A 115,343-nucleotide genomic window follows, 5' to 3' on the forward strand; every position below is an offset into this window, starting at 1 on the left:
TGTTTGTGCTGTCTATCTTCGTTCAGGAGATAAAGCCGGGCGTCCGCCGCGCGACGGAAGGGGCGCTGATTGACACCGCGACGCTGCTGGCGGCGCTGGCCCGCGACGATCTCCTTTCCGGCAACCCGACTGACGGCCAGTTGGCGAAAGCATTCGCCCAACTGCAACATCGCCCGTTTCGCGCCAATATCAGCGGGATCGTCAAAGTGCGTAATGAATACCATGTCTACATGACGGATGCGCAGGGGAAGGTGTTGTTTGATTCGGAAAACAAAGCGGTGGGGCAGGATTATTCTCGCTGGAATGACGTCTGGCTTACGCTGCGCGGACAGTATGGCGCCCGCAGCACGGCAAAAGATGCTGCCGATCCCAATAGCACCGTGATGTACGTAGCCGCGCCGATAATCAGCGATGGACGGATTATCGGCGTCCTGTCTGTCGGTAAACCGAATGCGGCAATGGCGCCGGTGATTAAGCGCAGCGAACGGCGCATTCTGTGGGCCAGCGCCGTTTTACTGGGAATTGCGCTGGCAATTGGCGCGGGGATGGTCTGGTGGATTAACCGCTCCATCGCCCGGTTGACGCGCTATGCGGATTCTGTCACCGAAAACCGCCCGCTTGCGTTACCTGCATTAGGCAGCAGCGAGCTGCGTAAACTGGCGCAGGCGCTGGAGAGTATGCGCATTAAGCTGGAAGGCAAGAATGAGATTGAGCAGTACGTGTATGCGTTGACTCATGAGCTGAAAAGTCCGCTGGCGGCGATACGCGGCGCGGCGGAGATTCTGCGTGAAGGACCGCCCGCGGATGTGGTTACCCGCTTTACAGAGAATATACTGGCGCAAAATACGCGAATGCAGGCGCTGGTAGAAACCCTGCTGCGCCAGGCGCGGCTGGAAAACCGACAGGATATCCCTCTCGCGCCGGTTGCTGTTGATGAGCTATTTACGCAGCTTAGCGAGGCGCGCAGTATTCAGTTGGCGGCAAAAAATATCACCCTTACTCTACGGCCTTCCTCGCTGGTTGTCGTCGCCGACTCGGAGCTTCTGGCGCAGGCGCTGGGCAATGTGTTGGACAATGCCATCGACTTTACGCCTGAAAATGGCGTTATCACATTAAGCGCTCAGCCGATGGGGGAGAAAGCGATCCTGCAGGTGACGGATTCCGGCTGTGGTATTCCTGATTTTGCGCTGCCGCGCATTTTCGACCGGTTCTATTCGTTGCCCCGTGAAAATGGACGTAAAAGCAGCGGGCTTGGGCTGGCGTTTGTCAGCGAGGCGGCGCGACTCCTCAACGGTGAGGTGACGTTGTGCAATCGTCCCGAAGGCGGCGTGCTGGCCTCGTTGACACTTCACCGTCACTTCACATAACTTCAAATTCTCTCCACATCGCGTTCTTACACTGCTGGCATTGCAAAGGAGAACGCTATGTTGAAATCCCCCCTGTTGTGGAAAATGATTACGTTAGGCGGCGCCATGATCCTGCTGTTAATTCCCCTGATGATGGTACGGCACACCATCGTGGAACGTGCTGATTATCGAAGCCATGTAGAAGCCGCTATTCGTCAGAGTACCAGCGGCCCGCAAAAGGTTGTCGGCCCGCTGGTGGCGGTTCCGGTGACAGAGCTCTATACCGTGCTGGAAGAGGAGAAAGAGGTCCAGTATAAGCGCAGCTATCTCTATTTTTGGCTGCCAGAGTCGCTATTGGTTGAAGGCAATCAAAACGTTGAAGCGCGAAAAATAGGTATTTATCAGGGGCAGGTGTGGCATACCGATATGGCGATAAAGGCAGAGTTTGATGTGGCCCGTCTGCATGAGCTGAACAGACCGAACATTACCCTTGGAAAGCCCTTTATCGTCGTAGGCGTCGGCGATGCGCGCGGTATCAGCGCAGTAAAAGCGCCGCAGGTGAATGGTGAAACGCTCACTGTAGAACCGGGGACCGGCTTACCGGAAAGTAGAGAGGGCATTCATATCCCGCTGCCGGACAGTCAGTGGGCGACGCGCAACCTGACGTTGGCGATGTCGCTAAATTTAAGCGGAACCGGCAGCTTTTCACTGGTTCCCGTCGGGCGTAGCAGTGAAATGACCCTGACCAGCAACTGGTCGCACCCAAATTTTGTGGGGGATTTTCTTCCCGGTAAACGCGAAATCAGCGGTTCAGGATTTCAGGCCCAGTGGCAAACCAGCCGGTTTGCCACGAATCTCGGCGAACGGTTTGCTGATGCGCAAAAGGTAGATTGGGACAACTTACCGGCGTTTAGCGTCGCTGTATCGACGCCAGCCGATCAGTATCAACTGACGGACAGAGCGACGAAATATGCCATTTTGTTGATTACGCTAACGTTTATGGCTTTCTTTGTCTTCGAAACCCTGACGGGACAGCGGTTACACCCGATGCAGTATCTGCTGGTGGGGTTATCGCTGGTGATGTTCTACCTGCTGTTGCTGGCACTGTCGGAACATATCGGTTTCACGCCAGCCTGGATCGCCGCAAGCCTGGTGGGCGCGTTGATGAATAGCGTTTATTTGCAGGCGGTGCTGAAAGGATGGCGCAATAGCGTGCTGTTTACGTTAGCGTTATTGGCGCTGGATGGCGTGATGTGGGGATTGCTGCGTTCGGAAGATAGCTCGTTGCTTCTGGGTACCGGCGTTCTGCTACTGGCGCTTGGCGGCGTGATGTTCCTGACGCGCCATCTGGACTGGTATTCGCTCTCTTGTCAGCAACGTAAGTCATTACCGCCAGTAAAAGATGACGAATTACGTTTGTGGAAATAAATCTAACGGGCGCGCGCGTTAACGTTTTCCCGCGCAGCGCCAGAAACTGTGATGCCGTTAGTTATAGGTCAGGTTTAATGTTGCCGTGGCATTCGCTTGCCCGGCCGTTACCGTGGCGGCGGTTTTATAGTAGTGCGCGCTAATTTTCAGGGTGGTGGACATATTCATGGTTCCGCCGTTAACCGTCTGGCTGCCATCGGCATTGGTAGTAATCGTGTGAGTAAAGAGATCAATTTTTTGATTGATTGGCAAACTGTCGGTAAAGAAACCGGCGTCCGGCGCCTGAATACCCAACTGTACGCCAACGCCGGTTGCGCTGGTTGGCGCGCTTGCATTGCTCAACTGGATGACTGAATTATCAGGATTGTTTCCGCTGGCCGGTTGGGCGCTTAACGATGCGGAAATGGCGGTGCCTTGTTCGCAGGTCAATAAGATATCCTGCTCGCCTGTGCCCGCGGTTTGACTGTTAGCGAAACTGCCTAAATTGACGCTGCCTAAATCCACGGTGATGGCAGGTGTTTCTACCCGACATCCCATCGCTTTCATAATCAATTGCGTATTCCCCAAATACAGATGGGTCAGGATATCGCCGCCGGAGTCTTCTGTTGCGCTATCGCGAAAAGATACGCGCGCCAGTGGACTTTGGAATGTCGCGGTACCGGAGGTGATCGGACCGCCTAAGGCGACCAGTTCAACATTGTAGGCGGGAGCCATCGCATGGTGTGTTTTATTGCCATCGCCATTATGGTAGGTATTATCGATTGGCATGACATTATCGTAAGGGCCAGCATTCGTTTGGGTTTTAATCGCAATGCCCACGCCGGAAATCCCGGTGCTAAATACCGGCGTGTTGTTCCCGTCATTCGCATTGATTGTCGCCGATGTATTTGACTGCGCGCTACCGGGTTCATATAAAAAACCGACCTTATAATCGCGACTACAGCCATCCATTGTGACTTCGGAGGTGGAAACCCAGCCCGATTGCCACAACACTTCGCCTGCGGTATAGGCGTGGCTATCCACCACAAGCTGCGACGGCGGGGTGATAGTGATCGCGCCTTCATTACCGGAACGTTTACAGGAGGCGTAACCATGACTGGAATACGCGAACAGCAGAATAAGCGCCAGATATAACCTTCTCATGAAAAATTCCTGCTTTTATACCAGGTGAAATAGAAAGATGTTATTGCCATGCGATAGTGATCGTCACAACGGACGTGAAATCCCCTGCCGTGACTTTTCCATACGGGGTATACATCCTTGCGGCGACAGGCAAATTGGCTTCATGGGTATTACTGTTGATATCCACCGTGTAAGTGACGTTGTTGGCCAGATTGACCAGACTTTTGCCGTCCAGGTTAAAAAGCTGTAATCCTAAATCCTGCGCCGGATTGGCCGCGCTGTTTGCATAAATTGCAGAAGCATAATTTGGATCGGGATAAGGTACGCCGTTAAATGAAATCGCGGCTTTTGTGGTCGTTGCCGGGCAATTCGTCATTTTTATGGTGAAAGGAATGGTGGCGGTATTGCCACCGGCCACAGCGATATCCGCCCGGGCATATTGCCCAAGAGAGATCGTGTCAGGTACCGTCACGGTACACGGATCGGCATAAATTAATCCCGTAACGTTAATGTCTACGGCATCTGCGGTATTGTATGCCGCGCTGATCGAGGGCGACCATAATGCCAGACCCGTGAACGTTAACAGGGCGGTTAATGCAGCAAATCTGTTCATATTCATCTTTTATCCCACCAGAATCACTGGCATTGCTCGTGTAAGATTTCTACGCCAGAAGCGGAGGGGGAGCTCGGTATACGATAAGAGACCTGACACTGGTCTGCTGCTGTTGGCCCCCACTTCACTAATAACCGCCCTTGTTTTTCCAGTCCGGTTAACCAGGCCTGCCCCGCATCACCAACAAAACTGCTGTGATTGTCTGGTTTTGTTAAAGACGAGACGGTCGCGCCAAAAGGAACAGGCAGATTGTTTATGCGGGTTAATACCATCAATGCCTTGTAACCAATATTGGTTTTATATTCAGCCCTGACCACCGCGCCACGGGTAGGCACCAGCGTTTTACTGGTATCAATGAGCTCAATATTTTTTCTAATGCCCGTCGTATCTAAAGACACTTCATTACGATGGTAAGGCGAAGCATAAGGTACGACGGCATAGCCCCGAAAATCGGTGTCCACGCCCGTTTCGTTATTCACGGGGACACCCGCTGCGCCAGGGGCTTTAACCAATATGATGGTGTCGTCCATTGGCTGGGATAGTGTCAGGCCATTTCGATGTAACAGTACGCCGCCCTGAACGCCATAATTCAGGCGACGCATATGATTATCGTAGCTATATCCGCCGTTAATATCCGCATACGTCCCGTTATAGGTTGCGCTCACATTACCGCTGGTGGCTTTCTCTTGAGAGGAATAACCTTCCTGAACGCTCCATGAGAGATTTTTCTGTGCCAGCGCTGTTCCGTTTAAACCGACAGTATGCGTGGTATCGCCGTCTTTCGCGGAGTTCATATTGTAGGTGGCATACGTTGACGGCATAAAAGCATCTAACGGAATACTAATATTGATTGAAATTTGCTGGTCATTACTGTCTTCCGTATCGTCGTCTTCATCCTGAGAATTATCGGCGTTCAGCGTATAAGAATAGTTAATGCCATAGCTTACGTTATGCCATGTGTTGTTATAGCCAATACCTAATGATGTGGTATGAGTGTCATTCCAGTAATCTTCATTATATAAAGTGAGTGAAATGGAACCGTAGATAATGTCTTGCGACAACGACAGGTCGGTGCGATTACGTACATGATCATAGTGACTATTATCGCTATAGGTATCCAGCACATCCTCAAGAGCGTAGTAATCTTTGGTCGAATAACGGTAACCGGCGACAGTGAAATTGGTGCCTGTTGACTGAATATCTTTGCTGTAACGAATACGCCAGGATTGTCCGGTAAGCGTATCGCTAACCACATCGCCTGCTTTAATTTTTGACCATGAGTTGGTGACGTCTAGAGACAATGCGCCCAGATCGCCAAGGTTTAAGCCTGTCCCGATGAGCGCCGCATGATAAATATCATTGCTCAGCGTACTCTCTATTCCGCCATAGGCGGTTATGCCGCCTGCTAATCCGTATAAGGCCGTCAGTTCTGCGAAATTCTGTTGCGCGGAATGCGAATCTGATGAACGCGTGCGGCCTACCGTCAGGTCGTATTTCAGGTGGCCTTCACGCTGTAATACCGGAACGCTGGCGTAGGGCACAATGAAATGCTGTTCAGAACCATCGGATTCTTTGATGGTGACGTACAGGTCGCCCGAACCGCCGGTTGGATAAAGATCGTTGATGGCGAATGGACCCGCCGGAACGTTAGTTTTGTAGATGGTATAACCGTTTTGTTCAACGGTTACCTGCGCGCTGCTTTTGGCCACCCCGCGAATGACCGGGGCGAACCCTTTCATACTGTCCGGCAACATATCGTCATCAGAAGAGATCTGTACGCCCTTAAATGAAATACTGTCAAAGACGTCCGCGGGCGTGTTATTTTCCCCGGCGATCAGCTGTCCTTTTAAAAATTCGATATCGCGAGAAACATAGGTGTAGGCAGAATCCCAGCTATTTTGCCCATCGCTATCATGATTCCAGGTTGAGTAGTTACGAAAACGCCATGCGCCAATGTTAATACCTGGGCGCAGGTTAGCGTATTCGCTATTTTCCGTCCGGTTTTCATCAATATCGTGATCCTGCGATCCGGTAAAACTGTAATTCAGCAAAAAAGCATTAATGCCTTCATCCCATTCGCTGGTAGGGACGAATTCTCGCGGGTCGGCGATCAACGCGATTTGAGGGATCGCTAAATCCAGCCGGTTACCGATGACATTAAACTTTGCTACAGCACCAGCCAGCAGACTAAGATCGGTACACCCGTTTGGGTCATTTTGAAGCTCGGGGAAGTTTTCTGTTTTTACGCCCCACTGCTTGAGTTGTGCAACGCTAAGACACGGCTGTAGGGAGAGCTTATTATCTGCTGATTTTTTATTTTTAAAGGCAATATTTTTTGTTTCAACACTGGCGTTATTAATATAAATATCAACATTATAGGTGCCTTCTGCCTGCCCCCCCTTTTCGAAAACCGATAGATCGACATTCTCCACGCCCGGTTCATCATTTTCCAACGATAATGGATTAAAATGATCATGCGCTAACGCTGGTTTTATGGAACAGCATATAAAGAGAAACGATAACGCTAATTGAGAACGGGGCTCTACTCTGGAGAATTGCACAGTAAAAGTCCTGAAAGGGTAAAAGTAAAGTGAAGTCGTTAATGGCTAGAATGAACCGGAATGCGGCTCTAAACTCATCCCATAATCGCTGATTAATCGCCACGTTACCGTGCCATGAGGGGCGGCAGTAGAACTCAATTTAAATGACGCCGATGATTTTGGCGGAACGAAGGTCGCTGATTTCACTTCATGGCTGTTAAGCGTCACACTGGCAAAGTTCATATAATAGGGAGTGGGGTTATTTACGGTAATAACATCACCTGCCGTCTGCCATTTTAATTGTTGGCTCTGGCTATCAGGCGTTGATTTTGTTAATGCTGGCGGTCGATATATAAGCTTTATTTGGGTATTAATGGAGATTTCCACGCGGTTCGCGGAGGCATTATCATCAATAGAAGGAATACCCTTAATATTGAGCCAGTACATAGACTCCCGATCTGCAGGTAGGGGGGCGCCAGAGCGAATAACCCGAATACTGTTCTTTTGCCCGGCATCAAGGCGAAAAAGAGGCGGGGTGATAATAAACGCCTGCTTATTTGTGACCTGGGGATCGGCAACCGATAACCATGACTGAACAAGATTCGCTTTGCTGTCTTTATTCTCTACATTGATTGACGACTCATCATTATTGCCGTCGAAAACCAGTCGGGTTCCGCCAACAACAATGCTGGCATGGGCAACATGGCTTGTCAGTAATACGACCAACACGGATTTCTTTATGTGTTTCATTTTTTACTCTGTAAAGATGTTTTACGCTATGGACTGGCATCCTGCCTGTCCATATCAGGATGAGAATGCCTTACTGATACGAAACGGTATACGTAACCTGAGTGCTAACATCTCCACCGGTTACGGTTGCGGAACCATCGTTTGCCATGGCGGCGTAATAGGTAAAGTCTGCTGTCGAGCCGTCGGTTGGCAGGTTTACTGCGGCATCATCCGTGTTATCTGTCACATCGCTATGTGAAGCGTTCTGAATAGAAATACCGACACCCGCGGCGCCCGTTTCCGATCCTTCGTCCGCGTTTTTGAAGTACGTTGGGTTAGAATCATCTGTTGCGCCGTGGAAGCGGAACATGGCCTGGGTTGGTACGCCAGTCCCTGCTTCCGGGCAGCTAACCAGGCTTACGGTAAACGGCACGTAATCGGTTGTGGCGCCTTTTTCCGCGATGCGTTCTTTGCTGTAATTACCTAAATCAATGGTGGTATCCGTGGAGCCATTAACCTGAACCGTACACGCCTGATCGTAAATTTTGCCATTGAACGTAATCGTGTTCTGGGCAAATACCGGTGTGGATGCTACGGCAGTTAACATTGCCAGGATGATAATTTTCTTATTAAACATATTAATTGTTGCCTGATTCTATTCGCTGAAAAATAAAGATAGCTATATAAAATAAAATATTATATTTTACTCTGTATGCGCTTCTTTCTGTTCTGTAGATAAGCAGGCGGCTATTCTACGTATATCAACTATGAACTCAATAAAAATTCTGATGCAATATTGAACGGCAGTCCAGTTTCGGACCCGGTAACAAAGTTTAATAAAATACCACTAAAGAAGTATGGTTGATGACTGGATTTATAGAGCAAGATCTCTTTTTTGATAATAGTTATTATTTCCTGGAGGGTTTATTTAACTCTATATTGCTTTATTTTTAAGAATATACGACGCTTGTCCGTTTAAAATGAAACCGGCAGGTTTCGAAGCTCTAACAGTCTTCCATGCAGTATTTTTATATAGTCCCCTGCTTTTAGTTCTGAAAGTACCTGCATGATACGGCTGCGTGAAAGCCCGGTTCTCTGCTGTATGAAGTTCTGTGCGTTGATCTCAAATCGTGAGCTTTCAGGATACGACCACAGTTCAAGTAACAGCGCTTTTATCTGGCTATAGGCGTCCTGCCCGATAAGGTTTCTGTCACGGTTAGTCATGAAAGCAATGCGGTACATCAGGATGTTCGAAATGTCACGCCAGAGATGCTTTTCATCGGCTATTTCCACAAAATCTTTTACTGGGACAGGATAATATTCACAGGTGGTTTCGGCGATAAAAAAGACGTCTGAATTCTCTTCTAACTGGTATAAGTCAGCATAGGCATCTACAAGGCCTAAAATCATTGGTGAGACACCGCAGCCCATTACAATGCTGTCGATACGCCGACATACTTTAATAGCGCCTTTAGTGATTAACAGGATGTGGGATTGATTATCAATCTTGATATCCAGTGTTTTACCGGCCGTAATAGTGACAGGAGAGATGTTTTGAATAACGTGCCGATGAATATTTAAAATGGCTTGCAGGTTTTTTTCTTTCCCTGTGGGACGATACACATTCCCGCCGTTTAACTGCTTCATATCTTCCCCATTATTATGGCTGATAAAGTGGTTGACTATTAAAAGGTAAAGATAAATTTAATATTCACTTAAAATTATAATTAAGTAAATTAAAATAGCCAACAAGAATATTTAAGTCAATGTATTCACCTTATCAATGCATGAGCGACAACGCTGTTTGTAAGGTTAACCATAGTAAATGTGATGATTTTATTTGCAATCATTTTATGACAGCTATCATAGGTACAGTGCTTAACGAGCGCGTAGAGCGTACAGGATAGCGAAGCGATGAACATCGCTGTTGGAGGATACGAATGAGAGAAAAGTACAAAATGCAGGCGGGCGGCGTTTTACTGAGCGAAATCGCCGCCTGCCGGAACTCCTCCCGGCGGGAGCCATAAGCGGTTAGCGATACTGGACGATCAGGCTTTGAATCTCCGGATGATCTTTTAACGACACGTGCCGTACCGTGGCGATTCCATTCATCAACGAAATAGCGTTTCCAGACGGTGTGGCGACTGTCTGCAAATGGGGGATATTATTCCGCAAACATGATACCTCGATATTGCGATCGTGAGGCGCAAGATTACAACCATATTCGACAATCTGACCTTTGAAATGAATAACGCCTGCGGAGACCGGCGCGGTAGCAGCCAGCGCGGCTGATGAAGCTGACATCGCTGCACAAAACAGGTAGCAGCATAATGGTGATTTTTTCATCCTTTGAAACCTCACGTCCTGTGAGCATCCCCTTATTTTTTGGGGACCAACAAATCCCGTGTATTACTCTTTAATGTTAATACACAAACTACCTTAACTTTCGCAAGCTGAGATAAACAGCGCTATATGACAATTTTTATGTAAAAGAGTACGTCATAACGGCAGGTCAGGAGGGAAAGCGGGGCCGCTTAGGGGAAGGGGAGCATAAGAAACAGCCAGTAAGAATAACTTACCGGCTGTTTTTACAGTTTGGCGCCTGGGCCGAATTAATCCTGCAGGTCGCCGCAGAAGCGATAACCTTCGCCGTGAATGGTGGCGATGATTTCCGGCGTATCCGGCGTGGATTCGAAATGCTTACGAATACGACGAATGGTAACGTCAACAGTACGGTCATGCGGCTTCAGCTCGCGCCCGGTCATTTTCTTCAACAGCTCTGCGCGCGACTGAATTTTGCCAGGGTTTTCGCAGAAGTGAAGCATCGCGCGGAACTCGCTGCGCGGTAGTTTATACTGCTCGCCGTCCGGGCCGATCAGTGAACGACTGTTGATATCCAGTTCCCAACCGTTGAACTTGTAGCTTTCAACGCTACGACGCTCTTCGCTGACGGTACCCAGGTTCATGGTACGGGACAGCAGGTTGCGGGCACGGATGGTCAATTCGCGTGGGTTAAACGGTTTGGTGATGTAATCATCCGCGCCGATTTCGAGGCCGAGAATTTTGTCGACTTCATTATCGCGGCCCGTCAGGAACATCAGCGCAACGTTAGCCTGTTCACGCAGTTCACGCGCTAACAGGAGACCGTTTTTCCCTGGCAGATTGATATCCATGATCACCAGGTTGATGTCATATTCAGAGAGGATCTGATGCATTTCCGCGCCATCTGTCGCTTCGAATACATCATAGCCTTCCGCTTCGAAAATACTTTTCAACGTGTTGCGTGTTACCAACTCGTCTTCAACGATAAGAATGTGCGGGGTCTGCATGTTTGCTACCTAAATTGCCAACTAAATCGAAACAGGAAGTACAAAAGTCCCTGACCTGCCTGATGCATGTCGCAAATTAACATGATCGGCGTAACATGACTAAAGTACGTAATTGCGTTCTTGATGCACTTTCCATCAACGTCAACAACATCATTAGCTTGGTCGTGGGTACTTTCCCTCTGGACCCGACAGTGTCAAAAACGGCTGTCATCCTAACCATTTTAACAGCAACATAACAGGCTAAGACGTACCGGACACCTAATAAAACTACGCTTCGTTGACATATATCAAGTTCAATTGTAGCACGTTAACAGTTTGATGAAATCATCGTAGCTAAATGCTAGCTTTCATCACAAATTTGCAATATTCCAACTAGTTACGTAAGCCAACTAATAAATGCGATGAATCCAAAGAGCAGGATCTATTTTAAATTAAATTATCCTAAATAAACAGCAGGATAACGATGTTCTGTTAACATAAACAGCAATAGTACAGATACGCAATAGTGTAGCGTCTTTTACGAAATCAAAAATGCTTTTTCAGTGATATCCGTTAAAATTTTGTAAATTTGCGAAGCGTAATATGCTTACAAACGCCAGCTAATTTCCTGTAAATTAGTCAAAAAGAGTAATGAAATGCGTGTAACAATCGTTCTTGTCGCTCCCGCCAGAGCGGAAAATATCGGCGCAGCCGCCCGGGCTATGAAGACCATGGGATTTACTGACCTGCGTATTGTCGACAGCCAGGCGCACCTGGAGCCCGCTACCCGTTGGGTCGCACATGGATCTGGAGATATTATTGATAATATTGAGATTTTCCACACCCTTGCCGACGCGCTCCACGATGTGGATTTTACCGTCGCGACGACAGCCCGCAGCCGGGCAAAATTTCATTACTACGCTTCGCCCGCTGAACTGGTTCCCTTATTACAGGAAAAATCACGCTGGATGCGTCATGCCGCGCTGGTTTTTGGCCGTGAGGATTCCGGTTTGACCAATGACGAGCTGGCGCTGGCGGATGTATTGACAGGCGTGCCGATGGCGGCGGATTACCCTTCGCTCAATCTGGGTCAGGCAGTCATGGTGTATTGCTATCAATTAGCAGGTTTAATGCAACAGACCACTGAATCCGTTGATATTGCTGATGAATCGCAGTTACAGGCGTTACGCGCGCGCCTTTTACGTCTGTTAACGACTCTGGAGGCGGCCGATGACCACAAATTAACCGACTGGCTACAACAGCGAATCGGCCTGCTGGGACAGCGAGATACGGTAATGTTGCACCGTTTGGTTCATGATATTGAAAAAAAACTAACAAAATAACGTGCTGTAATTTTTAAAATAATAAGAGATTACGTCTGGTTGCAAGAGATCATAACAGGTGGAATTGGTTGAAAATAAATATATCGCCAGCAGCACATGAACAAGTTTCGGAATGTGATCAATTTAAAAATTTATTGACTTAGGCGGGCAGATACTTTAACCAATATAGGAATACAAGACAGACAAATAAAAATGACAGAGTACACAACATCCATGAACCGCATCAGCACCACCACCATTACCACCATCACCATTACCACAGGTAACGGTGCGGGCTGACGCGTACAGGAAACACAGAAAAAAGCCCGCACCTGAACAGTGCGGGCTTTTTTTTCGACCAGAGATCACGAGGTAACAACCATGCGAGTGTTGAAGTTCGGCGGTACATCAGTGGCAAATGCAGAACGTTTTCTGCGTGTTGCCGATATTCTGGAAAGCAATGCCAGGCAAGGGCAGGTAGCGACCGTACTTTCCGCCCCCGCGAAAATTACCAACCATCTGGTGGCGATGATTGAAAAAACTATCGGCGGCCAGGATGCTTTGCCGAATATCAGCGATGCCGAACGTATTTTTTCTGACCTGCTCGCAGGACTTGCCAGCGCGCAGCCGGGATTCCCGCTTGCACGGTTGAAAATGGTTGTCGAACAAGAATTCGCTCAGATCAAACATGTTCTGCATGGTATCAGCCTGCTGGGTCAGTGCCCGGATAGCATCAACGCCGCGCTGATTTGCCGTGGCGAAAAAATGTCGATCGCGATTATGGCGGGACTCCTGGAGGCGCGTGGACATCGCGTCACGGTGATTGATCCGGTAGAAAAATTGCTGGCGGTGGGCCATTACCTTGAATCTACCGTCGATATCGCGGAATCGACTCGCCGTATCGCCGCCAGCCAGATCCCAGCCGATCACATGATCCTGATGGCGGGCTTTACCGCCGGTAATGAAAAGGGTGAACTGGTGGTGCTGGGCCGTAATGGTTCCGACTATTCCGCCGCCGTGCTGGCCGCCTGTTTACGCGCTGACTGCTGTGAAATCTGGACTGACGTCGATGGCGTGTATACCTGTGACCCACGTCAGGTGCCGGACGCCAGGCTGCTGAAATCGATGTCCTACCAGGAAGCGATGGAACTCTCTTACTTCGGCGCCAAAGTCCTTCACCCTCGCACCATTACGCCTATCGCCCAGTTCCAGATCCCCTGTCTGATTAAAAATACCGGCAATCCGCAGGCGCCAGGAACGCTGATCGGCGCATCCAGCGACGATGATAATCTGCCGGTTAAAGGGATCTCTAACCTTAACAACATGGCGATGTTTAGCGTCTCCGGCCCGGGAATGAAAGGGATGATTGGGATGGCGGCGCGTGTTTTCGCCGCCATGTCTCGCGCCGGGATCTCGGTGGTGCTCATTACCCAGTCCTCCTCTGAGTACAGCATCAGCTTCTGTGTGCCGCAGAGTGACTGCGCGCGTGCCCGACGTGCGATGCAGGATGAGTTCTATCTGGAGCTGAAAGAGGGGCTGCTGGAGCCGCTGGCGGTTACTGAGCGGTTGGCGATTATCTCTGTTGTCGGCGACGGTATGCGCACGCTACGCGGCATTTCAGCGAAATTCTTCGCCGCGCTGGCGCGGGCTAATATCAATATCGTGGCGATCGCTCAGGGATCTTCTGAGCGTTCCATTTCTGTGGTGGTGAATAACGACGATGCCACCACCGGCGTGCGGGTAACGCACCAGATGCTGTTCAATACCGATCAGGTGATTGAAGTGTTTGTCATTGGCGTCGGCGGCGTCGGCGGCGCGCTACTGGAACAGCTTAAACGTCAGCAAACCTGGCTGAAGAACAAGCACATCGATTTACGCGTGTGCGGCGTGGCGAACTCAAAGGCGTTGCTAACCAATGTGCATGGCCTGAATCTGGACAACTGGCAGGCGGAACTGGCGCAAGCGAACGCGCCGTTCAATCTGGGACGCTTAATTCGCCTGGTGAAAGAATATCATCTACTCAATCCGGTGATTGTTGATTGTACCTCCAGTCAGGCGGTGGCCGACCAGTATGCCGACTTCCTGCGTGAAGGGTTCCATGTGGTGACGCCGAACAAGAAAGCGAACACCTCGTCGATGGACTACTACCATCAGCTACGTTTCGCCGCCGCGCAATCACGGCGCAAATTCTTGTATGACACCAACGTCGGCGCCGGTTTGCCGGTAATCGAAAACCTGCAAAACCTGCTGAATGCGGGTGATGAACTGCAAAAATTTTCCGGCATTCTTTCCGGGTCGCTCTCTTTTATTTTCGGTAAACTGGAAGAGGGGATGAGTCTCTCACAGGCGACCGCGCTGGCGCGCGAGATGGGCTATACCGAACCCGATCCGCGCGACGATCTTTCCGGTATGGATGTGGCGCGTAAACTGTTGATCCTTGCCCGCGAGACGGGTCGCGAGCTGGAGCTTTCCGATATCGTGATTGAACCGGTGTTGCCGGACGAGTTTGACGCCTCCGGCGATGTGACCACCTTTATGGCGCATCTGCCGCAGCTTGACGATGCGTTTGCCGCCCGTGTGGCAAAAGCTCGTGATGAAGGTAAGGTATTGCGCTATGTGGGCAATATCGAAGAGGATGGCGTGTGCCGCGTGAAGATTGCCGAAGTTGATGGTAACGATCCGCTCTTCAAAGTGAAAAACGGTGAAAACGCACTGGCGTTCTACAGCCACTATTATCAGCCCTTGCCGTTGGTGCTGCGCGGCTACGGCGCAGGCAATGATGTGACGGCGGCGGGCGTGTTTGCCGATCTGTTACGGACCCTCTCATGGAAGTTAGGAGTTTAACATGGTGAAAGTGTATGCCCCGGCTTCCAGCGCGAACATGAGCGTCGGTTTCGACGTGTTGGGCGCGGCCGTCACACCCGTTGACGGCACGTTGCTGGGCGATGTGGTATCCGTTGAAGCAGCGGACCATTTCCGTCTGCATAACCTGGGGCGATTTGCCGATAAACTGCCGCCGGAGCCGCGTGAAAATATTGTTTATCAGTGCTGGGAACGTTTTTGCCAGGCATTGGGGAAAACCATCCCGGTGGCGATGACGCTGGAAAAAAATATGCCGATTGGTTCCGGGTTAGGGTCCAGCGCCTGTTCCGTCGTTGCTGCGCTGGTCGCGATGAATGAGCACTGCGGCAAACCGTTAAACGACACGCGTCTGTTGGCGCTGATGGGCGAGCTGGAAGGCCGTATCTCCGGCAGCATCCATTACGATAACGTCGCGCCGTGCTTTCTTGGCGGTATGCAGCTGATGATTGAAGAAAACGGCATTATTAGTCAGCAGGTGCCGGGCTTTGATGAGTGGCTATGGGTACTGGCTTATCCGGGCATTAAAGTTTCCACCGCAGAAGCACGGGCCATTTTGCCTGCGCAGTATCGCCGTCAGGATTGCATTGCGCATGGACGGCATCTGGCCGGTTTTATTCACGCCTGTTACTCGCGGCAGCCGCAGCTTGCCGCCGCGCTGATGAAAGATGTTATTGCCGAACCATACCGCGCGCGTTTACTGCCGGGCTTTAGCCAGGCGCGGCAGGCGGTATCGGAGATCGGCGCGCTGGCGAGCGGGATTTCCGGGTCGGGGCCGACGCTGTTTGCGCTATGCGATAAACCGGAGACGGCGCAGCGCGTCGCGGACTGGCTGAGCAAACATTATCTGCAAAATCAGGAAGGCTTCGTTCATATTTGCCGGCTGGATACGGCGGGCGCACGAGTAGTGGGATAATCAATGAAACTCTATAATCTGAAAGACCATAATGAGCAGGTCAGCTTTGCGCAGGCCGTCACGCAAGGACTGGGCAAACAGCAGGGACTTTTTTTTCCGCACGATCTGCCGGAGTTTAGCCTGACGGAAATTGATGAGATGTTCAACCAGGACTTTGTCAGCCGTAGCGCAAAGATCCTCTCGGCATTTATTGGCGATGAAATACCGCAGCAAATTCTGGAAGAGCGCGTCCGCGCGGCGTTTGCGTTCCCGGCGCCGGTAGCGCAGGTAGAAAGCGATGTCGGTTGCCTGGAGCTATTCCATGGTCCGACGCTGGCCTTTAAAGACTTCGGCGGGCGTTTTATGGCGCAAATGCTGACGCATATCAGCGGCGACAAACCGGTGACGATTCTGACCGCAACGTCAGGCGATACCGGCGCGGCGGTGGCTCACGCGTTCTATGGCCTGGAAAATGTGCGGGTCGTCATTCTCTACCCGCGCGGTAAGATCAGTCCGTTGCAGGAAAAACTGTTCTGTACGCTGGGCGGCAACATTGAAACCGTGGCGATCGACGGCGATTTCGACGCTTGCCAGGCGCTGGTGAAACAGGCATTTGATGACGAAGAACTGAAAACGGCGCTGGGGCTGAATTCGGCTAATTCGATTAATATCAGCCGCCTGTTGGCGCAAATTTGCTACTACTTTGAAGCCGTGGCGCAACTGCCGCAGGGGGCGCGTAACCAACTGGTGATCTCCGTACCCAGCGGCAACTTTGGCGATTTGACGGCAGGACTGCTGGCGAAGTCGTTAGGCCTACCGGTGAAACGTTTTATCGCCGCCACCAACGTCAACGACACGGTGCCGCGTTTTCTGCATGACGGGAAGTGGGCGCCGAAAGCGACGCAGGCGACCCTCTCGAATGCGATGGATGTCAGCCAGCCGAATAACTGGCCGCGTGTGGAGGAGCTATTCCGCCGTAAAATCTGGCGCCTGACTGAGCTGGGCTATGCGGCGGTGGATGACACTACGACACAGCAGACGATGCGCGAGCTGAAAGCGAAAGGTTATATCTCGGAACCTCATGCGGCGGTGGCGTATCGGGCATTACGCGACCAGTTAAACCCTGGCGAGTATGGCTTGTTTCTCGGAACGGCGCATCCGGCGAAGTTTAAAGAAAGCGTGGAGTCCATTCTGGGAGAAACGCTGGCATTGCCTGAAGCGCTCGCCGAACGCGCCGATCTGCCGCTGCTTTCACATCATCTGCCTGCGGATTTTGCCGCCCTGCGTAAGCTGATGATGACCCGCCAGTAACCATTGCGCCCGGTGGCGCTGTCGCTTACCGGGCCTATGGGGTGGTGTCGATTTGTAGGCCGGATAAGGCGTAACCGCCATCCGGCGATGCCGTTACTGCTCGTAGCGTTTAAAGACCAGCTCGTCTTTTGTGGAGGTTTCTTCATCAAAGAAATACCCTTCACGGTCAAACGCGGTAAGCTGTTCCGGCTTCGTTAAGCGGTTTTCAATAATAAAACGGCTCATCAGTCCGCGCGCTTTTTTGGCGTAGAAGCTTACCACCTTAAACTTGCCGTTTTTCTCATCAAGGAACACGGGCTTAATCAGTTCGGCATTCAGTTTCTTCGGCTTCACCGATTTAAAATATTCCTCGGAGGCCAGATTCACCACCACCCGATCGCCCTGCGCCTCAAGCGCTTCGTTGAGCTTATCGGTAATGATATCGCCCCAGAATTGATAAAGATCTTTGCCGCGCGGATTCTCCAGGCGAATCCCCATCTCCAGACGATAAGGCTGCATTAAATCCAGCGGGCGCAATACGCCATACAAGCCAGAGAGCATACGCAGATGTTGTTGAGCAAAATCAAAATCCGCGTCGTTGAACGTTTCCGCCTGTAGGCCGGTATAAACATCGCCTTTGAACGCCAGAATCGCCTGGCGTGCATTATCCGGCGTAAAATGAGGCTGCCAGTCATGAAAACGCGTGGCGTTGAGATCCGCCAGTTTGTCGCTAATTCCCATCAGCCTGGAAATTTGCGGCGCCGAAAGCTGGCGGGCCTGTTGAATAAGCTGCTGGCTGTGATCCAACAGCTCCGGCTGGGTATAGCGGGTCGTGGCCAGCGGGCTTTGATAATCAAGCGTTTTTGCAGGTGAAATCAGAATCAGCATATCCAGTCCTTGCAGGGAATTTTCTGCGACTTTAGCAAAAAAACGCCGCAGAGTTGACCGATGGTTGCGATTGTCGGCTTAATCGCGCGATGCCGCATCCCAGGTATCTGGCGCCAGTTGTGGTTCGATATCCGGGAAGCGCCGCGGATCGAACTGCGGTCTTACGCCCAGTTTCCGTTGTCGCAGATAATCGCTGGCGAGGGTATACACCACCGGTGAGAGCAACAAAATCGCCGTCAGATTGGTAATGGCCATACAGGCCATGATCATGTCAGCGAGCTGCCATATCAGCGGAAAACTGATAAGCGTACCGGCGATAACCATGCCAAGCGTCGCAAGGCGTAATAGCCAGATGGCCTTTGCGTTATGTAACCGCAGAAAAAACAGATTGTTTTCAGCGTAAATATAGTTGGCGACGATAGAACTGAACGCGAACAGAATGACGATAAGCGCGACAAAACTGGCGCCCCATTCACCGGTCAACGAAACCATTGCATGTTGGAGAAGCTGAATGCCTTCTGTTGACGAGTGGGACGCGTGATTCCCCGCCAGCAGGATAATCATCGCGCTGGCGGTACAGATGATAATGGTGTCGCTGAATACGCCAATCATTTGCACAATCCCCTGCGCGACAGGGTGAGGGGGATACGACGTTGCCGCTGCGGCCGCATTAGGCGTTGACCCCATACCCGCTTCATTAGAGAACATCCCACGCTGAAAACCGCTGGTAATAGCCTGAGTGAGCGTATATCCGGCTGCGCCTGCCGCGGCTTCCTGCCAGCCAAATGCGCTTTTGACTATCGAGGCGATAACGCCAGGCATTTGCTCAATATGCCAGAAGCAAATGAATACGCTGCCGGCGACCCACAATAACGCGATGAGGGGAATCAGCCATTGCATCAGGCGGGCGACGCCTTTTATGCCGCGAATGATAATTAACAGGGCACAGAACGCCAGAGCAATGCCGGAGATAAGTGGCGGAATGTTGAAGGCGAAATGGAGCGCGCGTGAGACGGCATTCGCCTGCACGCTATTAAAAATCAACCCGTAGGCGACGAGCAGAAAGAGGGCGAAAACCACGCCCATCCAGCGCATTCCCAGCCCGCGCGCCATATACCACGCCGGGCCGCCGCGGAACTGGCCTGTCGGGTCACGTTCTTTATAAAGCTGGGCAAGCGAACACTCGGCGAAGGAGGTCGCCATGCCAATGATGGCCGAGACCCACATCCAGAATACCGCGCCGGGACCGCCTGCGGCGATAGCCAGCGCCACGCCGGCCAGATTACCGCTGCCAATCCGCGCCGCGAGGCTGGTACACAGCGCCTGAAATGACGTCAGGCCGCCTGGCTGCGGGCTAAGGCTGCCTTTCAGACTGCGGCCAAATTGGCGAATATAACGAAACTGAATGAATCCGGTACGCCAGGTAAACCAACATCCTGCGCCGAGCAGCAGGTAAATCATTACCGAGCCCCAGAGTATTTCGTTAATAAAACTGAAAAACTCAGGCATTAACGTCCCTCTTGTTGATGCCGGCACGCTTTGATAATCCTGTATAAGCGTGACCCATGATGTAGATGACCTTGTCAGACTAATATTAACGGCAGTTTACCATAAATACGGCGGTATCCTTTAATTGCGCATCAACCGTCGGCAGATACGCAAACAGTGCACAAGGGCAGCCAGGTGCATGTAGGCGGTTGCGCTGTGAGTGCGTCGTGTTATCATCAGGGTAGACCGGTTACATCCCCTAACAAGCTGTTTAAAGAGAAACTCTATCATGACGGACAAATTGACCTCCCTTCGTCAGTTCACCACCGTAGTGGCTGATACCGGAGATATCGCGGCAATGAAGCTGTACCAGCCGCAGGATGCTACAACTAACCCTTCTCTCATTCTTAACGCAGCGCAAATCCCGGAATATCGTAAGCTGATTGACGATGCTGTCGCCTGGGCGAAACAGCAGAGCAGCAACCGCGCGCAGCAGGTTGTTGACGCGACCGATAAGCTGGCGGTGAATATTGGCCTGGAAATCCTAAAGCTGGTGCCGGGGCGTATTTCTACCGAAGTTGACGCGCGTCTGTCTTATGACACTGAAGCGTCTATCGCCAAAGCAAAACGTATCATTAAACTCTACAATGATGCGGGTATCAGCAACGATCGTATCCTGATCAAGCTGGCGTCCACCTGGCAGGGCATTCGCGCAGCCGAACAGCTGGAAAAAGAAGGCATCAACTGTAACCTGACGCTGCTGTTCTCCTTCGCGCAGGCGCGTGCGTGCGCCGAAGCGGGCGTCTACCTGATCTCGCCGTTCGTAGGTCGTATTCTTGACTGGTATAAAGCCAATACCGACAAGAAAGACTATGCGCCAGCTGAAGATCCGGGCGTGGTTTCCGTAACGGAAATCTACGAGTACTACAAACAGCATGGTTACGAAACCGTCGTTATGGGCGCAAGCTTCCGTAACGTAGGCGAAATTCTGGAGCTGGCGGGCTGCGACCGTCTGACTATCGCGCCGGCATTGCTGAAAGAACTGGCGGAAAGCGAAGGGGCGATTGAGCGTAAGCTCTCTTTCTCCGGCGAAGTCAAAGCGCGTCCGGAACGCATTACCGAAGCCGAGTTCCTGTGGCAGCATCACCAGGATCCGATGGCGGTTGACAAACTGGCGGATGGTATCCGTAAGTTTGCGGTAGACCAGGAAAAACTGGAAAAAATGATCGGCGATCTGCTGTAATCATTAACGCGTGGCCCTGATATGGGTCACGCTACCTCTTCTGAAACCTGTCTGTCCTTCCCTTCGCAGTGTATCATTCTGTTTAACGAGACTGTTTTAACGGAATAATTATGGATACCTTACGTATTGGCTTAGTTTCTATCTCCGACCGCGCTTCAAGCGGCGTTTACCAGGATAAAGGCATTCCTGCGCTTGAGGAGTGGCTCGCTTCTGCACTGACCACGCCTTTCGAGGTCCAACGGCGCTTAATTCCTGATGAACAGGAAATTATCGAGCAAACGTTGTGTGAACTGGTCGATGAGATGAGCTGTCATCTGGTGCTGACCACTGGCGGTACCGGTCCGGCACGTCGCGACGTCACGCCGGACGCGACCCTTGCCATCGCTGACCGTGAAATGCCAGGTTTTGGCGAGCAGATGCGCCAGATCAGCCTGCGCTTTGTGCCGACAGCCATTCTTTCCCGCCAGGTGGGCGTTATCCGTAAACAGGCGTTAATTCTTAATCTGCCTGGACAGCCAAAATCGATCAAAGAAACGCTGGAAGGCGTAAAAGCGGACGATGGCAGCGTTAGCGTGCCGGGCATTTTTGCGAGCGTGCCGTATTGCATACAGTTGCTTGACGGGCCGTATGTCGAAACCGCGCCGGAAGTGGTTGCCGCTTTCCGTCCGAAGAGCGCCAGACGTGAGAATATGTCATCCTGACCGGAAGATACTGATAGTAGGGTTATTCCTCCCGGTGCGGGAGGAATAAAAGAGATTTAGTGCGCTTCGCCGATTGGCAGAATAGTGCGGCCAAATTGCTCGTTTAGCACTTCACCCATCGCCAGATAAATAGCGCTGGCGCCGCAAACCAGACCAACCCAGCCTGCGATATGGATAATTGCTTCGTTACCGGTGATATTGCCGACCGCCAGCAGAGCGAACAGTACGGTCAGGCTCAGGAAAACAAATTGCAGCGCGCGGGCGGCTTTCAGCGTACCAAAGAACATAAACAGCGTGAACACGCCCCACAGACCTAAATAAGCGCCGAGTAGCTGAGCGTCAGGCGCATCCGTCAGGCCCATTTTCGGCATCAGCAGGATAGCGACCAGCGTCAGCCAGAACGAACCGTAAGAGGTAAAGGCCGTTAAACCAAAGGTATTGCCTTTTTTGTACTCCAGCAGACCGGCAAAAATTTGCGCGATACCGCCGTAGAAAATCCCCATCGCCAGAATAATACCGTCCAGGGCGAAAAAACCGGCATTGTGCAGGTTAAGCAGAATGGTGGTCATGCCGAAGCCCATCAGGCCCAGCGGTGCCGGATTAGCCAACTTAGTGTTGCCCATAATTCCTCAAAATCATCATAATTGAATGGTGAAATAGTTTCCCAAAATAACGAGTTCCGTATTCGGGGCGCGGCATAATAATCAGGGGGAAGAGGACTGTCTATGATCTAATAAGGGAGAAAAGAAAATATTTCCCCCTGTGAGGGCATTCACGCCTGAACGGCTGCCATCATTCGTCGCAGGCAGGCTATTTGCAACACCGCCGGAATAGTCACGCGATACGCGCTGCCGCTCATCGCTTTGACGCCGTTTAACGCCGCGCCGACCGGGCCGCCAAGACCTGCGCCGCGCAGTAATCCGTGACCCAGGATGCTCATTGCGGCATGGGTACGCAAAATGCGGGTAAGCTGGGTGGAGAGCAGGTGGGAGACCCCTTTTGCCAGACTGCGATCTTTCATGAGCAGCGGCAGCAGTTCTTCCAGTTCAGAAACTTTGGCGTCTACGGCTTGCAGAAATTCCTGCTTATGCGCCGCGTCCATCTTCTGCCAGGTATGACGTAAAAAATGCTCCAGCAGTTGCTGTTCTATTTCAAACGTCGACATGCTTTTATCTGCTTTGAGTTTTAGCCGTTTTGCGACATCCAGCAGAATCGCGCGGTACTGTTTTCCGTGTCCGCGCAATTTGTTGGCGATACTGTCGCCGCCGTAATGCTGAAACTCGCCGGCAATGAGCTGCCAGTTACGGCGGTGTTGCTCCGGGTGACCTTCCATCGCTTTGAACAGCTCGTTATGACTAAGGACGCTCGACAAGCGAGCTTTGCCCTTTTCGTTATGCGTCAGCAAACGGGCGAAATCGGCGAGTTGTTCTTCGCTACAATGCTGAAGAAAGTCTAAATCCTCGTCGTGTAAATAGGTGACGTTCATTTTCAGTCTGGCTTTTGGAATAGAAATAACAGCGATTAATCGTCGCCAATGACTTTAAGTCTCGCCATATCGGAAGAATTTACCGTATGACCTGAGAAGGTAATCTTTGATACGCAGCGTTTGTTGTCGTTATCGCTATTAATATTGATCCAGCCCGTCGTCTGGCCCTCTTTGATTGAGGAAGGGACGTTCAGGTTTTGGCTGGCGCTACGCGCAGTTTTAAAATAGACGGATGCGCCGCTAAGTTCGATGTCGCCGTGATCCGCCGTGAGTTGAATGCGCTTCACGATGCGGCAGACGGGAATTTTCAGCGCGAGATCGTTCGTTTCATTTCTGGGCATGGCAATAACACCCAGTATTTTATGGTCGTTCGCGTGCGCGACGCTACTTAACGCCAGGCCGAAAAGCAGGCCGGCGGAAATCGTTAACACAGATCGCATGGAATTTCTCTTTGACGGGTTCAATAAGCAATTACCGTCTATCATACTCTGCTCATGGCAACGATTCAGTTTTGTAATCTTTTCTTTTTATTACAATTTTTCCGTGAATGGTATTCGTTGTTTAATTTATTTCATGAATATTTATCTGTCTGGTTTTCCATCGCGCCCTCTCGTCACTAAAAAATTTTTTCATCTCCCCCTTGATGACGTGGGTTACGACCCCATCTTGTAGTCAACCGCAGTGGTGAGTCTGAAAAAAAACGATTCAGGGTAGTTGAAACCGCACGTTTCGCCCTTATTACAGATTCACAACCACATGATGACCGAATTTTTAGTGGAGACGTTTAGATGGGTAAAATTATTGGTATCGACCTGGGTACTACCAACTCTTGTGTAGCGATTATGGATGGAACGCAGGCACGCGTGCTGGAGAACGCCGAGGGCGATCGCACTACGCCTTCTATCATTGCTTATACCCAGGATGGTGAAACTCTGGTTGGTCAGCCGGCTAAACGTCAGGCAGTGACAAACCCGCAAAACACCCTGTTTGCGATTAAACGCCTGATTGGCCGCCGCTTCCAGGACGAAGAAGTTCAACGTGACGTTTCTATCATGCCGTACAAAATCATCGGCGCTGACAACGGCGACGCATGGCTTGATGTGAAAGGTCAGAAAATGGCGCCGCCGCAGATTTCTGCCGAAGTGCTGAAGAAAATGAAGAAAACGGCTGAAGATTATCTGGGCGAACCGGTAACTGAAGCGGTTATCACCGTACCGGCTTACTTTAACGATGCGCAGCGTCAGGCTACCAAAGATGCTGGTCGTATCGCGGGGCTGGAAGTTAAACGTATCATCAACGAACCGACTGCCGCAGCGCTGGCTTACGGTCTGGATAAAGAAGTCGGCAACCGTACTATCGCGGTTTACGACCTCGGTGGTGGTACTTTCGATATCTCTATTATCGAAATCGACGAAGTTGATGGCGAAAAAACCTTTGAAGTTCTGGCAACCAACGGTGATACCCACCTGGGTGGTGAAGACTTCGATACCCGCCTGATCAACTACCTCGTTGACGAGTTTAAGAAAGATCAGGGCATTGACCTGCGTAACGATCCGCTGGCAATGCAGCGCCTGAAAGAAGCCGCAGAAAAAGCCAAAATCGAGCTGTCTTCTGCGCAGCAGACCGACGTGAACCTGCCGTACATTACCGCAGATGCCACCGGTCCGAAACACATGAACATCAAAGTGACTCGTGCGAAACTGGAAAGCCTGGTTGAAGATCTGGTGAACCGTTCTATCGAGCCGCTGAAAGTCGCACTGCAGGACGCTGGCCTGTCCGTGTCTGATATCAACGACGTGATCCTCGTTGGCGGCCAGACTCGTATGCCAATGGTGCAGAAAAAAGTGGCTGAGTTCTTTGGTAAAGAGCCGCGTAAAGACGTTAACCCGGACGAAGCTGTGGCTATCGGCGCAGCGGTTCAGGGCGGCGTTCTGACCGGCGACGTGAAAGACGTACTGCTGCTGGACGTTACCCCGCTGTCTCTGGGTATCGAAACGATGGGTGGCGTGATGACTCCGCTTATCACCAAAAACACCACCATCCCGACCAAGCACAGCCAGGTGTTCTCTACTGCGGAAGACAACCAGTCTGCGGTAACCATCCATGTGCTGCAGGGTGAGCGTAAACGTGCGTCTGATAACAAATCTCTGGGTCAGTTCAACCTGGATGGTATCAACCCGGCGCCGCGCGGTATGCCGCAGATCGAAGTTACCTTCGATATCGATGCTGACGGTATCCTGCACGTCTCCGCGAAAGATAAAAATAGCGGTAAAGAGCAGAAGATCACCATCAAGGCATCTTCTGGTCTGAACGAGGAAGAAATTCAGAAAATGGTTCGCGATGCAGAAGCGAACGCTGAATCCGACCGTAAGTTCGAAGAGCTGGTTCAGACCCGTAACCAGGGCGACCATCTGCTGCACAGCACCCGTAAGCAGGTTGAAGAAGCAGGCGATAAACTGCCGGCTGATGACAAAACCGCTATCGAGTCTGCCCTGAGCGCGCTGGAAACTGCCCTGAAAGGCGAAGATAAAGCCGCTATCGAAGCGAAAATGCAGGAACTGGCGCAGGTTTCCCAGAAACTGATGGAAATCGCTCAGCAGCAACATGCGCAGCAGCAGGCTGGCTCCGCTGACGCTTCTGCAAACAACGCGAAAGATGACGACGTTGTCGACGCTGAGTTTGAAGAAGTAAAAGATAAAAAATAATCGCCCTTTGAACGGGTAATTACTGGCACGGGCGAAGAGGTTTCCTCTCCGCCCGTGTATGCATGTTAAGGGCAGATAAAAAGAGATGGCGAAAAGAGATTACTACGAGATTTTAGGCGTTTCCAAAACAGCGGAAGAGCGTGAAATCAAAAAGGCGTATAAGCGCCTGGCCATGAAATATCATCCGGACCGCAATCAGGGTGATAAAGAGGCCGAAGCTAAATTTAAAGAGATTAAAGAAGCCTATGAAGTGCTGACCGATGCGCAAAAACGCGCAGCCTACGATCAGTATGGTCACGCCGCGTTTGAACAAGGCGGTATGGGCGGCGGATTTGGCGGCGGCTTTAATGGCGGCGCTGATTTCAGTGATATTTTTGGTGACGTTTTTGGCGATATCTTTGGCGGCGGGCGTGGTCGCCAACGTGCGGCGCGTGGGGCTGATTTGCGTTATAACATGGATCTCACCCTGGAAGAAGCGGTGCGTGGCGTGACCAAAGAGATCCGTATTCCGACGCTGGAGGAGTGCGACGTTTGCCACGGCAGCGGCGCGAAAGCTGGTACGCAACCGCAAACCTGTCCGACCTGTCATGGTTCTGGTCAGGTACAGATGCGCCAGGGATTCTTTGCTGTACAGCAGACCTGCCCACACTGTCAGGGACGCGGTACGCTGATCAAAGATCCGTGCCATAAATGCCACGGTCATGGGCGTGTTGAAAAGAGTAAAACTCTGTCCGTTAAAATCCCGGCGGGCGTGGATACCGGCGATCGTATTCGTCTGGCAGGCGAGGGCGAAGCGGGCGAGCATGGCGCACCGGCAGGCGACTTGTACGTTCAGGTCCAGGTGAAACAACACCCTATTTTCGAGCGTGAAGGCAATAATCTTTATTGCGAAGTGCCGATCAACTTTGCGATGGCGGCGCTGGGCGGTGAAATTGAAGTGCCGACGTTAGATGGTCGCGTGATGCTGAAAGTACCGAGCGAAACACAAACGGGCAAGTTGTTCCGTATGCGCGGCAAAGGCGTGAAGTCCGTACGCGGTGGCGCGCAGGGCGATTTGCTGTGCCGTGTGGTGGTTGAAACGCCGGTCGGTCTGAGCGAAAAACAGAAGCAATTGCTAAAAGATCTTCAGGAAAGTTTTGGCGGCCCGACGGGAGAGAAAAACAGCCCGCGTTCAAAAAGCTTCTTTGACGGCGTGAAAAAATTCTTTGACGATTTGACTCGCTAATCTTTTTCCCGTTGTATTTTTCTTCAGCCCGGGTGTTTATCCGGGCTTTTTTCTGCCTGTACGCGCCCAGGCCTCTGTTAAACGCATCGTATCCTCTCATTTGTTGATATTTTGTTTTTACTGATAAACAAATTGATGTTAATCAGCAGTTTTGTATACGCTTATTCTTTAAAAAAACGTGATGTGATGACATTAACGATTGCTTTTTTAGATGCTGTGAATTGATTTATCTTGAGTATTATCTATATTGCTTTTTTTAGTTTCCGGAGGCAGACAGCGAATGGGATCGAAAGGTGCCAACAAGAGCTTTGATTATAATTTAATCAAAATTCTTGACGCTGTTATTTTGTCAGGAAATGCGGCTATGGCGGCAAAAAAGCTAGGCATTACACCGGCTGCCGTCTCTATGGCGTTAAAGCGCCTGCAGAGTTATTACCCGGAAGAACTGTTTAGCAGAGGGAAAGGCGGGCTCATCCCCACAGCTAAGGCTGTCGACATTCACCAAAATTTCAGTCAGGTGATGAAACTGGTGGATGACACATTTCTCTGTAATAGCAAAAAAGATGAAGCGTTCCAGATAACGTTATTAGGCAGTGATATTGTTGAAAGCTATTATCTTTCTCAGCTCTATAACAGCGATATTTTTGACCGTATTTTGATAAATCATTTCTCTGTCAGAAATATGAATCGGGAGCGTATCAGCGAACTTCTGTTTACTGCGCAAGGCGATCTGTTGATTGGTGCCGAACCTTTGCTGGAGTCCGGCATAGAGAATCAAATTATTGATAGTTTTAAATCATTTGTTTGTATCTGTAGCAGTAAACACATGCTGAGTACCCTCTCACAGCTATCGCTACATCATTTTTATTCTTCGCGTCATGCGTTATATCAGCCGGGGATGGGGGCTTCAGTGATATATCATGATAGCGAGTTATTTAAGGATGAGCTTTACTATACTGGCAGGCGTATTGTCGGCTATCGCAGTGATTCGCTTAACGGTTTGATGAGCATGATCGAACGAACCTCATTGATTGCATTGATGCCTTTGAAATTAGCGCTTTTTTATAAAAATCATCGTAAATATGACATTAAATTTATTCAGCCTCCGCCCGAACTGGCTTTGAAGTCAGTTCAGGTCTATGCATCCTGGAATAAAAATAGTAGAAATATATCGACGATTAATGAGATGGTAAGTATGTTACAAACGCTTTCCTCCTTCCGTCGCTAATACACCTCATTTTTACTCTTTGATTTAATATGGTTTTAAATGATGTGCTTTGATTTTTACCCTTCTGACAGGGCGCTTACACTCCTTGTGTTAATTATTCATTTATAATGATTTCGGAGTGTTAAAATGTCTATTCCCAACCATGTGTCGACAACAGAAGTTGTGCTATTGGAGCTAGAGATCTTACTCACTATTATTTCGATTGGCGCGTGGGGAGGCTTTGTCAGCTATCTTTTACGCAAAGATAAGACAGAATATAATAGTTCTCATGAAAGTATAAAATATTGCTTAACGCAGATCGTGATTTCCTGCTTCACCAGTTTCTTGTTAAGCGCGATTGCAATCGAAAAAGAATGCAGTTTCAACATTGTTCTGTTGGCGGCAGGCTTAGGCGGTGTTTTCGCGAGTCCGATCTTAAAAATTCTTGGGCGGCGGATTAAAAAAATTATCGAAGGAAATAATTCAGATTAATTATCATTCGCAGTATCAGGCTCATCCGTGAGCCTTTTACGCGTCTTTTTTCAGCCGGGTCTAGGTCACTCTATTCTTGATCCAGCCATAAATAAATTGTTCGTTATTGTGGTTTTTTTCAGCAACGTTTAAGTAGTACGTGCCCTGACTGCAATTGAGGGCTTTCACCAAAACGGCTTCCCCTTCCTGGCCTCGCCAGGCCAAATAATGTTCGAGAGCGGCAAGCGTCCGCGGGCCAATATTGCCATCCACATGAATATCCGGGTAGCGTTTACCTTCGTGATTAAAGACGTTCAACCAGCGTTGCAGCCACGCGCTGGGGTGGTAAGCGCCTATGTTGACTGCCGCATCGCACAGCTCGAAGGAGACTGGCCACGATAGCGTCGAGATGACATCAAAGCCTGGTTTTATCCAGTAATCCTCTTCGAGAATCGCGTAGGCTTCAGCGCGGGTCAGATCCCGCATATCGCCAGCGTAGCCATGCGCTCGCGCCGTGGCTTCGGTAATGCCCCAATGGGTGGCGCCGCCTTTATCTTTAGGGTTAAATACGTAACCGCCTTCAAGCGCAATAATTCCATCTATAATTGGATTCATCTTCCCTTTCCTTCGCTTAGTGAATATGCAGATACATGAGAGAACCTAACGTTACTGAAAATACGGTCGTCAGGGCAGCGATGGTTTGCCGTACAATCTGTTTTTTTCTTCCCTTTGTTTCGCTATCCGTCGCGATAATGGCGATATCACTATTAACTTTGAGGCCTTGTCTTGGAATGGTAATAAAAAGATCCTTAATACCAAGCGCTTTAAGGTCACGTCTGATTAAATAGAGAATCTGCGTTAGATTTGCATCATTAACATAGTGGCTTCGACTTCCCCATAACGCGGTGGTTATTTTTTGTCGCTCGATAATCTCCAGATGAGCATTCTCGATGATGAAACTGAGACATTTGGCTCTCATCGCAGTCATTTTAATAACCTGTGAATTTGAGACCGTCCTCAGTTCATATTTACCTTCATTGTAAATGCAGTTGCTATTAATGATATAAGTTTTCATAACGTCTTCCTTTAGAAATGTACATCCTGGTTGTCTGTGGTGACTATATTGTATGAGAAATGTCTTAATCCAATAAATGTCACTGGTTTTATTGTATTGTCATTGTCTATAGCGAGTGTAATCACATTATTTCATTGTAATTAAATGATATTTAATTACATGATAAATGATATTTACTATGTTCTCACCAGAACGGACTAAGCGGGCGCTGAGAGGTGTTGTTTTCTCTTCGGTAGACGGTGTTGTTAACCTCATTTTTATGATTTTTATATCATCTAAAAAGATGATGTTTTGTGATTAGCTATTTTTTATGCCTGTAACGATTATGGACCCCGCAGAACGAGCTGCGACAATTTTGAAACGTAAAAGGAAATTTGAAAATGGCTACAAGCAAACTGATTCAAGGCGATACAATTACTGAAACTACCCATGCAGCGAATGGTTTTGACCCTGCAACAAGCGATGATAAAATAAGCTATACTTCCGCTCGTGTTGCGAAACCGGTATACAATAAATATAAAAATTCCACGACTAAACCGAAGGTATTCGGTTATTACACCGACTGGTCACAGTATGACAGCCGTCTGCAAGGCAATATGTCCCAACCGGGCCGTGGTTATGATTTAACCAACGTTTCACCGACGGCTTATGACAAACTGATTTTCGGCTTTGTTGGCATCACCGGTTTCAGAAAAATTGATAAAGAAAACCGCGATGTCGTAGCAGAAGCGGCAGCACAGTGCGGCAAAGTGAAATATGAGCCGACCTTCCTCGATCCGTGGGGCGATTTCCAGTCTTATATCAACCTGGGTTTTGAAACCAGCGGCTGGGATGTTGATCCGAAAACCGTGACCCAGGCTAACGCCAAAGGTATGCTGGGCGCACTGCGTGATATGCAGGCAAAAGCGAAAGCCGCAGGTCACACGCTGGCGCTCTCCATGAGTATCGGCGGCTGGAGCATGAGTAACGGGTTCCACGAAACCGCCGCTTCTGACTCTTCTCGTAAAATCTTCGCCAAAGGCGTGGTGAAACTGTTCAAACAGTTCCCGATGTTCAGCGAAGTGGATATTGACTGGGAATACCCGAACGATGAAGGGGCGGGCAACCCGTTTGGTCCGGAAGATGGCGCTAACTACGCGCTGCTGATTGCCGAACTGCGTAAACAGCTGGATTCCGCTGGTCTGAGCAATGTGAAGATCTCTATCGCTGCTTCCGCAGTGACCACGATTTTTGATCACGCTAACGTAAAAGATCTGCTGGCTGCCGGCCTGTATGGCATCAACCTGATGACCTATGATTTCTTCGGTACGCCGTGGGCGGAAACGCTTGGCCACCATACCAACCGCAAAGCGCTGGAAGAGGGCGGCTGGGCTGTCGAAACCATCGTTGATCACCTGCTGGCGGAAGGTTTCTCCGCTGACCGTATCAACATCGGTTATGCTGGCTATACCCGTAACGCTCGTCAGGCAGAAATTGAATCCCTGTCGCCGCTGAAAGGTTCTTATAACCCGGGAACAGGTGACACTACAGGTTCTTTCGAATCCGGCACCAGCGAATGGTATGACGTCATTTATAGCTACCTGGATCTGGAAAACCAGAAAGGTCGTAACGGTTTCAACGTTTACACCGACCAGGTCGCTGACGCTGACTACCTGTATAGCCCGGAATCCAAACTGTTTTTATCCCTGGATACGCCGCGTACTGTCAAAGCAAAAGGCGAATATGCAGCGAAACTGGGCCTGGGCGGCGTGTTTACCTGGACTATCGATCAGGACAACGGCGTGCTGGTTAACGCCGTGCGTGAAGGTCTGGGTTATGAAATCGAATCTGAAGTTATCGATATGGAACCGTTCTACTTCGAAGGTATCAATGTAGAAAATGGTGAAGAACAGGGCGATAGCGACGACGCGCAGAAAGTCAACCACGCGCCGAAAGCGGCGATTGAACTGCTGGTCGTAGGCGGATCTACGGTACAGCTGTCTGGCGCAGGTTCTTCTGATGAAGATAGTGATGAGTTGTCCTTTAGCTGGGGCGTGCCTTCTCAAATCGCTGTGGCAGACAAAACGGCAGAAATCATTGAGGTTGTGGTACCGGAAGTTAGCGAAAAAACAGCCTTTCAGTTCACCCTGTTTGTACGCGACTGCTACAACGAACCGTCCTCTCAACAGCGCTTTGTTCTGACGGCTGTGCCTGCGCTATCTCAGGTTCAACCGGAACCGGAAGAGGAAGAAGAGATTATCGTTCCTGTACCGGACGAGGAAGAAGATACCACGCCAGCTGAGGATGATACGCCAGCAGATGACAAAACGTCACCTTACGCACAGTGGGATGCTTTGACCGTTTATGGCGCAAACTGGGGTTCTTTCGAAATCGTTAGCTGGAAAGGCCATAACTATCAGGTGAAATGGTGGTCTATGGGCAACCAGCCTGACCTGAACTGCGGTGTCGGCGGTGCATGGACCGATCTTGGCGCTTACTAATACACGGCATTAAGCACGCTGTATTGGGCTTCATGATTTAAGCCCCGGTTTTCCGGGGCTTTTCTCCACCAGGGACAGAGGAAGAGTAGACCATGACCATTTCCATCCATGCCAGCGCATTTGACGTCAACAGCTGGTATCAAAAAATCACCTTAACCTTTATTAATGAGAGCGGTAATGCGGTCGATATGAACCATGCCGCAATATCGTTCACGGCCTCCGGGCACATCGTTCCATGGGGAAATAGCGGCGGTACGCTCAAAGGGAACCTGCCGCTTACGCTGAATGAGAGTTCGTATGGCACGCTGGAAACTAACAACATCATCATTAATAACAGCGATGCATTACTTCTTCAGCCGGGCGAACGCGGGACGCTCTCTTTCAGCCTCGCGGCGACACAGGTGCCGGTAAAAATGTCCACCATCACCTTGATGCTGGCGTCATCGTCATCCGAAGACACAGAGTCTGAAACCTTATCCGATGAGGAGACGCCAGCGATACCCGCCGCAGATGAACACCCCGCCGAACCCGATGCGCCGGAAAAGGATAACAACCTTCAGGAACGCGGCCTTACGCTTAACGTTAGCGAGTTGAATACCGCGAGTTGGTATCAACGCGTCACCTTTACGCTGACCAACCTCTACGCCCAGGCGGTAGATCTCAATCAGCTTCAACTGAATTTTACGGCCAGCGCGCACCCCGACCCCTACAGTCCGTTTCAGGGAACAATGCTGGGGAATCAGGCCGTGACGCTGGCCAGCGATGGGGGATGGCCCATCGAGAAGAATACCATCACCATTAATCATGACGGCGCGCTGATGCTGGCGGCGGGGGATACCGCCGAATTACAGTGCTATCTGGCCGCCACGCAGATGCCAGTTGCCATCAGCGATTTGAGCGCGACGTTGGCCCATGCCCCTGCCCGTCAGGGTAAAATTTGCGTTCATTTTCCTGCCATGACTCAGACCGTGGCGCTTAAACCGGCGATTGAGCTGCTGTTTCCTGCCGGCGAAACCCGGCGCTTTGTCGGTGAGTGGGGAGAGGTGCTGACAATAGGCGATCTTAGCGCAGGAACGTATCGGCTTACCGTACCGGTACTGGCGAATGATGAGATGCAAATCGCGCCAGTCGAGTCCTCTTTTACCGTTACGCTGCAAACCGGCGATGCCGCCGCGCAGGTCCAGGTATCCTGTCTGCCGATTGTCCGTTATGCCAGCGTGCGTCTGATGATTGACGCACCTGCGCTTGGTAATGCGAAATTGACCGTTGAGATCGCCGATGCTACGCAAGCGGATGAGCGTACCGTCACGCTTATCGCCAACCAACCTCAGTTAATCACCCGGCTACTGGCGGGGCATCATTATACGGTCAATCTACAGCCTGCGATGATTAATAACCGCTTTATATCGGCCCCCATACAGCTTACGGGTTTTATCCCTGCCGCGGCGCAGGTTGCCGAGGTTGCTGTCGCTTACCAGCAGGCTGCGATCGACACGGCGAGTTTCGTGACGGTGGATGCCACTCTACTGGGCCTGCCTGATGGCGTCGCGCCGCAGCGTTATCTGTTCAGTAGCGGTAAATATCAATACTCATTAATGCTGGAGAGCGGTAGCGATCGGCAGACGTTGGCATTACGCTTTGCGCCCGGGCTGTATGATGTTCAGACGGACGATATTTTCATCGACAGCGTGCCGTGGCGTTGTGAACAGGCCGGGTCGCTACGGTTGTTGCAAAAGGTCAACCATGTGGCGCTGGAGTTTCTGCCCGGCGTGACGCTACAGGTAAAAGGTTGGCCTGATTACCTTGCTCATGGCGGCGTGACGGTTAACGCGCCAGAGACGGTTTCTCTTTATCGCGATATACCGTTTAGCGCGTTGTTTAAATACGATGGTTTTGACGGCGGCGGCGATCCGGTTCCGGCCGCGGAGGTTGACGTGAACGGGGATGGTTTTCTGGATTACGCGACGTTACCGATCCATAAAACCGTTGCGCTGGTGCGCCAGATAGAAAAAGAAGCCGGGCGTAGCGTCATGCCGGTAATGGTCATTTATACCGCGAATGCCAGCGGCGGTAGCGCCCTGGCGGATTTACAGGATGCGCAAAAGCTACGTAACCATTTTGGTAACTTTATTACCCAGTGTCTGGCGGCGCAGTCATACAAAGATGAGACGCATCCTGTCCCGGCTACCTTTGTGCTTAACCCGGATTTTCTGGGGGCGCTACAGCAAGGACCGTATGGCTATACCGTAGTACGGCAAAAAAACAGTGTGCCGGTGAATGCCCAACTGGCGGCGGCGATACAAGCATTACCGGCGATGGCTGGCTTTATCGCGCCTTCGTTGCCGACGTTTAGCGACGATCTCTACGGCTATATTCAGGCGGTGAACTATCTTGTTCGTCAGTTTGCCCCGGACGTGGCTTTTGGCTGGCAGACGAATGTCTGGGCGACAGGAACGGCGGACTGGGTGCTGCGCGATACAGCTGATCCGGTAGCTGAAGGGCTGGCGATCGCCGAATTTATTCATGAACTGGGCGTTTATAGCGGAGAATATGCGCCGGACTTTATTGCGTTTGATAAATTTGAGCGTGACTGTTTCAGTCCTGATGCGCTTGCCCACTATGGCTGGAATGCGACATGCTGGCTTAATTACCTGGCGATGGTCAAACAGGTGACGAAAGCGCTGCTGACGCCCGCCATGCTGTGGCAAATCCCAGGCGGCCATATGCCTACAGTAGAAGAGGGCGTCAGTAAAATCAGCGCTGCGCACTTTGCATCCGGCGGAACCTTTTTTATGGGTGACGCCCGCATTGGCAGCGATCCTGACACGCTCTCTTTGCAGCTACTCAATACGGCCTTAAATAGCGCGACTTACGGCGTCCCGACCGTCGGCGACTTTTTACGTAAAGATAAAGGGTATGACTGGAGCCAGATGCAGGCGCTGAACCTACCGGACTTTAACGTCTTTTCGATCTTATGGGGCGGTGGTTCTACTATCAGTATTACGACAATCCATTCTAACGGTGAAGACGGCGGCTGGCTGGCGGATAAAATGGTAGAGTATTATGCTGCTCCACGCTATTTCAGATAATATCACTGCTTATTTGCATTAATCTGGACTATTAGTTTGAGATTCGAAGGCGCGTTCTTTCGAATCTCTTTTCCTGCGCCCCCTGACCTCTCATTCTTTATGCGTAATTCGTTATTAATTTTCTGTAATCATTTTGTATTAAGAATTGTCTTAATCTTAAAAATATTGCGTATTAGTGCGTTGTGAATACAGAAATACTGCATAGCGATGTTATTTATTATTAATTTAAGCGTTTTTTGAGAGGTTATACTGTGACGCTACATTGAGTAGACAACCGTTAATGAAAAAAATGATGAACGACGCTTTTGCTAAAGATAATAATGAGAATTCATTACACTCTTTTCTTTTTTCTCAGCAGGCTAAACCTCACGCGGCGATTGATGCCTTATTTTCGGCATTGTTGCCATTTGGTCAACCGTTTACGCTGGGTATCGGCGATGAGTTTTATTTACAGGCAAATGATGAACACTACATTGTATTACTGGAGTCTGGCGTTGTTTCTTTCTGTCATAATGACAAACGACTCCATATATCTTCATCGTTTGCGCCATCGGTCGTGGGTATGGTTGACAGCTATGGCGCTACCTATAATGTCCCCGCGCGACCGGAACACTTTTTGCTCGCAGAAACGGTTTGTACCGGTAGATTTGTTCGCCTGCCGGATTTTATAAAAATCGCCGATGAATGCGATTTGTGGCACGACGTGGCCCGTTGTCTGGCTTACCGTCTGATGGTGATGAGCGCGCGCGATCGTGAATTAGTCGGCGTCGATTCTTATCTGAAAGTTCGGGCGCTGCTGACTGAAATCTGGGCTTATCCACAGGCCTACCGGGAAAGCATTATCGTGTTGAATTTTATTCAACGGCGTACCGGGATATCGCGCAGTCGGACCATGAAGATTCTGTCTGAACTAAAAAAAGGCGGGTATATCCATATTGATAATGGGCGGCTGACGGCGCTCGGAAAACTGCCAGTGGCGTATTAATGTACTATATGCAACGATATATTTACATATCTCGACTGAATTTGCCTGTTATCGTTAATAGAATGTTTTACTGAAGGTTGTTATGAAGGCTATTTTTAAAAAGTCAATATGGCTAAAGGAGATGGGCCGAACGGCTGGTGTAAAGTCAATATAAAACAACGTGTTACATCTAGTCCTTTAAAACCAAATGTCGATGATTGCAACTTGCCGTTGGCTTGCTAATAATTAATAACATCGTTATCTCATTATAACGTAAAGATTAACTCACGACGTTGAGTGGCTGTTTTATTGCTTCTGACATTTATATCAGAACAAGAAGACGCTTTTTTTCGCATAAGAAAAAGTCGTGATATTGCTGTGAAGAAATATCAGCAGCCGTTGCGTTAAAAAATCTGATTACCCTCATTTTTATATTTAAAAGGAGCTTGAATGAAAAAGCCTGTACTAGCATTAATGGTCTCTGCGATTGCCTTTGGCGGAATGTTGTCCACCGCGCAAGCGGATACTACAACCGTCACTGGCGGTACGGTAAATTTTGTCGGACAGGTCGTTGACGCCGCCTGTTCTGTTTCCGCTGACTCTGTCGATCAGACCGTGACATTAGGCCAGGTTCGCGCCAGTAAATTAACCGAGGCCGGTATGGTGGCGAATCAAAAAGAAGATTTCACCATTAAACTGGAAGACTGCGATACTCAGACCAGCCAGAATGCGGCGGTGATTTTTAATGGCCAGCAGGACGCAAACCAGCCGGGTTCACTGGCGAATACCGCTGGGGCAGGTTCGGCGACGAATGTGGCATTACAACTTTATGGACCAGATGGCCAGGCGCTGAATATCGGTGAATCGTCCAGTACTGTTACCTTGAACGATGGCGAAAACGTTATTCCGCTTAGCGTGGATTATATCGCTACCGGTACGGCGACTGCCGGTAATGTTAGTGCGACGGCGACATTTAGCATGGTTTATTCCTGATTCCTTATCGGGATTTTTTTCTCGTCTGTTGGGAGGCGAGAAAGGGGCGTTACGCGCGTCACTGCGGTACCGATTTTCCTTCGATTATTGCTACTGCTGTCGGCGGCCGGCCTGTCGTTTGCCGCGCAGGCGGGAGGCATTGCGCTGGGCGCGACCAGAGTGATTTATCCGCTGGGAAGTAAGCAAACCTCCTTGCCGATTATTAATTCTTCTGCCAGCAATGTTTTTTTAATTCAGTCATGGGTCGCCAATGCCGATGGTTCACGCTCGACGGATTTTATCATCACGCCGCCTCTCTTTGTGATCCAGCCTAAAAAAGAAAATATATTACGTATTATGTATGTCGGGCCGTCATTACCGACCGATCGCGAAAGCGTATTTTATTTAAACAGTAAAGCGATACCCTCTGTCGATAAAAATAAGCTGACCGGCAACTCCCTGCAAATTGCGACGCAAAGCGTGATTAAGCTATTTATTCGCCCGAAAAATCTGGCGGAGGCGCCAGCTCATGCCCCGTCGACGCTTCGCTGCCGTAACGAACGCGGCCAGCTAACGATTACTAACCCTTCGCCGTACTACGTTTCGATGGTTGAACTGTACAGCGCGGGGAAAAAGCTGCCGAATACTATGGTACCGCCGAAAGGCGCGATCACTCTCCCGGCGACGCCCGGCCAGGTATCTTTGCGCACGGTAAACGATTTTGGCGCAACGACGCCAGCACGCGTTTGTCCAGCTTCATGATGTTATGCGTAATCAGCTTTTCATGACGCGATATTACTCCAGCGTAGCTAAACCCGTATTAACCCCGCTGGCGTTGGCTATCGCACTGGCGCCTGCGCCGGGGTGGGCGGAAAACTATTTCAACCCGGCATTTCTGTCTGACGACCCGTCTGCGGTGGCCGACTTATCGACCTTTTCCCGTAATGCCCAGGCGGCGGGAATGTATCGCGTTGACGTTTACCTGAACAATACGTTTCTCGCGACCAGAGACATAGCCTTCCAGGCGGTGAAAACGACGGGAAAAAGCGCGCCCACCGATGACAGCGGATTACGCGCCTGCCTGACGCCTGAAATGCTTAAAAATATGGGGGTAAACACCGGGGCGTTTCCACTGTTGGCGAAGGCGGCGGCGGGAAGTTGCCCGGATCTCGCCAGTGCGATACCGGCCGCCCGGCCCCGCTTTGATTTTGCGCAGCAACGTCTCGACATTAGCATCCCGCAGGCGGCGATGGTTGCCAGCGCCAGAGGCTATATCCCACCGCAATACTGGGATGAAGGTATTAACGCGTTGCTATTGAATTACACCTTTACCGGCGCGAATAGTCAGGATCGGAGCGCAGGCGGCAGTGCGGAGAACAGCTATTTTCTTGGATTGAATAGCGGCCTTAATCTGGGGGCCTGGCGGTTACGCGACTACTCCACATGGAACGCGAATAGCGGCGATCAGAATAGCGACAGCGACTGGCAGCACATCAGTACCTATCTGGAACGTGATGTGGTCTTTTTGCAGGGAGAACTGACGGCAGGCGATAGTTATACCCCCTCCGCATTATTCGACAGCATTCCTTTTCGCGGTCTACAACTGGCGTCTGACGACAATATGTTGCCAGACAGCATGAAAGGCTTCGCGCCGACCATTCACGGCATTGCCAGAAGCAACGCGCAAGTGACCATTCGGCAAAACGGCTACATCATCAATCAGCGCTATGTGCCGCCCGGGGCATTTACTATTAATGATCTCTATCCCACCGCCGCCAGCGGCGATTTGACTGTGGAAGTCAAAGAGTCCGACGGTTCTATTAATCGCTATAACGTGCCCTATTCCGCCGTGCCGATTCTACAACGAGAAGGGCGGCTGAAGTATGCGGCGACGGTGGCGGAGTATCGCAGCGATAGTAGTCAAAAAGAGAAGGTGAAATTCAGTCAGGCGACCTTGATATGGGGGTTACCGCATGGTTTTACGCTGTATGGCGGAACACAACTTTCCAGTCATTATCACGCGCTGGCGATCGGCAGCGGCGCAAATCTGGGCGACTGGGGCGCGGTGTCGCTGGATGTCACCCAGGCTACCAGTACGCTGGCGGATAATAACACCTACCAGGGGCAATCGCTGCGTTTCCTGTATGCCAAATCGCTTGCACAGTCAGGAACCAATTTACAGCTTATGGGCTATCGCTATTCAACCTCGGGCTTTTACACGCTGGATGATACCACGTGGAAACGGATGAGCGGCTATGACGATGACAGTCGGACTGACAGCGATAAAAGCAGGCCGGAATGGGCGGATTATTACAATCTTTATTATACCAGGAGGGGGAAAGTACAACTCGATATCAATCAACAGCTAGGCGGGTTGGGATCGCTTTTTATTACCGGCAGTCAGCAAAGTTACTGGCACACTGATGAAAAGGATTCTTTGTTGCAGGTGGGATACAGCGATACGCTGGCGGGTATTGCATGGAGTGTTTCTTATAACAATAACAAATCCGCAGGCGATGCGGAGCGCGATCAAATTTTCGCGCTGAATATCTCGGTGCCGCTAAGTCAATGGCTGCAACACGATGATGAGGTTACGCGCCATCACAATGTTTACGCTACCTTTAGCACCAGTACGGACAAACAGCATAACGTTACGCAGAATGCGGGCCTTAGCGGCACACTGCTGGACGAAAACAATCTTAGTTACAACATACAGCAAGGTTATCAGAATCACGGTATTGGCGAAAGCGGCTCCGCCAGCCTGGAATACGATGGGGCGAAAGGCAACGCCAACATTGGCTATAACGTTAGCGATAACGGCGATTACCAGCAGGTGAATTATGGCCTGAGCGGCGGCCTGGTGGCGCACGCGCATGGAGTGACGCTAAGCCAGCCGCTGGGCAATACCAATATTTTGATTGCCGCGCCGGGCGCAGCCAACGTCGGCGTTGTCGACCAGCCGGGTATTCATACGGACGCGCGTGGCTATGCGGTGGTGCCGTATGCGACAACATATCGCCAAAACCGTATGGCGCTGGACGTTAACTCGATGGCTGATGATGTCGATATTGATGACGCGGTGACTCGCGTTGTGCCGACCGAAGGCGCGCTGGTTCTGGCCCGCTTTAAAGCGCGAGTCGGCGCGCGTGCCCTGGTAACGCTGAATCATAACGGTAAGCCTGTACCCTTTGGCGCAACGGTGACGGTGAATGATCGTCATGCGGAGGCGATTGTTGACGAGGCCGGGGAAGTCTATCTTTCCGGGTTGTCAGCGCAAGGCATTCTGCACGTTCGCTGGGGGAACCTGCCGGATCAACAGTGTGTCGCGTCCTATCATCTCTCTTCCTCCCGTCAGATTCTGAGTCGACAACATGCGGAGTGTCATTAAATGAAAATACCTCTTTTATTTGCTCTGCTGGTGGGAAGTGTCGTATCGCAGTACGCATTCGCAGACGTGTGTAAAAACGTTAACGGTGTACCTTCCAGTATTAATTACGATTTAACGACCACTCTGACGGCAGAACAAAACCAGGTGGGAAAGACGGTTCAACTGGAAAAAAGCCAGGAAGTTAATGTACAGGCGGTGTGTCCCGCCGGCGCGGCGACCAATAGCCAGACTTATCGCTCCTATGTGTCGCCATATCCGATCGTAGAAACGAGCGGTAACTGGAAATATTTAAAGCTGGACCCGGACTATCTTGAAGGCGGAATGCGAATTGAGGATTCTTCGGCGGGCGATATCTATCCGCCAATGAACAATGTCCTGATGGGATATGATGAAAATGTGAAAGCGGGTCAACCGTTTTACGTTCGTGACTCAAATCTGGAGTTTCAGCTCAAAATTGTTAAACCGTTCGTCGGCACGGTGAATATTAGTCCTAAGACTATGTTCAATGTTTATGTCATGACCGCCGCAGGCGATCCGCTGACAGATGTCGTGTACAGCATTCTTTATAGTGGAACGGTGACCGTACCGCAAAGCTGCGAAATCAACGCCGGACAAACGATTCTGGTGAATTTCGGCGCATTGTACAGTGGCAATTTCAACCATGCAGGCCAAAAGCCGGAGGGGGTACGAGCGAAAAAATTTAGCGTACCGGTAAAGTGCAGCGGCCTGGATTCGCAGGTCAATTTAACAATGCGCCTTATCGCTACGCCGGATAGCCACGTTCCCCAGGCTATCGCTTCGGATAATGCGGATGTCGGCGTAGTGGTCGAAACCGATGAAGGAAACGCGCTTATCCCCAATGATGCACAGAGCGTCGCGCCTTTTATCACCGATAGCGCCGGACGCGCTAACATCACATTGCAGGCCTACCCGGTAAGTACAACAGGCGAAACGCCAGCGGAAGGGGCGTTTACCGCACTGGCCAGCCTGCGAGTGGACTTTGACTAAATGAACAGATCACACTGCGCTCTTTTTGCCATGGGACTGATGCTGTGTCCACAAATCAATGCCAGCGCTGACGACCTCGCTTATAACCTCGAATTTACCGGCACTATTGTGGCGCAAACCTGCGACATAGATATTTCCAGTCTCAGTCAAAGTATTGATTTAGGGCAGTTTGCGGTCGGCGATTTTCCTTCGACGGGAACAACGACAAAATTTAAGCCCTTTAATATCAACCTCAAGAATTGTTCCCGAGGAATTGCCGGGGCGAAGATCTGGTTTACCGGCGAACCCGATCCGGACAATCCCGCGCTACTGGCGATAACCGATACCGGAATGGGAAGCGGAAACATGTTAGCAAGCGGGGTTGGGGTGGAAATTCTGAATGATGATCAGGATACCATCAGTATCAATAATGCCGACTCGGTGGTCTATCCGTTGAAAGCCGGACGCAACACGCTGTCTTTTTATATTCGCTATAAATCGACCCGGCCGACGGTCACGTCCGGGAACGCGACGGCGGTCATGTATTTCGATATGCAGTATGAATGAGGAGCCATCGTAATTATGCGTAACGATATCCTGTACGGCATCGGGATGCTGCTGGCGGCATCCGGCGTCCAGGCGCACGATGGCCGGGTCTATGTCTCCGGAACCATCACGGACAATACGTGTTCGCTCTCTCCAGGCTCGGAAAATATTAACGTGGCGATGGGAGCGGTTTCTCAACGGCAGTTTTATCGCGCAGGCGACGGTTCTGCATGGCAACCTTTTGCTATCGATTTACAAAACTGCGGCAGCACTGCCAGCGGCGTAACGGTCAGTTTTAGCGGTGCGGCGGACAGCCGTAATACGGATTTATTGGCGCTTACCGCAGGGGAAAGCGACGCTTCAGGCATTGGGATTGCGCTTTATGATCAAAATAAAACCTTAATCCCACTGGGGCAGGAGAGTGATGTGGTGACGCTCAGTCCGGGCCAGGCGTCGGCGCATCTGCAATTTTATGCGCGTTATCTTGCTGATGGCGGCGCGGTAACGCCCGGGGACGCCAATGCCTCCGCAACCTTCATTCTTGCCTATGAATAAGTTCTTTTTACGCTGCGCGATATATTGGTGCTTGCTTCCCATATCATGGGCGCAGGCTGGCGTGGTGATTGGCGGTACTCGCTTTATCTATCATGCGGGCGCCCCGGCATTAAGCGTACCGGTAAGTAACCATTCAGAAGCGTCCTGGTTAATTGATACGCATATTTTACCTGGTGGCCGCTGGCCAGGAACCAAAAACGAAGGGAATATCACGCCCTTCGTGGTCACGCCGCCATTATTTATGCTTTCAGCGCGCCAGGAAAACTCAATGCGGGTGGTTTATACCGGCGGACCGCTACCCGCCGACAGGGAAAGTCTGTTTACCTTGAGTATCGCCGCCATTCCCTCCGGTAAACCGGAGGCGAACCGTGTACAAATGGCGTTTCGTTCGGCTTTAAAATTGCTCTATCGCCCTGAGGGACTCGCCGGCAATCCGCAGCAGGCCTACCGGCATCTGATCTGGTTGCTTACCCCTGATGGCGCGACGGTACGCAATCCGACACCCTATTACGTTACGCTCTTTTTATTACGCGCTAACGAGCGCGCCCAGGACAACGCCGGGGTCGTGGCTCCCTTTGCAACGCGTCAAACGGACTGGTGCCGGCACACGGTTCGCTGCACTGTGCGCTGGCAAAGTATTAATGACTATGGGCGGGTAATGCCAGCGCAAACCGTGGATCTGACGCGTATTCATTAACCTATTTTTCAGGCGTCTCCCGATAGCGGGAGGCTTTCCGATCTTATCGAACGAGACTTTTATTATGTATTATCACGCGTTAAAACTTTCCCGACTGGCGATGTTGACGTTGGCAGGCGTTGCCGTATCCGCCTCGGCAATCGCCGCCGATTCTGCCCCGACGTCGCAAATTGGTCCGACGGCGGAAGCCTACATCGTCAGTCATCCGGATAAAGTGGGAGAGGTGGTGGCAACGTATTTGGCCGAACATCCGGAATTTTTGGTCGCCGCCAGCGAGACATTGCATCAGCGTCAGCAGATTGCGCAACAACAGGCATATGTTCAACTGGCATTACAGTATCGTGCTGAGTTGCTCAGTAGCAGCAGTCCTTCCGTTGGGCCCAACGAGGCAAAAGCGGTGGTGGTGATGTTCTTTGATTACCAGTGCTCGTGGTGTAGCAAAATGGCGCCTGTGGTCGAAAACCTGATTAAGGCGAACCCGGATACCCGGTTTATTTTCAAAGAGTTTCCTATTTTTTCCTCCCGCTGGCCGGTATCCGGACTGGCGGCAAGAGTCGGCGAACAGGTATGGCTTACCCAGGGTGGGGCGAAATATCTCGACTGGCATAATGCGCTTTATGCCACAGGGAAGGTGGAAGGCGCGTTAACGGAACACGATGTCTACACCCTGGCGCAACATTATCTAACGCCGACGCAGTTGGCCGCCGTAAAAGAAGCGCAAAGCAGCGGTGCAGTACATGATGCGCTCCTCACTAACCAGGCACTGGCGCAGCATATGGATTTTAGCGGCACGCCTGCTTTTGTCGTCATGCCTCAGACGCAAAACGGTGATGTAAAACGGGTGACCGTGATCCCGGGAAGCACGACTCAGGATATGTTGCAAATGGCGATTCAGAAAGCGAAGGGATAGTGTTCACTTGTCGGGAAGCGAAAGCTTCTCGTTATTAACCGCCACCAGAAGTGCAGGAAGGCTTATTATGCATGTCAGACACTATGTGGTGCCCGCGTTGTGGTTGCCGCTCATGGTTATCGGTGCGGCGCAGGCGGGAAGCCAGATACGGTTTCAGGGAACGGTTGTTGAAGCAGGATGCTGGAATGAGACGGGGGTACTGGAAGTGCGTTGCCATCGGCAGGACGGTATTGAGCGCCATATTATCGTGGAGAATATGACTACGTCGATCGCTTCACCGTATGCGATGGTGGAACCTCATTACCTGGATGAGGACAAACAGCTGGCGCTGCTGCGGATTATTTATGACTGAACATAGTATGCACATCTGAAGGAGGCATAATAACGGTGGTTAAGTGCTCCGTTGCTTAAAAACAGAGATGATAACCACCGAAAATATCCGCTTAGTGATCGCCTTATCTTCTCGTACAGCGCTAGAGGCGTATTGGAAGATAAAATAAGGCGAGCATCGCCAGAAATATAGAAATGATTACTGCGATGATATTTTTATGTCGGTATGGTTTTTTACAGGTATAGGGCTGGGGAAGGTCGCTTGTATCAATAACGATCTTTTCATTTATTTTTATACCATGCCTCGGTAAGGTCATAAGTAATTCCTGTAAACCTATTTTTAAGATTGGGGCGTAATAGATAAATTGGCTGTGTCAGGTTAGTATCGCTGATAAATTTGCCCCGTTCCCCCCAAACGGCGTACGCAACACCTTCACGGATAATCAATTCATGATGTGCGTTTTCTATTAAATAGCTCAGGCGCCGGGCCCGCATAAATGCTATTTTGAACGCTGCATTACTGCTCAAAGACGTGATTTTTCTTAATCATTTATTGTAAATAAACTCATTATTTATTTTATGCTGTCTCATGATTACTCCATTTGTGCTTTCAGGCCATGATATCCCACTTGTTCCGTATAGTCAGCATCGTTGCAACGTGTCCGCTATGCTATGAGCAAGGATAGGTTGGGGCGACAGGCCTGAGAAATCAACTGTCATTAAATTGGCTAAATTGTTTAAGTGAAATAAATGTTATTGTTTTTGTGTTCTTTTTATAAGCATGTTGATCCTGTTTTATCAATATTTAATGAGGTATGCATATAACGCGTCGTTTAAGGATTCTTAAACCATTTTTTTGAGCGACAAATAATATGTGTGTCATTATTTTTTATTCAATTGATGAGAATTGTCTGTTGTGATTCATTAATTTGAAAATGCGGTTGGTCACAAAAAAGGACATAAAAATAATATTTTGCTGCCGTTTATGTTTAATTTTATTAAGTGTTGCTATGATTTTAGGTTAAGCATTTTTTATGTGCTTGAATGATAATTTATGTTACCTGGTGTAACGTTTATTTCGGCCTATTGGTCGGTCTTATGGATGCTATAGGATATAGGTAAAAAGAACTAAATAAATATTCGATGATGACTTGCTTTCTCAGGGTGAAATTTTATGAGTTAATAGCGGTATAAAATATTTTTATGATTTTTTTGTTATTGCGTTATACGTAGTGACTATGCTGCACATCTTCAGAATATTACGTTGGACGGGCAGAGAAATTGCCTCTGCATTGCAGAAGTCTCATAACGTATAGTCTGGAGATCATTATGTACGTAAATTAACAGTCCTCACTCGTCATGCCTGTACCAAGAGCGCTGATGAATCAGAAAATTGATACCGATAACGCGATGGTGCAAAACCATAACGCCATATACCAACAGCTCCTCGACCAAATTCGTGAGGACAATACATATAAACATGCCGTTATTACCCTTAATCCTTATGGCACCGCGCCGTTAAGCCTTTATCCTGGTGTCTGAGTTGAAAGCAGCGAACCGGGTATCGTGGAGTTTCTGGTTTTTGACAACGGTAATTACCGTTCCCGCGAAGATAATATCAATCTGCCGCCATCGGATAACGACCGCATGAGAGTTGTTTTATTTATTGATGTCGTCAACACGCATGGTGTGATCCGGAACGATATTATTGATATGTTCCATATAATCAGCAATTTCCTGCGAGGTTTACAGCCCTTTAATGCCTTTGACATTTTTACCTTTCGTGAAGTCAAATCCGCCACGGCCTTTACCGATAAAGGAATCCAGTGCGACGGTACTGAATGTACTGTCTGCGACCTGTTTACCTTTGATATCAAATTTGACAATACGCTGTACCAGCGGTTTTGTGTTGTAGTGTTTGAATTTGGCCGTTTTCGACACATGCTGCATGCCGTTCTTCGGATCGGCTGCATGAGACATCATCGCCTTCAGAGCGTTACCGCTAATTTCCACGCTCATTACGTCGTTAGTAAAAGGATACATACTTAGAACATCACCGATCAGGTAATCATCGTCATATCAATAATGGTGTGATGGAGGGCACCGTTGTAGTGATGGCTGAGCTGGCAGGTTTTCAGGTATTGCTTACAGCGATAGAGTTGCACTCCTGAGGGGGAAATGACCGTTTCGGATCCCTCCCTGAGTTACGGAACAGCGGGGCAAATCACATCAATCTTTGTTATCAGTTATCCAAAAGGTAAAGCTTAGTACAACACTAAATCTGCGGTATGACCTAAAAAGATGAAGTGTTGATTTAATAATAAACATTGAGTTATTTTTTATAAAAAAACATTTCTCGACACATTATTTTTAAATACTTTTATCCTGCGTGATGTGAGATTTATATCACTATTCTATAACTAGATTTGGTTAAACTTTGACACCGGAGTAAAACATATTCATTGATGAATAAAATATAACTATGGGAAATATATTCAATGTCTCTGATAAAGCGAACAGTATTATTTAGTCTCTTACTTACAATATCTACTGTTTTTAGCCATTCTGTACATGCACTGGAATATAAGAATTCATTTGGATCAATTAATGCCGGTTATGCTGACTGGAATAGTGGATTCGTCAATGTACATCGTGGGGAGGTGTGGAAAGTAACTGCTGACTTTGGTGTCAACTTCAAAGAGGCAGAATTCTATTCATTTATTGAAAGCAACGTGTTAAATCACGCTGTTGCTGGAAGAAATCATACTGTTTCTGCCATGACTCATGTACGACTCTTTGATTCAGATTATACTTTCTTCGGCAAGATATATGGTCAATGGGATAACTCATGGGGCGATGACCTCGATATGTTTTATGGAGCGGGGTATTTAGGTTGGAGCGGGAGTTGGGGGTTCTTCAAACCCTATATTGGTCTGCATAATCAATCTGGTGATTATGTCTCGCAGAAATATGGGCAGACAAGCGGCTGGAATGGCTATGTTATTGGCTGGACTGCAGCCTATAATTTTAATTTATTTGGTGAAGATTTTGTTTTATCTGACTGGAATGAAATCGAACTAGATAGAAATGACGCTTATACGGAGCAGCAATTCGGTCGAAATGGATTAAATGGTGGATTAACACTGGCATGGAAATTTTATCCCCGCTGGAAAGCTACTGTGACATATCGTTATTTCGCGAACAAACTAGGTTATGACGGATATGGAGACCAGATGATTTATATGGTCGGATATTCATTTTAAATAAAATCAAAGGAGTTGAAATGAAAAAAACAGTCATTGCCAGCATGATTGGACTGGCGCTTTGTGCGACAAGTACGATATCTGTCGTGCACGCGGCTGCCGAAAAACGCCCGAACTTGGTTTTTATTGTGGCAGATGATCTTGGCTATGGTGATTTGGCGACTTACGGTCACCAGATAGTGAAAACCCCGAATATTGACCGCCTGGCGAAAGAAGGGGTCAAATTCACTGAATACTATGCGCCGGCTCCTTTGTGTTCTCCTTCCCGCGCCGGGATGTTAACAGGCCGTATGCCCTTCCGCACCGGTGTACGCTCCTGGATCCCTGAAGGTACTAATGTTTCTATTGGACGTAACGAATTGACCATAGCCAATCTGCTGAAACAGCAGGGTTACGATACCGCGATGATGGGTAAACTGCATCTCAACGCCGGGGGCGATCGTACCGATCAGCCGCAGCCGAAAGAGTTAGGTTTTGATTACTCGCTGGTGAACCCGGCTGGCTTTGTGACCGATGCTACGCTGGATAATGCCAAAGAGCGCCCGCGTTACGGCGTCGTTCACCCAACCGGCTGGATGCGTAACGGCAAACATATTGATCGTGCCGATAGCATCAGCGGCGAATTTGTCAGTTCTGAAGTGGTGAACTGGCTAGATAACAAGAAAGACGACAAACCGTTCTTCTTATACGTTGCCTTTACGGAAGTTCACAGCCCGCTGGCCTCGCCGAAAAAATACCTCGATATGTATTCACAATACATGAGCGAATACCAGAAGCAGCATCCCGATCTGTTCTACGGCGACTGGGCGGATAAACCGTGGCGCGGTACCGGTGAATATTACGCCAATATCAGCTATATGGATGCGCAAGTCGGTAAAGTACTGGATAAAATTAAAGCGATGGGGGAAGAAGATAATACCATTGTCATCTTCACCAGTGATAACGGCCCGGTGACGCGTGAAGCGCGTAAAGTCTACGAGCTGAACCTCGCAGGCGAGACTGACGGTCTGCGCGGACGTAAAGATAACCTGTGGGAAGGCGGTATTCGCGTTCCGGCAATTATCAAATACGGTAAACACATTCCACAGGGCGTCGTTACCGATACGCCGGTGTATGGTCTGGACTGGATGCCGACGCTGGCGAACATGATGGATTTCAAACTGCCGACTGATCGTACATACGACGGGCAATCGCTGGTTCCGCTGTTGGAGCAGAAAACGTTAAAACGTAATAAGCCGCTGATCTTCGGTATTGATATGCCGTTCCAGGATGATCCGACCGATGAGTGGGCGATCCGCGACGGTGACTGGAAAATGATCATCGATCGTGAAAATAAACCTAAATACCTCTATAACCTGAAAAAAGATCGGTTCGAAACGCTGAACCAAATTGGCAAACAGCCTGAAATTGAAAAACAGCTGTATGGCAAGTTCCTGAAAATGAAACAGGACATCGATAACGACTCATTAATGAAAGCCCGTGGCGACAAACCAACGCCGGTGACCTGGGGCTAAAAGGATAATTATAAAAAATTAAGTATGCCACTTAGGGCTCTGCCCGCCTGATTCAGCGCCCTCGTGCTGAGTCAGGTTCTTTTATTTTAGGGATACGGAAAATATGCAACGGAAAAGCTGTCAGGTAATGATCAAACCGACCGGGTCGGTGTGTAATCTTGATTGTAAATATTGCTTCTATCTGGAAAAGGAAATGCTCTATCCCGATAGAAAAAACCATTACAAGATGACGGAAGAAACGCTAGCGTTGTTTGTGCAACAGCATATTGCGGCGCAGGACGTAGATGAAGTGATTTTTGCGTGGCAGGGTGGGGAACCGACGCTGATGGGGCTGCCATTTTACCGCCAGGCGGTAGCGCTCCAGCAACGTTATGCTAATGGAAAAGCCATCGTTAATACTTTTCAGACCAATGGCATTCTGATTGATGATGAATGGGCAAGATTCTTCAGGGCGCATGACTTTCTGGTTGGTATTTCGATTGATGGCGATGCGGCGCTGCACGACGAATGGCGGGTAACTCGCGCAGGGCAACCTACCCATCATAAAGTTGAACAGGCGATAAAATGCCTGGCGAGTCATGGCGTTGAATTTAATACTCTCACGGTGGTGAGTCAGAGCAATATGCTACACCCGCAGCGGGTTTATGCGTATCTGAAATCTATCGGCAGCCGCTATATGCAGTTTATTCCGCTAGTGGAAAGAGCGGCAAATAAAGACGGAATGCTGGCGCATCCGCAGGACGAGAAAACCGCAGTAACCCCCTGGTCAGTGGACGGATTACAGTTTGGAAAGTTCCTGAATGCCATTTTTGATATCTGGATCCGCGAAGATATTGGTGATATCGGCATTCAACTCTTTGAACAAACGCTGGCGGCATGGTGTGGACTCCCCCCTCAGGTTTGCGTTTTTGCGCCCGTTTGCGGTAGCGCTTTTGCAATGGAAATGAATGGCGATGTGTATAACTGCGATCATTTCGTTTACCCGCAATATAAGCTCGGCAATATTAACGACACGCCGCTGCGTCAGATGAATAATAGCGCGCAAAACCAGCAGTTTGGTCTCGATAAAAGCCGCACGATGGCGCAGGAATGCCATACCTGCCCGTGGCAATTCGCCTGTTATGGCGGTTGCCCTAAACACCGCTTTTTGCCTTCGGCTTGCGGACCGATGAAGCAAAACTATCTTTGTGCCGGCTATCAGTGCTTTTTCTCTCATACCGCACCGATGATGAAAGCGATGAAAACCCTTTACGTAAATAACCTGTCACCGGCGGAGATCCGGTCTGTTTTTTTTAAGTAATGCTCAAGGAGGAACGCATGTTTGCCAATATTAATGTGGACTGCTGTAAAACGCCGGGATGTAAAAATCTGGGCGTGTTGAACAGTCCGGATTATGTCCGCCAGGGAAAAGATGTTCTTTGTCGGGAATGTGGTTTCCTGTTTCCTGTTATTTCCGCTGGGGCGTTAAATCTTTTTCGCCACACGGTAAACCGGGGATGGAAAGGCCTGGTCAAACAGTGTCCTGCCTGCGGCAGCACCTCATTAAAGAAATACGGCTTCTCGACTCAGGGAGAACACCGCATGGCGTGTAGTCAGTGTCGGAAAACGTTCATCGTCCCCGAAAAGGCAAAAAGCGATTGCCGACAGGACGAGCTGGCAACCCTAATTGAGGAAGGGACATCGCTTGCCGGGATCCGCTCACAGCTGAAATTAGACAGCACAGGCCTTAACCGGGCGCTGTTTAAACTATCCCGTAATGCAAACCTTGCGGAGCGATGCCAGCAGTTTCCGGCCTTCGATATCGCACTCAGCACCCGCGCTTTCCGGGTGAACTATAACGGTGGAGACAGCAGCCTGTATGTTCTGGTGACGGCAGAAGAACAAAGCGGAAGGGTGGTGGCGATTTCGTCAAATTATTCAGCACAGCCGCTGGATAAAGCCTGGCAGTATCAGTCGTATTATGAAGAACGGCTACCTCCGGGAACACTGGCGCATATGGTGCAACGTAAGGAAGCGATTACAGCGCGCCGCGAAACTTTATTTGATATCGATTACGGTCCGGCCTCGTTATATAAGAATGACTCCGGAATGATCGTAAAGCCGGTGTTGCCTGCCTACCGCCATTTTGAACTGGTGCGGATGCTGACGGACGAACGCTCCTTAAACGTTCAGCATTACCTCGATCATGAATGCTTTATTCTGGGGGGATGCATGATGGCGAACATGCCGCATGTCCATCAGGGCCGTTGCCATATTTCATTTGTCAAAGAACGCGGTACGACGCCGCTGCAAAAAGATATTCCGCCACGCCTGTTTTTAAGCGGCGGTATCCGTAACAATGTCTGGCGTACTTTTTCTACCCGCGATTATGCTATGGCGGTGTGTAATCTCACCGGTAATAAAAAAATTACCCAGCAACGTTATGCTACGTTACAAGGCGCGACGGCGTTCATTAATTATCTGTATGCGCATCCTTTTTTGGCGCAGCTTAATCGTCTGTCACCGGCAAATGTGACGGCAACGCTGGATTATCTGAAGTATGAATATAATCAATCCCGTAAGGTCGGATAACGCATCGCATGCCGTGTGATAGAGCTGAATCGATGGCTTTTGATTATCAGCCCAACCCTCTCCAGCGTATCTATTTCGTTGTTCCAGCAAGGAACGACAACGATATACTGGAGAGATCATGGGGCCGTTCAAACATCAAAAGAATACGCTTCTTGGCCCGTGTCTTGCCGTCAATCAGAGGATTGATAAGCAAAATGCGATGGTGCTCAACCATACGGCGATTTATGAGCACAGCCTCAGCCAGATTACAGAAAGTAATACAGTACAAAATGCGTTGATTATTCTTAATCCGTTTATGGCCGCGCCATCTCTTGCCAGCCTGGCGAGAGCGATATTATCGATCCGCAGGCGGGCAGTGAGGCGATGGGGCTGCTAATTTTACAGGAGATTGCGCCTACGGAGAAAACCGTGCTTTTTGAAGCGACCATGACGTCAGGTTACTACAAAAACGCGGAAACGAACGGGGAAGGCTATCGCTACGATATTACCAGTTTCCGGGTGTATAAAATGGATCTGTACGCGTAGCGGTCTATCATCAATAACTGACTGCACTAAAAAGGTCCGGCGTAAGTCGGACTTCATTTCGTAAAAAACGAGCTATTCATCATATATAATCTAATTTTAACGATGAGTCAGGCGAGGTAAGATAGTAGATTCGAAGAATTCACCTGATTGAGAGAATAAAAAGTGAAACATCTGCACCGATTTTTTAGCAGCGATGCCTCTGGGGGCATCATTCTCATCATCGCCGCTGCGCTGGCTATGCTGATGGCCAATATGGGCGCGACCAGTGGATGGTATCATGATTTTCTGGAGACGCCGGTTCAGCTACGGGTTGGGGCGCTTGAAATCAACAAAAACATGCTGCTGTGGATCAACGATGCGCTGATGGCCGTGTTTTTCCTGTTGATTGGTCTGGAAGTTAAGCGTGAACTGATGCAAGGCTCGTTAGCCAGTCTGCGCCAGGCCGCTTTTCCGGTGATTGCCGCCATCGGCGGGATGATTGTACCGGCATTGCTCTATCTGGCCTTTAACTACTCCGATCCGGTCACTCGCGAGGGCTGGGCTATTCCTGCCGCGACGGATATCGCCTTTGCGCTGGGCGTGCTGGCGCTGTTGGGCAGCCGGGTTCCGCTGGCGCTGAAAATATTCCTGATGGCGCTGGCGATCATCGATGATCTCGGCGCCATCGTTATTATCGCACTGTTTTATACCAGCGATCTTTCCATCGTCTCGCTGGGCGTGGCGGCGTTCGCGATTGCCGTGCTGGCGCTGCTGAACCTGTGCGGCGTCAGACGGACTGGGGTATATATTCTGGTCGGGGCAGTGCTGTGGACGGCGGTACTGAAGTCCGGCGTTCACGCGACGCTGGCTGGCGTCATTGTCGGTTTCTTTATTCCGCTGAAAGAAAAACACGGTCGCTCGCCGGCGAAGCGTCTGGAGCATGTTCTGCACCCGTGGGTCGCGTACCTGATCCTGCCGCTCTTCGCTTTTGCGAATGCCGGCGTTTCTCTTCAGGGCGTCACGATTGACGGTCTGACCTCCATGCTGCCGTTGGGAATTATTGCCGGTCTGCTGATTGGTAAGCCGCTGGGGATTAGCCTGTTTTGCTGGCTGGCGCTGCGTTTCAAGCTGGCGCATCTGCCGCAGGGGACCACTTATCAGCAAATCATGGCGGTCGGCATTTTGTGTGGCATTGGCTTTACGATGTCCATCTTTATCGCCAGCCTGGCATTTGGCAATGTCGATCCGGAACTTATTAACTGGGCGAAATTGGGCATTTTGATTGGTTCATTGCTCTCCGCAGTGGTGGGGTATAGCTGGTTGCGCGCGCGTTTGAACGCGCCGGCATAACCAGTACGAAGGAAAGGGGGAGCGATGTATCGCTCCCTTGCGACATTGAACAGGGAGAGGAATGAGCATGTCTCATATTAACTACAACCATCTTTATTACTTCTGGCATGTCTATAAAGAAGGTTCTGTCGTGGGTGCCGCAGAGGCGCTTTTTCTGACGCCGCAAACCATTACTGGTCAAATTAAAGCCCTGGAAGAGCGTTTACAGGGGAAGCTATTTAAACGTAAGGGACGCGGTCTTGAACCCAGCGAACTGGGCGAGCTGGTTTTTCGCTATGCGGACAAAATGTTTACGCTAAGCCAGGAGATGCTGGATATCGTCAATTACCGCAAAGAATCAAACCTGTTGTTTGATGTCGGCGTCGCCGATGCTTTATCCAAGCGTCTGGTCAGCAGCGTTCTGGATGCGGCGGTGGTGGTGGACGAACCCATACATCTGCGTTGCTTTGAGTCGACGCACGAAATGTTGCTCGAACAGCTCAGCCAGCACAAGCTGGATATGATTATCTCCGACTGCCCGATAGATTCCACGCAGCAGGAGGGGCTATTCTCAGTCAAAATCGGCGAATGCAGCGTCAGTTTCTGGTGTACGAATCCGCTTCCCGAAAAAGCGTTTCCTGCCTGCCTGGAAGAACGACGGTTGCTGGTGCCGGGACGGCGCTCGATGCTGGGGCGTAAGTTGTTGAACTGGTTTAATTCGCAGGGGTTGCAGGTTGAGATCCTCGGTGAATTTGATGACGCGGCCTTAATGAAGGCGTTTGGCGCGACGCACGATGCGATTTTTGTGGCGCCGAGCCTTTATTCGCTGGATTTTTATGCCGATGAGTCGGTAATAGAGATTGGGCGCGTGGAGAATGTCATGGAAGAATATCATGCGATTTTTGCCGAAAGAATGATCCAGCATCCGGCGGTGCAGCGTATTTGCAATGCGGACTACTCGGCATTGTTTAAGCTTCAGTAGACATACCTACCGTAATACTTCCGGCTGCGGTACTAGCCCGCAGCCGGAGTCATTCTACAAATTCAGTAGGCTGCGGTACTGCCCACCTTCGCGGATAAACACCGGAATTCTGTTCAGTGGCGTAGCGTACTGCAGTGTTTGCCCTCCTGAATAGCTTTCACCGGTCGCAAGATCCGTCCATGTTTCCCCTTCCGGCAGCCAGATATCACGTTCGCGCATACCTTCATGCATGACGGGGGCGATCAGCAGGTCAGGACCAAAACAATACTGGTCGGTGATTGCCCAACTTGTTTCCTGTTCGGGGAATTCAAAGAACAGGGGGCGCATCACTGGCGTATTGTGCTTATGGGTTTCCTCCATCAGCGCTTTGATATAGGGCTTGAGTTTTTCTCGCAACGCCAGGCAATCTGTCAGTACGTCGCATACTTCCTCACCGTAGCTCCAGACTTCGTTCGGTGCGCCGGTCGGGCACTGGGCGATACCATCCCGGTACGGTTGTGCGGGTAAAATTTGCGGATCGCGGTTGCCGTGCAGACGCATCACCGGGCTAAAGACGCCCCACTGGAACCAGCGAATCAGCAATTCATGGAATTTCGGGTCGTGAATATTACCGCCATGAAAACCGCCGATATCCGTCGTCCACCACGGTATCCCCGCGATTCCCATATTGAGTCCGGCGGCAAACTGGTTGCGTAGCGATCTAAACGAGGAGTGAATATCACCTGACCAGACCAGCGCGCCGTACTTCTGACTGCCGGCCCAGGCGCAGCGTAGCAGGTTGATAACCTGGTCTTCGCCATCGGCTTTCATGCCGTCAAAAAAGGTTTTAGCGTACATACGTGGGTAGATATTGCCCACTTCCAGTACCGGCCCGGCGTGGTAGCGATAGTTGTCGTAGTCGTAAACGCTGAACTCAGGTTCGGCTTCATCTAACCAGAATAGCTTCACGCCTTTATCGTAATAGTTGCGTTTGGCTTTGCCCCAGACGTAGTCGCGCGCGCCCGGATGAGTCGCATCAAAGTAAGTGGTATTGCCGAGGAAATCCATATTGATCGGCAAGCCACGTTCCGTTTGTACCAGCCAGCCGTTTTCGCGCATCTCCCGATAGCTTTCGGTACGGTTATCTACCGTCGGCCAGACGGAGACCATCAGCTCAATTCCCAGCGATTTCAGCTCGGCAATCATGGCATCAGGATCGGGCCAGTCGCGCGCATCGAACATCCAGTCACCCTGATTCGGCCAGTGAAAGAAGTCGATAACGATCACTGAGATAGGCAGATTGCGACGCTTATATTCGCGGGCGACCTCCAGCAGCTCTTCCTGCGTACGATAACGGAGTTTGCACTGCCAGAAGCCCATGGCGTAGTCCGGCATCATCGGCGGTGTGCCGGTAGCCAGCGCGTAAGCCCGGCTAATTTCTGCCGGGGTATCGCCAGCCGTGATCCAGTAGTCCAGCTGTTCGCTGACCTGCGCTTCCCATTCGGTAACGTTTTGGGCAAAGGTTACGCGTCCGACTGCCGGATTGTTCCATAAAAATCCGTAGCCCAGACTGGAGAGCATAAACGGTACTGAGGCCTGGGAGTTACGTTGCGCCAGCTCAAGCACGCATCCTTTGAGATCCAGGTTGGCCTGTTGATACTGCCCCATACCATAAATTTTTTCCCCTTCGGTGGCTTCGAAGCGGGCTTTCAGTGAATATTTCCCACCCTGAATAGGGCGGAACTCGCGTCCCTCAAGGTTGAGTGCGCTGACGTACTGGCCGTGAGATGATTCATCCTCGCCAATTTCGCCCCGCAGGCGCCAGAACTCCTGCAACAGGGGTTTGTGTGGATGGCGGTAAAAGGTAACTTGTCCTTTTTGATTGACGATAGCGATAATTTTGCCGTTGGTCAGCGTTGCCTGGTGGTGCTCATAATCAATGTGGCACTGACTTTCTGCGACTGGCTCAGTCAATGCCCAGTCTTCATTTCTCATTACCGGCAGATGACGGCCGCTGCGTACGCGCAGGCTGTTCTCGCCCCAGGGTTCAATCCATAAATAGCGATCGTTTTGCTGCCAGACCAGACGACGCGGGTCTTGTTGCATAAATGGCATGGTGGTGCCTCCCATATTCGAGGGTGAAGGTAAAGAACGTTATGAGTTGATGGTTTCCAGATCGTGGCGAATCTTCTCTTCCATCGCTTCGTATTTGCGAAAGAAAAGTAGTGGGATCGCTGCGAGCGCGAAGAGTAGGGCGGGTGCCCAGATAAAGGCCCAGATAATTCCCTCCAGACCCGCAGCACTCTGGGCATGGTTGGGGACATAGCCAAAACTGTTCATGATCCAGGCGGCGAAAGCGGTGCCGAGGCCACTACCCATCTTGATGCAGAAGGTGCTGCCGAAGGCGATAAGAATGCCGGTAGCCTTAATACCGGTCTTCCAGGCGCCGAAATCGACGGCGAAGCCCAGCATGGCAAACGGCATTGAGCAGGCGATACCGCTGCCGATATTGCCGAGTATCCAGGCGGCGATGAGGAAAGTAATGTTGTCCGCTGCCAGCCACATCATGACGCCGCCAAACGTGGCGACCAGCAGACCGCCTACCCATATCCAGGTTTTAGCCAGGTATTTGCTAAAGAAGGGGATAGCGATGATAAACAGGATCTGAATCGTCGCCAGGCTGTTAATCAGCGGTACCAGATCTTTACGGTCGAGGTTGTAGGTCAGATAATAGACAATGGTCGTGTTGCGCTGCTGTAGGGCAATCCAGAAGATCAGATTAGCCAGCACCATCAGGATCCACGGCCAGTTACCTTTCATCGCCGCGAAACTTTTTTTCATCGGCAACTTAGGTTCATGCTGTATTTTATCCGTATCCATTTCACGAATGTTTTTAAACGCAAAGAGCGTTAGCGCGCAGGATATAATGGCAAATGTAATTGCCGTATAAATAAAACCAGCGTGATCATCACCGTTACCTAAAAAAGCGACTAACGGCAAGGCGGTCGCGTTCATTAATAAAACCCCAATTTGCCCACCGGTCATTCGCCAGGAATTTAAAACCAGTCTTTCCTTGGGAGATAAGGTCATCAGGGGTAATATTGCACTGAGTGGTGTATTAAGTCCGGTAAATAGAATGCTGGCAATCATATAAGATATTGCTGCATAGATGGCTTTTCCTGTCATACTGATATCAGGAGACCAAAATGACAGTGCGCTGAATACCGCAAAAGGCAGCGGTAACCATAAAAACCAGGGACGACATTTACCGTAGCGTGAACGCGTTTTATCGATGATGATCCCCCATATGGGGGCGTCTATGCCATCGATAATACGCGCCAGCAGCAGGATAACGCCTGCTACGGCAAGGCTAATGCCCGCAACGTCTGTGTAGAAATATAAAATGTACGTTGAACCGAAGCAGTACAGCAGATTACCCGCCACATCCAAAGAGCCATAGCTAATACGCTGTAGTAAAGACAATGATGCTGACCCGGAAGGCTGGGTATCCTCAATGACAGAACTCATAATGATAACTCCGATATTGGTACGATACGCCCAGAAAAACAACCTCTACTTTCTAAGCAAGTTTTGAATATTATTTTTATGTCGTTTTTGAATTTAACCTCAGATTAAAATGAGTAAGTAAGGTGTACATGAAAAGTAGTTAACCCGACGGCATCAATCAATTATCAAATCTTACATCAGGATTGCGTTTATTAGTTTTTGAATGAGCGATGTTTCTATTTGCTAAGGTGGTCACAGTTTTTTTAATAATGAAATAAAAAAAGGAAAACAGTGAAAGAAAATAACTTTCAAGTATTACGTGACGTGGCTAAGGGAGGAGTAGCTGAAAAAAGAGGCTGGTTAGTAAGAGCGTTAACGAGTGAGATCGGCGCCAGCGGTTGACGAGAAAAACGGCAGATAGCAGGCATAAAAAAACCCGCTTTACGCGGGTTTTTTTACAAAGCTGATAACAAGCAGGCGATTAAGCCAGTTTGTTGATCTGTGCAGTCAGGTTAGCTTTATGACGTGCAGCTTTGTTTTTGTGGATCAGACCTTTAGCAGCCTGACGGTCCACGATCGGTTGCATTTCGTTAAATGCTTTCAGTGCAGCAGCTTTGTCGCCAGCTTCGATAGCTGCGTATACTTTCTTGATGAAAGTACGCATCATAGAGCGACGGCTTGCGTTGTGCTTACGAGCCTTTTCAGACTGAACGGCGCGCTTCTTAGCTGATTTGATATTAGCCAAGGTCCAACTCCCAAATGTGTTCTATATGGACAATTCAAAGGCCGAGGAATATGCCCTTTTAGCCTTCTTTTGTCAATGGATTTGTGCAAATAAGCGCCGTTTAAATTGCAGCACTCGTTGCGTAGTGATGGCGCAGGATTCTACCAGCTTGCGTGCTGTGAATACAGCCTTTCCATGAGAAAAATTGCATTAAGCGGCGGGTTTTGGGGCGGAGTTTGCCGCATGGCGATGAAAAGCATCTTCTTTATGTTTCCTCAGGGCAATAGTCGGTTAACCTTGACCGCTGTACAAGGTATACTCTTGCGATTTTCACTGTTTTGAGTCAGACATGAAGCTGATACGCGGCATACATAATCTCAGTCAGGCCCCGCATGGGTGTGTGCTGACCATTGGTAATTTCGACGGCGTACATCGAGGGCATCGCGCTCTACTGCAGGGTTTGCAGGAAGAAGGACGCAGACGCGGTCTGCCGGTGGTGGTCATGATTTTCGAACCGCAGCCGCTGGAGCTGTTCGCGACGGATAAAGCGCCCGCTCGCCTGACGCGCCTGCGTGAAAAACTGCATTACCTTGCGCAGTGCGGCGTGGACTATGTGCTGTGCGTGAAATTCGATCGCCACTTTGCCGCTTTGACGGCGCAAACGTTTATCAGCGAACTGCTGGTGGAGCGACTTGGCGTGCAATTTCTTGCCGTCGGCGATGATTTCCGCTTTGGTGCTAGCCGCGCGGGCGATTTCTTGTTATTACAGAAGGCGGGGGCGGAGTATGGTTTTGCGGTTTCCAGCACCCAAACCTTTTGTGAAGGCGGCGTGCGTATCAGTAGTACCGCAGTGAGACAGGCGCTGGCGGAAGATAACCTGGCGCTTGCCGAAAGCCTGCTGGGACATCCCTTTACTATTTCCGGGCGTGTCGTTCATGGCGACGAGCTGGGACGTACCATTGGCTTCCCGACGGCGAACTTACCGCTGCGCCGTCAGGTCTCCCCGGTAAAAGGGGTCTATGCGGTGGAAGTCACCGGGCTTGGCGATAAGCCGTTACCCGGCGTAGCGAACATTGGCACTCGTCCAACGGTGGCTGGCGTGCGTCAACAACTGGAAGTGCATCTGCTGGACGTTGTAATGGACCTCTACGGTCGCCATATAGATGTAATACTGCGTAAAAAGATACGTAATGAGCAGCGATTTGCGTCGCTTGATGAGCTAAAAGCGCAAATCGCACGCGATGAGTTAACGGCCCGCAAGTTTTTTGGGCTAGCCGGGCAGGTGTAACCCTGACGGTGTTTATCAAACCGAAATACGGAACCGAGAATCTGATGAGTGACTATAAATCGACCCTGAATTTGCCGGAAACAGGGTTCCCGATGCGCGGCGACCTCGCCAAGCGTGAACCGGGAATGCTGGCGCGTTGGACCGATGATGATCTGTACGGCATCATTCGTGCGGCCAAAAAAGGCAAAAAAACCTTCATTCTGCATGATGGCCCTCCATATGCGAATGGCAGCATTCATATTGGTCACTCAGTTAACAAGATTCTGAAAGACATTATCGTGAAGTCCAAAGGACTGTCGGGATTTGACTCGCCTTACGTGCCGGGCTGGGACTGTCACGGTCTGCCTATCGAGCTGAAAGTCGAGCAGGAGTTCGGTAAGCCGGGCGAGAAATTTACTGCCGCTGAATTCCGCGCCAAGTGCCGCGAATATGCCGCCACGCAGGTTGACGGCCAGCGTAAAGACTTCATTCGTCTGGGCGTGTTGGGCGACTGGTCGCATCCGTACCTGACCATGGACTTCAAAACCGAAGCCAACATCATCCGCGCGCTGGGCAGAATTATCAAAAACGGTCATCTGCACAAAGGCGCTAAGCCGGTGCACTGGTGCGTTGACTGCCGTTCCGCGCTGGCGGAAGCGGAAGTTGAATATTACGACAAAACGTCGCCGTCTATCGACGTGGCGTTCCGCGCCGTCGATCAGGATGCGGTGAAAGCGAAGTTTGGTTTGCCGGGCGTGAGCGGCCCGATCTCGTTGGTCATCTGGACCACCACGCCGTGGACTCTGCCGGCTAACCGCGCCATCTCCCTGGCGCCGGACTTTGATTATGCGCTGGTGCAGATTGACGGACAGGCGGTGATTCTGGCGAAAGATCTGGTTGAAAGCGTCATGCAGCGTATTGGCGCGGCTGAATACACCATTCTCGGTACCGTAAAAGGCGCGGAGCTGGAACTGCTGCGCTTTACCCATCCGTTTATGGGCTTTGACGTGCCGGCGATCCTCGGCGATCACGTCACCCTGGACGCAGGTACCGGCGCGGTACATACCGCCCCTGGTCACGGCCCGGATGACTACGTGATCGGTCAAAAGTATGGCCTGGAAACGGCTAACCCGGTTGGGCCGGACGGCGCTTACCTGCCAGGCACATATCCAACGCTTGACGGTGTTAACGTCTTCAAAGCGAACGATATCGTTATTGAACTGCTGAAAGAAAAAGGCGCGCTACTGCATGTCGAAAAAATGCAGCACAGCTATCCGTGCTGTTGGCGTCACAAAACGCCGATCATTTTCCGCGCGACCCCGCAGTGGTTCGTCAGCATGGATAAAGAAGGGCTTCGTCAACAGTCCCTGAAAGAGATCAAAGGCGTTCAGTGGATCCCGGACTGGGGTCAGGCGCGTATTGAATCAATGGTCGCTAACCGTCCTGACTGGTGTATCTCACGTCAGCGTACCTGGGGCGTACCGATGTCGCTGTTCGTGCATAAAGAAACGCAGGAGCTACTGCCGATTGAGCGTACTCTGGCGGCGATGGAAGAGGTGGCGAAACGCGTCGAAGTTGACGGTATCCAGGCATGGTGGGATCTCGACCCGAAAGAGATCCTCGGCGAAGATGCTGATCAATACGAGAAAGTTCCGGATACGTTGGACGTTTGGTTTGATTCCGGTTCCACCAGTTACTCCGTGGTTGACGCACGTCCGGAATTCGCCGGTCACGCTGCCGATATGTATCTGGAAGGCTCTGACCAGCATCGCGGCTGGTTTATGTCCTCCCTGATGATTAGCGTGGCGATGAAAGGCAAAGCGCCATACCGCCAGGTACTGACTCACGGCTTCACCGTCGATGGTCAGGGGCGCAAAATGTCCAAGTCCATCGGTAACACCGTATCGCCGCAGGATGTGATGAATAAACTGGGCGCGGATATCCTGCGTCTGTGGGTGGCGTCTACTGACTATACCGGCGAAATGGCGGTCTCTGACGAGATCCTCAAACGCGCCGCCGACAGCTATCGTCGTATCCGTAATACCGCGCGCTTCCTGCTGGCGAACCTCAATGGCTTCAATCCGGCCACCGATATGGTCAAACCGGAAGAGATGGTGGTGCTGGACAGGTGGGCGGTGGGCTGCGCGAAAACGGCGCAGCAAGAGATTCTGAAGGCATACGAAGCTTACGACTTCCATGAAGTGGTACAGCGCCTGATGCGCTTCTGCTCCGTTGAAATGGGCTCGTTCTACCTCGACATCATCAAAGACCGCCAGTACACCGCGAAGGCCGATAGCGTCGCGCGTCGTAGCTGCCAGACTGCACTGTATCATATCGCAGAGGCGCTGGTTCGCTGGATGGCGCCGATCATGTCCTTCACGGCTGATGAAATCTGGGGCTACCTGCCGGGCGAGCGTGAAAAATATGTCTTCACCGGCGAATGGTACGACGGGTTGTTTGGCCTGGAAGAGAATGAAGAATTTAATGACGCATTCTGGGACGATGTCCGCTATATCAAGGACCAGGTCAACAAAGAGCTGGAAAATCAGAAAGCCAATGGCATCAAATCGAACCTGGAAGCAAAAGTGACGCTGAAATATGCTGACGATGCTAACGGTACGATTAAGAAGCTGAAACTGTTGGGTGAAGAGGTCAGATTTATCTTCATTACTTCCCAGTTCGTGATTTCTGAGCAAGCGGGGGGTATTGATGATGAAAATATTCAGTACAATGCTGGTAATACGACAGTTCAGGCAGTGGTAACGCGTGCCGAGGGTGATAAGTGTCCGCGCTGCTGGCACTACACTACTGATGTCGGCAAGGTGGCGGAACATGCAGATATCTGCGGACGCTGTGTCAGCAACATCGCCGGTAATGGCGAACAACGTAAATTTGCCTGATGAGTAAACCACTCTGTTCAACAGGACTACGCTGGCTATGGCTGGTAGTAGTCGTGCTGATTATCGATTTGGGCAGCAAATACCTGATCCTCCAGAATTTCGCTCTGGGGGATACGGTAGGGCTGTTCCCGTCGCTTAATCTGCATTATGCGCGTAACTACGGCGCGGCTTTTAGCTTCCTGGCGGATAGCGGCGGCTGGCAGCGCTGGTTCTTTGCCGGGATTGCGATAGGGATCTGCGTAATTCTTTTGGTGATGATGTATCGCTCGAAAGCAACGCAGAAGCTGAATAACATCGCTTATGCGTTAATCATCGGCGGCGCGCTGGGTAACCTGTTCGACCGCCTGTGGCACGGCTTTGTTGTCGATATGATCGATTTTTACGTCGGCGACTGGCATTTCGCGACGTTCAACCTTGCCGATAGCGCGATCTGTATCGGCGCGGCGCTGATTGTACTGGAAGGCTTTTTGCCGAAGCCGACAGCGAAAGAACAGGCATAAGCGTAAATACCGGGTGGCGCTTATCCGGTTTTGTAGGCCTGATAAGCGCAGCGCCATCAGGCAAACGTGGTGCCGGATGGCGGTGAAAACGCCTTATCCGGCCTACGGTTTTATCGTTCTTTGTGCCTCCGGGCAAAACACGTGAGCAATTTGCATGTCTAAATCCGTACAGAGCAACAGCGCGATCCTCGTTCACTTCACCCTGAAACTGGATGATGGCTCAACGGCGGAATCTACCCGCAATAACGGCAAGCCAGCCCTGTTCCGTCTTGGCGATACCTCGCTTTCCGAAGGTCTGGAGCAGCAGCTTCTGGGGTTGAAAGAAGGGGAAAAGAAAGCGTTTTCGCTGGAGCCGGACGCCGCGTTTGGCGTCCCCAGTCCGGACTTGATCCAGTATTTCTCGCGCCGTGAGTTTATGGCGGCGGGCGAACCGGAAGTCGGGGCGATTATGCTTTTTACCGCAATGGATGGCAGCGAAATGCCTGGCGTGATTCGCGAAATCAACGGCGACTCGATTACCGTTGATTTTAACCATCCGCTGGCCGGGCATACCGTTCACTTTGATATTGAAGTGCTGGAAATCGATCCGGCGCTGGAGGCATAAACATGCAGATCCTGTTGGCCAACCCACGCGGTTTTTGCGCCGGGGTAGACCGCGCTATCAGCATTGTTGAAAATGCGCTCGCCATTTACGGCGCGCCAATTTACGTTCGGCACGAAGTCGTGCATAACCGCTATGTAGTGGACAGCCTGCGCAAGCGCGGGGCGATCTTTATAGAACAAATTAGCGAAGTGCCGGATGGCGCCATTCTGATCTTCTCCGCTCATGGGGTTTCCCAGGCGGTGCGTAACGAGGCGAAAAGCCGCGATCTTACCGTTTTTGACGCCACCTGCCCGCTGGTGACGAAAGTCCATATGGAAGTGGCGCGCGCCAGCCGTCGCGGTGAAGAGTCTATTCTCATCGGCCACGCCGGGCACCCGGAAGTGGAAGGCACCATGGGCCAGTACAGCAACCCGGAAGGGGGGATGTACCTGGTTGAGTCGCCAGAGGACGTCTGGACGCTGAATGTCAAAAATGAAGGCAAGCTCTCCTTCATGACGCAAACCACGCTTTCCGTGGACGATACGTCCGATGTGATTGATGCGTTGCGTAAACGCTTTCCGAAAATCGTCGGCCCGCGCAAAGACGATATTTGCTATGCCACTACTAATCGTCAGGAAGCGGTGCGGGCGCTGGCGGAGCAGGCTGACGTGGTGCTGGTGGTCGGCTCGAAAAACTCTTCTAACTCTAACCGGCTGGCGGAACTGGCCCAACGGATGGGAAGAACCGCGTTTCTTATCGACGATGCGGCGGATATCCAGGAGGCGTGGGTGAAAGAAGCCGCCTGCGTTGGCGTCACCGCTGGCGCTTCCGCGCCGGATATTCTGGTGCAGAATGTTATTGCGCGTCTGCGCGAGTTTGGCGGCGGCGAAGCTGTCACGCTTGAGGGGCGCGAAGAAAATATTGTTTTCGAAGTGCCGAAAGAGCTGCGTGTGGATGTTCGTGAGGTCGAATAAGATTTCATAATTCAGAAATCTGCCTGATGACGTTACGTTGACCAGATCTTAAGAATTTCTTTTGATATTCAATGGGCGACAGGAAGAATAAGGCGTAGTCGTCATCCGTTGCTAATGCCCCACCTTTTTGCTATTCATCTGAAAAACCAGCACAATCGTTGCTGGTTTTTGGGGTGTAATGCCTACAGGGATAAGGGAAATGGGCAAAATAAAATATGGATTGGCAACGTTACTCGCCATCGGCTTTTGGATGGACGCGACAAGCGCCACGGTGCTGGAGCTACCCGCCTGGGAGCGAAACTATACCGGAACTATCGCGGGGAAACCGGTAAACGTTAATATCACGCGATTTGGTAACACGCTTTATGGGTATTACTGCTATGAACCTTGCAATCAGCACAAGGCAGCGATTGCTCTACGCGGCTCACTCCAGGATAAAGAGGTGCATCTTGAAGAACGCGTAAAGGCGCTTTCGGGTTACTGGAATGCGGAAATCTCCAGCAGTGAGATTAAAGGCGAATGGACTTCCGCAGATAAAAAACGACATTTTCCTGTTGCCCTTATCTACCTCAAACCTAAAAACTCCCCTGATATTGTGCTGGTCACGAACACGAATGATGCAGGGGGTTACGACCCTTCCAAAGAGATTGATTGCGGCAATACGCCGGCCATTTCGGCGATAAAATTATACCGTGATGGTAAACTCATACAGACCTTAGATACCGCCTCGGTGGGCACTTGTAGCCCGTTTATGCCTCAATGGGGGGATGTCAATTTTGATGGCTACCCGGATCTGTCGATTGTAACAGAGCTACTTGCAGGGCCGAATGCTCCAGAACAAACATGGCTCTATGACCCCGCCAAACAGCGTTATGTTGATGCGCCAGCGTCTTATCAGGAAATCACTTCACCAGAGATCGATGCTGAACATAAACAGATTGTTAGCTATTGGCGCGGTGGTTGCTGCAGTCATGGCGTCAATGTGTATCGCTGGAAAGGAAAAACGATTGAACTGATCGATCGCGGTGAAAGCTATTTTCAGCCTGTGATCAGTAAAGGCAAAATGTATAACTGCTACATGATACCTTCCTACGCTGATGGGCGTATTATTTATCCGCTAGTACGTAAAAATGGTCATTTGACGCCGCCTTTTAGCCTTGATGAGACGTGTCAACCTTTTTGGCTAACCGGTAATGTTCGTACCGTGATTCAGGCAGAAAAACCCGGCGCTGAGCCCGAATCGCTTGAGATTCAGTGGCAGGAAAACAAAGCATCGCCAGGGCGTTTTTGCCCATTAGTTCCGTTTGTCGAAGGTAATAAGCTAAGTCCGCGTCTGGTGACGGATGACGATGTGCCTGATACCTGTATCAGTCGCGCTGAGTATGAAGATATAAAACAATAGGTCAGGAGAGCGTTAATGGCAGCATCCCTACACATTATTCTTGATACCGATCCAGGCATTGATGACGCCGCCGCGATTGCCGCTGCGCTGTTTGCCCCCGAGCTGGATCTGCAACTGATGACCACCGTTGCCGGCAACGTTTCGGTCGAAAAAACCACCCGTAACGGCTTACAGCTCCTGCATTTCTGGGACGCCGATGTGCCACTTGCCCAGGGAGCCGCGACGCCGCTGCTGCGTCCGTTACGCGATGCGGCATACGTCCACGGCGAATCCGGCATGGAAGGCTATGATTTTGTCGACCATCAGCGCCAACCGTTGGCGAAGCCAGCGTTTATCGCTATCCGGGATGTGCTGATGAACGCCCCGGAGCCCATGACATTGGTGGCGATAGGGCCATTGACCAATATTGCGTTGCTACTGATGCACTATCCGGAGTGCCGCTTCAACATTCACCGGCTGGTGATTATGGGCGGTTCCGCAGGGCGCGGCAATTTTACGCCTAATGCTGAATTTAACATTGCTGTCGATCCGGAAGCCGCCGCCCACGTATTTCGTAGCGGCATTGAGATTGTGATGTGTGGGCTGGACGTCACCAATCAGGCCGTGTTGACGCCGGAGTATCTGGCTACGCTTCCTGCGCTTAATAAAACCGGCGGCATGCTGCATGCATTGTTCAGCCATTACCGCAGCGGCAGTATGCAAAGCGGTCTGCGGATGCACGATCTCTGCGCGATCGCCTGGCTGGTGCGTCCGGAGCTTTTTACCCTGCAATCCTGTTTTGTGGCCGTAGAAACGCAGGGGCAATATACCGCCGGTACCACGGTGGTGGATATTGAAGGGCGTTTGGGGCAGCCCGCCAACGCGCAGGTGGCGCTGGCGCTGGATGTGGACGGTTTTCGTCAGTGGGTGGCTGAGGTGTTTGCCTGTGCGCCGTAATTACATGTTGGCGCCATAATCTCATACTTTGCCGCGATAGAGTCTCTCCGGCCTGCCCACTTTCCCGTAGCTGATCTCCGCTTCGAGAAAGTTATTTTTCACGCCTTGTTCCAGATAGCGTCGGGCAGTGGTTTTACTGCTGCCCAGAATTTGTGCCAGAGTGTCTGCTGTATGTACTGCCTGCGGGTCGGCGAATATTTGTCGTACCCGGTTGAAGGTGTTTTCATCAATTCCCCGCAGTCCGCTATTCGGTTCTGCGGTTTGTTCTTTGGCCTGGATATTAAATAAGGCATCAACGTGCGTCTGGTTTGCCTGCTCACTGGAACGTAACGAACTGCGGTAACGGGTGAACCGCTCCAGGGTATGCTGCAGGCGCTGATAATGTACCGGCTTAATCAGATAATCGAATACGCCCATGCGTAAGGCATCGCTGATGGTATCCATATGATTGTCGGCGGTAATGAAAATAATTCGCCCCGTGTAGTTGGTGCTGATGGTATGACGAATTAAATCGATCCCTTTGCCATCGGGTAAAAAATTATCCAATAGAATTAACTGTGGTTGATAGAGGCGTATTTGCTTCTTTGCACTTTCCAGTTTGTCTGCGATGCCGACGATTGAAAACTGGGGAAAAAGCTTGATGGTGTCCACCAGGATTTCCGCTAGCATCGGTTCGTCTTCAACGATGAGTGTCGTAATGCTATCCATGTTATTCTTCTCTGGTAAAAGGGATATAGAGGGTAAAAATGGTGCCAAAAGGATTATTGTTATCGACGATAATGTCACCATTGGCCTGCTTGACGTAGCTGTGCACCAACCATAATCCAATTCCGTGATCGCCGTTGTTGTGGGTGGTCACTCCACGCTCGAAAATATGCTGGCGGATATTTTCGTCAATACCACATCCCTGATCGGCAACTTCAATAATGACTTCATTACCTTCGCTGTTGATCAGGCACTCAATTTGTCGCGAGCCTTCGCGATTGAGCAGGGTGGCGTTATAGGCGTTGTCCAATAAATTGCCAACAATCGAAATCCATTCATTATGCGAGAGCGATGACGGCAGGTGTTCAACAAAGCTTGAAGGATCGAAAATCAGCTCCAGCCCCAGCTCTTTTGCCCGATAATATTTACCGATTAATAGCCCCGCAAGGTGGTGGTCGCGGAAATTATGGGAAATAAAATCGAGTACTTTCTGGTGGCTTTCCGATTGCTGTTGAATCAGCGCCAGCGCATTATCGTAGCGCTTCAGGAACAGCAGTCCGGCAATGGTGGAAATAAGGTTGCGATGCTCATGCTGCACGGCGCGCAGGTTATCGGCGTATTGCCGCACCTGACTTAACTGCAGGCTGAGTGTATTGATATCGTCTTTGTTGCGAAAGCTAATAACCCAGCCCTGAGGCTGGTTGTCAATAATGACCGCCATGCGACTGGCGATGACTTTCATTTGGTTAAAGGTGACGATCTCATCTTTTTTATTTTTTTGCGGCGCATCGTAAAAAAAAGCCTCCGGCAACACGATATGGTGGATTGCATAGCCAATGAGTTCAGACTCCGGTTGGCTCAGATTCAGTAAGCGGCGAGCCGTTTGGTTAATGGCGGTAATACGGTGATGGGAGTCAATGGCGATCAACCCTTCAAATACCGACTCAAATAACACGCTTTGCTGAATTAATAGTTGTGAAAGCTGCTGCGGCTCCATGTTAAGCATCTGCTTTTTAATATGCAGCGAGAAGCGGCGGGCGCAGTACAACAGCACCAGCAACAGTATCGCCATCGGGAACAGCAACGAGCTGATTTGTAAGTTAAGCCAGCTCTCCAACTGTTCCAGAGTATAGCCAACGGAAACAATACCGATGACTTTACCGGTACTGTCCTGAATCGGGGATTTACCACGTAAGGAAGAGCCTAATGAACCTTTACGCACCGATACGTAGCTTTTAGCGTTATACAGCGCGTCGTCGCTATCGCCGCCCTCCATATATTTGCCGATCTCATTCGGGTTGACGTGATACAGTCGCTGACCTTTTTCGTTGCCAACGGTAATGTAAGTCGCGTCCGAAAACGAGCGCATTGGGTCAATCAGCGCTTTGATGCGTGGCAAATCATGCGCCTCTACGGCTTCAACTAATTCTGGCATAGCGGATATTTGCATTGCCTGAATAAGCGCACGTTGGCCCACCTGATAATGCAGGCGCTCTTTCGTGATATCGGTCAGATACCAGGTGATTGCCAGCATCACGATGGTGGATGTAAACAGGATCAGTAGAAATATCCGGTTTTGAAACGAGCGTCTGGCAAACCAGTGTGTAATTTCCCGTATAAACATATTGGTATTTAGATATTTAATTACGGTATTTTCTTGCATTCGGCATCACCGGAACCTGAACCAGTTCATACTTACTTTTCTTTCAGAAAAAATTTGGATGAAAATGGGATACGACATGCGTATCCCATCCACTATTACATCGCCAGCACGTACTTGAGCATCACCCCGGCGGCTATCGCCGAGCCAATCACCCCCGCCACGTTCGGGCCCATCGCGTGCATCAGCAGGAAGTTCTGCGGGTCCGACTCCAGCCCCACTTTGTTCGATACGCGGGCCGCCATCGGTACCGCCGACACCCCCGCCGAACCGATAAGCGGGTTGATTTTGTTCTTACTGCACAGGTTCAGCAGCTTCGCCATCAGTACCCCGGCCGCCGTCCCGATACCAAAGGCAATCACACCCAGCAGCAGAATGCCCAGCGTCTGCGGCTGCAGGAACTTGTCCGCGACCAGCTTCGCGCCCACCGACAGCCCGAGGAAAATGGTGACGATATTAATCAGCCCGTTCTGTACCGTGTCGCTCAGACGCTCCACCACGCCGCTTTCACGCATCAGATTGCCAAAGCAGAACATCCCCAGCAGCGGCGCGGCGTCCGGCAGCAGCAGCGCCACCAGCATGAGCAGCACCACCGGGAAGAGGATTTTTTCCCGCTTACTCACCGTGCGCAGCTGCACCATGCGGATTTTCCGCTCTTTCTCGCTGGTCAGCGCGCGCATAATCGGTGGCTGGATTAACGGCACCAGCGCCATATACGAGTACGCCGCCACCGCGATGGCCCCCAGCAGCTCCGGCGCCAGCTTGCCCGACAGATAAATCGCCGTCGGGCCGTCCGCGCCGCCGATAATGCCGATGGCCGCCGCCTGCGGCAGGGTGAAGGAAATCAGGCCGAAGTAGTTCAGCGTCAGCGCCCCCAGCACGGTGGCGAAGATGCCGAACTGCGCCGCCGCGCCGAGCAGCAGGGTGCGCGGGTTGGCCAGCAGCGGGCCGAAGTCGGTCATCGCGCCGACGCCCATAAAGATGACCAGCGGCGCGACGCCGGAGCCAATCGCCACTTTGTAGAACAGCGCCAGCACCCCCGGCGTGTAGCCCATGTCCACCGCCAGGTTCTCCATCTGTCCCTGCACCGACGGCAGCGCCAGCGCTAATGCCTCTTTAATCGCGTGCACGTCCGGCGCGCAGTTCAGCTTCGCGGCAATCACCGCCAGCTGCCCGGCGTCGTGATGCGCCAGCAGGCTTTCCAGCGCGGTCAGCGCCATGCCCGCTTCCGGGATGTTGGAGAGCAGGCCGCCGAAGCCAATCGGCAGCAGCAGTAACGGTTCGAACTTTTTCGCAATCGCCAGCCACAGCAGCAGCAGGCTGACCAGCAGCATGATGGCCTGGCCGATGCCGAGGTGCATCAGCCCCATGCCCTGAAGCAGGGCGTTCAGACTTTCCATTTCCGCTCCTCGTCCTTACGCCAGCGTCATCAGGGTGTCGCCGACGGAGACGGCGTCCCCGGACTTCACCGCGATACCGCGGACGGTGCCGGCCTGCGCGGCGCGGATTTCGGTCTCCATCTTCATGGCTTCCAGAATCAGCAGCACATCGCCTTCGGCCACCGTCTGGCCTTCAGCGGCAATCACCTTCCAGATATTCCCCGCCAGCGGGGCGGTGACCGGGGTGCCTGCGCCTGCCGGGGCGGCTGCCTGAACCGGTGCGGAAGACGGGGTGGCAGCAGTGAGCTGGCTGATATCGCCGCCGTCGCTGACCTTCACCACAAAGGCTTTGCCTTCCACTTCGACGGTGTAGATACCGGAGGTGGCCGGCTTCTCTGCTTTTGCCACCGGCTGCGCGGCTTCCGCCTGCGGCACCGGCTCAAACGCCGCCGGGTTGTGGCGGTTCTCAAGGAATTTGAGGCCGATTTGCGGGAACAGCGCCACGGTGAGCACGTCGTCGATGGCGTTTCCCGCCAGAGTGATGCCCTTCTCCTGCGCCTGGCGCCTGACGTCCGCTTCCAGTTCAGCCAGTTCCGGTTTGAGTAAATCCGCCGGACGGCAGGTCACCGGGGCTGCCCCTTCCAGCACGCGGGCCTGTAACGCGGCGTTAACCGGCACCGGCGTGTGGCCGTATTCGCCTTTCAGAATGCCCGCCGTTTCTTTGGCAATGGTTTTGTAGCGTTCGCCGGTCAGGACGTTGAGCACCGCCTGGGTGCCGACAATCTGCGAGGTGGGGGTCACCAGCGGGATAAAACCGAGGTCCTCGCGCACGCGGGGGATTTCCGCCAGCACCAGGTCGAGTTTGTCCGCCGCGTTCTGCTGCTTCAGCTGGCTTTCGAGGTTGGTCAGCATTCCGCCCGGCACCTGGGCCACCAGAATGCGGCTGTCGTAGCCTTTCAGCTGGCCTTCAAAGGCGTGATATTTTTTGCGCACCTCGCGGAAGTACGCCGCGATGCTTTCCAGCTTCAGGATATCCAGCCCGGTGTCATATTTTGTGCCGGCAAGCGTGGCAACCAGCGCCTCGGTGGCCGGGTGGCCGTAGGTGGCGCTCATGGAGGAAATCGCCGTGTCCACGCCGTCAACGCCCGCCTCGATAGCCTTCAGCAGGGCCATCTCCGCCATCCCGGTGGTGGCGTGACAGTGCAGGTGCAGGCGCACCTCAAAACGTTTTTTGATTTCGCTGACCAGTTCATACGCCGCCATCGGCGTCAGGATGCCGGACATATCCTTGATGGCAATCGAGTCAACGCCGGTTTCCAGCAGTTGCTCCGTTAAATCCAGCCAGGTCTGCAGGGTGTGCGCCGGGCTGGTGGTGTAGGAGAGCGTGCCCTGGGCGTGCGCGCCGTGGCTGCGCACCGCCTGCAGTGCGGCTTTCATATTGCGCGGGTCGTTCATGGCATCGAAGACGCGGAACACATCCATGCCGTTTTTGACGGCGCGTTCGACGAAGCGCTCCACCACGTCATCGGCGTAGTGGCGGTAGCCGAGCAGGTTCTGCCCGCGCAGCAGCATCTGCAGCGGGGTTTTCGGCATGGCTTTTTTCAGCTCGCGCAGGCGCAGCCACGGGTCTTCGCCAAGAAAGCGGATGCAGGCGTCAAAGGTGGCGCCGCCCCAGCACTCCAGCGACCCGTAGCCCACGTCATCGAGCGCGGCGGCAATCGGCAGCATATCGTCAAGACGCAGACGGGTGGCAAACAGGGACTGGTGGGCGTCGCGCAGGACGACATCGGTAATGGCAATAGTCATGGATCCCTCCGGGAATTAAGCGTTAAGGCGGTGATGGTGAATGGCGGCGGCAATCACCGGCTTTAAGCGGGTGAAGTCGTCCACGACGGGAACGGCGCGCGGTGCGGGCGCGGCGACGGGTTCCGGGAAGAAGCGAGTAATCACGGCAGACATGCCGCGAATGGCAAAGATGAGCAGGAACAGAAAGCTCAGTACGAACCCCATCCCTAAAAACATCAGGGTGAAACCTTCACCCAGTAGTACAGCTTCATTCATGAATCATTTTCCATAATGAGAGGCACGACGGTGGCCTTGACGACAACCTTCCTGGTGAATCCGGCTAAGGAGTAGAGTGGATTTCCCTTGGCCACCTCTGGCTTTGGCCTCTACTTTTCTCCAGGTCGTTTGCGGCAAAGACACCGCCGTGCGTTTTTTTACACCATCATGCTGAACACGATGCTAGCGATAACCAGCACAATACCGCCGCCCAGACGAGAGGAAATTTGTGCATATGAAATGAGGTTCATACGGTTACAGGCGGAGAGCACTTCCAGATCGCCGGAGCCGCCGCGGTTGGCCATACAAAGACCCGCAGTAATGGATGATTCAATCGGGTAGAAGCCAATCAACCAGCCCCCGATAGCTGCGCCAACGACAGCGCCGACCACAATGATCGCGGCGATAACGACGTTGGCGAACGTCAGGGCGTCGATGATCTCTTGCAGATCGGTGTAGCAAACACCCACACCTACCATCAACACCCACAGCAGTTGTTTGGAGAAGAAGTCAGAAAGACGTTTTGCCCCGGCTTTAATCTCCGGTGAGCAAAGACCTGATGCGTTCAGCGCAGCAACAATCAGAACCATCCAGGCGAAGTAGTGAATAGAGACGCCGCCGATGCTTGGCAGAATTTTCTTGGCAACAACATAGGCCAGCAGGAAGCAGGTGGTGGATAACACCATGCCAACCGCCGTTTCACGATGGGTAATCTGACCGGCCTTTTCATCATCTTCGGTTTTGAAGGAAGCCTTACGAACCAACTCACCTTCACCGCTAAGCCAGGTGTATTTTTTACCGACCATATCGAGGAGTGCAGCGAAAATAATGGCGAAGATGTTTGCGATGGTCAGAATGGCGATAGCCGTTGAGTAGTACTCTTCGCGAGAACGTCCGGTAACCGAGTGATAAATTTCAGACAGAGGCACGGCGCCCGCGCCGTTACCACCGCCCATAATCGGCAGAACGTACAGCATCATGATACGGTCGACCGGGATACCGAAGCACAGACCAATGACGATACCGAAAAGGGACGCGCCGACGATCCCGGCGAGGATGGTTGGGATATAGCCCAGCAGTGATTTTAATAGCAGCTTACGGTTTACCGACAGGATAGCGCCTGTGATCAACACCGCGATAAACAGGTTAAGGAAGTTGCTTTTATCCATTACGTTGCTGATCGCATCAATTTCTTTCTGCGTAAATATGCCAGCATAGACAAAATAAGCTGCAACCAGAAATATCATAACCGGTGCGCCGCCAATATATTTATTGAAGATCGGTAAACGTTTGCCGATTTCACCAAAAATGGCCCCCATCACAAACATAAGGGCAAAACCACCGACTAAGTCAGTAGGTATAGCATTATAAAAATGAGAAAGTAATAAAGTAATTAATGCAAAAGCATAAAGCGGTAGCGGCATACCAAAGATTTTGAATCTGAGTAAATCGCTAGCCCCCTTTCTCTCCGTAGCCGAAGCCTGGGTCATGTTGGTCATAAACATTTTCCTGTGTATTGATGGGTAACAAGACCTGCGCATACTAATAAATTCAATGAACCGTGAGATGTGACTATCTTCACTGAATGGTTGTGTTTTTAATTAATTTAATTGTTTTTATTAACTCTGATTAATTAAGGAAATAAAAACTATAAAGGTCATAAAGGCAGCGGGGAAAGTGTGATGTCTATTCCAGACGAATAATATAAACACTGGCGAAATATGCGGCGTTATTTGCTGACGGATGCTGAATAGAGTGAATCTGATATTTAAACGCATTTATTTGCAAAAGGATGTATTGCGTCGCGAGTCGGTCGCCATGTTTCTGAAGGGCGAGGGACTCGCCCTGGAAGACGATTGTGAAATCGCGGTAGGCGCATATTGGCAGGGTGAGATAGTTGGATGCGGCTCGCTGGCCGGGAACGTACTGAAATGCATCGCTGTTTCCCCAGTTTTACAAGGGGAAGGGCTCAGCCTCAAACTGCTGACTGAGTTGCTTACATTGGCCTACGAGTTAAGCCGCAGCGAGCTTTTCCTGTTCACTAAGCCGCAAAATCGGTTGCTGTTTTCTGGCGCGGGGTTTTGGCCCATTGCGCAGGCAGGTCAGCTGGCGGTGTTAATGGAGAACAGCAGTGAACGGTTAGCGCGCTTTTGTCGCCAACTGGCGCTTTATCGTCAACCGGGAAAAACGATCGGCGCCATCGTCATGAACGCCAATCCGTTTACCTTGGGCCACCGTTATCTGGTGGAGCAAGCGGCTGCGGCCTGTGACTGGCTGCATCTGTTTGTGGTCAAAGAAGATGCTTCATTTTTTTCCTATACCGACCGTTGGGCGCTGATCGAACAAGGAATCGCGGGTATTGACAACGTCACGTTGCATTCCGGCTCCGCTTATATGATCTCGCGTGCGACGTTTCCCGGCTATTTCCTCAAAGAAAAAGGGGTTGTGGACGACTGCCATTGCCAGATCGATCTGCAACTCTTCCGTGAACATCTGGCTCCAGCGCTGGGGATTACCCATCGTTTTGTCGGCAGTGAACCGTTTTGTCCTCTGACCTGTGCCTATAACCAGCGAATGCACGACATTTTACACGATCCGAAGCGCAGCGGCCCGGTTATTGAGGTCGTCGAGCTGGCGCGGGTGGAGAAAAACGGCACGGCTATTTCCGCCTCTCGCGTCAGGAAACTGTATAGCGAACGTAATTGGCCGGCGATAAGCGCGCTGGTGCCTGCTGGCACCCTGGCATATCTGCAGCGGCATGCCGCCAGACACACTGAAACCATATGACGTAACACCGTTAACAAGGAACATAACTAATGAAAATCATTAAAGATGCCCTGGCAGGCACGCTGGAATCCAGCGATGTGATGATCAGGATTGGTCCATCCAGCGAGCCAGGAATTCGGCTGGAGCTAGAGAGTCTGGTGAAGCAGCAGTTTGGCGCGGCGATTGAGCAAGTCGTGCGCGAAACGCTGGCGAAGCTGGGCGTTGAACGCGCGCTGGTTAGCGTCGATGACAAAGGCGCACTGGAGTGTATTTTACGCGCCCGAGTGCAGGCGGCGGCGTTACGCGCTGCAGAACAAACGGAAATTCAATGGAGTGCGTTATGAGACCACGTCGCAGTATGTTGTTTATCCCCGGCGCAAATGCGGCCATGTTGAGCACCTCGTTTGTCTATGGTGCGGACGCGGTGATGTTCGACTTAGAAGACGCCGTAGCGTTACGTGAGAAAGATACCGCCCGTCTTTTGGTTCATCACGCGCTTCAACAACCGTTCTATCAGGATGTTGAAAAAGTGGTGCGCATTAATCCACTGAACACGCCGTTTGGTCTGGCCGATCTTGAGGCCGTCGTGCGTGGTGGCGCGGATATTGTGCGTCTGCCGAAAACCGACAGCAAAAACGATGTGCTGGAGCTGGAAGCGCAGGTTGAACGGATCGAACGTGAATGTGGACGTGAAGTCGGCAGTACCAGGCTGATGGCGGCGATCGAATCAGCGAAAGGCGTGGTCAATGCCGTCGACATCGCCACCTCCAGCCCGCGCATGGTGGCAATTGCGCTGGCGGCATTTGATTACGTGATGGATATGGGCACCTGCCGGGGCGATGGCACCGAGCTGTTCTACGCCCGCTGCGCAGTGCTGCATGCGGCGCGCGTTGCGGGTATTGCCGCCTATGATGTCGTTTGGTCGGATATCAATAATGAAGAAGGCTTCCTGAAGGAAGTGCAGTTGGCGAAAGGACTTGGTTTTAACGGTAAGTCCTTAGTGAACCCACGTCAGATTGAGCTGTTACATCAGGCTTATTCTCCGACACGTAAAGAAGTTGAGCATGCGTATGAGGTGATTGCTGCCGCTGAAGAGGCTGAGTCTCGCGGTCTGGGCGTCGTTTCACTCAACGGCAAAATGATTGACGGCCCGATTATCGACCACGCGCGCAAAGTGGTGGCGCTGTCGGCTTCCGGTATTCGTGATTAAGGAAGGAACCATGAAAGAGACTGTAACCATGCTCAACCAGCAATATGTCGTACCGGAAGGATTACAGCCCTACCAGGGGGTAACAGCGAACAGCCCGTGGCTTGCCAGCGAAACGGAAAAGCGTCGGCGTAAAATTTGTGACTCGCTTGAAGAGGCTATTCGTCGTTCCGGGCTTAAAAATGGCATGACGATATCCTTCCACCATGCGTTTCGTGGTGGCGACAAAGTCGTCAATATGGTGATGGCGAAGCTGGCGGAAATGGGATTCCGCGATCTGACGCTTGCCTCCAGCTCATTAATTGATGCCCACTGGCCGCTTATCGAACACATTAAAAATGGCGTGGTGCGGCAGATTTACACCTCCGGGCTGCGCGGCAAGTTAGGGGAAGAGATCTCCGCTGGCCTGATGGAAAACCCGGTACAGATCCACTCTCACGGTGGCCGCGTAAAACTGATTCAGAGCGGTGAGCTGAATATTGATGTCGCTTTCCTCGGCGTGCCGTGCTGCGACGAATTTGGTAATGCGAACGGTTTTAGCGGCAAGTCACGCTGCGGCTCTTTGGGGTATGCGCAGGTTGATGCGCAGTACGCTAAATGTGTGGTGCTCCTGACTGAAGAGTGGGTCGAATTCCCCAATTATCCGGCCAGTATCGCGCAGGATCAGGTTGATTTGATCGTGCAGGTGGATGAGGTAGGGGATCCGGAAAAAATTACCGCGGGCGCGATTCGTCTGTCCAGTAACCCGCGTGAACTGTTGATCGCCCGGCAGGCGGCCAATGTGATCGAACACTCGGGCTATTTTTGTGACGGTTTCTCGCTGCAAACCGGCACCGGTGGCGCATCTCTGGCGGTCACCCGTTTCCTGGAAGACAAAATGCGTCGCCACAACATTACGGCGAGTTTTGGCCTGGGCGGGATCACCGGCACCATGGTGGATCTGCATGAGAAAGGGTTGATCAAAGCGCTGCTGGATACGCAATCATTCGATGGCGATGCAGCCCGTTCGCTGGCGCAGAATCCACATCATATTGAAATCTCAACCAATCAATACGCGAACCCCGCCTCTAAAGGCGCGGCATGCGAACGCCTGAATGTGGTGATGCTGAGCGCACTGGAAATTGACGTGAATTTCAACGTTAACGTGATGACCGGTTCAAACGGCGTACTGCGTGGCGCATCGGGCGGCCATAGCGATACGGCAGCAGGGGCCGATCTCACCATTATTACCGCACCGCTGGTCCGTGGCCGAATCCCATGCGTGGTGGAAAAAGTGCTGACCACCGTCACGCCTGGGGCAAGCGTTGATGTGCTGGTTACCGACCATGGTATTGCAGTGAACCCTGCGCGTCAGGATCTGCTTGATAACCTGCGTGCTGCGGGTGTGGCGCTGATGACCATCGAACAACTGCAACAGCGCGCTGAGCAACTGACCGGTAAACCGCAGCCGATTGAGTTTACCGATCGGGTGGTGGCGGTGGTGCGTTATCGCGACGGTTCAGTGATTGACGTGATTCGCCAGGTTAAAGGCTGATGAAGAGCACAGATCTGCTGTACCAGGGCCAGGCAGTTACGCTGGAGGAGATGCTACAAGCGCGCGATAAACGTGCCGCCAGGCAGCGTCAGGCGTTGAACTGCTATCGGCTACCGTTGATTTCCCTCACGCTGGTTGCACCGGGCGCCGTTAAAAACTCAGCGGTCTGGCGGCGTGTCGCCGATTACGCAATTGCCGAAATACTGGCGCTTTGCGAACAGAAGGAGTGGGTCAACGTCTGGGAAATGCAGGTAAATGAACGCAGCGGCCCGGAATGGATGGCAGCGGTCTGTGCGCCGGCAATGGCGTTGAAACAGCACATGTCGACACTAGAGATGAGCCATCCGTTAGGGCGGCTTTGGGACATCGACATTATTGATAGCGACGGTAAGTCGCTATCACGCCGTGAACTCGGGCATCCTGCCCGGCCATGTTTGATATGCCAGCAGGATGCTCATCTCTGTGCCCGGGGCAAGCATCACACCCTTGACCTTTTGTTGGATGAAATTGCACGAAGGATTGAATGCTATGAACGTGAGCGTTGTGACTGAACGGCGTACGCCAGCGTACTCATCGCTGGCGGCTGGCGAACTTAATGGGTTGGTTGCAAGAGCGCTGCTGACGGAAGCCAGGCTGACACCAAAACCCGGTCTGGTCGATATTCGTAATTCGGGAGCGCATAGGGATATGGATCTGGCGGCATTTGAACGTAGCACTACCGCCATTGCTCCGTGGATGGAAAAGTTTTTTATCATGGGCAACAACACGGCGGCGCTGGCGGCAGAAAATGTCCTGGTGATGCTGCGTCCGCTGGGGATGGCCTGTGAGAACGATATGCTACAGGCGACCAATGGTGTGAATACCCATCGCGGGGCGATTTTCGCTTTTGGCCTGCTGAGCGCAGCGATTGGCCGACTTCTCGCGCGGGGAGAACCGTTGGAGCAAAATCGTATCTGCGACCAGGTTGCCCGCCTGAGTCGGAATATTGTTGCCCACGAGCTCTCAGCAAAAAAAGCGGGAAAACTGACAAAGAGTGAAACCCATTTCCAGTGCTATGGCCTGTCGGGCGCGCGGGGAGAAGCGGAAAGCGGTTTTCGAACCGTCAGAACGCAGGCTTTGCCGGTGTTTAACCGGGTCGTGCAGGAGCATGACGATACCCATCTTGCCCTGCTGCAAACATTGTTGCATCTGATGGCGTGGAATGATGATACCAATCTGGTGTCACGGGGAGGCCTGGAAGGGCTTTACTACGTGCAGCAGCAGGCACAAAAATTGTTGTGGCAAGGGGGCGTATTGGTTGAGGGGGGCATTGAAGCGATGCAGTCCCTCGATGATGAACTCATCCTGCGTAACTTAAGCCCTGGCGGTAGCGCGGATTTACTGGCAGTGACCTGGTTTTTAAGTCATTTTCCTGCCGGTTCCCTCTATCCTGAGTAAGTTTCTCTTCTTTCATTCTCTCCAGCAATGATTCATCCTGCGGGATGAATCATGTCTTTTACTGATATCGCTCCCTGTTTATCATTAATTTCTAATTATCGGCGATTTTAGATGGCGGCCTCCGGGCGCGCTGGTTACTCTGAAAACGGTTTACGCAATTTTTACAAAAGAGAATAGCTATGCATGAAGCACAGATCCGCGTTGCGATTGTCGGCGCCGGTGGCCGCATGGGACGGCAGTTAATCCAGGCCGCCATGGCGATGGAAGGTGTTCAGCTGGGTGCCGCGCTGGAGCGCGAAGGCTCTTCATTGCTGGGTAGCGATGCGGGCGAACTGGCAGGCGTGGGGAAAACGGACGTCATCATTCAAAGCGATCTGGCGTCGGTCAAAGATGATTTCGATGTTCTGGTCGATTTTACCCGTCCTGAAGGCACACTGGCGCATCTGGCATTCTGCCGTAAACATGGTAAAGGGATGGTGATTGGTACTACCGGCTTTGACGACGCCGGTAAACAGGCCATTCGCGAGGCGTCGCAAGAGATTGCGATCGTTTTCGCCGCAAACTTTAGCGTCGGCGTTAACGTCATGCTCAAGCTGCTGGAGAAAGCCGCGAAGGTAATGGGCGACTACACCGATATTGAAATTATTGAAGCGCACCACCGCCATAAAGTGGATGCACCGTCGGGTACGGCGCTGGCAATGGGCGAGGCAATCGCCGGGGCGCTGGATAAAGATCTGAAGGACTGCGCGGTCTACTCGCGTGAAGGTTATACCGGCGAGCGCGTACCGGGAACGATTGGCTTTGCAACCGTTCGGGCGGGCGACATCGTCGGCGAACATACCGCGATGTTTGCCGATATTGGCGAGCGCGTAGAGATTACGCATAAAGCTTCCAGCCGCATGACGTTTGCAAATGGCGCGTTGCGATCGGCATTATGGCTAAAAACGAAGAAAAATGGGCTATTTGACATGCGGGATGTGCTGGGACTGGATGTACTATAACGACTAAATACCTTCGTGATGTGGTTGTGGTAATCAAGATTAATTGATTACAAAGGGCAATATATTATTGCCCTTTTGTTTTTTGCCCCCCGGTTATTCGGTCAGATAAATAACGCCTTTCACCATTCATGTTTCGACAGTTTCTTCGCCCACGATATGTTCTGCCGTTGTTTTCGCGTTAAGAATAGTCAGTTTAAAGACATCCGGGCCAACGGCATCCATTTGCGTGACGTAATTGCCATTACGATAAATGCGGTTAATTAGTCCTTCAGGCGCATCGGTACGGGCCATTACGTTCAACGGGAAAAATACTGCCTGAACTGATGTTAGTCATATTCAGCCGCAGTGGCTTACCGTATGCAAAAGGCACCTCGACCAGACTGATAAGACTGATATCCATCGTGGGGTTAGCGCTGTTCCTCGGGGGCGTTTTATCTCTTTTGTTTCAATAGGTTAGCTTTTTTATGCTGTAGTGAGGCTGGTTGTGGTTCAATCGTATGCGCTAGTCTTAAAGAAAAAGAAGTTAGACCTTTATATTGCGATTGTGATTCTCATTACATTATCTTAATTTGCTGTTTTTTGTTGATTTTTTGATGTGTTTTATTTGTTTTTATTTTTATAACAGATTGATTTTTAAAATATTTTTTTTATTAGTTTGCTTAATTTTGAATTTTTTATTCGTTTGATAGAATTAATGGCTATTAAACGAATTTTTATCGTTGTTTTTTGTTGTTTTAATGTGAAATTTGACCATTTGGTCCACTTTTTATCGTTCCAGTCAGCTTTTTTCGAACTCAAGGAAGCGCAAGCGTTTTCTATCGTCACTTAGTTGATCTTTTTGCCTCTTAAATAGGATAACTTACTTATAATGTGCAAAATAACATAAAAAACACCCTCTTTAAGTTGACTTTTATCCGGCTTAACTTCAGAATGCCGCCGTTTGCCAGAAATCCACGGGTAAGCAAATTTGCATTGCTTCATACTGACTGAATGAATTAATATGCAAATAAAGTGAGTGAATATTCTCTGGAGGGTGTTTTGATTAAGTCAGCGCTATTGGTTCTGGAAGACGGAACCCAGTTTCACGGTCGGGCCATTGGGGCAACGGGTTCGGCGGTTGGGGAAGTCGTTTTCAATACTTCAATGACCGGTTATCAAGAAATCCTCACTGATCCTTCCTATTCCCGCCAAATCGTCACTCTTACTTATCCCCATATTGGTAATGTCGGCACCAATGAAGCCGATGAAGAATCTTCTCAGGTACATGCACAAGGTCTGGTAATTCGCGACCTGCCGCTGATTGCCAGCAACTTCCGTAACACAGAAGACCTCTCTTCTTACCTCAAACGGCATAACATTGTGGCGATTGCTGATATCGATACCCGCAAGCTGACGCGTCTGCTGCGTGAGAAAGGTGCACAGAACGGCTGTATCATTGCAGGCGATAGCCCGGATGCGAAGCTGGCGCTGGAAAAAGCGAAAGCATTTCCTGGACTGAACGGTATGGATCTGGCGAAAGAAGTGACCACGGCGGAAACCTACCGCTGGACGCAGGGGAGCTGGACGCTGAAAGACGGTTTACCGGAAGCGAAATCTGAGGATGACCTGCCGTTCCACGTGGTGGCCTACGATTTTGGCGCCAAGCGCAACATCCTGCGTATGCTGGTGGATCGCGGCTGCCGCCTGACGGTGGTGCCAGCGCAGACCTCTGCTGAAGAGGTGCTGAAAATGAACCCGGACGGCATCTTCCTGTCGAACGGCCCTGGCGACCCGGCGCCGTGCGACTACGCCATCGAGGCGATTAAGAAATTCCTCCAGACCGACATTCCGCTATTTGGCATCTGCCTCGGCCATCAACTGCTGGCGCTGGCGAGCGGTGCGAAGACCGTTAAGATGAAGTTCGGCCATCACGGCGGCAACCATCCGGTAAAAGATATGGACAGAAACGTGGTGATGATCACCGCGCAGAACCACGGCTTTGCGGTGGATGAAGACTCGCTGCCAGCCAACCTGCGCGTGACCCACAAGTCGCTGTTCGACGGCACCCTGCAGGGCATTCACCGTACCGATAAACCGGCGTTCAGCTTCCAGGGCCACCCGGAAGCCAGCCCCGGTCCGCACGATGCTGCACCGCTGTTCGACCACTTTATCGAGCTTATTGAGCAATACCGTCAGTCCGCGAAATAATCAGGAGTAATAAGAGCCATGCCAAAACGTACAGATATAAAAAGCATCCTGATTCTGGGCGCGGGCCCGATTGTTATCGGTCAGGCGTGTGAGTTTGACTACTCCGGCGCTCAGGCGTGTAAAGCGCTGCGCGAAGAGGGTTACCGCGTCATTCTGGTGAACTCCAACCCGGCCACCATCATGACCGACCCGGAAATGGCCGATGCCACCTACATCGAGCCGATTCACTGGGAAGTGGTGCGCAAAATCATTGAAAAAGAGCGTCCGGATGCGGTGCTGCCGACCATGGGCGGCCAGACAGCGCTGAACTGCGCGCTGGAGCTGGAGCGGCAGGGCGTGCTCGAAGAGTTCGGCGTCACCATGATTGGCGCCACCGCCGACGCCATTGATAAAGCCGAAGACCGTCGTCGCTTCGATATCGCGATGAAGAAAATTGGTCTCGACACCGCGCGTTCCGGTATCGCGCACACTATGGAAGAAGCGCTGGCGGTTGCCGCTGACGTGGGCTTCCCGTGCATTATTCGTCCGTCCTTTACCATGGGTGGCACCGGCGGCGGTATCGCTTACAACCGTGAAGAGTTCGAAGAAATCTGCGAACGCGGTCTGGACCTCTCGCCAACCAACGAGCTGCTGATTGATGAATCGCTGATCGGCTGGAAAGAGTACGAGATGGAAGTGGTGCGTGATAAAAACGACAACTGCATCATCGTCTGCTCTATCGAAAACTTCGACGCAATGGGTATCCATACTGGGGACTCGATCACCGTGGCCCCGGCACAGACGCTGACCGACAAAGAATACCAAATCATGCGTAACGCCTCGATGGCGGTACTGCGTGAAATCGGCGTCGAAACCGGCGGTTCTAACGTCCAGTTCGCAGTGAACCCGAAAAACGGTCGTCTGATCGTTATCGAAATGAACCCGCGCGTCTCCCGCTCCTCGGCGCTGGCGTCGAAAGCCACCGGTTTCCCGATTGCCAAAGTGGCCGCCAAACTGGCGGTGGGTTACACCCTTGACGAACTGATGAACGACATCACCGGCGGGCGTACTCCGGCCTCCTTCGAGCCGTCCATCGACTATGTAGTTACTAAAATTCCGCGCTTTAACTTCGAGAAATTTGCCGGTGCCAACGACCGTCTGACCACCCAGATGAAATCGGTTGGTGAAGTGATGGCGATTGGCCGCACGCAGCAGGAATCCCTGCAAAAAGCGCTGCGCGGCCTGGAAGTGGGCGCTACCGGCTTCGACCCGAAAGTCAGCCTCGACGACCCGGAAGCGCTGACCAAAATCCGCCGCGAGCTGAAAGACGCGGGCGCCGAGCGTATCTGGTACATCGCCGATGCTTTCCGCGCAGGCTTGTCTGTGGATGGCGTGTTCAACCTAACCAACATCGACCGCTGGTTCCTGGTGCAAATTGAAGAGCTGGTGCGTCTGGAAGAGAAAGTGGCTGAAGTCGGGATTACTGGCCTCAACGCCGACTTCCTGCGTCAGCTCAAGCGCAAAGGGTTTGCCGATGCGCGTCTGGCGAAACTGGCGGGCGTGCGCGAGGCGGAAATCCGCAAGCTACGCGACCAGTATGACCTGCATCCGGTCTACAAACGCGTGGATACCTGCGCGGCGGAATTCGCCACCGATACCGCCTACATGTACTCCACTTATGAAGATGAGTGCGAAGCGAACCCGTCCGTTGATCGCGATAAAATCATGGTCCTCGGCGGCGGCCCGAACCGTATCGGCCAGGGCATTGAGTTTGACTACTGCTGCGTCCATGCCTCGCTGGCGCTGCGCGAAGACGGTTACGAGACCATCATGGTCAACTGTAACCCGGAAACCGTCTCCACCGACTACGACACTTCCGACCGTCTGTACTTCGAGCCGGTGACGCTGGAAGACGTGCTGGAAATCGTGCGTATCGAGAAGCCGAAAGGCGTGATTGTACAGTATGGTGGCCAGACGCCGCTGAAGCTGGCGCGCGCGCTGGAAGCGGCAGGCGTGCCGGTTATCGGCACCAGCCCGGACGCCATCGACCGCGCGGAAGACCGTGAACGCTTCCAGCATGCGGTTGACCGTCTGAAGCTGAAGCAACCGGCCAACGCCACCGTCACCGCCATTGAACAGGCTGTCGAAAAAGCGAAAGAGATCGGCTACCCGCTGGTAGTACGTCCTTCTTACGTGCTGGGCGGTCGGGCGATGGAAATTGTCTACGACGAAGCCGACCTGCGTCGCTACTTCCAGACCGCAGTCAGCGTCTCTAACGATGCGCCGGTACTGCTGGACCGCTTCCTTGATGATGCGGTTGAAGTGGACGTGGACGCTATCTGCGACGGCGAAATGGTGCTGATTGGCGGCATTATGGAGCACATTGAGCAGGCTGGCGTACACTCCGGCGACTCCGCCTGTTCCCTGCCAGCCTACACGCTGAGCCAGGAAATTCAGGACGTGATGCGCCAGCAGGTGCAGAAGCTGGCTTTCGAGTTGCAGGTGCGCGGCCTGATGAACGTGCAGTTTGCGGTGAAAGACAACGAAGTCTATCTGATTGAAGTCAACCCGCGTGCGGCGCGTACCGTACCGTTCGTCTCCAAAGCCACCGGCGTGCCGCTGGCGAAAGTAGCGGCGCGCGTGATGGCCGGCAAATCGCTGACCGAGCAGGGCGTGACCCAAGAAATTATCCCGCCGTACTACTCGGTGAAAGAAGTGGTGCTGCCGTTCAACAAATTCCCCGGCGTTGACCCGCTGTTAGGGCCAGAAATGCGCTCTACCGGGGAAGTGATGGGCGTCGGTCGTACCTTCGCGGAAGCGTTCGCCAAGGCACAGTTGGGCAGTAACTCCACGATGAAGAAACAGGGCCGTGCGCTGCTCTCCGTTCGCGAAGGCGACAAAGAGCGCGTGGTGGATCTCGCGGCCAAGCTGCTGAAACAGGGCTTTGAGCTGGATGCCACTCACGGTACGGCGATTGTGCTGGGCGAAGCCGGTATCAACCCGCGTCTGGTGAACAAGGTGCACGAAGGTCGTCCGCACATTCAGGACCGCATCAAGAATGGCGAATATACCTATATCATCAATACCACCGCAGGCCGCCGCGCGATTGAAGACTCCAGGGTGATTCGTCGTAGCGCGCTGCAGTATAAAGTGCATTATGACACCACGCTGAACGGCGGTTTTGCAACGACGATGGCGCTCAATGCCGATGCCACCGAGAAGGTAACCTCGGTGCAGGAAATGCACGCGCAGATCAAAAAGTCGTAAATAAAGAGTCCGGTGGATATTGCTCTAACCGGACCTGTAATATAATTCTGAAAGGGTTTCTGTAAAGAAACCCTTTTTTTATCTTGCGTAAGGTCATTCCTGGAGAAGTCCGTTTCCGTAACCACATTTTCTATGTAATAAGCACGATATTGCTCACACTAATCAATATTTAAGTCGCATACTATCTTGCATATCCACAATTTTAATATGGCTTAGTTTTTATTAGTTTGGACAGGCCGTAGCCAGATTTTTAATTTGTGAAATGGTGTGCTTATGTGTGAAAAATATGTTGAAAGACCGCTTTATTTGTTAATTGCTGACTGGATGATGGCAGAGAACCGATGGATCACGGCCAGGGAGATTTCCCGTCAATTTGATATTGAACACTGCAAAGCAATTAATACGCTCTCCTATATTCTGTCAGAAGTGGGAGAAATTGTTTGTGAAGTGAAGATGATCCCTAACCAGATTGCAGGACGAGGCTGCCAGTGCCAGCGTCTGGTGAAAGTCGTGAGTATCGACTCTCAACTCTATCGCCGATTGAATCATAATTTGCAGGAAAGAAAAGTGAGCGTGGCGAAAGCGCCGCGACTGTCTGCCGTTCCCCCCACAGAGCTAAACCGTGAGCAGAAATGGCAGATGATGCTCTCCAAGAGTATGCGTCGATAATTGTCTGTTTACCTGCTGGCGGGGTAAACGGTAATTGACGCGTAGGCCGGATAAGCGTGAGCGCATCCGGCATCAATTACTGTGCTGATTTTGGCTTCACGTCCGTCGTGCCTTTCAGGCGCGGTCGGTTTTCTTCGACCTGCGTTAACGGCTTCGTTTCAGATAACCCCGTTCGACAGCGGACCGCAAGATCCTGATATTCTTTGGTGTTGAGGCGTTTCCAGTGCAGCTCCTGATCCGTAACCTGGCGTAGTATGCGCGCCGGTGAACCCACCAGCAGTTGCCTTGCCTCACCCTGAAATCCGGCTTTGACAAAACTCATGGCGGCGACAATGCTCTCTTCGCCAATCACTGCGCCGTCCATAATGACGCTATTCATGCCGACCAGGGCGTCCCGTCCCACCACGCAGCCATGTAGAATAGCGCCGTGGCCGATATGGCCGTTTTCATGCACGATGGTATCGGTATCGCAGTAGCCATGCATAATGCAGCCATCCTGCAGATTAGATCCTGCCTCCAGGATCAGGCGACCATAATCCCCACGCAATGACGCGAGTGGGCCAATATAAACACCAGCACCCACGATGACATCGCCAATCAGCACGGCGCTGGGATGGACAAACGCGTCCGGGTGCACCACCGGGATCAGTCCTTCAAAGGCGTAATAGCTCATGGTTGTACCTCGGTTTTTTTGCCGGATGGCGGCGTAAACACCTTATCCGGCCTACGGTTGCGCATGTGCTGTAGGCCGGATAAGCGAAGCGCCATCCGGCATAGTCACATTAACGACCCTTCCACACCGGATCGCGTTTTTCGGCAAATGCCTGCGGTCCTTCGAGCGCATCTTCTGAATGCAGTACCGACGGATAATGCTTCAGTACGCCGCTGCGGATGTAGCGGTAGCCTTCTTCTACCGGCATTTCGCTGGTCGCGCGATAAATCTCTTTCAGCGCCGCGATAGCCAGCGGGGCGCTATTGACCAGTTGTTGCGCCAGTTCGCGCGCGCTCTCCATCAGTTCGCTCTGGCTGACAACGCGGTTCACGATCCCCCAACGCAGCGCTTCTTCGGCGCTCATTCGTCTGCCGGTCATCACCATTTCGTTGACGATAGCCGGTGGCAGCAGCTTAGGCAGACGCAATACGCCGCCGCTGTCAGGCACGATGCCGAGCTTTGCTTCCGGCAGCGCGAAGCTGGCGTTTTCGGCGCAGACAATAAAGTCTGCCGCCAGCGCCAGCTCAAAACCGCCGCCAAACGCGTAGCCGTTCACCGCGGCGATAACCGGCTTATCGAGGTCAAATATTTCGGTTAAACCAGCAAAGCCGCCGGGACCAAAATCGGCATCCGGCGCTTCACCTTCCGCTGCCGCTTTTAAGTCCCAGCCAGCAGAAAAGAATTTCTCACCGCCGCCGGTAATGATTGCTACGCGTAATTCCGGATCGTCACGGAAATTAAGAAAAGCTTCACCCATTGCAAAGCTGGTTTTGGCGTCAATGGCATTCGCTTTAGGTCGGTCGAGGGTAATTTCCAGGATCGGGCCGTTACGGGTCAGATGTAATGACTCACTCATAGTTCATCTCCAGATAAATAGTTTTCCGGCGGGAGGGATTCCTGCCGGAAGGTTTATTTCAGATTTTTTTTGATTATTTTTCCTGAACAGTTGCGCGGCAGGTCAGTTCTGATCTCCATAAAAGAGGGAACCTTGAATTTCGCCATATTGTTTTCGCAGAAGCTGAAAAACTCGGCCTCGCTTAATGTTTCACCTTCATTAAGGACGATAAACGCTTTAATGGCTTCATCACGGATCGCATCTTTAATACCGACCACCACAATGTCCTGAATTTTCGGATGTGCAGAAATAATATTTTCCAGCTCGACGCAGGAGACATTTTCTCCGCCACGTTTAATCATGTTGCAGCGTCTGTCGACAAAATAGAAATAGCCATCCTCATCCTGGTAACCCGAATCACCGGTATGTAACCAGCCCTCTGGTTCCAGCGCCCTGGCGGTTGCTTCCGGCTGCATGTAATACTCTTTGAAGATAGTCTTGCCGGGGATGCCTTTAATACAGATTTCGCCAATTTCTCCGGCGGGCAGCGGGCGATTTTGATCGTCGCGAATTTCAGCTTCATAGCTAAAACCCACGCGACCAATGGAAGGCCAGCGCCGTTTGTCTCCGGGACGGTCGCCAATAATTCCGACAATGGTTTCAGTCATACCGTAGGAGGTCAGCAGCCTGACGCCAAAGCGTTCGGTAAAGGCGTCTTTTTCCTGCGCGGATAGATTGAGATAGAACATCACTTCGCGCAGATGATGCTGCCTGTCCGTTGGTGCGGAGGGCTGAACCATCAGCGTGCGGATCATCATCGGAATGCACTCGGTCACCGTCGCCTGATATTTACGTACCTGATCCCAGAAGGCCCTGGCGCTGTACTTTTCCAGGAGCACAAAGGTGCTGCCGGCGGAAAAGGCTGGCATTGCGGCGGTACACTGGCAGTCGATATGAAAAGCGGGCATCACCGTCATGTACACGTCATCATCGCGCAGGGCGATTTGCCAGGCAGAGTAGTAGCCTGCAAAACGCAGGTTATAGTGGGTAATCACCACCCCTTTTGGACGCGAGGTGGTACCGGAGGTAAACAGAATTTCCGCCGTATCGTCAATGGATAACGCGGGCGTATAGCACAGCGTGGCCGACTGGCGTGCTTGTAGTTGGGTAAAGTGGCTCACGCCATCGTCAGCCGGAAGCTGCTCGCCAATCAGACAGATATGATTAAGCGGAGTGCTATTGTCCTGGCGTATTTCACGGTACATAGGATAAAACTGGGCGCTGGTAACCAGCAGACTCACCTGGCTGTTTTGCAGGATCCAGGCGCTTTCTTCGCCCAGTAAGCGGGCATTAATCGGCACCATAATGGCGCCGATTTTTGCCAGTCCAAACCAGCAAAAGATGAATTCCGGACAGTTATCCAGATGCAGCGCGACCCTATCACCCTTGCGGATCCCTAAGGAGTAAAAAAGGTTCGCCGTGCGGTTAATCTCTTCATTGAGCGAAGCATAGCTAAACTGCCGAACGACTCCCTCACAGGATTCGAAAATTAACGCCGTTTTATCTCCGTACACCCCGGCCAGGTCGTCCCACATCTGACGTAAGTTTTGTCCGCCAACGATATCCATATTGCTTTATCCACTGAAATCAGGCGTGAGCGCTAACCGGAAAACCGATTAGCGCATCGCGTTTAATCCTCAACTTTGGCCAGGCCTTTGCCGACCAGTTCCTTAATATCTGCTTCGCTATAACCAATGTTTTTCAGAATGGCGGCGGTATCCATGCCGTGTGACGGCATGCCACGCCAGATTTTCCCCGGGTTGTTTTTAAATTTCGGCATGATGTTCGGCCCCTTACAGGTGCGACCGTCCATTGTTTGCCACTGAGTAATCGATTCGCGGGCAACGTACTGCGGATTACCTTCCAGTTCCGGAATGGTGAGCACCTTCGCACAGGCGATATTCAGCTCAGCAAAACGCGCCTGAACGTCGGCGATGGTATGTGCTGCCAGCCAGGCGTCCAGTTTCTCTTCGACGAGCGGGCCGTAAGGGCATTCCACGCGATGGATGAGCTGCGTGCCTTCCGGAACTTCTGGCGTACCGAGAATGTGGGCCAGGCCAATATCTTTAAAACACTCGTTGATTTGCGTGATGCCGACCAACTCCATGACGATGTAACCATCGGCGCATTTATACAGGCCGCAACCGGCGTAGTAGGGGTCTTTCCCTTTCGTCATACGTGGACAGATTTCGCCGCCGTTGAAGTAGTCCATCATGAAGTACTGACCCATGCGCAGCATCACTTCGTACATCGCGATATCGATGCTTTCACCTTTACCCGTTTCGCGTACTTTGTGCAGGGCCGCCAGCGCGGCTGTCGTCGCGGTCATCCCGGAGAAGTAATCGGCGGTATACGGGAAGGCTGGCATCGGCTGATCAACGTCGCCGTTTTGGATCAGATAACCACTGAATGCCTGCGCGATGGTGTTATACGCCGGAAGATTGGTGTACTCCTCGGTACCAAACTGGCCGAAGCCGGAAAGGTGGGCGATAACCAGTTTCGGGTTATGTTCCCACAGCACTTCATCGGTAATACCGCGGCGGGCAAAGGCCGGACCTTTACTGGCTTCAATGAAAATATCGGTGGTTTCCATCAGCTTCAGAAACGCTTCCCGGCCTTCATCTTTGAAAATATTCAGCGACAGGGCGTGCAGGTTACGGCGTGAGAGCTGCGGATAGTTAGGCTGCACGCGGATGGTATCGGCCCATGCGACGTTTTCAATCCAGATAACCTCAGCGCCCCACTCGGCGAACATCTGTCCGGCGAACGGACCGGCGATTTCGATTCCTGAAAAAACAACGCGTACCCCAGCAAGCGGGCCAAAGGTTGGCATTGGTAAATGATTCATCATTTTTCTCCTGGCATTTTTTGCGGTATGTAGGCCGGATAAGCACAGCGCCATCCGGCATGATTGCCTGATGGCGACGCCCCGCGTCTTATCAGGCCTACAAGGGATCGATTAGCGGTATTGCTTGAGTACCGCACGACCCAACGTCAGGATCTGCATTTCGTCAGAACCACCAGAAACACGGTCAACGCGCAGGTCACGCCAGAAACGCGTGATGCGGTGGTTGCCCGCGATACCAACACCTCCCAGTACCTGCATGGCGGTGTCTACCACTTCAAACGCGGCGTTGGCGCAGAAGTATTTGCACATTGCTGCGTCGCCGGAGGTAATCGTGCCGTTATCTGCTTTCCACGCGGCTTCCAGCAGCATATTTTTCATGGAGTTCAGTTTGATCGCCATATGCGCAAACTTCTCCTGAATCAGCTGGAAACGACCAATAGCTTCACCAAACTGCACGCGTTGATTAGCGTAACGCGCCGCGTCTTCAAAAGCGCACATTGCGGTACCGTAGTTGGTCAGCGCGACGAGGAAGCGCTCATGGTCAAACTCTTCTTTCACGCGGTTGAAGCCGTTACCTTCCCGACCGAACATGTCTTTTTCGTCCAGTTCAACGTCATCAAAGGTGATTTCACAGCAGCTATCCATGCGCAGACCGAGTTTCTCCAGTTTGTTGACCTTGATACCCGCTTTGCTCATGTCCACAAACCACTCGGTGTAAACCGGTTTATCCGGCGATGCACCGTCTCTCGCCATGACCACGATGTACGGGGTATAGGCGCTACTGGTGATAAAGCACTTACTGCCATTGAGATAAACCTTACCATTTTTGCGTGTATAAGTGGTTTTCAGACTACCAACATCCGATCCCGCTCCCGGTTCGGTGATAGCAGAGTTCCACATCTGCTTACCGGTGCCCCGGAAGGCCATGATTTTATCAATTTGCTCCTGAGTCCCTTCACGCAGGAAAGTGTTAAAACCTCCCGGCAATTGGTACAACACGTAAGTTGGCGCGCCAAGACGTCCCAGTTCCATCCAGACGGCGGCGACGGTAACAAAACCCGCTTCCAGACCGCCGTGTTCTTCCGGGATCAGCAGGCTATCAATACCCATATCCGCCAGCGCTTTTACAAAACGCTCAGGGTAGACGCTGTCACGATCGCACTCGGCAAAATAAGCTTCCCAGTTCTCACTGGCCATCAGTTCGCGAATACCGGCGACAAACAGCTCCTGTTCGTCATTTAAGTTGAAATCCATCTTTCAGCCTCTTGATCAATTGGGTTAATAAGAATTACTTGTCTTTCCAGTGCACTTTGGCGTCTTTAATAAAGGACAGCGTCACCATAATGTTGACGAAGAACAGCGGGCATCCTCCGGCGATAATCGCGGTCTGAATCGGCTTCAACCCACCCAGCGCCAGCAGAACGATACCGATGATGCCGACCAGCACCGACCAGCCGATACGCACTAACAGAGGCGGCTCTTCACCATCGCGAACTTCACGACAGGTCGACATCGCCAGGGTGTAAGAGCAGGCGTTAATCAGCGTGACGGTGGCAATAAAGCAGAGGATGAAGAAGCCCCACATGGTGGCGGTGCTGAGCGGCAAGGCGGCCCAGGTTTCGATAATGGCGCGCGCCACGCCGTGTTGTTCAATCAACTGCGGAATGTTGAGGATGTTTTTATCCATCAGCAGCAGCGTGTTGCTGCCCAGCACTGTCCACAGGATCCAGGTAGACGCGGTCAGACCCATCACCATCCCGAAGCACAGTTCACGTACGGTACGACCACGGGAAATACGGGCCAGGAAGATACTCATCTGGATGGCGTAAATAACCCACCACGCCCAGTAGAAAACGGTCCAGCCCTGCGGGAAGCCGCCTTTACCGATGGCGTCGGTATAGAACAGCATCCGTGGCAGGTGCATTAACAGCATCCCGACGGAGTCGGTGAAGTAGTTCATGATGAAGCTGGCGCCGCTGACGATAAACACCCAGCCGAGCATCAGGAAGCTCAGGTAGCTACGCACATCGCTGGCGATTCTGACCCCTTTTTGCAGGCCGCAGGCCACGCAAATCGCGTTCAGAATGATCCAGCAGGTAATGATGATGGCATCCAATTGCAGCGTATGCGGAATACCGAACAGCCATTGCATACACTCGGTGACCAGCGGGGTAGCCAGACCGAGACTGGTGCCCATCGCGAAGATCAGCGCCACCAGGTAGAAGTTATCGACGATGGTACCGAACAACCCTTTCGCATGCTTTTCACCGACGAGCGGTACCAGCGTGGAGCTGGGACGGATGACATCCATCTTGCGTACAAAGAAGAAGTAGGCGAAGGCCACGGAAAGGAAGCTATAGGTTGCCCACGGTAGCGGCCCCCAGTGGAACAGGCTGTACGCCAGACCTATCTCTTTCGCGCCGGTGGAGTTTGGTTCCAGGCCGAACGGCGGGGTGGAGATATAGTAGTAGATCTCAATAGAGCCCCAGAACAGAACCGCAGCGGATGTACAGGAGGCGAACATCATGAAAATCCAGCTGGCGGTGCTAAACTCCGGTTTTTCGTCACCTAATCTCTTTTTGGCATAGGGGCCAAAAACCAGCCAGAACCAGCCGAAGAGCATGACGACCATATACCATTCAAATGCCCAACCCCAGACGTTGGTGACATAACTGAATACCGCATTAATAACGACGTTAGCGGCATCAAGATCTCTGACTGTTAGCCAGCAAAGTATCCCGACAATTATTAATGGCGGAAAAAAAACCTTCGGTTCAATTCCCGATTTTTTCTTTTCATTTTTCATAAGTGAATTCCAGTGTGAAAACGAAATTTATTTAGCGTGCCAGTCCATGAACGTTTGTTTATTTATTATTAATGATTTGTTGATAAGTTTTTAACCTCTGGGACGCCTCAATGAGTAACTCATGATGGGTATTCACTTCGGGTGATTCTGTTATCTTCGTCACACTTTTTTGCGTTGATTATTTTGTGTCTAAATTTTGATTTTTGCTTTATTTATCAATTTGTTGGTTGTGGTTTTTTAACTTTTTTAAGTATCTGACGTTCAATATTGTTGAGCCAGCAAACAATATTGAAAATTTTCATATTTGGCATATTTCTTTCAATATTGGTGAGGTGCGTAACACTATTGAAAGTTACGAATATCAATGTGTGACATTTTCAATATTGGTGATTAAGGTTTTATTTCCGAATTAAAGAGCGTGATATCTGTATTTAACACCGCCGATATAAATACGTTTCCTTCATGATTTCTGGAGATGCAATGAAGATAATTACTTGCTACAAATGCGTACCTGATGAGCAGGATATTGCGATTAATAATGCTGACGGAACACTCGATTTCAGCAAAGCGGATAGCAAAATCAGCCAATATGATCTGAATGCAATTGAAGCTGCTTGCCAGTTAAAACAGCAGTTGGGAGACGCTCAGGTTGTCGCCATGAGCGTTGGCGGCAAAGCGCTGACTAATGCAAAAGGGCGCAAAGATGTCCTCTCTCGTGGCCCTGATGAACTGATTGTGGTCATTGACGATCAATTTGAGCAGGCGCTGCCGCAACACACCGCTGCCGCGCTGGCCGCTGCCGCGCAAAAATCAGGTTTCGATCTACTTATCTGCGGCGACGGTTCTTCCGATCTTTATGCTCAGCAGGTTGGTTTGCTGGTGGGCGAAGCGTTGAACATTCCGGCGATTAACGGCGTGAGTAAGATCCTCTCTCTTACCGACAGCACATTGACGGTAGAACGCGAACTGGAAGATGAAGTTGAAACGCTGAGCATCCCGCTCCCGGCGGTGATCGCGGTTTCCACCGACATTAACACCCCACAAATCCCTTCGATGAAAGCCATTCTTGGCGCGGCGAAAAAACCGGTTCAGGTCTGGTCGCCTGCGGATATCGGGCTGAACAGCGTACCCGCGTATTCCGCACAACAGGTTGCCGCACCGAAGCAGCGCGAGCGTCAGCGTGTGGTGATTGAAGGTGAAGGTGAAGGTGAAGAACAAATCGCCGCGTTTGTCGAGAATCTGCGCAAAATCATTTAATTATCAGGGGATGTTATGAACAAATTTTCCAGTGTCTGGGTATTCAGCGATACCCCTTCTCGTCTGCCCGAACTGATGAGTGGCGCGCAGGCTGTAGGTGAAAAAGTTAACGCGTTCGTACTGAACGAAGCGGATAGCGCGACAGCATGTCACTTAGGCGCGGATCATGTCTGGCTGCTCAGCGGCAAACCAGAAGACCGCATGATCGAAGACTACGCTGCTGCGATGGCTGAGACTATTCGTCAGCATAGCGAGGGCGGCGCGGTGCTGCTGCCGAATACGCGTCGGGGCAAGCTGTTGGCGGCAAAGCTGGGCTATCGCTTGTCGGCTGCGGTTTCCAACGACGCCAGCGACGTCGCCCTGCAGGATGGAAAAGCGGCGGTTAAACATATGGTCTACGGCGGTCTGGCGATAGGGGCAGAGACCATCGCTTCGCCGTTTGCCGTGATCACACTCAGCAGCGGAACGTTTGACGCACAACAACCGGATGCTTCCCGCAGCGGCGAGATGCACACCGTGCAGTGGCAGGCTCCGGCCACTGCCGTGACCCGCACCGCAACCCAGGCGCGTCAGAGCAACAGCGTTGACCTCGACAAAGCGCGTCTGGTGGTCAGCGTGGGACGCGGCATCGGCAGCAAAGAGAATATCTCGCTGGCCGAAGCGCTGTGCCAGACGATTGGCGCCGAGCTGGCCTGTTCTCGCCCGGTGGCGGAAAACGAGAAGTGGATGGAGCACGAGCGCTACGTCGGTATCTCCAACCTGATGCTCAAGCCTGAACTGTATCTGGCGGTGGGGATCTCCGGGCAGATCCAACACATGGTCGGCGCCAACGGCGCGCAGACGATTTTCGCCATCAACAAAGATAAAAACGCGCCAATCTTCCAGTATGCGGATTTTGGCATCGTTGGCGATGCGCTGAAGATCCTGCCTGCGCTGACGGCTGCCTTAGCGCGATAAACCATTTCGGGCAGGATGCGAAGGTATCCTGCCGCTGACAGGAGTACGTATGTCCGAAGATATCTTTGATGCCATCATCGTGGGTGCAGGTCTGGCCGGTTCGGTTGCGGCGCTGGTGCTTGCTCGCGAAGGTGCACAGGTGCTGGTTATCGAGCGCGGCAATTCTGCTGGCGCGAAGAATGTCACCGGTGGGCGCTTGTATGCACATAGCCTGGAACGCATCATTCCCGGCTTTGCGGATCAGGCCCCCATTGAACGCATGATCACCCACGAAAAACTCGCCTTTATGACCGACAAAGGGGCGATGACGATGGATTATTGCAACGGCGAGGACGCCGCATCGTCGCAGGTTTCTTATTCCGTTTTGCGCAGTAAATTTGACGCCTGGCTGATGGAGCAGGCCGAAGAGGCGGGGGCGCAACTGATCACCGGTATTCGCGTCGATAACGTCGTTCAGCGTGATGGCAGAGTCGTGGGTGTGGAAGCCGATGGCGATATTCTGGAAGCCAAAGTCGTAATCCTCGCTGACGGGGTGAATTCTCTGCTGGCTGAAAAGCTGGGCATGGCCAAACGCGTTGAGGCATCGCATGTTGCTGTCGGCGTGAAGGAACTGATCGAATTGCCGAAGTCGGTCATTGAAGATCGTTTCCAGTTACAGGGCAACGAAGGTGCCGCCTGTCTGTTTGCCGGAGCGCCGACCGATGGTCTGATGGGCGGTGGCTTCCTGTATACGAATGAAACAACCCTTTCCCTGGGGCTGGTCTGTGGACTTCATCATCTGAAAGACGCGAAAAAATCGGTCCCGCAAATGCTGGAAGATTTCAAACAGCATCCGGCAGTTGCGCCGCTGATCGCCGGTGGCAAGCTGGTGGAATATGCCGCACACGTTGTACCCGAGGCGGGAATGAATATGCAGCCTGAACTGGTGGGCGATGGCGTACTGATTGCCGGGGATGCTGCCGGCATGTGTATGAACCTCGGCTTTACCATCCGTGGTATGGATCTCGCCATATCCGCAGGCGAAGCGGCGGCGAAGACGGTGCTTTCGGCGATGAAGCGCGACGATTTTAGCAAGCAATCGCTGGGGGAATACCGTCAGCATCTGGACGAAGGTCCGATGCGCGATATGCGTATGTACCAGAAACTGCCGGCTTTTCTTGATAATCCCCGCATGTTTACCGCTTATCCCGAAATGGCGGTCAATATCGCGCGCGACCTGTTCACCGTGGATGGCTCCGCGCCGGTGCCCATGCGTAAAAAAATCCTGCGCCATGCGAAGAAAGTGGGCTTCATCAACCTGATGAAAGATGGCCTGAAAGGAGTGACCGTATTATGACATCTCCCGTTAATGTGGACGTCAAACTGGGCGTCAATAAGTTCAATGTGGATGAAGACAGCCCGCACATCATTCTCAAAACCGATCCTGATAAACAGGCGCTGGAGGTGCTGATTAAGGCCTGTCCGGCGGGACTGTATAAAAAGCAGGACGACGGCAGCGTTCGTTTTGATTACGCCGGGTGCCTGGAGTGCGGAACGTGCCGGATCCTCGGCCTTGATACGGCGCTGGAAAAATGGGAATACCCGCGCGGGACGTTTGGCGTGGAGTTCCGCTACGGCTAATAAGTACGAAGTTGTGCCCCCGTTGGCCGGATAAGATGCGGTAGCGCCGCCATCCGGCAATCATGTGGCGCCAATGCCGGATGGCGGCGGAAACGCCTTATCCGGCCTACAGATGACGCTTTGCCCGTGTTGAAACAGGACATCACCATGCCGCAGCCCAGGAACTTTGACGACCTTAAATTCTCCTCCATCCATCGCAGAATTATGCTGTGGGGAAGCGGCGGCCCGTTCCTTGATGGCTACGTGCTGGTGATCATTGGCGTGGCGCTGGAACAACTGACGCCGCTATTGCACCTTGATGCTGAATGGATTGGCGCGCTCGGCGCGGCTACGCTTGCCGGACTGTTTATCGGCACCTCGTTGTTTGGCTATATTTGCGATAAAGTCGGGCGGCGTAAAATGTTCCTGCTTGATATTATCGCTATCGGCGTTATCTCCGTGGCGACCATGTTTGTTTCCACGCCGCTTGAATTGCTGGTGATGCGCGTTTTAATTGGCATTGTTATCGGCGCGGATTACCCTATCGCCACTTCCATGATTACGGAGTTTTCCAACACCCGCCAGCGCGCGTTCTCCATCGGTTTTATCGCCGCGATGTGGTACGTCGGCGCGACCTGCGCCAACCTGGTGGGTTACTGGCTGTATGACATGGAAGGCGGCTGGCGCTGGATGCTTGGCAGCGCCTTTATCCCGTGCTTAATCATTTTGATTGGCCGCTTTGACCTGCCGGAATCGCCACGCTGGCTATTGCGAAAAGGACGGGTAAAAGAGTGCGAACAAATGATGATCAAACTGTTCGGCGAACCGGTCTGCTTTGACGATGAGCCGCCGCAGGAGACCCGCTTCCTGCAACTGTTTAATCGCCGTCATTTCCCGTTTGTACTGTTCGTTGCGGCTATCTGGACCTGTCAGGTAATCCCGATGTTCGCTATCTATACCTTTGGGCCGCAGATCGTCGGGTTACTCGGCTGGGAGCAGGGGCGCAACGCGGCGCTCGGCAATGTGGTGATTAGCCTCTTTTTTATGCTGGGCTGTATACCAGCGATGTTCTGGCTAAACAGTATTGGCCGTCGCCCTCTGCTTATTGGCAGCTTCGCCATGATGACTATCGCGCTGGCACTGCTGGGGCTGGTGTCAAATCTGGGCATCATACTGGTCGTGGTGGCGTTTGCGGTATACGCCTTCTTTTCCGGCGGGCCGGGCATACTGCAATGGCTTTATCCTAATGAACTCTTCCCGACGGATATTCGCGCTTCGGCCGTGGGGGTCATCATGTCATTAAGCCGCATCGGAACCATTGTCTCCACCTGGGCATTACCGATTTTTATTACTCGTTACGGCATTAATAACGTCATGCTGATTGGCGCGTTGATTTCGTTAGTCGGGCTTGGCGTATCGGTGATGTTTGCCCCGGAAACCCGCGGCTTGACGCTAACACAGACCGGAAACATGACTTTGCGCGGAACGCCATCGGATAACCCTCGCTAAGAGTGTTCTGCATTTCTCCCTGCTTTTCGCCAATAACGCTACAGTTAACAGTCACATGCTAAAACAACTGAAAAGCAGGGAGAACACCATGCAAAAACGTCTTATGACCGCACTGTTTACCGCAGCAACACTATTCACCGTCGCAGGATGCTCTTCTAACCAGGCCGTTGAAACCACGGATGGCAAAACTATTGTCACCGACGGGAAACCCGAGGTCGATAACGATACCGGTATGGTGTCTTACAAAAACGCCGCCACCGGGAAAACCGAACAGATTAACCGCGATCAGCTGAAAAATATGAGCGAGCTGGATAATTAATTCAATTTTTTCTGGTTAGCCGCTCAATAATATTCTCTCTTTATGCGCATCCATTTATTCCCATGCGAATAAACGGATGCCTGAACAGGCAGGGACGCCGGAAAACGTCGAAATACGTTCGCCCGTGTTCCCGCTTTCCCCACCGCGCTGTCCGCTTACATGAGGTTACCCTCATCGACATTTCTCTGAACAGCGGCTCAACATTTCCCGGAAAAAAACATATCGCAGGGCATTTATCCTTATGATTAGGTATAAATGATGAGGTATAAGGAACAGGAGTCTGTAATGAAACTAATACCTTTTTATTTGCTCGCGCTATTTTCTGCCGCCTCCGGGGCTACGGAGATAAACGTCTGCAAAGACCTGATCGGAACATGGAAAACCACGGCAGATAACCCGCCTTATACCATGACAATATCGCCGCCAGTAGAAAGTTGCGGGGAAAAATGTGTGAAACTGAACGTGCAGTATGAACTTGACGTGACTCACCGCAACGCGCTTTATTGCCATGAAGGACAAGAGGGGGTAAAAGGGCAGGGACCCATGGTGATAGCATTTGAAGGGGCGTATGGTGGACACGCTATTGGAACCTATAACCGACAGCTGCAATTACTTTGGGCTGGCGTAATACCGAAAAATAAAAAGGGGAAATGGATAACGAAAATGGAAAATTACTGGTTCAGGCAGGTAAAAGCGCACTAAATATTACCTTAAAACAGCCCGCAAAACCGTCTTATTCACGAAGGGCTTACTGCCTGCGCGCGCCCATTCCAACGGCTTGCCTGCCCCGGATGAACTGTTGATAAAAAAGAGGGCCAGCATCTGTTTCCAGACGGCCCTGAGTGGATTGTGACGGAACATGGCACCTTGCTGGCGCTCTCTTATTATTTCATGCCTGTGCCCTCGTTATGGCGCAATCAGAGCTTTATTTCGTCGCATCGTTATAAACTTCGGCAACGGCTTCAAAATTCGGACCATGCTCACGTGCAGCGATAATATGGTAATATTTTCCGCCTTTCGCATCGGCTAATGCTGACAGTTTTTCGCGTAGATCAGAGGGTGAGGAAATCTGCCCGCCACTCTGGGACACATTTATGGTGCCGACCTTAACCAGTTTGAAGTGGCTGATTTCTTGCTTAGAGACCTGCTCTGCCGCAAGCGTGCTGAATGAAGCAACCGTTGCCAGTAATGCGGCGGCAATAATGCGTTTTTTCATGGTTCTGTTCCTGTTGCATTGATGATAAGGTTTGCGCAATATCAGTAATCCGTAACGAAATTATTTATCCCCTTCATACTTCAGGTTGCTTACGGGTTGGCTACGGATTACTCGGCCCACCTATGGGCCTCGCCCTGACGGGCCGTCGCACGCGACGTTCAAATCTGCTCCCGGCAGATTTGCCGCTCACCCCAGTCACATAATTATCTATGCTCCAGGGGACTCACTCCCTTGCCGCCTTTAAGCAACTCGAATTATTTTGGGTATATAACCTCGGTTGATTATCTGAAAATAGACTTATTTGGTGTGACCGTCTTATATCTTGTTATAGTCACCTCTTTATGTTGTTGTCAATGTAAAATAATGCACTGTCAGTTAAAAAGAAACTTAACCCCCTGTAAATAATAGTTTTTATATTATTTCTTGTAATGACGGAATTTTTATTGAATCACGCGGCAATACGCTAGTTTTATTCATAAGCAACATAACAGAATTGAGTTATGTTTTAATTTCCCAGAGTGATATTACCGGTTGTATGTCTATGGTTGCGCGGCCTGTTACTGATAGTGTTTCTTTCGGGGAGATTTTCTTGTAGCGGCATAGGGTAATCACCGTAGCTGAAGGGAAAAGGCACGAACACAGCGCTATAGAGTATGTTTAATAATGTATTTTTTTATGAAGTAATGTCTGCAGTTGTATCTCTAAAATAAAAATAATGAGCTTTTCATCTAAATAATTTTTCAGTGAATTATGGTTATTTATTAATATATTTCTAATTTGAAATACAAATCAATTTATAACACATATTCTTACCCGGAAGGCATTGATACATATCCACGCTTCCTCGTACAGTAATAAATGAATATGTGATAAAGTTACTGACTACAGGTATAATAATATGAGTAATAAAAAAAATCTGTCCGCAGAAGAGACGGATCTTACGCGTAGGAAACTGTTAACCAGCGCCGGTATTCTTGCCGCCGGCGGTATGCTATCCGGCGCGGTAAAGGCTGATGAAAAATGCGCCGTCAAGGCGAAACCGGCGTGGGATAAACCGTTTACCGGCGAAATCCCGGAAAAATTGCCAGAAGGATATAATATTCTGTTAGTCGTGACCGACCAGGAGCGTTTTTTTCCTACGTTTCCTTTCCCGGTACCCGGCAGAGAGCGGCTCATGAAAACGGGGGTGACATTCTGTAATCATCAGAATACCAGTAATGTCTGCACGCCTTCCCGCTCCGTATTGTATACCGGCTTACATATGCCCCAGACAAAGATGTTTGATAATCTGGGATTGCCCTGGATGCCTTATGACCTTGACCCCGCTCTTGGAACCACAGGCCATATGATGCGGGAACTGGGATACTATACGGCCTATAAAGGTAAGTGGCATCTTACAGAAAAACTGGAGAAGCCTTTGCCTGACGAAAAAGATGAGGATATTGATGTCGGGGATATTCCTGAACCAGAATTACATAAAATTATGGAAAAATATGGTTTTGCTGACTATCACGGCATCGGCGATATTATTGGCCATAGTAAAGGCGGCTATTTTTATGATTCAACCACCACGGCTCAGACTATAAATTGGTTAAGATGCAAGGGGCAGCCCTTGAATGACCAACACAAGCCCTGGTTCCTGGCCGTTAACCTCGTTAATCCTCATGACGTCATGTTTATTGATACCGATAAAGAGGGAGAAAAGGTACAGTGGCGTGGCGAGTTGGATCAGGATGATAATACCCTGGCGCCCACGCAGCCGCCGGAAAACGAGCTTTATCAGGCAAGCTGGCCGAACTATCCGCTGCCGGCAAACAGGCATCAATCATTCAATGAGCAGGGAAGACCGCCGGCGCATCTTGAATACCAGACGGCGCGCGCTGCGCTGGAAGGGCAGTTTCCTGATGAAGATCGTCGTTGGCGTAAACTGCTTGACTACTATTTCAACTGTATCCGCGATTGTGATACTCACCTTGACCGGATATTAAATGAACTTGATGCCCTCAAGTTAACTGATAAAACGATTGTTGTATTTACTGCCGATCATGGCGAATTAGGCGGAAGCCATCAGATGCACGGTAAAGGCGCTTCCGTTTATAAAGAACAGATCCATGTACCGATGATTATTTCCCACCCGGCGTACCCCGGTAATAAGAAATGTCAGGCGTTGACCTGTCATCTTGATATCGCGCCGACATTAGTTGGGCTGACCGGTTTGCCGGAAGAAAAACAGCACCAGGCGTTAGGCAACCGCAAAGGCGTTAATTTTAGCGGATTGCTAAAAAACCCGGAGGGCGTTGCGGTTAATGCGGTGAGAAATGCCAGCTTATATTGCTATGGCATGATCTTGTATACCGATGCCCATTATCTCCACCGCGTTATCGCGCTACAAAGAGATAAACAAAAAACGGTGGCGCAAATCAAGCAGGAAATATCCCATTTGCATCCTGATTTTAGCCATCGTTCAGGGACGCGGATGATTAACGATGGCCGTTATAAGTTTGCGCGTTATTTCTCGCTAAGGGAGCATAATACGCCGGAAACCTGGGAGGATCTTATTAAGTACAACGATCTTGAACTTTACGATCTTAAAAATGATCCCGATGAGAACCATAACCTTGCTGCTGATAAACAGAAATATCAGGATCTCATTCTTACGATGAATGAAAAACTGAATAAAATTATCAAGGACGAAATTGGCGTGGATGACGGTAGTTTTATGCCGGATGCGGCCCGTGAGCCGTGGGATCTTACTATTGAGCAATTTAACCGCATGGCGAAAGATTAAGAGCCTGACCCATTAGGCTATTTTATTCGCCATTTTGGGACCGGGCAGTGCTCAAAATCCTCACGTACTACGTGTACGCTCCGGTTTCTGCGCGCTGGTCGGCCCCAAACTGGCTTCAACAATTACGCCTGGTGGGCCAGGCTCTAAGTGCCTGACCCATTAGGTTAATTTATGCGTCGGCGATCTGGCATCCAGCGTGTCTGGAGGTTCAGATGCTGTTGGCGCTGCGCTTATTGGGCCTGTGTCATCATGTAATGGATTGATATTACAGTCATTACAGGCAAATTTAGCGCAGCGCCGCCCGACAAGAAGGCCTTAAACCGATTGGTCAGCGATTTAAGGCTGCTATCATCACCGACCTTTCCACACCGGATCGCGCTTTTCCGCAAACGCCTGCGGCCCTTCGAGAGCGTCTTCCGGGGGCAGGATGGCGTCAACCCTTGCTGGCGTTAATTCAATTTTTTCTGGTTAGCCGCTCAATAATATTCACTATTAGCCTGGCGAATTTGTCACTACACTTTGTGATAAAAAACAGATCATCACAGGCTAATCATGATCCTCATTATTTATGCGCATCCGTATCCGCATCATTCTCATGCGAATAAGCGGATGCTTGAACAGGCAGGGACGCTGGAAAACGTCGAAATACGTTCGCTTTATCACCTCTATCCCGATTTCAATATTGACGTTGCCGCCGAGCAGGAGGCGCTGTCGCGCGCGAGTCTTATCGTCTGGCAGCATCCGATGCAGTGGTACAGCGTCCCTCCTTTACTCAAATTATGGATGGATAAAGTCCTCACCCACGGCTGGGCTTACGGTCACGGCGGTACGGCATTGCGCGGTAAATATCTGCTGTGGGCGGTAACGACCGGCGGCGGTGAAAACCATTTTACTATCGGTTCACATCCGGGATTTGATGTCCTCTCTCAGCCGCTACAGGCGACGGCGCTCTATTGCGGCCTCAAATGGCTGCCGCCGTTTGCCATGCACTGCACGTTCATTTGCGATGACGACACCTTACAGGCGCAGGCGCGTCAGTATAAACAGCGTTTACTGGCATGGCAGGAGGTGAATCATGGATAGCCATACTCTACTGCAGGCGCTGATCTATCTTGGTTCGGCGGCGTTGATTGTGCCGATTGCGGTACGTTTGGGCTTAGGATCGGTGCTGGGGTATCTGATTGCGGGGTGTATTATCGGCCCCTGGGGACTACGGCTGGTGACGGACGCCGAATCTATTCTGCATTTTGCGGAAATCGGCGTCGTGCTGATGTTGTTTGTTATTGGGCTTGAGCTGGACCCGCAACGGTTATGGAAGCTGCGCGCCTCGGTATTTGGCGGCGGCGCGTTACAGATGGTGGTCTGCGGCGGACTGATTGGTCTGTTCTGTATGTTTCTTGGCCTGCGTTGGCAGGTGGCGGAACTGATTGGCATGACGCTGGCGCTTTCGTCCACGGCTATCGCCATGCAGGCAATGAATGAGCGTAACCTGACCGTTTCACAAGTAGGGCGTAGCGCATTTGCAGTGCTCTTGTTCCAGGATATCGCGGCGATCCCGCTGGTGGCGATGATTCCGCTGCTGGCCGCCAGCGGCGCATCCACCACGCTTGGCGCGTTTGCGCTGTCGGCGTTGAAAGTCGCAGGCGCGTTAGCGCTGGTGGTGCTGCTGGGACGCTACGTCACGCGCCCGGCGCTGCGCTTTGTCGCGCGTTCTGGTTTGCGGGAAGTGTTCAGCGCCGTGGCGCTATTTCTGGTGTTTGGTTTCGGCCTGTTGCTGGAAGAAGTTGGGCTGTCAATGGCGATGGGCGCGTTCCTGGCGGGCGTTCTGCTGGCGAGTTCGGAATATCGTCATGCGCTGGAAAGCGATATTGAACCCTTTAAGGGGTTGCTGCTGGGGCTGTTCTTTATTGGCGTCGGCATGTCGATTGATTTCGGCACGCTGGTGGAGAATCCGCTGCGCATTCTGCTGTTGTTGGCCGGTTTTCTGGCAATCAAAATCGTCATGCTGTGGCTGGTCGCGAGGCCGCTGGGCGTACCGGCAAAACAGCGTCGCTGGTTTGCCGTCTTATTAGGCCAGGGAAGTGAGTTTGCGTTTGTGGTTTTTGGCGCGGCGCAAATGGCGGGTGTACTTGAGCCGGAATGGGCAAAAGCGCTGACGCTGGCGGTCGCGCTGTCGATGGCGGCAACGCCGATTTTTCTGGTGCTGCTGACGCGCATGGAGAAGACCGCGACGGGGGAAGCGCGCGAGGCGGATGAAATCGACGAAGAGCAGCCGCGGGTCATTGTGGCCGGGTTTGGACGATTTGGGCAGATAGCCGGGCGTTTGCTGCTGTCGAGCGGGGTGAAGATGGTGGTGCTCGATCACGACCCCGATCATATCGAAACGCTGCGTAAATTCGGCATGAAGGTTTTTTATGGCGACGCGACGCGTATGGATTTGCTGGAATCTGCCGGAGCGGCGAAGGCGGAGGTATTGATTAACGCCATTGACGATCCGCAAACCAATTTGCAACTGAGTGAACTAGTGAGGTCGCATTTCCCGCATCTGCAGATTATCGCCCGCGCCCGTGATGTCGATCATTACATCCGCCTGCGCCAGGCAGGTGTGGCGATGCCCGAACGTGAAACCTTCGAAGGCGCGCTCAAAAGCGGGCGACAGGCGCTGGAAGCGCTGGGGCTGGGGCGTTATGAAGCCCGCGAGCGCGCGGATCTGTTCCGCCATTTTAATACCCGGATGGTGGAAGATATGGCGAAAGGGGAAAACGATCCGTTATCTCGCGCCGCCGCCTATAAACGTACCAGCGCGATGTTGAGCGAAATTATTACCGAGGACCGGGAGCATCTGTCGTTGATTCAGCGCCACGGCTGGCAGGGAACGGCTGAGGGCAAACATTCCGGGGAGGCCGCTGATGAACCCGAGGTCAAACCGTCAATCTAAAGTAAAAAATGTGATGTTCTGCAAACTTTACTGCTAATTGGCTGTTTTTGAACTACTGTAATGCTGGCGCTCCACATCAAATGAGTGGCGTCGCCAGCAGAACGAAAAATTTTCGTGCTCATCCTCTTTTCGTCAGTCGACGAAAGATTGCGCTTTACGTATAGTGGCGGCAATTTTTTTTGTATCAGGAAATAATTAATGATCAGTCTGATTGCGGCGTTAGCGGTGGATCGCGTCATCGGTATGGAAAACGCCATGCCGTGGAACCTGCCTGCCGATCTCGCCTGGTTTAAACGTAACACGTTAAATAAACCTGTCGTCATGGGACGTCACACCTGGGAGTCCATCGGACGCCCCTTACCGGGACGTAAAAATATTGTTATCAGCAGCCAGCCAGGCACCGACGATCGCGTGCAGTGGGTGAAGTCTGTCGATGAGGCGATTGCCGCTTGCGGCGACGCGCCGGAAATTATGGTCATTGGCGGCGGGCGCGTGTACGAGCAGTTCCTGCCAAAGGCGCAGAAGCTTTATCTGACGCATATTGATGCGGAAGTCGAAGGCGATACCCATTTTCCGGATTATGAACCGGATGACTGGGAATCGGTATTCAGTGAGTTTCACGATGCCGACGCGCAGAATTCTCACAGCTATTGTTTCGAGATTCTGGAACGTCGTTAATACTGTAGTGCCGGATGGCGGCGAAACGCCTTATCCGGCCTACTCTTGAGCCAGATGTAGGCCTGATAAGCGTAGCGCCATCAGGCATAAACCTATCAGGCGTTGACCGCTTCGCCTTCGCCCATATCCATCTGGCGGTTTGACGGCTGCACAAAATACTGTTTATCTTCCCAGCGTAAACAGGTCAACTCCCCGCCCCAGCAGCAGCCGGTATCCAGCGCGTAAATACCTTCTGGCGTCCCTTTCCCTTCCAGCGACGCCCAGTGCCCGAACGCAATACTGTAAGCCTCGCTCACCGGCCCCGGAATGGCGAACCACGGCTTCAGCGGCGCAGGGGCATTTTCCGGCGACGCTTTGCTGTACATATCCAGTTGACCGTTAGGAAAGCAGTAACGCATACGGGTAAAGGCATTAGTAATAAAGCGTAGCCGCGCCAGACCGCTTAACTCCGGCGACCAGTTATTCGGCATATCGCCATACATCGCGTCGAGGAAAAACGGGTACGAGTCGCTCGACAGCACCGCTTCAACATCGCGGGCGCACTCTTTTGCCGTCTGCAAATCCCACTGCGGGGTAATACCCGCATGCGCCATGACCAGCTTTTTCTCTTCATCTACCTGCAACAGCGGCTGACGGCGTAACCAATTCAACAGCTCATCGGCGTCCGGCGCTTCAAGAAGCGGGGTCAGCCGGTCTTTAGGTTTGTTGCGGCTAATCCCGGCGAATACGGCCAACAGGTGTAAATCGTGATTCCCCAGCACCAAACGCACGCTATTGCCAAGCGATTTGACGTAGCGTAACACGTCCAGCGAACCGGGACCGCGGGCGACCAAATCGCCAGTCAGCCACAGAGTGTCTGTGTCTGGCGTAAATTCCACTTGCTGTAATAAGGCGATCAGTTCGTCGTAGCAACCGTGAACGTCGCCGATGAGATAAGTTGCCATTGTTATAATTTTAGTGAATGAGTGTAGGGACGGCGAGTCGAAACACGGGAATGTCGATGGTAAAGGCGTCGCCATTTTCATCGATCATTTCGTAATGACCCTGCATGGTGCCCAGCGGCGTTTCAATTACCGCGCCGCTGGTGTACTGATACTCTTCGCCAGGCGCAATGCGCGGCTGGACGCCAACCACACCTTCGCCCTGGACTTCAGTTTCACGGCCATGACCATTGGTAATCAGCCAGTAGCGGCCCAATAGCTGCACTGGCGCCCGGCCCAGATTGCGGATGGTTACGGTATAGGCAAAAACGTAACGTTCATCGTCAGGTGAGGATTGCGCCTCAATGTAGACGCTTTGCACCTGAATACACACTCTGGGCGAATTGATCATGTTTAACTCTCCTTCAAAGGCGCGTTTTCCGACAGATAATTGGCCATCTGGCAGTACTGCGCGACAGAGATATTTTCCGCGCGCATTGCCGGGTCAATACCCATTTCCGTCAACGTCTCAACGCTAAAAAGATTGCCGAGACTATTACGGATCGTTTTACGGCGCTGGTTAAAGGCCTCGGTGGTAATACGGCTCAACACGCGAATATCTTTAACCGGGTAAGGCATTGTTGCGTGTGGAACCAGACGCACCACGGCGGAGTCCACTTTGGGCGGCGGCGTGAAGGCGGATGGCGGCACTTCAAGCACCGGGATCACCTGACAGTAATATTGCGCCATCACGCTTAAACGACCATACGCTTTGCTGTTCGGCCCTGCAACCAGACGATTTACCACTTCTTTTTGCAACATAAAGTGCATGTCGGCAATGGCATCAGTATAGCTAAAGAGATGGAACATCAGCGGGGTGGAGATATTATAGGGCAGATTGCCGAACACACGCAGCGGTTGGCCCAACTGCGCAGACAGTTCACCAAAGTTCATGGTCATGGCGTCCTGCTGATAAATAGTCAGCTTCGGCCCTAAAAACGGATGGGTTTGCAAACGCGCCGCCAGATCGCGGTCAAGTTCAATGACCGTGAGCTTATCCAGTCGTTCGCCGACCGGCTCCGTCAGCGCCGCCAGACCGGGGCCGATTTCAACCATCGCCTGGCCTTTTTGCGGATTAATAGCAGAAACAATACTGTCGATCACAAACCGATCGTTGAGAAAGTTTTGCCCGAAGCGTTTACGGGCTAAATGGCCCTGATGGACTCGATTATTCATTGGGTATTAACAATCATTTTGATGGCGAGATTAAGCGCCGTAATAAAACTGCCGACATCCGCTTTTCCACGACCCGCCAGTTCAAGCGCGGTGCCGTGGTCAACGGAGGTTCGAATAAAAGGTAGGCCGAGCGTTATATTCACTCCCCGACCGAATCCCTGGTATTTTAGCACGGGCAGGCCCTGATCGTGGTACATCGCCAGCACCGCGTCGGCATTATCGAGATATTTGGGCTGAAACAGCGTATCAGCAGGTAGCGGCCCGTTGAGTTTCATTCCCTGCGCCCGCAGCTCGTCGAGCACCGGAATGATGGTGTCTATCTCTTCCGTGCCCATATGACCGCCTTCGCCCGCGTGCGGATTCAGGCCACAGACAAGAATGCGCGGTTCGGCAATACCAAATTTGGTCCGCAAATCGTGATGCAAAATAGCAATCACTTCGTGCAAAAGCGCAGGGGTGATGGCGTCTGCAATCGCCCGTAGCGGCAGATGCGTGGTCGCCAGCGCCACGCGAAGTTCTTCGGTTGCCAGCATCATCACGACTTTTTTCGCCTGCGAACGCTCTTCGAAAAACTCGGTATGACCGGTAAACGGAATGCCTGCGTCGTTAATAACGCCTTTGTGCACGGGGCCTGTGATCAGCGCGGCAAATTCACCGTTCAGACAGCCATCACACGCTCGCGCCAGCGTCTCTACCACATAGGGGCCATTTTCTACCGTCAACTGACCGGGGATGGCAGGCGCGTGCAGCGAGACCGGCAATAGGGTCAGCGTTCCCGCGGGCTGCGGCGCAGCGGGGACATCAGGCGAGTAAGGGAGAAGCGAGAGGGGCAGGCCGAGCATGGCGGCCCGCTCCGTCAGGAGCGCGCCGTCCGCACAGACGACCAGTTCAATCGGCCACGCGCGTTGCGCCAGTTGGACGACAAGATCGGGGCCAATCCCGGCGGGTTCGCCGGGAGTGATAACAACGCGTTGCGCACTGCTCATTAGTTACTCAAAATCTTAACGTAAGCGCTGGCGCGCTGTTCTTGCATCCAGGTCGCCGCTTCTTCTGAGAACTTACGGTTCATCAGCATACGATAAGCGCGATCTTTCTGCGCCGCATCGGTTTTGTCTACCTTACGCGTATCCAGCAATTCGATCAGATGCCAGCCGAAAGAGGAGTGTACCGGCGCGCTTATTTGGCCTTTATGCAGCTTCGTCAGCGCGTCGCGGAACGCCGGATCGAAAATATCTGGCGTAGCCCAACCCAAATCACCGCCCTGGTTAGCGGAGCCTGGGTCCTGAGAGTACTCTTTCGCCGCAGCGGCAAATGTGGTTTTACCACTCTTAATGTCAGCCGCGATTTCTTCCAGCTTCAGGCGCGCCTGCTGATCGTTCATGATCGGCGACGGCTTAAGCAGAATGTGACGAGCGTGAACTTCGGTCACGGAGATACTCTGGCTCTGACCGCGCAGGTCGTTTACTTTCAGAATGTGGAAACCGACGCCGGAGCGAATCGGGCCGACAATGTCGCCTTTCTTCGCGGTGCTCAGCGCCTGGGCGAAAATCCCCGGCAGCTCCTGGATACGGCCCCAGCCCATCTGACCGCCTTTTAGCGCCTGCTGGTCGGCAGAGTAGGTAATCGCCAGTTTGCCGAAATCTGCGCCGTTACGCGCTTCTTCAACAATGCTTTCCGCCTGGCGCTGCGCGTCGTTAACCTGCTCGGAGGTTGGGTTTTCCGGCAGAGCAATCAGGATATGGCTCAGGTTCAGCTCGGTGCTGGCGTCGTTTTGGGTGCCAATCTGTTTTGCCAGCGCGTCAACTTCTTGCGGCAAAACGGTGATACGGCGACGAACCTCATTGTTGCGCACTTCAGAGATAATCATCTCTTTACGAATCTGGTTACGGTAGGTTGAATAGTTCAGCCCATCGTAAGCCAGACGGCTGCGCATCTGATCCATCGTCATATTGTTTTGTTTGGCGATGTTGGCGATGGCCTGATCCAACTGCTCATCCGTGATCTTCACCCCCATCTTCTGACCCATCTGCAGGATAATTTGATCCATAATCAAACGTTCCAGGATCTGGTGACGCAGCGTGGCGTCGTCCGGAAGCTGCTGACCTGCCTGACCCGCGTTGAGTTTGACTGATTGCATTAAGCCATCAACGTCGCTTTCCAGCACGACGCCATTATTGACGACGGCTGCGACTTTATCGACTACCTGGGGGGCAGCGAAACTGGTATTCGCGATCATGGCGATACCGAGAAGCAGCGTTTTCCAGTTCTTCATACTTTTTCCATTTCAATTAACCGCAATGCGGATTACGTTGTAAATCAATCAGATTACATAGAGCTTTGGTACGGCAGAATGTTCGAACGCAACATTTCTTGCGTGCCGAGGCCGTAGTTAGAGCTCAAACCGCGCAGCTCAATGTTGAAGCCAATCGCGTTATCATAAATCGCGTGTTGTTTATCGTTATCCCAACCGTTCAGCTTACGTTCGTATCCGACGCGGATCGCATAGCAGCAAGAGTTGTACTGCAAGCCGAGCATCTGGTCTGCAGGTTTGCTCGAATTGGTATCGAAGTAGTACGCGCCGACAATCGACCAGCGATCGGCAATCGGCCAACTTGCCACCGCGCCCACCTGGTTGATGCCGTTTTTATACTGCTCTGCCGTGGAATAATACGAAGGCAACGTAGCCTGAATATATTCCGGGCTGGCATAGCGGTAGTTCAACTGTACCAGACGATCCTGATCCCGACGGTATTCGAGGCTGCTGCTGCTGGTAGCGACGCTATCCAGACGGGTATCGTACTGCACTCCGCTACGCAGCCCCCAGCGTTCTGAAATACGCCAGTAAGTGTCGCCTGCCCAAACCAGCGAACCGGTTTTGTCGTCATTCTCCCATTTAATGTTGTCATCGCCGGTGCGAGACTCCGTGAAATAGTAGATTTGACCAACAGAAACGTTAAAACGTTCAACGGCGGCATCATCATAAACGCGTGTTGTGACGCCGGTCGTGACCTGGTTGGCGGAAGCAATACGGTCGAGACCACCATAAGTGCGGTCGCGGAACAGGCCGTTATAGTCGGATTGCAGCAAAGAAGAATCGTAGTTATAGATGCCGCTCTGGTCGCGGTACGGCACATACAGGTACTGCACGCGTGGTTCCAGCGTCTGGGTATACCCCGGCGCCAGCATCGCCATATCGCGTTCGAAGACGAGCTTACCGTCGACTTTAAACTGCGGCATGACGCGGTTAACCGAATCTTCCAGTTTTTTGCTGTTATTGGCGTTGTACCAGTCCAGATTCGTTTGCTGATAGTGCGTCGCCATCAGCTTCGCTTCGGTGTTCAGGCTGCCCCAACGGTTGGAGAGCGGCAAATTGATGGTTGGCTCCAGGTGGACGCGGGTCGCTTCCGGCATATTGTCTTTGGTGTTAACAAAGTGCACCGCCTGACCGTAAATCCGGGTATCAAACGGCCCGAGATCGTTATGGTAGTAGTTAACGTCTAACTGCGGCTCCGCAGAGTAGCTGCTGGTGTTCTGATCGTTAAACACCTGGAATTGTTTGGTCGACACCGTAGCGTCAAAGTTTTGTACGGCGTAGCCGACGCTGAATTTCTGCGTCGCGTAACCGTCGGTACTCGAACCGTACTTACTGTCGAAATCGTTAAAGTAGCTGGAGTCGCTGACTTTGGTGTAATCGACGTTAAAACGCCACACCTGATCCATCACGCCTGAGTGCTGCCAGTAGAATAACCAGCGGTGCTTATCGCCCTCTTTGGGATGTTCGTCCTCGTAGACTTTATCAGAAGGCAGATAATCTAATTCCATCAACCCGGCGCCTGCCTGCGTGAGATAACGGAATTCGTTCTCCCACATAATATTGCCGCGGCGGTGCATATAGTGCGGGGTGATGGTGGCGTCCATATTGGGCGCGATGTTCCAGTAATACGGTAAGTAGAACTCGAAATAGTTCTTGGTCGTGTATTTCGCGTTCGGGATCAGGAAACCTGAGCGACGTTTGTCACCGACGGGGAGCTGTAAATAGGGGCTATAAAAGATCGGAACCGGACCTACTTTAAACCGGGCGTTCCAGATCTCCGCAACCTGTTCTTCACGGTCATGGATGACTTCACTCCCCACCACGCTCCAGGTATCGGAGCCAGGCAGACAGGAGGTAAAGCTGCCGTTTTCCAGAATGGTATAGCGGTTTTCGCCGCGCTGCTTCATGAGATCGGCTTTACCGCGTCCCTGACGGCCCACCATCTGGTAATCGCCTTCCCAGACGTTCGTGTCTTTGGTGTTCAGGTTCGCCCAGCCCTTCGGCCCTTTAAGGATGACCTGATTGTCATCATAATGCACATTACCCAGCGCATCGACGGTGCGTACAGGTTCCGGCTGACCTTCCGCCTGCTTCTGATGAAGCTGCACTTCATCCGCTTGCAGGCGGCTATTCCCCTGCATAATGTCCACGTTGCCGGTAAAAACGGCATCGTCCGGGTAGTTACCTTTAGCGTTATCGGCATTGATAGTAACCGGCAGATCGTTGGTATCGCCTTTTACCAGAGGACGATCGTAGCTCGGCACGCCCAACATACACTGTGAGGCGAGATCGGCTGCCAGCCCCTGATGACTATAAAGGGCGCTGGCGATCATGGTGGCCAGAAGAGTGGGAATACGTTTTTTCATACGTTGTATTTATTGTTCCATCATCGGTAGCGTTGCGCGTGACAAACGGTCACAGCCTAACTTACTCATCTTCGCTGCGCCAGTGTTAATCCTGCCGTTTAGCGTCTGTGGTGTTAGGCACGGCATTGAATGACAGGTATGATAATGCAAATTATAGGCGATGTCCCACAATTGACCGTAGCCTTCATTCGCAGAAAAGCACCTTATTTTGTGGGAGATAGCCTCACCGATAGCGTAACGTTTTGGGGAGTCTATGCAGTACTGGGGAAAGATAATTGGCGTCGCCGTAGCCCTGATGATGGGCGGCGGCTTTTGGGGCGTGGTCCTGGGTCTGCTGGT

The 115,343-nt window shown here is 51.6% G+C and carries 103 protein-coding genes, 5 pseudogenes and 1 other annotated feature (2 of these 109 cut by a window edge); of the genes and pseudogenes, 66 read left to right on the forward strand and 42 right to left on the reverse strand.

Features of this window, described 5'->3' with window-relative positions; genetic code table 11:
* Both creC and creD read left to right on the forward strand, forming a co-directional pair.
* Positions 1-1,367: the 3' portion of a two-component system sensor histidine kinase CreC gene (gene creC, locus NA624_RS04920; RefSeq protein ID WP_001219511.1), read on the forward strand. 58 nt of this gene lie to the left of the window's left edge; the window shows 1,367 of its 1,425 coding nt (coding positions 59-1,425); its start codon lies beyond the left edge, outside the window; the stop codon is at positions 1,365-1,367.
* Positions 1,368-1,424: 57 nt separating this feature from the next.
* Positions 1,425-2,774 (forward strand): cell envelope integrity protein CreD, encoded by a 1,350-nt coding sequence (gene creD / locus NA624_RS04925; RefSeq protein WP_000920388.1) that lies wholly within the window; start codon positions 1,425-1,427, stop codon positions 2,772-2,774.
* Positions 2,775-2,831: 57 nt separating this feature from the next.
* Here creD and sthE read toward each other — a convergent pair whose 3' ends face one another.
* From sthE to arcA, 8 genes are all read right to left on the reverse strand, one after another.
* Positions 2,832-3,917: a fimbrial major subunit SthE gene (gene sthE, locus NA624_RS04930; protein WP_001253774.1), complete on the reverse strand. Its 1,086-nt coding sequence runs from the start codon at positions 3,915-3,917 to the stop codon at positions 2,832-2,834.
* Between the two features lie 40 nt (positions 3,918-3,957).
* Positions 3,958-4,515, reverse strand: coding sequence for a fimbrial protein (locus tag NA624_RS04935; protein ID WP_001056991.1), 558 nt, complete (start codon positions 4,513-4,515; stop codon positions 3,958-3,960).
* A 17-nt stretch (positions 4,516-4,532) separates the two neighbouring features.
* The gene (locus NA624_RS04940; protein WP_001160698.1) at positions 4,533-7,070 is read right to left on the reverse strand and encodes a fimbrial outer membrane usher protein; all 2,538 of its coding nucleotides are present in this window, start codon (positions 7,068-7,070) and stop codon (positions 4,533-4,535) included.
* Positions 7,071-7,115: 45 nt separating this feature from the next.
* Positions 7,116-7,799 carry a fimbrial biogenesis chaperone SthA gene (sthA, locus tag NA624_RS04945; protein ID WP_000680523.1) on the reverse strand — a complete coding sequence of 228 codons (684 nt, stop codon included), beginning with the start codon at positions 7,797-7,799 and terminating at the stop codon, positions 7,116-7,118.
* A 70-nt stretch (positions 7,800-7,869) separates the two neighbouring features.
* Entirely contained in the window at positions 7,870-8,415 is a 546-nt protein-coding gene (locus tag NA624_RS04950) for a fimbrial protein (protein ID WP_000482239.1), read from the reverse strand.
* A gap of 338 nt (positions 8,416-8,753) precedes the next feature.
* Positions 8,754-9,425: a winged helix-turn-helix transcriptional regulator gene (locus tag NA624_RS04955; RefSeq protein WP_000811635.1), complete on the reverse strand. Its 672-nt coding sequence runs from the start codon at positions 9,423-9,425 to the stop codon at positions 8,754-8,756.
* A gap of 384 nt (positions 9,426-9,809) precedes the next feature.
* Positions 9,810-10,124: a hypothetical protein gene (locus NA624_RS04960; RefSeq protein ID WP_000749515.1), complete on the reverse strand. Its 315-nt coding sequence runs from the start codon at positions 10,122-10,124 to the stop codon at positions 9,810-9,812.
* Positions 10,125-10,390: 266 nt separating this feature from the next.
* Positions 10,391-11,107, reverse strand: a complete 717-nt coding sequence (gene arcA / locus NA624_RS04965; RefSeq protein ID WP_001194359.1) for a two-component system response regulator ArcA — start codon at positions 11,105-11,107, stop codon at positions 10,391-10,393.
* Positions 11,108-11,202: 95 nt separating this feature from the next.
* Here arcA and yjjY point away from each other — a divergent pair, with 95 nt between their 5' ends.
* From yjjY to thrC, 6 genes are all read left to right on the forward strand, one after another.
* Positions 11,203-11,343 carry a protein YjjY gene (yjjY, locus tag NA624_RS04970; protein WP_001541509.1) on the forward strand — a complete coding sequence of 47 codons (141 nt, stop codon included), beginning with the start codon at positions 11,203-11,205 and terminating at the stop codon, positions 11,341-11,343.
* A 399-nt stretch (positions 11,344-11,742) separates the two neighbouring features.
* Positions 11,743-12,429 (forward strand): tRNA/rRNA methyltransferase, encoded by a 687-nt coding sequence (locus tag NA624_RS04975; protein WP_001266763.1) that lies wholly within the window; start codon positions 11,743-11,745, stop codon positions 12,427-12,429.
* 213 nt (positions 12,430-12,642) lie between these two features.
* Entirely contained in the window at positions 12,643-12,708 is a 66-nt protein-coding gene (gene thrL, locus NA624_RS04980; RefSeq protein WP_001575544.1) for a thr operon leader peptide, read from the forward strand.
* Positions 12,644-12,764 (forward strand) — a sequence feature (Thr leader region). (Overlaps the previous gene by 65 nt.)
* A 25-nt stretch (positions 12,765-12,789) precedes the next feature.
* Positions 12,790-15,252 (forward strand): bifunctional aspartate kinase/homoserine dehydrogenase I, encoded by a 2,463-nt coding sequence (thrA, locus tag NA624_RS04985; RefSeq protein WP_001264678.1) that lies wholly within the window; start codon positions 12,790-12,792, stop codon positions 15,250-15,252.
* A gap of 1 nt (position 15,253) precedes the next feature.
* Positions 15,254-16,183: a homoserine kinase gene (gene thrB, locus NA624_RS04990; RefSeq protein WP_000241685.1), complete on the forward strand. Its 930-nt coding sequence runs from the start codon at positions 15,254-15,256 to the stop codon at positions 16,181-16,183.
* Between the two features lie 3 nt (positions 16,184-16,186).
* On the forward strand, positions 16,187-17,473 hold the full coding sequence (thrC, locus tag NA624_RS04995; RefSeq protein WP_000781092.1) for a threonine synthase: 1,287 nt from the start codon (positions 16,187-16,189) through the stop codon (positions 17,471-17,473).
* A 93-nt stretch (positions 17,474-17,566) separates the two neighbouring features.
* Here the strand turns inward: thrC and yaaA are convergent, their stop codons facing one another.
* A complete protein-coding gene (gene yaaA, locus NA624_RS05000; RefSeq protein WP_000906174.1) occupies positions 17,567-18,340 on the reverse strand; it encodes a peroxide stress protein YaaA in 774 nt (257 codons plus the stop codon).
* 78 nt (positions 18,341-18,418) lie between these two features.
* Positions 18,419-19,849 carry an alanine/glycine:cation symporter family protein gene (locus tag NA624_RS05005; protein WP_001113801.1) on the reverse strand — a complete coding sequence of 477 codons (1,431 nt, stop codon included), beginning with the start codon at positions 19,847-19,849 and terminating at the stop codon, positions 18,419-18,421.
* 268 nt (positions 19,850-20,117) lie between these two features.
* Between NA624_RS05005 and tal the strand changes: the two genes are divergently transcribed.
* Both tal and mog read left to right on the forward strand, forming a co-directional pair.
* Positions 20,118-21,071 (forward strand): transaldolase, encoded by a 954-nt coding sequence (gene tal, locus NA624_RS05010; protein WP_000130179.1) that lies wholly within the window; start codon positions 20,118-20,120, stop codon positions 21,069-21,071.
* Between the two features lie 110 nt (positions 21,072-21,181).
* Positions 21,182-21,772 carry a molybdopterin adenylyltransferase gene (gene mog, locus NA624_RS05015; protein ID WP_000380373.1) on the forward strand — a complete coding sequence of 197 codons (591 nt, stop codon included), beginning with the start codon at positions 21,182-21,184 and terminating at the stop codon, positions 21,770-21,772.
* A gap of 56 nt (positions 21,773-21,828) precedes the next feature.
* Here mog and satP read toward each other — a convergent pair whose 3' ends face one another.
* The 3 genes from satP to NA624_RS05030 all read right to left on the reverse strand — a co-directional run bounded on the left by satP (position 21,829) and on the right by NA624_RS05030 (position 23,698).
* Entirely contained in the window at positions 21,829-22,395 is a 567-nt protein-coding gene (gene satP / locus NA624_RS05020; protein ID WP_000528525.1) for an acetate uptake transporter, read from the reverse strand.
* Positions 22,396-22,544: 149 nt separating this feature from the next.
* Entirely contained in the window at positions 22,545-23,258 is a 714-nt protein-coding gene (gene msyB / locus NA624_RS05025) for an acidic protein MsyB (protein ID WP_001103477.1), read from the reverse strand.
* 35 nt (positions 23,259-23,293) lie between these two features.
* Positions 23,294-23,698, reverse strand: coding sequence for a DUF2541 family protein (locus tag NA624_RS05030; RefSeq protein WP_001258082.1), 405 nt, complete (start codon positions 23,696-23,698; stop codon positions 23,294-23,296).
* A gap of 348 nt (positions 23,699-24,046) precedes the next feature.
* Between NA624_RS05030 and dnaK the strand changes: the two genes are divergently transcribed.
* From dnaK to NA624_RS05050, 4 genes are all read left to right on the forward strand, one after another.
* Positions 24,047-25,963, forward strand: coding sequence for a molecular chaperone DnaK (gene dnaK, locus NA624_RS05035; RefSeq protein WP_000516126.1), 1,917 nt, complete (start codon positions 24,047-24,049; stop codon positions 25,961-25,963).
* An 85-nt stretch (positions 25,964-26,048) separates the two neighbouring features.
* A complete protein-coding gene (dnaJ, locus tag NA624_RS05040; RefSeq protein WP_001119009.1) occupies positions 26,049-27,188 on the forward strand; it encodes a molecular chaperone DnaJ in 1,140 nt (379 codons plus the stop codon).
* Positions 27,189-27,468: 280 nt separating this feature from the next.
* The gene (locus NA624_RS05045; protein ID WP_000534916.1) at positions 27,469-28,416 is read left to right on the forward strand and encodes a LysR family transcriptional regulator; all 948 of its coding nucleotides are present in this window, start codon (positions 27,469-27,471) and stop codon (positions 28,414-28,416) included.
* 126 nt (positions 28,417-28,542) lie between these two features.
* Entirely contained in the window at positions 28,543-28,887 is a 345-nt protein-coding gene (locus NA624_RS05050) for a phage holin family protein (RefSeq protein ID WP_000026889.1), read from the forward strand.
* Positions 28,888-28,947: 60 nt separating this feature from the next.
* Here NA624_RS05050 and NA624_RS05055 read toward each other — a convergent pair whose 3' ends face one another.
* Positions 28,948-29,481, reverse strand: a complete 534-nt coding sequence (locus NA624_RS05055; RefSeq protein WP_001068134.1) for a glycoside hydrolase family 108 protein — start codon at positions 29,479-29,481, stop codon at positions 28,948-28,950.
* 16 nt (positions 29,482-29,497) lie between these two features.
* On the reverse strand, positions 29,498-29,941 hold the full coding sequence (locus tag NA624_RS05060; protein ID WP_000860678.1) for a winged helix-turn-helix domain-containing protein: 444 nt from the start codon (positions 29,939-29,941) through the stop codon (positions 29,498-29,500).
* Positions 29,942-30,321: 380 nt separating this feature from the next.
* Here NA624_RS05060 and NA624_RS05065 point away from each other — a divergent pair, with 380 nt between their 5' ends.
* The 12 genes from NA624_RS05065 to NA624_RS05120 all read left to right on the forward strand — a co-directional run bounded on the left by NA624_RS05065 (position 30,322) and on the right by NA624_RS05120 (position 44,881).
* Complete coding sequence (locus NA624_RS05065) at positions 30,322-32,421, forward strand: glycosyl hydrolase family 18 protein (protein ID WP_000235810.1); 2,100 nt, start codon at positions 30,322-30,324, stop codon at positions 32,419-32,421.
* A 92-nt stretch (positions 32,422-32,513) separates the two neighbouring features.
* Positions 32,514-35,510: a hypothetical protein gene (locus tag NA624_RS05070; RefSeq protein ID WP_000155807.1), complete on the forward strand. Its 2,997-nt coding sequence runs from the start codon at positions 32,514-32,516 to the stop codon at positions 35,508-35,510.
* Between the two features lie 280 nt (positions 35,511-35,790).
* Entirely contained in the window at positions 35,791-36,495 is a 705-nt protein-coding gene (locus NA624_RS05075) for a winged helix-turn-helix transcriptional regulator (RefSeq protein WP_000738619.1), read from the forward strand.
* A 429-nt stretch (positions 36,496-36,924) separates the two neighbouring features.
* A complete protein-coding gene (locus tag NA624_RS05080; protein ID WP_000743356.1) occupies positions 36,925-37,467 on the forward strand; it encodes a fimbrial protein BcfA in 543 nt (180 codons plus the stop codon).
* 12 nt (positions 37,468-37,479) lie between these two features.
* Positions 37,480-38,208 carry a fimbrial biogenesis chaperone BcfB gene (gene bcfB, locus NA624_RS05085; protein WP_077905440.1) on the forward strand — a complete coding sequence of 243 codons (729 nt, stop codon included), beginning with the start codon at positions 37,480-37,482 and terminating at the stop codon, positions 38,206-38,208.
* A gap of 4 nt (positions 38,209-38,212) precedes the next feature.
* Positions 38,213-40,834: a fimbrial usher BcfC gene (gene bcfC, locus NA624_RS05090; protein ID WP_001245842.1), complete on the forward strand. Its 2,622-nt coding sequence runs from the start codon at positions 38,213-38,215 to the stop codon at positions 40,832-40,834.
* On the forward strand, positions 40,835-41,842 hold the full coding sequence (locus NA624_RS05095) for a fimbrial protein BcfD (protein ID WP_000701256.1): 1,008 nt from the start codon (positions 40,835-40,837) through the stop codon (positions 41,840-41,842).
* On the forward strand, positions 41,843-42,388 hold the full coding sequence (locus NA624_RS05100; protein ID WP_001082038.1) for a fimbrial protein BcfE: 546 nt from the start codon (positions 41,843-41,845) through the stop codon (positions 42,386-42,388).
* Positions 42,389-42,403: 15 nt separating this feature from the next.
* Positions 42,404-42,922, forward strand: coding sequence for a fimbrial protein BcfF (locus NA624_RS05105; RefSeq protein ID WP_001243232.1), 519 nt, complete (start codon positions 42,404-42,406; stop codon positions 42,920-42,922).
* Positions 42,888-43,619 carry a fimbrial chaperone BcfG gene (bcfG, locus tag NA624_RS05110; protein ID WP_001135032.1) on the forward strand — a complete coding sequence of 244 codons (732 nt, stop codon included), beginning with the start codon at positions 42,888-42,890 and terminating at the stop codon, positions 43,617-43,619. The genes NA624_RS05105 and bcfG overlap by 35 nt, the downstream gene beginning before the upstream one ends.
* Before the next feature lie 64 nt (positions 43,620-43,683).
* The gene (locus NA624_RS05115; RefSeq protein WP_000291397.1) at positions 43,684-44,529 is read left to right on the forward strand and encodes a DsbA family protein; all 846 of its coding nucleotides are present in this window, start codon (positions 43,684-43,686) and stop codon (positions 44,527-44,529) included.
* 67 nt (positions 44,530-44,596) lie between these two features.
* Positions 44,597-44,881 carry a hypothetical protein gene (locus tag NA624_RS05120; protein ID WP_000558466.1) on the forward strand — a complete coding sequence of 95 codons (285 nt, stop codon included), beginning with the start codon at positions 44,597-44,599 and terminating at the stop codon, positions 44,879-44,881.
* Between the two features lie 121 nt (positions 44,882-45,002).
* Here NA624_RS05120 and NA624_RS05125 read toward each other — a convergent pair.
* Positions 45,003-45,396: pseudogene (locus tag NA624_RS05125) on the reverse strand (transcriptional regulator).
* 822 nt (positions 45,397-46,218) lie between these two features.
* Between NA624_RS05125 and NA624_RS05130 the strand changes: the two are divergent.
* Positions 46,219-46,398: pseudogene (locus NA624_RS05130) on the forward strand (arylsulfatase); the annotation flags it as partial.
* Positions 46,399-46,605: 207 nt separating this feature from the next.
* Here the strand turns inward: NA624_RS05130 and NA624_RS05135 are convergent.
* The gene (locus tag NA624_RS05135; protein ID WP_001542932.1) at positions 46,606-46,902 is read right to left on the reverse strand and encodes a 5'-nucleotidase C-terminal domain-containing protein; all 297 of its coding nucleotides are present in this window, start codon (positions 46,900-46,902) and stop codon (positions 46,606-46,608) included.
* Between the two features lie 455 nt (positions 46,903-47,357).
* Between NA624_RS05135 and NA624_RS05140 the strand changes: the two genes are divergently transcribed.
* The 8 genes and pseudogenes from NA624_RS05140 (at position 47,358) to nhaR (ending at position 55,022) form a co-directional block, all read left to right on the forward strand.
* Complete coding sequence (locus tag NA624_RS05140; protein ID WP_000052612.1) at positions 47,358-48,122, forward strand: outer membrane protein OmpK; 765 nt, start codon at positions 47,358-47,360, stop codon at positions 48,120-48,122.
* 20 nt (positions 48,123-48,142) lie between these two features.
* Complete coding sequence (locus NA624_RS05145; protein ID WP_000754364.1) at positions 48,143-49,636, forward strand: sulfatase family protein; 1,494 nt, start codon at positions 48,143-48,145, stop codon at positions 49,634-49,636.
* Between the two features lie 103 nt (positions 49,637-49,739).
* On the forward strand, positions 49,740-50,936 hold the full coding sequence (locus NA624_RS05150; RefSeq protein ID WP_001189142.1) for an anaerobic sulfatase maturase: 1,197 nt from the start codon (positions 49,740-49,742) through the stop codon (positions 50,934-50,936).
* Between the two features lie 17 nt (positions 50,937-50,953).
* A complete protein-coding gene (locus NA624_RS05155; RefSeq protein WP_000457885.1) occupies positions 50,954-52,207 on the forward strand; it encodes an IS1/IS1595 family N-terminal zinc-binding domain-containing protein in 1,254 nt (417 codons plus the stop codon).
* 118 nt (positions 52,208-52,325) lie between these two features.
* Complete coding sequence (locus NA624_RS05160) at positions 52,326-52,583, forward strand: hypothetical protein (RefSeq protein ID WP_000528978.1); 258 nt, start codon at positions 52,326-52,328, stop codon at positions 52,581-52,583.
* Positions 52,505-52,732, forward strand: a pseudogene (locus tag NA624_RS05165) (aryl-sulfate sulfotransferase); the annotation flags it as partial. The gene NA624_RS05160 and the pseudogene NA624_RS05165, both read left to right, overlap by 79 nt.
* A gap of 162 nt (positions 52,733-52,894) precedes the next feature.
* Positions 52,895-54,061, forward strand: a complete 1,167-nt coding sequence (nhaA, locus tag NA624_RS05170; RefSeq protein WP_000681340.1) for a Na+/H+ antiporter NhaA — start codon at positions 52,895-52,897, stop codon at positions 54,059-54,061.
* Positions 54,062-54,122: 61 nt separating this feature from the next.
* A complete protein-coding gene (nhaR, locus tag NA624_RS05175; RefSeq protein WP_000062872.1) occupies positions 54,123-55,022 on the forward strand; it encodes a transcriptional activator NhaR in 900 nt (299 codons plus the stop codon).
* 54 nt (positions 55,023-55,076) lie between these two features.
* On the opposite strand, the gene NA624_RS05180 is transcribed toward nhaR, so the two are convergent.
* The 3 genes from NA624_RS05180 to rpsT form a co-directional block, all read right to left on the reverse strand.
* A complete protein-coding gene (locus NA624_RS05180) occupies positions 55,077-57,116 on the reverse strand; it encodes a glycoside hydrolase family 31 protein (RefSeq protein ID WP_001116448.1) in 2,040 nt (679 codons plus the stop codon).
* Positions 57,117-57,155: 39 nt separating this feature from the next.
* Complete coding sequence (locus tag NA624_RS05185; protein WP_000099988.1) at positions 57,156-58,529, reverse strand: MFS transporter; 1,374 nt, start codon at positions 58,527-58,529, stop codon at positions 57,156-57,158.
* A gap of 460 nt (positions 58,530-58,989) precedes the next feature.
* Positions 58,990-59,253 (reverse strand): 30S ribosomal protein S20, encoded by a 264-nt coding sequence (gene rpsT / locus NA624_RS05190; protein ID WP_001518655.1) that lies wholly within the window; start codon positions 59,251-59,253, stop codon positions 58,990-58,992.
* Between the two features lie 105 nt (positions 59,254-59,358).
* Here rpsT and NA624_RS05195 point away from each other — a divergent pair, with 105 nt between their 5' ends.
* From NA624_RS05195 to rihC, 8 genes are all read left to right on the forward strand, one after another.
* Positions 59,359-59,574 carry a DUF2575 family protein gene (locus NA624_RS05195; RefSeq protein ID WP_001538903.1) on the forward strand — a complete coding sequence of 72 codons (216 nt, stop codon included), beginning with the start codon at positions 59,359-59,361 and terminating at the stop codon, positions 59,572-59,574.
* Between the two features lie 7 nt (positions 59,575-59,581).
* Complete coding sequence (gene ribF, locus NA624_RS05200; protein WP_000767307.1) at positions 59,582-60,520, forward strand: bifunctional riboflavin kinase/FAD synthetase; 939 nt, start codon at positions 59,582-59,584, stop codon at positions 60,518-60,520.
* A gap of 44 nt (positions 60,521-60,564) precedes the next feature.
* Positions 60,565-63,399 (forward strand): isoleucine--tRNA ligase, encoded by a 2,835-nt coding sequence (ileS, locus tag NA624_RS05205; protein WP_001563101.1) that lies wholly within the window; start codon positions 60,565-60,567, stop codon positions 63,397-63,399.
* Positions 63,399-63,899 carry a signal peptidase II gene (gene lspA / locus NA624_RS05210; protein WP_000042736.1) on the forward strand — a complete coding sequence of 167 codons (501 nt, stop codon included), beginning with the start codon at positions 63,399-63,401 and terminating at the stop codon, positions 63,897-63,899. Before ileS ends, lspA begins: the two co-directional genes overlap by 1 nt.
* A 154-nt stretch (positions 63,900-64,053) precedes the next feature.
* Positions 64,054-64,503: an FKBP-type peptidyl-prolyl cis-trans isomerase gene (gene fkpB / locus NA624_RS05215; RefSeq protein WP_000047269.1), complete on the forward strand. Its 450-nt coding sequence runs from the start codon at positions 64,054-64,056 to the stop codon at positions 64,501-64,503.
* Positions 64,504-64,505: 2 nt separating this feature from the next.
* On the forward strand, positions 64,506-65,456 hold the full coding sequence (ispH, locus tag NA624_RS05220) for a 4-hydroxy-3-methylbut-2-enyl diphosphate reductase (protein WP_001166422.1): 951 nt from the start codon (positions 64,506-64,508) through the stop codon (positions 65,454-65,456).
* Positions 65,457-65,655: 199 nt separating this feature from the next.
* Entirely contained in the window at positions 65,656-66,858 is a 1,203-nt protein-coding gene (locus tag NA624_RS05225; protein WP_000516311.1) for an XAC2610-related protein, read from the forward strand.
* A 15-nt stretch (positions 66,859-66,873) separates the two neighbouring features.
* Positions 66,874-67,794 (forward strand): ribonucleoside hydrolase RihC, encoded by a 921-nt coding sequence (rihC, locus tag NA624_RS05230; protein ID WP_000741408.1) that lies wholly within the window; start codon positions 66,874-66,876, stop codon positions 67,792-67,794.
* 21 nt (positions 67,795-67,815) lie between these two features.
* Here the strand turns inward: rihC and citB are convergent, their stop codons facing one another.
* The 6 genes from citB to citS all read right to left on the reverse strand — a co-directional run bounded on the left by citB (position 67,816) and on the right by citS (position 75,098).
* Positions 67,816-68,502 (reverse strand): citrate response regulator transcription factor CitB, encoded by a 687-nt coding sequence (gene citB, locus NA624_RS05235; RefSeq protein WP_000377415.1) that lies wholly within the window; start codon positions 68,500-68,502, stop codon positions 67,816-67,818.
* Between the two features lies 1 nt (position 68,503).
* A complete protein-coding gene (citA, locus tag NA624_RS05240) occupies positions 68,504-70,123 on the reverse strand; it encodes a citrate sensor histidine kinase CitA (RefSeq protein WP_001563099.1) in 1,620 nt (539 codons plus the stop codon).
* A 134-nt stretch (positions 70,124-70,257) separates the two neighbouring features.
* On the reverse strand, positions 70,258-71,559 hold the full coding sequence (locus NA624_RS05245) for an oxalacetate decarboxylase subunit beta (RefSeq protein WP_000444904.1): 1,302 nt from the start codon (positions 71,557-71,559) through the stop codon (positions 70,258-70,260).
* A gap of 15 nt (positions 71,560-71,574) precedes the next feature.
* Positions 71,575-73,344: a sodium-extruding oxaloacetate decarboxylase subunit alpha gene (gene oadA / locus NA624_RS05250; RefSeq protein WP_439040251.1), complete on the reverse strand. Its 1,770-nt coding sequence runs from the start codon at positions 73,342-73,344 to the stop codon at positions 71,575-71,577.
* A 15-nt stretch (positions 73,345-73,359) separates the two neighbouring features.
* Entirely contained in the window at positions 73,360-73,599 is a 240-nt protein-coding gene (locus NA624_RS05255; RefSeq protein ID WP_001001155.1) for an oxaloacetate decarboxylase subunit gamma, read from the reverse strand.
* Positions 73,600-73,757: 158 nt separating this feature from the next.
* Complete coding sequence (gene citS, locus NA624_RS05260) at positions 73,758-75,098, reverse strand: citrate/sodium symporter CitS (RefSeq protein ID WP_000183608.1); 1,341 nt, start codon at positions 75,096-75,098, stop codon at positions 73,758-73,760.
* A gap of 244 nt (positions 75,099-75,342) precedes the next feature.
* Here citS and citC point away from each other — a divergent pair, with 244 nt between their 5' ends.
* The 7 genes from citC (at position 75,343) to dapB (ending at position 81,544) form a co-directional block, all read left to right on the forward strand.
* A complete protein-coding gene (citC, locus tag NA624_RS05265; RefSeq protein WP_000934792.1) occupies positions 75,343-76,386 on the forward strand; it encodes a [citrate (pro-3S)-lyase] ligase in 1,044 nt (347 codons plus the stop codon).
* 29 nt (positions 76,387-76,415) lie between these two features.
* A complete protein-coding gene (citD, locus tag NA624_RS05270; protein ID WP_000691461.1) occupies positions 76,416-76,709 on the forward strand; it encodes a citrate lyase acyl carrier protein in 294 nt (97 codons plus the stop codon).
* On the forward strand, positions 76,706-77,575 hold the full coding sequence (gene citE, locus NA624_RS05275) for a citrate (pro-3S)-lyase subunit beta (protein ID WP_001247815.1): 870 nt from the start codon (positions 76,706-76,708) through the stop codon (positions 77,573-77,575). Before citD ends, citE begins: the two co-directional genes overlap by 4 nt.
* 10 nt (positions 77,576-77,585) lie before the next feature.
* The gene (gene citF, locus NA624_RS05280; protein WP_000665573.1) at positions 77,586-79,106 is read left to right on the forward strand and encodes a citrate lyase subunit alpha; all 1,521 of its coding nucleotides are present in this window, start codon (positions 77,586-77,588) and stop codon (positions 79,104-79,106) included.
* Positions 79,106-79,657, forward strand: a complete 552-nt coding sequence (gene citX / locus NA624_RS05285) for a citrate lyase holo-[acyl-carrier protein] synthase (RefSeq protein WP_000842877.1) — start codon at positions 79,106-79,108, stop codon at positions 79,655-79,657. Before citF ends, citX begins: the two co-directional genes overlap by 1 nt.
* Entirely contained in the window at positions 79,635-80,543 is a 909-nt protein-coding gene (gene citG, locus NA624_RS05290) for a triphosphoribosyl-dephospho-CoA synthase CitG (RefSeq protein WP_001103238.1), read from the forward strand. The genes citX and citG overlap by 23 nt, the downstream gene beginning before the upstream one ends.
* 179 nt (positions 80,544-80,722) lie before the next feature.
* A complete protein-coding gene (gene dapB / locus NA624_RS05295) occupies positions 80,723-81,544 on the forward strand; it encodes a 4-hydroxy-tetrahydrodipicolinate reductase (RefSeq protein WP_000544044.1) in 822 nt (273 codons plus the stop codon).
* A 126-nt stretch (positions 81,545-81,670) separates the two neighbouring features.
* Here the strand turns inward: dapB and NA624_RS05300 are convergent, their stop codons facing one another.
* Together NA624_RS05300 and NA624_RS05305 are read right to left on the reverse strand one after the other, a co-directional pair.
* Complete coding sequence (locus NA624_RS05300; protein WP_164177341.1) at positions 81,671-81,844, reverse strand: hypothetical protein; 174 nt, start codon at positions 81,842-81,844, stop codon at positions 81,671-81,673.
* A 333-nt stretch (positions 81,845-82,177) separates the two neighbouring features.
* Positions 82,178-82,369: a hypothetical protein gene (locus tag NA624_RS05305; protein WP_024134580.1), complete on the reverse strand. Its 192-nt coding sequence runs from the start codon at positions 82,367-82,369 to the stop codon at positions 82,178-82,180.
* 213 nt (positions 82,370-82,582) lie between these two features.
* Here NA624_RS05305 and carA point away from each other — a divergent pair, with 213 nt between their 5' ends.
* The 3 genes from carA to caiF all read left to right on the forward strand — a co-directional run bounded on the left by carA (position 82,583) and on the right by caiF (position 87,646).
* Positions 82,583-83,731: a glutamine-hydrolyzing carbamoyl-phosphate synthase small subunit gene (carA, locus tag NA624_RS05310; RefSeq protein WP_000597273.1), complete on the forward strand. Its 1,149-nt coding sequence runs from the start codon at positions 82,583-82,585 to the stop codon at positions 83,729-83,731.
* Positions 83,732-83,749: 18 nt separating this feature from the next.
* Positions 83,750-86,977, forward strand: a complete 3,228-nt coding sequence (carB, locus tag NA624_RS05315; protein ID WP_001126323.1) for a carbamoyl-phosphate synthase large subunit — start codon at positions 83,750-83,752, stop codon at positions 86,975-86,977.
* Positions 86,978-87,250: 273 nt separating this feature from the next.
* Positions 87,251-87,646 carry a carnitine metabolism transcriptional regulator CaiF gene (gene caiF / locus NA624_RS05320; protein ID WP_000333324.1) on the forward strand — a complete coding sequence of 132 codons (396 nt, stop codon included), beginning with the start codon at positions 87,251-87,253 and terminating at the stop codon, positions 87,644-87,646.
* A 76-nt stretch (positions 87,647-87,722) separates the two neighbouring features.
* On the opposite strand, the gene caiE is transcribed toward caiF, so the two are convergent.
* The 6 genes from caiE to caiT form a co-directional block, all read right to left on the reverse strand.
* On the reverse strand, positions 87,723-88,319 hold the full coding sequence (gene caiE, locus NA624_RS05325) for a carnitine operon protein CaiE (protein WP_000122860.1): 597 nt from the start codon (positions 88,317-88,319) through the stop codon (positions 87,723-87,725).
* A gap of 109 nt (positions 88,320-88,428) precedes the next feature.
* On the reverse strand, positions 88,429-89,214 hold the full coding sequence (caiD, locus tag NA624_RS05330; RefSeq protein ID WP_000004378.1) for a crotonobetainyl-CoA hydratase: 786 nt from the start codon (positions 89,212-89,214) through the stop codon (positions 88,429-88,431).
* A gap of 53 nt (positions 89,215-89,267) precedes the next feature.
* Positions 89,268-90,821, reverse strand: coding sequence for a crotonobetaine/carnitine-CoA ligase (caiC, locus tag NA624_RS05335; RefSeq protein WP_000355822.1), 1,554 nt, complete (start codon positions 90,819-90,821; stop codon positions 89,268-89,270).
* A gap of 62 nt (positions 90,822-90,883) precedes the next feature.
* Entirely contained in the window at positions 90,884-92,101 is a 1,218-nt protein-coding gene (gene caiB, locus NA624_RS05340; protein ID WP_001016206.1) for an L-carnitine CoA-transferase, read from the reverse strand.
* A gap of 111 nt (positions 92,102-92,212) precedes the next feature.
* Positions 92,213-93,355 (reverse strand): crotonobetainyl-CoA dehydrogenase, encoded by a 1,143-nt coding sequence (gene caiA, locus NA624_RS05345; protein ID WP_000347134.1) that lies wholly within the window; start codon positions 93,353-93,355, stop codon positions 92,213-92,215.
* 34 nt (positions 93,356-93,389) lie between these two features.
* Positions 93,390-94,907, reverse strand: a complete 1,518-nt coding sequence (gene caiT, locus NA624_RS05350; protein WP_000787073.1) for an L-carnitine/gamma-butyrobetaine antiporter — start codon at positions 94,905-94,907, stop codon at positions 93,390-93,392.
* Between the two features lie 480 nt (positions 94,908-95,387).
* On the opposite strand from caiT, the gene NA624_RS05355 reads away from it, so the two are divergent.
* The 8 genes and pseudogenes from NA624_RS05355 to NA624_RS05390 all read left to right on the forward strand — a co-directional run bounded on the left by NA624_RS05355 (position 95,388) and on the right by NA624_RS05390 (position 101,250).
* A complete protein-coding gene (locus tag NA624_RS05355) occupies positions 95,388-96,164 on the forward strand; it encodes an electron transfer flavoprotein FixA (protein WP_000692181.1) in 777 nt (258 codons plus the stop codon).
* 15 nt (positions 96,165-96,179) lie between these two features.
* Positions 96,180-97,121 carry an electron transfer flavoprotein subunit alpha/FixB family protein gene (locus tag NA624_RS05360; protein WP_001032188.1) on the forward strand — a complete coding sequence of 314 codons (942 nt, stop codon included), beginning with the start codon at positions 96,180-96,182 and terminating at the stop codon, positions 97,119-97,121.
* A 49-nt stretch (positions 97,122-97,170) separates the two neighbouring features.
* Positions 97,171-98,457, forward strand: coding sequence for an FAD-dependent oxidoreductase (locus NA624_RS05365; protein ID WP_001287767.1), 1,287 nt, complete (start codon positions 97,171-97,173; stop codon positions 98,455-98,457).
* On the forward strand, positions 98,454-98,741 hold the full coding sequence (gene fixX, locus NA624_RS05370; protein WP_000203736.1) for a ferredoxin-like protein FixX: 288 nt from the start codon (positions 98,454-98,456) through the stop codon (positions 98,739-98,741). The genes NA624_RS05365 and fixX overlap by 4 nt, the downstream gene beginning before the upstream one ends.
* A 147-nt stretch (positions 98,742-98,888) precedes the next feature.
* Positions 98,889-100,229 carry an MFS transporter gene (locus tag NA624_RS05375; protein ID WP_001136169.1) on the forward strand — a complete coding sequence of 447 codons (1,341 nt, stop codon included), beginning with the start codon at positions 98,889-98,891 and terminating at the stop codon, positions 100,227-100,229.
* 88 nt (positions 100,230-100,317) lie between these two features.
* Positions 100,318-100,548 carry a YgdI/YgdR family lipoprotein gene (locus NA624_RS05380; protein ID WP_001172089.1) on the forward strand — a complete coding sequence of 77 codons (231 nt, stop codon included), beginning with the start codon at positions 100,318-100,320 and terminating at the stop codon, positions 100,546-100,548.
* A 26-nt stretch (positions 100,549-100,574) separates the two neighbouring features.
* Positions 100,575-100,669: pseudogene (locus NA624_RS05385) on the forward strand (glutathione-regulated potassium-efflux system oxidoreductase KefF); the annotation flags it as partial.
* Between the two features lie 164 nt (positions 100,670-100,833).
* Positions 100,834-101,250 carry a hypothetical protein gene (locus tag NA624_RS05390; protein WP_000767275.1) on the forward strand — a complete coding sequence of 139 codons (417 nt, stop codon included), beginning with the start codon at positions 100,834-100,836 and terminating at the stop codon, positions 101,248-101,250.
* A 223-nt stretch (positions 101,251-101,473) separates the two neighbouring features.
* Here the strand turns inward: NA624_RS05390 and srfN are convergent, their stop codons facing one another.
* Entirely contained in the window at positions 101,474-101,764 is a 291-nt protein-coding gene (gene srfN, locus NA624_RS05395; protein WP_000745957.1) for a DUF1471 family virulence protein SrfN, read from the reverse strand.
* 898 nt (positions 101,765-102,662) lie between these two features.
* Between srfN and NA624_RS05400 the strand changes: the two genes are divergently transcribed.
* Positions 102,663-104,552 (forward strand): sulfatase-like hydrolase/transferase, encoded by a 1,890-nt coding sequence (locus NA624_RS05400; protein ID WP_000066316.1) that lies wholly within the window; start codon positions 102,663-102,665, stop codon positions 104,550-104,552.
* 351 nt (positions 104,553-104,903) lie between these two features.
* On the opposite strand, the pseudogene NA624_RS05405 reads toward NA624_RS05400, so the two are convergent.
* Positions 104,904-104,984 (reverse strand): annotated as a pseudogene (locus NA624_RS05405) (hypothetical protein); the annotation flags it as partial.
* 120 nt (positions 104,985-105,104) lie between these two features.
* Here NA624_RS05405 and kefF point away from each other — a divergent pair.
* The 3 genes from kefF (at position 105,105) to folA (ending at position 108,168) form a co-directional block, all read left to right on the forward strand.
* A complete protein-coding gene (gene kefF, locus NA624_RS05410; RefSeq protein ID WP_000600713.1) occupies positions 105,105-105,635 on the forward strand; it encodes a glutathione-regulated potassium-efflux system oxidoreductase KefF in 531 nt (176 codons plus the stop codon).
* The gene (gene kefC / locus NA624_RS05415; protein ID WP_000377170.1) at positions 105,628-107,490 is read left to right on the forward strand and encodes a glutathione-regulated potassium-efflux system protein KefC; all 1,863 of its coding nucleotides are present in this window, start codon (positions 105,628-105,630) and stop codon (positions 107,488-107,490) included. The genes kefF and kefC overlap by 8 nt, the downstream gene beginning before the upstream one ends.
* A gap of 198 nt (positions 107,491-107,688) precedes the next feature.
* Positions 107,689-108,168, forward strand: coding sequence for a type 3 dihydrofolate reductase (gene folA, locus NA624_RS05420; protein WP_000624379.1), 480 nt, complete (start codon positions 107,689-107,691; stop codon positions 108,166-108,168).
* Between the two features lie 95 nt (positions 108,169-108,263).
* Here the strand turns inward: folA and apaH are convergent, their stop codons facing one another.
* Genes apaH through lptD form a run of 6 tightly spaced genes read right to left on the reverse strand, consistent with a single transcriptional unit; the run spans position 108,264 to position 115,004 of the window.
* On the reverse strand, positions 108,264-109,112 hold the full coding sequence (gene apaH, locus NA624_RS05425) for a bis(5'-nucleosyl)-tetraphosphatase (symmetrical) ApaH (protein WP_000257211.1): 849 nt from the start codon (positions 109,110-109,112) through the stop codon (positions 108,264-108,266).
* Between the two features lie 10 nt (positions 109,113-109,122).
* Positions 109,123-109,500 carry a Co2+/Mg2+ efflux protein ApaG gene (apaG, locus tag NA624_RS05430; protein ID WP_000610894.1) on the reverse strand — a complete coding sequence of 126 codons (378 nt, stop codon included), beginning with the start codon at positions 109,498-109,500 and terminating at the stop codon, positions 109,123-109,125.
* A 2-nt stretch (positions 109,501-109,502) separates the two neighbouring features.
* Complete coding sequence (rsmA, locus tag NA624_RS05435) at positions 109,503-110,324, reverse strand: 16S rRNA (adenine(1518)-N(6)/adenine(1519)-N(6))-dimethyltransferase RsmA (protein ID WP_001065397.1); 822 nt, start codon at positions 110,322-110,324, stop codon at positions 109,503-109,505.
* The gene (pdxA, locus tag NA624_RS05440; RefSeq protein ID WP_000092999.1) at positions 110,321-111,310 is read right to left on the reverse strand and encodes a 4-hydroxythreonine-4-phosphate dehydrogenase PdxA; all 990 of its coding nucleotides are present in this window, start codon (positions 111,308-111,310) and stop codon (positions 110,321-110,323) included. Before pdxA ends, rsmA begins: the two co-directional genes overlap by 4 nt.
* Positions 111,310-112,596 carry a peptidylprolyl isomerase SurA gene (gene surA / locus NA624_RS05445; RefSeq protein WP_000800482.1) on the reverse strand — a complete coding sequence of 429 codons (1,287 nt, stop codon included), beginning with the start codon at positions 112,594-112,596 and terminating at the stop codon, positions 111,310-111,312. Before surA ends, pdxA begins: the two co-directional genes overlap by 1 nt.
* A 53-nt stretch (positions 112,597-112,649) precedes the next feature.
* Positions 112,650-115,004 carry an LPS assembly protein LptD gene (gene lptD / locus NA624_RS05450; RefSeq protein ID WP_000746121.1) on the reverse strand — a complete coding sequence of 785 codons (2,355 nt, stop codon included), beginning with the start codon at positions 115,002-115,004 and terminating at the stop codon, positions 112,650-112,652.
* Between the two features lie 253 nt (positions 115,005-115,257).
* Here lptD and djlA point away from each other — a divergent pair, with 253 nt between their 5' ends.
* Positions 115,258-115,343, forward strand: the start of a protein-coding gene (gene djlA / locus NA624_RS05455) for a co-chaperone DjlA (protein WP_001200595.1). The gene runs 727 nt beyond the window's last position; the window shows 86 of its 813 coding nt (coding positions 1-86); the start codon lies at positions 115,258-115,260; its stop codon lies off the right edge, out of view.

The sequence above is a fragment of the Salmonella sp. NW38 genome, from assembly GCF_051807745.1.
GTDB classification, from domain to species: Bacteria; Pseudomonadota; Gammaproteobacteria; order Enterobacterales; family Enterobacteriaceae; genus Salmonella; species Salmonella enterica.

Excerpts from the sequence above, each read along its gene's own strand:
- apaH (WP_000257211.1), bottom strand. The coding sequence starts at position 109,112 with ATGGCAACTTATCTCATCGGCGACGTTCACGGTTGCTACGACGAACTG.
- fixX (WP_000203736.1), top strand. The coding sequence starts at position 98,454 with ATGACATCTCCCGTTAATGTGGACGTCAAACTGGGCGTCAATAAGTTC.
- citA (WP_001563099.1), bottom strand. The coding sequence starts at position 70,123 with ATGTTTATACGGGAAATTACACACTGGTTTGCCAGACGCTCGTTTCAA.
- caiB (WP_001016206.1), bottom strand. The coding sequence starts at position 92,101 with ATGAATCATTTACCAATGCCAACCTTTGGCCCGCTTGCTGGGGTACGC.
- dnaJ (WP_001119009.1), top strand. The coding sequence starts at position 26,049 with ATGGCGAAAAGAGATTACTACGAGATTTTAGGCGTTTCCAAAACAGCG.
- sthA (WP_000680523.1), bottom strand. The coding sequence starts at position 7,799 with ATGAAACACATAAAGAAATCCGTGTTGGTCGTATTACTGACAAGCCAT.
- NA624_RS04975 (WP_001266763.1), top strand. The coding sequence starts at position 11,743 with ATGCGTGTAACAATCGTTCTTGTCGCTCCCGCCAGAGCGGAAAATATC.
- citB (WP_000377415.1), bottom strand. The coding sequence starts at position 68,502 with ATGGATAGCATTACGACACTCATCGTTGAAGACGAACCGATGCTAGCG.
- NA624_RS05360 (WP_001032188.1), top strand. The coding sequence starts at position 96,180 with ATGAACAAATTTTCCAGTGTCTGGGTATTCAGCGATACCCCTTCTCGT.
- carB (WP_001126323.1), top strand. The coding sequence starts at position 83,750 with ATGCCAAAACGTACAGATATAAAAAGCATCCTGATTCTGGGCGCGGGC.
- NA624_RS05145 (WP_000754364.1), top strand. The coding sequence starts at position 48,143 with ATGAAAAAAACAGTCATTGCCAGCATGATTGGACTGGCGCTTTGTGCG.
- dnaK (WP_000516126.1), top strand. The coding sequence starts at position 24,047 with ATGGGTAAAATTATTGGTATCGACCTGGGTACTACCAACTCTTGTGTA.
- ribF (WP_000767307.1), top strand. The coding sequence starts at position 59,582 with ATGAAGCTGATACGCGGCATACATAATCTCAGTCAGGCCCCGCATGGG.
- NA624_RS05075 (WP_000738619.1), top strand. The coding sequence starts at position 35,791 with ATGAAAAAAATGATGAACGACGCTTTTGCTAAAGATAATAATGAGAAT.
- tal (WP_000130179.1), top strand. The coding sequence starts at position 20,118 with ATGACGGACAAATTGACCTCCCTTCGTCAGTTCACCACCGTAGTGGCT.
- citF (WP_000665573.1), top strand. The coding sequence starts at position 77,586 with ATGAAAGAGACTGTAACCATGCTCAACCAGCAATATGTCGTACCGGAA.
- kefC (WP_000377170.1), top strand. The coding sequence starts at position 105,628 with ATGGATAGCCATACTCTACTGCAGGCGCTGATCTATCTTGGTTCGGCG.
- NA624_RS05140 (WP_000052612.1), top strand. The coding sequence starts at position 47,358 with ATGTCTCTGATAAAGCGAACAGTATTATTTAGTCTCTTACTTACAATA.
- NA624_RS05095 (WP_000701256.1), top strand. The coding sequence starts at position 40,835 with ATGAAAATACCTCTTTTATTTGCTCTGCTGGTGGGAAGTGTCGTATCG.
- caiA (WP_000347134.1), bottom strand. The coding sequence starts at position 93,355 with ATGGATTTCAACTTAAATGACGAACAGGAGCTGTTTGTCGCCGGTATT.
- thrC (WP_000781092.1), top strand. The coding sequence starts at position 16,187 with ATGAAACTCTATAATCTGAAAGACCATAATGAGCAGGTCAGCTTTGCG.
- NA624_RS05185 (WP_000099988.1), bottom strand. The coding sequence starts at position 58,529 with ATGAGTTCTGTCATTGAGGATACCCAGCCTTCCGGGTCAGCATCATTG.
- NA624_RS05245 (WP_000444904.1), bottom strand. The coding sequence starts at position 71,559 with ATGGAAAGTCTGAACGCCCTGCTTCAGGGCATGGGGCTGATGCACCTC.
- surA (WP_000800482.1), bottom strand. The coding sequence starts at position 112,596 with ATGAAGAACTGGAAAACGCTGCTTCTCGGTATCGCCATGATCGCGAAT.
- ileS (WP_001563101.1), top strand. The coding sequence starts at position 60,565 with ATGAGTGACTATAAATCGACCCTGAATTTGCCGGAAACAGGGTTCCCG.
- thrB (WP_000241685.1), top strand. The coding sequence starts at position 15,254 with ATGGTGAAAGTGTATGCCCCGGCTTCCAGCGCGAACATGAGCGTCGGT.
- caiT (WP_000787073.1), bottom strand. The coding sequence starts at position 94,907 with ATGAAAAATGAAAAGAAAAAATCGGGAATTGAACCGAAGGTTTTTTTT.
- NA624_RS05365 (WP_001287767.1), top strand. The coding sequence starts at position 97,171 with ATGTCCGAAGATATCTTTGATGCCATCATCGTGGGTGCAGGTCTGGCC.
- NA624_RS05390 (WP_000767275.1), top strand. The coding sequence starts at position 100,834 with ATGAAACTAATACCTTTTTATTTGCTCGCGCTATTTTCTGCCGCCTCC.
- NA624_RS04950 (WP_000482239.1), bottom strand. The coding sequence starts at position 8,415 with ATGTTTAATAAGAAAATTATCATCCTGGCAATGTTAACTGCCGTAGCA.
- kefF (WP_000600713.1), top strand. The coding sequence starts at position 105,105 with ATGATCCTCATTATTTATGCGCATCCGTATCCGCATCATTCTCATGCG.
- NA624_RS04960 (WP_000749515.1), bottom strand. The coding sequence starts at position 10,124 with ATGAAAAAATCACCATTATGCTGCTACCTGTTTTGTGCAGCGATGTCA.
- fkpB (WP_000047269.1), top strand. The coding sequence starts at position 64,054 with ATGTCTAAATCCGTACAGAGCAACAGCGCGATCCTCGTTCACTTCACC.
- arcA (WP_001194359.1), bottom strand. The coding sequence starts at position 11,107 with ATGCAGACCCCGCACATTCTTATCGTTGAAGACGAGTTGGTAACACGC.
- folA (WP_000624379.1), top strand. The coding sequence starts at position 107,689 with ATGATCAGTCTGATTGCGGCGTTAGCGGTGGATCGCGTCATCGGTATG.
- NA624_RS05180 (WP_001116448.1), bottom strand. The coding sequence starts at position 57,116 with ATGCCATTTATGCAACAAGACCCGCGTCGTCTGGTCTGGCAGCAAAAC.
- msyB (WP_001103477.1), bottom strand. The coding sequence starts at position 23,258 with ATGAACGTCACCTATTTACACGACGAGGATTTAGACTTTCTTCAGCAT.
- NA624_RS05400 (WP_000066316.1), top strand. The coding sequence starts at position 102,663 with ATGAGTAATAAAAAAAATCTGTCCGCAGAAGAGACGGATCTTACGCGT.
- caiD (WP_000004378.1), bottom strand. The coding sequence starts at position 89,214 with ATGAGTGAGTCATTACATCTGACCCGTAACGGCCCGATCCTGGAAATT.
- NA624_RS04935 (WP_001056991.1), bottom strand. The coding sequence starts at position 4,515 with ATGAATATGAACAGATTTGCTGCATTAACCGCCCTGTTAACGTTCACG.
- NA624_RS05005 (WP_001113801.1), bottom strand. The coding sequence starts at position 19,849 with ATGCCTGAGTTTTTCAGTTTTATTAACGAAATACTCTGGGGCTCGGTA.
- citG (WP_001103238.1), top strand. The coding sequence starts at position 79,635 with ATGAACGTGAGCGTTGTGACTGAACGGCGTACGCCAGCGTACTCATCG.
- mog (WP_000380373.1), top strand. The coding sequence starts at position 21,182 with ATGGATACCTTACGTATTGGCTTAGTTTCTATCTCCGACCGCGCTTCA.
- NA624_RS05060 (WP_000860678.1), bottom strand. The coding sequence starts at position 29,941 with ATGAAAACTTATATCATTAATAGCAACTGCATTTACAATGAAGGTAAA.
- NA624_RS05065 (WP_000235810.1), top strand. The coding sequence starts at position 30,322 with ATGGCTACAAGCAAACTGATTCAAGGCGATACAATTACTGAAACTACC.
- NA624_RS05375 (WP_001136169.1), top strand. The coding sequence starts at position 98,889 with ATGCCGCAGCCCAGGAACTTTGACGACCTTAAATTCTCCTCCATCCAT.
- thrA (WP_001264678.1), top strand. The coding sequence starts at position 12,790 with ATGCGAGTGTTGAAGTTCGGCGGTACATCAGTGGCAAATGCAGAACGT.
- lptD (WP_000746121.1), bottom strand. The coding sequence starts at position 115,004 with ATGAAAAAACGTATTCCCACTCTTCTGGCCACCATGATCGCCAGCGCC.
- creD (WP_000920388.1), top strand. The coding sequence starts at position 1,425 with ATGTTGAAATCCCCCCTGTTGTGGAAAATGATTACGTTAGGCGGCGCC.
- NA624_RS05155 (WP_000457885.1), top strand. The coding sequence starts at position 50,954 with ATGTTTGCCAATATTAATGTGGACTGCTGTAAAACGCCGGGATGTAAA.
- NA624_RS05050 (WP_000026889.1), top strand. The coding sequence starts at position 28,543 with ATGTCTATTCCCAACCATGTGTCGACAACAGAAGTTGTGCTATTGGAG.
- srfN (WP_000745957.1), bottom strand. The coding sequence starts at position 101,764 with ATGAAAAAACGCATTATTGCCGCCGCATTACTGGCAACGGTTGCTTCA.
- NA624_RS05150 (WP_001189142.1), top strand. The coding sequence starts at position 49,740 with ATGCAACGGAAAAGCTGTCAGGTAATGATCAAACCGACCGGGTCGGTG.
- NA624_RS05380 (WP_001172089.1), top strand. The coding sequence starts at position 100,318 with ATGCAAAAACGTCTTATGACCGCACTGTTTACCGCAGCAACACTATTC.
- NA624_RS05055 (WP_001068134.1), bottom strand. The coding sequence starts at position 29,481 with ATGAATCCAATTATAGATGGAATTATTGCGCTTGAAGGCGGTTACGTA.
- NA624_RS05255 (WP_001001155.1), bottom strand. The coding sequence starts at position 73,599 with ATGAATGAAGCTGTACTACTGGGTGAAGGTTTCACCCTGATGTTTTTA.
- NA624_RS04955 (WP_000811635.1), bottom strand. The coding sequence starts at position 9,425 with ATGAAGCAGTTAAACGGCGGGAATGTGTATCGTCCCACAGGGAAAGAA.
- NA624_RS05225 (WP_000516311.1), top strand. The coding sequence starts at position 65,656 with ATGGGCAAAATAAAATATGGATTGGCAACGTTACTCGCCATCGGCTTT.
- NA624_RS05355 (WP_000692181.1), top strand. The coding sequence starts at position 95,388 with ATGAAGATAATTACTTGCTACAAATGCGTACCTGATGAGCAGGATATT.
- caiF (WP_000333324.1), top strand. The coding sequence starts at position 87,251 with ATGTGTGAAAAATATGTTGAAAGACCGCTTTATTTGTTAATTGCTGAC.
- citX (WP_000842877.1), top strand. The coding sequence starts at position 79,106 with ATGAAGAGCACAGATCTGCTGTACCAGGGCCAGGCAGTTACGCTGGAG.
- NA624_RS05105 (WP_001243232.1), top strand. The coding sequence starts at position 42,404 with ATGCGTAACGATATCCTGTACGGCATCGGGATGCTGCTGGCGGCATCC.
- yjjY (WP_001541509.1), top strand. The coding sequence starts at position 11,203 with ATGACTAAAGTACGTAATTGCGTTCTTGATGCACTTTCCATCAACGTC.
- NA624_RS05080 (WP_000743356.1), top strand. The coding sequence starts at position 36,925 with ATGAAAAAGCCTGTACTAGCATTAATGGTCTCTGCGATTGCCTTTGGC.
- nhaR (WP_000062872.1), top strand. The coding sequence starts at position 54,123 with ATGAGCATGTCTCATATTAACTACAACCATCTTTATTACTTCTGGCAT.
- citE (WP_001247815.1), top strand. The coding sequence starts at position 76,706 with ATGAGACCACGTCGCAGTATGTTGTTTATCCCCGGCGCAAATGCGGCC.
- citS (WP_000183608.1), bottom strand. The coding sequence starts at position 75,098 with ATGACCAACATGACCCAGGCTTCGGCTACGGAGAGAAAGGGGGCTAGC.
- rsmA (WP_001065397.1), bottom strand. The coding sequence starts at position 110,324 with ATGAATAATCGAGTCCATCAGGGCCATTTAGCCCGTAAACGCTTCGGG.
- citD (WP_000691461.1), top strand. The coding sequence starts at position 76,416 with ATGAAAATCATTAAAGATGCCCTGGCAGGCACGCTGGAATCCAGCGAT.
- caiE (WP_000122860.1), bottom strand. The coding sequence starts at position 88,319 with ATGAGCTATTACGCCTTTGAAGGACTGATCCCGGTGGTGCACCCGGAC.
- NA624_RS05030 (WP_001258082.1), bottom strand. The coding sequence starts at position 23,698 with ATGCGATCTGTGTTAACGATTTCCGCCGGCCTGCTTTTCGGCCTGGCG.
- pdxA (WP_000092999.1), bottom strand. The coding sequence starts at position 111,310 with ATGAGCAGTGCGCAACGCGTTGTTATCACTCCCGGCGAACCCGCCGGG.
- bcfC (WP_001245842.1), top strand. The coding sequence starts at position 38,213 with ATGCGTAATCAGCTTTTCATGACGCGATATTACTCCAGCGTAGCTAAA.
- NA624_RS05100 (WP_001082038.1), top strand. The coding sequence starts at position 41,843 with ATGAACAGATCACACTGCGCTCTTTTTGCCATGGGACTGATGCTGTGT.
- NA624_RS05135 (WP_001542932.1), bottom strand. The coding sequence starts at position 46,902 with ATGTATCCTTTTACTAACGACGTAATGAGCGTGGAAATTAGCGGTAAC.
- oadA (WP_439040251.1), bottom strand. The coding sequence starts at position 73,344 with ATGACTATTGCCATTACCGATGTCGTCCTGCGCGACGCCCACCAGTCC.
- apaG (WP_000610894.1), bottom strand. The coding sequence starts at position 109,500 with ATGATCAATTCGCCCAGAGTGTGTATTCAGGTGCAAAGCGTCTACATT.
- lspA (WP_000042736.1), top strand. The coding sequence starts at position 63,399 with ATGAGTAAACCACTCTGTTCAACAGGACTACGCTGGCTATGGCTGGTA.
- sthE (WP_001253774.1), bottom strand. The coding sequence starts at position 3,917 with ATGAGAAGGTTATATCTGGCGCTTATTCTGCTGTTCGCGTATTCCAGT.
- rihC (WP_000741408.1), top strand. The coding sequence starts at position 66,874 with ATGGCAGCATCCCTACACATTATTCTTGATACCGATCCAGGCATTGAT.
- NA624_RS05120 (WP_000558466.1), top strand. The coding sequence starts at position 44,597 with ATGCATGTCAGACACTATGTGGTGCCCGCGTTGTGGTTGCCGCTCATG.
- caiC (WP_000355822.1), bottom strand. The coding sequence starts at position 90,821 with ATGGATATCGTTGGCGGACAAAACTTACGTCAGATGTGGGACGACCTG.
- NA624_RS05045 (WP_000534916.1), top strand. The coding sequence starts at position 27,469 with ATGGGATCGAAAGGTGCCAACAAGAGCTTTGATTATAATTTAATCAAA.
- satP (WP_000528525.1), bottom strand. The coding sequence starts at position 22,395 with ATGGGCAACACTAAGTTGGCTAATCCGGCACCGCTGGGCCTGATGGGC.
- dapB (WP_000544044.1), top strand. The coding sequence starts at position 80,723 with ATGCATGAAGCACAGATCCGCGTTGCGATTGTCGGCGCCGGTGGCCGC.
- NA624_RS05160 (WP_000528978.1), top strand. The coding sequence starts at position 52,326 with ATGGGGCCGTTCAAACATCAAAAGAATACGCTTCTTGGCCCGTGTCTT.
- citC (WP_000934792.1), top strand. The coding sequence starts at position 75,343 with ATGCTGAATAGAGTGAATCTGATATTTAAACGCATTTATTTGCAAAAG.
- bcfG (WP_001135032.1), top strand. The coding sequence starts at position 42,888 with ATGCCTCCGCAACCTTCATTCTTGCCTATGAATAAGTTCTTTTTACGC.
- yaaA (WP_000906174.1), bottom strand. The coding sequence starts at position 18,340 with ATGCTGATTCTGATTTCACCTGCAAAAACGCTTGATTATCAAAGCCCG.
- NA624_RS05115 (WP_000291397.1), top strand. The coding sequence starts at position 43,684 with ATGTATTATCACGCGTTAAAACTTTCCCGACTGGCGATGTTGACGTTG.
- ispH (WP_001166422.1), top strand. The coding sequence starts at position 64,506 with ATGCAGATCCTGTTGGCCAACCCACGCGGTTTTTGCGCCGGGGTAGAC.
- NA624_RS05070 (WP_000155807.1), top strand. The coding sequence starts at position 32,514 with ATGACCATTTCCATCCATGCCAGCGCATTTGACGTCAACAGCTGGTAT.